The sequence below is a fragment of the Roseovarius sp. B08 genome (assembly GCF_051417955.1).
In the GTDB taxonomy this organism is placed as follows: domain Bacteria; phylum Pseudomonadota; class Alphaproteobacteria; order Rhodobacterales; family Rhodobacteraceae; genus Roseovarius.
Genome location: NZ_JBPRLW010000002.1, coordinates 1 through 113,630, shown reverse-complemented (window position 1 = coordinate 113,630; position 113,630 = coordinate 1). Strand labels below are relative to the sequence as shown.

Genomic DNA, 113,630 nt, shown 5'->3' with positions numbered 1-113,630 from the left:
GGACTGATCTTCGCCGCGATAACCGGGCAGCACAGGCACGACCGCGTCCTCGGCGGCGGCCTTGGCTTCGATCTTGGACCCCATCCGTGCGATGGCATCGGGTTTTGGCCCGATGAACACAAGGCCCGCCGCTTCGACCGCAGCGGCGAAACCGGCGTTTTCCGACAGAAAGCCATAGCCCGGATGCACCGCCCCTGCTCCGGTCGTGCGCGCGGCGTCCAGAATGGCCTCGACGTTCAAATAGCTGTCCGACGGGGCGGCCCCGCCAATGCAGACGGCATGATCGGCCTCGGCCACGAAGGGCGCGTCGCGATCCGCCTCTGAAAACACCGCTACGCTTTCCAGTCCCAGTATGCGGCATCCGCGGTGAATGCGCCGGGCAATCTCGCCACGGTTGGCGATCAGGACTCGGGTGAAGCTCATTTCACCCGCCATGACGGAACGCTCTTGTTGATAAAGCTGTTGATGCCTTCGATGCCTTCTTCGGTTTCCCAGGCATCGGCCAGACGGTCGGCGGTATAGATCATGTTGGTTTCAAAATCGTGGGACGCGACATAGGCGATCAGCGCCTTGGTGTCGGCCACCGCGCCCGGCGCGGCCTGCAGGTGATTTTGGACGACGCTCTCGGTGGCCGCGTCCAGAACATCGGCGGCCACGACCTCGGTCAACAGACCGATCCGTTCGGCGCGCATACTGTCGAACAACGCGCCCGACAACATGGTTTCGCGCGAATGCACCTTGCCGATGCGGGCCACGACGTAGGGCGAGATATTCGCGGGCAGCAGACCCAGCTTTACTTCGGTCAGGCCAAAGCGGGATCCTTCGGTGCCAATAGTATAGTCGCAAACCGAAATCATGCCGACACCGCCACCATAGGCCGACCCGTTGATGCGCCCGATCAAGGGCTTGGGCAGCGTGTCAAGACGGCGCAACAGCCGCGCCAGCGTGGCGCTTTGTTCGACCCGCTCGGCGCGGGATTTTTCGACATTCGAGGCGAACCAGTTGAAATCACCACCCGCGCAGAAGCTCTTGCCCGCGCCGGTCAGGATCACGATGCGCACGCTGTCATCGGCGGCCAGCTTTTCGGCGGCATCGTACAGCTCAGCGATCAGCCCGCCGTTCAATGCGTTGTGCTTGTCAGGACGATTGAGCGTTACCGTGGCAACCCCGCGCGCGTCGGTTTCGACAAGGATGGTTTCATAGGTGGTCGTCATGGCATTGGTCTCACATTCTGAATACGGGCGTGTGGCGCCCGGCCTCGGGCACCGAAGAGATAATGGCCAGGCACAGGCCCAGGATATCGCGGGTCTGTCCGGGTTCGATCAGCCCGTCATCCCAAAGCCGCGAGGTGGCATAATAAGGATCGGACTGTTCGCCATACTGGGCGCGCACCTGCGCCTCGATCCGGGCCATGTCGGCCTGCATCTTGTCCGGATCGCCCCCCTTCTGGCGGCGCAGTTCCAGCATCACATTGGTGGCGATGTCGGCGGACATGGTGGCCAGTTCCGCGGTCGGCCAGGCAAAGAGGAAATTCGGCGCGAAACCGCGTCCGCACATGCCGTAGTTGCCCGCCCCGTAAGAGCCACCCAGCAGCACCGACAGGCGCGGCACCTTGGCCACCGACATGGCATAAACCAGCTTGGCGCTGTCCTTGGCGATGCCGCCGCGTTCGGCGTCGGTGCCAACCATGAAGCCCGAGATGTTGTGCAGGAACAAAAGCGGGATGTTGCGTTGATCGCACATCGACACGAATTGCGCGCCCTTCAGAGAACTTTCGGACAAAAGCGCGCCGTTGTTGGCCAGGATGCCAACGCGGTATCCGTGGATGCACGCCGTGCCGCAGACCAGCGTTTCGCCCCAACCGGATTTGAATTCGCGGAATTCTCCGGCGTCGATCATGCGCAGCAGAACCTCGCGCATGTCATAGGGTTCCTTGCGGTCAGCACTGATGACGCCAAGCAGCTCCTGGGGATCATGCGCGGGTGGCTGTGGCAGCTTGTCGGGCTGCATCGGGCGCGACTGGCCCAGCTCGGCCACGATGTCGCGCATCAGCGCCAGCGCGTGGTGCTCGTCATCAGCCAGATGGTCGGACACCCCCGAAACACGCGAATGCATCTCGGCCCCGCCCAGCGTTTCGCCATCGACCACTTCGTTGATCGCCACCTTGACGATCGACGGCCCGCCCAAATGGATGCGCGCGTTGCCGCGCACCATGATGACCTCGTCCGACAGGGCGGGAATATAGGCCCCGCCCGCCGTGCAGCCGCCGAACACGGCCGAGATCTGCGGCAGACCGCTGGCCGACATGTTGGTCTGGCGGTAAAAAGAATTGCCGAAATGCCGAGCATCGGGGAAGACCCTGTCCTGCTCTGGCAGATAGGCACCGCCGCAATCCACCAGATAGAGGCAGGGCAGCCGGTTCTCGGCTGCGATTTCCTGGGCGCGGATGTGTTTCTGCACGGTTTCGTGATAGAAAGACCCACCCTTCACTGTCGCATCGTTGGCGATCACAACGCAGGGCAGCCCGTGGACGATCCCGATACCGGTCACGATCCCCGCACCGGGCACCTCGCCCCCGTATTGACCGTAGGCGGCAAGCGACGACAGCTCAAGAAACGCAGTGCCCGGATCCACCAGCAGGTCGATCCGTTCGCGGACCAACAGCTTGCTGCGCTTGCGATGCCGCGCGACCATGTCGGGGCGGCCGCCAGCCGTTGCTTCGGCGATCCGCGCGCGCAGCGTTTCGACGCGCTCGCTTTGTGCGGCGTGGTTGCGGGTGTAGGTCTCTGATGCGGTCAGCACCGCTGTTTCAAGACGTGCCATGAAGTCAGGTATCCTGTCTTTGGAGTATCCCGTTGAGGAACACATCGGCATAGGTGCGTGACAACGCATCGGCGCTACCGCGGTCCGGGTCGAACCAATCGAGCGTGGCGTTCAATGTACCGATCAGCATCAGGCGCAGGCGACGGATATCGACGTCTTGCTTCAGCGTGCCGTCTTTCTTAAGCTGGGACAGAAGACTGTCCCACTCTGCCTCATAGGCCCTTCGCGTAGGCAAGTTGGCATCCCGGACGGATTGCGGCACCTGCCCGAAAATACGCACATTCGCCGATGTATAATCGCTCACATCAAGAAGCGCGCGCAGATGCGCCCGGATCGCGGCGCGCAGTACCGTTTCGCCGTCGGTATCGGCCCGCAGGTCGGTGATGGCGTCTCTCATGCTCGCGTGAACGACTCGAATCCCTGCATCAAGAACGGCCGCGACGATCTCGTCCTTGGAACCGAAATGATAGTATATGCTACCCGCCTTGATCCCGGCGGCCTCGGCAATTTTTCGGAGCGAAACGGACCCGTAGCCTTGTTCGCGGAAAAGCCGCGCGGCAATGTCCAGCACCCCGTCCCGTCCAACCGCGCTGCGCGATGTCTCGTTGACTTTGATTGCCGTGTTTTGTGCCATAGACTTTCGTATCGCCCCAACGCCTAAACTAACGCCTGTTAGGTTAATAACGCAAGTGAGTCAATCGTCGTGATCGTGCCAGACTAGAGTTTGCGGAAAATTCCGCATTGGCGACCGCCAAGAGGCCGCCCAGACATTAATGTGCTTGCCCGGACCCCGTCATCGGGTCCGGGCAAATGCCTTAGATCACGAAACCGCCACCGCAGATGACGTGCTGGCCTGAAATGAAGTTAGCTTCGGGTGAGCAGAACAGATAGACGGCACCGGCAGCTTCTTCCGGAGTGCCGACCCGGCCCAACGGGATCATGCGCTCCATCTGGGACAGGAGATCGGGATTCACGCCGACCTTGATCTCTTTTTCTTCGACCTTGATCGTGCTGTCGCCATCCGCGCTGCCTTCGGTCAGGCGGGTTCGAATCGGGCCGAAGGCGACGGCGTTGACGTTGACCTTATAGCGGCCCCATTCCTTGGCCATCGTCCGGGTGACCCCTAGGGTCAGGATGCATTGATTTCCGTTGCGCTGCGTGATTCACGGCTCCGAAAACGGAGCGGTGACATGAGCGACCTTTACTGGCTGAGCGATGCGCAGATGGCCAAGCTGAAACCCTTTTTCCCGAAGTCGCATGGCAAGCCCCGTGTGGACGACAAACGGATCTTGAGCGGTATAATCTTCATCAATCGCAATGGCTTGCGTTGGCGCGATGCCCCTGCGGAGTATGGGCCGCATAAGACGCTCTACAGCCGTTGGAAGCGATGGAGCGATAAGGGTATCTTCGCCCGGATGCTTCTCGAACTGGCCGATCAAGGCGGCGGGACTGACACGCTGATGATCGATGCGACGCATCTGAAGACGCACCGCACGGCCTCCAGCCTGGGGCTGAAAAAAGGGGGCGCGGTCGCCTGATCGGACGTACCAAGGGCGGGATGAACTCGAAACTGCACGCGGTGACCGATGCGGCAGGCCGCCCGCTACGGATGTTTCTGACGGCCGGCCAACGGAGCGATTACATCGGCGCCCGTGCACTGCTGGACGGCCTTCCTCCCGCCAACCACATGCTGGCAGACCGTGGATACGATGCAGACTGGTATCGCGAAGCCCTTGAAGACAAGGGGATCACGCCGTGCATCCCTTCCCGAAAGAACCGTAAGGTACCAATCCCCTATGACGAAGCCCGATACCGCAAGCGCCACAAGATCGAGAACAGCTTCGCTCGCCTCAAGGACTGGCGACGGGTCGCGACCCGCTACGACAGGTGCCCGAAGGTCTTCCTATCAGCATGCGCATTGGCTGCCGTCGTCATGTTCTGGCTATGAATCCTGACCCTAGGATGCCGGCCTTAGCGGCGGAATAGTTGATCTGGCCAGCATTGCCGCCGGTCCCTGCGATGGACGAGATGTTGACTACCTTGCGGAACACCTCTTGCCCGGCGGCGGCCTCTTCCTTGGCCTTGGCGCTGATCACCGGCTGGGCAGCGCGCAGGATCTTGAAAGGTGCCGTCAGGTGGACGTCGATGATCGCCTGCCACTGTTCGTCGGACATCTTCTGAACGACGCTATCCCAAGTGTAGCCGGCGTTGTTCACGATGATGTCTAACCCGCCAAAGCTGTCCACGCCGGTCTTGATGAACCGTTCGGCAAAACCATCTTCGGTAACGCTGCCGGCACAGACCACGGCCTCAGCTCCCATTGCGCGCACCGCCTCGGCGGTTTCATTGGCCGGACCGGCGTCCAGATCGTTAACCACCAGCCGAGCCTCTTCCGAGGCCAGTTTGAGAGCGATTTCGCGGCCAATGCCCCGGCCCGAGCCCGAGACCAGCGCCACGCGACCGTTGAGTTTTCCAGTCATATTGATTCCTCCCGAAAGGCGCTGTCAGGCTTTTTCATAAAGCGTGGTGACGCAGGCCCCGCCGAGGCCCAGATTGTGCTGAAGCGCCAGACGTGCGCCATCAACCTGGCGCGCATCTGCCTGGCCGCGAAGCTGCTGAACGAGCTCGGTACATTGCGCTAGGCCGGTCGCCCCAAGCGGATGGCCTTTGGACAAAAGACCGCCCGACGGGTTGGTCACGTATTTTCCGCCATAGGTGTTGTCGCCATCATCGACAAACTTCGCCGCCTCGCCACGCCCGCAAAGACCAAGCGCCTCGTAAGTGATAAGTTCGTTGTGGGCGAAACAGTCGTGCAGTTCGACCACATCCACGTCTTCGGGCCCGATGCCCGCGGTCTCATAGACCTGGTCGGCGGCATTCTTTGCCATCGAAAAGCCGACCACTTCGCGCATGTCATGGGCTTCGAAGGTTTCCGGTCCGTCCGTCGTCATGGCCTGCGCCGCGATCCGAACCGAACTGTCCAGTCCGTGTTTGTCGGCGAATTCCTTCGAACAAATGATCGCGGCGGCCGCGCCACAGGTTGGCGGACAGGCCATGAGCTTGGTCATCACGCCGGGCCAGACGACCTGGGCGGCCATGACATCTTCCGCCGTCACCTCCTGCCGGAACAGGGCAACCGGATTCTTCGCAGCATGTCGGCTGGCCTTGGCGCGGATTTTGGCGAAGGTTTCCAGGGGTGTGCCGAACTCATCCATATGCGCCTTGCCCGCACCGCCGAAGTAACGCAGCGCCAGCGGGATCTCGGCGCTGCCAACCAGTTCGTCGGTTTCCTTGTCGAAAGCCGCGAACGGGCTGATCCGGTCATGGAACATCGCGCCGATCGCCCCGGGCTGCATCTGTTCGAACCCAAGCGCCAGAGCGCAGTCCACCGCATGGCTTTCCACGGCCTGACGGGCCAGGAACAGGGCGGACGATCCGGTCGAGCAGTTGTTGTTCACATTCACAACCGGGATGCCTGTCATTCCAACATGGTACAGGGCGCGCTGACCGCAGGTGCTGTCGCCATAGACATAGCCCACATAGGCCTGTTGGACTTTATCATAATCCAACCCCGCGTCCGCCAAAGCAGAACGGGTGGCCGCAGTCGCCATCACATCATAGCTTTCGGATTTTCCCGGCTTCTGGAACGGGACCATCCCGACGCCGGCAACATAGGCTTTGTCTGTCATTCTTCTCTCTCCCAAGTTCGGTCAGGCCACCCTGATCGGTCCGCAAGCCTATTTTCTACCATTTGTTAGATTTTAAATCCTATCCTTCGGCAGTGTCAATATCGCCGAGTTGTGACGTAGGGTGCTTGCGCTATTTTCTAACTTGTGTTTGTTTTCGGGCCACACGCCCTGATCGGCGGCACAATTGAGGGATTCTGGTCCCGGCGCAACCGCTGACAAGCGTTTAGCACTCAGCTTACGAAAGGTGATCGGAATGGCATACTGTTATGAGTTCAAGGGTTTTATACCCGTCGTGCCCGAGGATACATATGTCCAACCCCAGGCCGTTCTGATCGGAAATGTCATCTTGGGTCATGGATGCTACATCGGCCCCGGAGCAAGCTTGCGGGGCGATTTCGGCAGGATCGTGATCGGCGATGGAGCCAATGTTCAGGACAATTGCATCATCCATTCCTTTCCCGGCCGCGACGCCGTGGTGGAAAGCGACGGCCACATCGGCCATGGCGCGATCCTGCACGGTTGCACAGTGGGCCGGAACGCTCTGGTCGGAATGAATTCCGTCATTATGGATGGTGTAGAGCTTGGGGCGGAATCGATTGTCGGCGCGCAGGCGTTTGTGCGTGGCGAAACCGTGATTCCGCCGCGTTCGATGGTGGTGGGATCGCCGGCAAAGGTGATCCGCGAGGTCAGCGAGAAAGAAATCGCGTGGAAAACGCGCGGCACCGCGGAATACCAGCAACTTGCGCGCGACTGTCTGGCCGGATTGACGCCGGTCGAGCCGCTGAAGGCGGTCGAGGCAGACCGGCCCGGCATGGCGGCCTCTGACGTCGTCTCCATTCAGGAGGCGCGGCGGACATCGTCCTGACCTGTCTGGGCACCGGACCGGACAGGACTGCTTCAGATTCCGAAAGCGCCAGATGAAAGCGCCTTGACGCGGAACGGCGCTCCCCGACCCGGTGAGCCGTCCCTCAAGCCTTTACAGACGGAAGATCCCGTAGTGCGGATCGTCGATCGGTGCGTTGAGCGAGGCAGAAATCGACATGCCGAGCGCGTTGCGTGTGTCCGCCAGGTCGAGTATACCATCGTCCCACAATTCCGAGGTCGAGGTATAGGCTTCGACATCGCGCTTGTATTTTTCCAGCACCGGCTCTCGGATCGCGGCGATTTCTTCTTCGGTCAACTCTTTGCCTTCGCGCTGAAGCTGCCGAATCTTGACGTCCGCCATGGTGTTGGCGGCCTGATCCGCGCCCATCACGCCGATTTCGGCCTGGGGCCACATGAACAGCGTGCGCGCATCCCAGGCCCGCCCACACATGCCGTAATTGCCGGCCCCGTAAGACGCATTGGCGATCACGGTGAACTTCGGCACGACCGAGCCGCCCTGCGCCATCAGCATCTTGGCGCCGTCCTTGGCGATGCCGCGTTCTTCGTATTCGCGGCCGACCATGTAGCCGGTGATGTTCTGGAAGAAGACCAGAGGCGTCCGGTTCTGGTTGCAAAGCTGCATGAAATGCGCGGCCTTGAGCGAGCTGTCGTTGAACAGCACCCCGTTGTTGGCAAGAATGCCGACCTTGTAACCCCAGATATGGGCAAAGCCGCACACCATCGTGGTGCCATAGTCGGGCTGATACTCGTGAAAGCGTGAACCGTCCACGATCCGGGCCAAAACCTCGCGCATGTCGAACTGGGTTTTCCGGTCTTTTGGAACGATCCCGTAGAGTTCTTTGGGGTCATAGTAAGGCTCTTCATAGGCCGCGGTTTCGATGATCGTTTTCGGCGTGCGCTTCCACTGGCCGACAATCTCGCGGGCCAATGAAAAGGCGTGTTGTTCGGTCGCGGCGCGATAGTCGCCGGTGCCCGATACCGAGGTGTGCATGACCGCGCCGCCAAGCTCCTGAACACCGACCTCTTCGCCGGTAGCCGCCTTGACCAGCGGGGGACCGCCAAGGAAAATCGCCCCTGTGCCTTCGATGATGATGTTGTAGTCGCTCAGCGTCGGCACATAGGCGCCGCCAGCCGTGCAGTGACCGCCGACCACGGCAATCTGCGGGATATTGGCCTGGCTCAGCTTGACCTGGTTGCGGAACACCCGCCCGCCCAGATACCGGTCGGGAAACACCCCGTGCTGCAGCGGCAGGAAACCGCCCGCGCTGTCGCAGATATGGATGACCGGCAGACGGTTTTCCAGCGCGACATCCAGTAGGCGCACGATCTTTTTCACGGTATGCGGATACCAGGCACCGCCCTTGACGCTGGCATCGTTAGCGTGGATGGCGACCTCGCGGCCTTGCACGATGCCGATCCCCGTAACCACGCCTGCGCCGGGCACCACCCCGTCGTATTCACGACAGGCCGCCAAGGTTGAAAATTCCAAAAACGGAGTGCCGGGGTCCAGCAGCAGTTCCAGCCGCTCGCGCACGCCCAGCTTGTTCTGGCGGGCAAGGCGGTCGATATCGCGTTGCGGACGTTCGAAACGCGCCGTGTGCTGGCGAGCGTGGAATTCCTTCAGCCGTTCAGACATGGCGGCGAAATTTGCCTTGTAGTCGGCGGCATTGGTGTCGATCTGACTTTCAATTCTGCGCATGGTCACTCCTCCTCCGGAGCCAATTGGGCCAGGATGTCTTTCAGACCAAAACTGTCGCCTTCGGCGAATGGCATTTCGGCAACGACCCCGTCGCGCGGCGCCGTCAGTGTGGTTTCCAACTTCATGCTTTCGATCACCAGAAGCGGCTGGCCTTCTTCAACCGCATCGCCGGGTTTAACCGCAACTGACACCACGACACCCGGCATGGGCGCCACCAATCGGTCGTCGCTCGCGCCACCGTCGCTTCCGGCCAGGCGTTCGGCGGGATCAACCCGCCCGACTTCGTAGGTTCGCCCGTCCATGTGCAAAAAAGTTGCTTCCGGCCCCACGGCCAGTCGCAATTCGCGCACAACACCCTTGGCCCGCAGCTTGTAACCGCCCGGCAGACCCGTCGGGTCCAATTGGCAGGCAACAGCGCCAGTGGGGGTATTGAGCACGAACCGGCTGCCATCATGACCCAGCCAGCAATCAGTCTCTTCTCCGTCGATCTGAAAAATCCGTTGCATCAGTTTCTCCACCCGCCCATCTTGCGGTACATTTCCGGTATCTGCATTACGTCACTCACCAGGCGCTCGTCCGATAGGGCCGCCGCCGCTATCAGCAAGTCAGAGACATCTTCGCCCGGCGCGGTCAGCGTTTCGGATTGTTCAGCCAGGAAGCCAGTTGATACGTCACCAGAGGCGAAATCCGGATGTGCAAGTATTGCATCCAGGTAACCGGTGTTGGTCGTCACCCCGAGAATTACATAGTCTTGCACCGCTTGCCGCGCGAGGGCGATGGCCTGCGCGCGATCCGGGCCATGCACGATCAGCTTGGACAACATCGGGTCGAAGTCGGTTGTCACCTTGCCGCCGTCCAGAATGCCGCTGTCCACGCGGATCCCCTCGCCCATGGGTTCGTCCAGCAGCAGGATATCCCCGATCGCGGGGCGGAAATCGGCGGTCGCATCCTCGGCGCAGATGCGCAGTTCGATCGAGTGTCCGGTTTGGGGAATATCCACCTGCGCGGCGCTCAAGCCCTTGCCTGCCGCGATGCGCAGCTGCTCGGCAACCAGATCGAAGCCGGTCACCAGTTCGGTCACCGGATGTTCGACCTGAAGGCGGGTGTTCATTTCCAGGAAATAAAAGGCCCCGTCCTGCGCATAGATGAATTCAACGGTCCCTGCCCCGCGATAGTTGACGGCGCGGGCAATTCCGGCAGCGGTTTCGCAGATCTCGCCCCGTTGCTCGGGGGTCAGCGCCGGAGAGGGCGTTTCCTCGATAATCTTCTGGAACCGGCGCTGGATCGAACATTCGCGTTCCCAGAAATGGACCACGTTGCCTTGCCCGTCGCCCATCACCTGCACCTCGATATGGCGCGGGCGTTCGATATAGCGTTCGACAAACAGGCGGCCGTCACCGAAATACCGTTCGCCTTCGCGGCGCGCGGTTTCGATTTCGGTCTCCAGCGTGCTGTCTTCGCGTACGACGCGCATGCCCTTGCCGCCACCCCCGGCCGAGGGCTTGATGAGCAGCGGATAGCCAACGGCGCGGGCGCGTTCGACAAAGCTCGCCGGATCATCATCCTCGATCGCCGAGGGGGCGACGGGAAACCCGCGTTCCTCGACAAAGGCACGGGCGCGGACCTTGTCCCCCATCAGGTCGATGACCTCGGACGTCGGGCCGACAAAGGTCACTCCGGCTTTTTCCAGCGCCGCGACAAAACCGGCATTCTCTGACAGAAAGCCATAGCCGGGATGAACCGCGTCCGCGCCGATCCCTTTGGCGGCTTCGACGATCTGAGGAATATCGAGATAGGCGGCCACGGGCGTCGGGCCGTCGATCATCACGACCTCATCTGCGATCAGATGCGCCGGCCCCTCTTGCTCGGCGACATGACGCAACACGGCCGTCGCAAGCCCGCGGGCCTTGGCGGTGCGCAACACGCGCGCCGCGATCTCACCCCGATTGGCGACCAGGAGTTTCGAAATGGTCATGGTGTCGTCCTCTTAGTTCGGGTTCGCGGCATTCAGTCCGTCACGTGCGGCCAGATCGGCTGGCACGGGAATTTCGATATCAAGCAGCATCTGCGCGAACCCTTTGCCCTGCGGGTCTATGCGGACCGAGGCGATGCCGCCACCGCCAAGCGATTCATGCAACAGGAAATTCAGCGAATGGCTTCCAGGCAAGTCGAACCGTTCTACCCTGCCGTCGCAGACATGGGCGAAATAGTCCTTCACCACCTCTTCGCTGAGAGCCGAGCGGATGTATGGCAGGTAGTCCGGCTTGCGCGCGAGGATGCCGATATTGGCGATGTCCCCCTTGTCGCCCGAGCGGCCCCAGGCCAGATCGACGAGGCGGACCTTGACAACGTCCGGACCGGGCTCGCGGCTATCTGCGGGCGGTGCGGCAGGCGGATCAAGGTGGACTGGCGTGGCGGCCACGCGCACGGGCACATCCTTGCCGTCGACTTCGACCGCGACGGGGGTCTCGGCCTTGCTCTGAAGGAAGGAAAATAGACGGACCACCGGCTGCACCTTTGGCCGTCCGGCGAAGAACCCGGTCAGACCCTGCGCGGTCGAAATCGCCATCGGTGCGATTTCGCCGGCAAAGATGTTCAGCGCGGCGCGATCGTCATGGACCGCGCCGATCTTGAGCACCACCTCGCGGGTCCGGGCGCGCGCATTTGCGCCATAGGCCGCCTCGGCCCCCAGCACCTCGACGCTGACCTGCCGGAAATCTCCAATGTTGCGGTCGCGGAAAATCCGGCGACAGCGGGTCAGGATCGCCTCGGCCACACGTTCGGCCTTGGCGGGTGCGTCAATCGCGGCCAGTGTCAGGGTAGAGACCGCGCGCCAGCCATCGGCATGGGTCGCCGACACCTTGTAGCTGTCGGTGCGCCCAAGCCCCCTGCCGCCCTTGACCAGCACCCGGTCGGGTCCGACCTGTTCTAGGGTGACCCCGGACCAGTCGCAGATCACGTCGGGCAACAGGTAGGCGCGCGGGTCCCCGATTTCATAGAGCATCTGCTCTCCGACTGATCCGGGCACGACCAGCCCGCCGGTGTCAGGCGTCTTGGTTATGATGAAACTGCCGTCTTCGGACACCTCGACGATGGGCATGCCCATATTGTCCCAACCCGGCACGTCCTGCCAGTCGGTGAAGTTGCCGCCCGTTCCCTGGGGGCCGCATTCGATCAGGTGGCCGGCCAGCGATCCCTGGCTGAGCTTGTCCCAGTCATCGTCGCCCCAGCCGTATTCATGCATCAGGGGACCAAGCGCGACCGCGCTGTCCGCGCAGCGTCCGGTGATCACGATGTCGGCCCCGGCATCCAGCGCGGCAGCGATGGGGCGGGCACCCAGATAGGCATTCATGCTCCAAATGTCGTCTGGAAATTCGTTACCCGAGAACATTTCCGTCTGACCATTTTTGCGAATTTCATCGGCCCTAGGCAACAGGTCATCGCCCAGCACGACTCCGATGGACAGATCGATCCCGGCCTGGGCGGCGGCTTTGGCAAGCGCATCGCTGCAGCCACGCGGGTTCACGCCCCCGGCATTGGCAACGACCTTGATCTCTTTTGACTTGATATCCGGCAACCAGGGTGCCAGCGCCTTGACGAAGTCCGGCGCATAGCCCGACTCGGGCGCTTTGGCGCGGGCCCGCGCCATCAGCGACATTGTCACCTCTGCCAGATAGTCAAACACCAGATAGTCGATCTCGCCCTTTGAGACCAGTTGACCGATCGCTTCCGGCGTATCGCCCCAGAAGCCCGACGCGCATCCGATGCGCAGCTTTCGTTCCGACATATTCCTCTCCTCCCCGCTTGATCAGCGGCCCGTCCATTCGGGTTTGCGCTTCTCAATAAAGGCATCGAAGCCTTCGCGCGCGTCTTCGGTCTGCGCCACACGCGGTAACAGTGTTTCTGCAAACCGCATCTGCTGCGGATAGGTCATATCCTCCATCGCGTGACAGGCGTATTTTCCCAGCCGGATCGCGCTCGGCGACTGCGCAGCAATCTGGACAACCAGTTCTGCAACCTTGTCGTCCAACCCCGCGGCATCGGTCACATAGTTAACCAGATTGAACTGCAGGGCTTCCTCGGCCGTCAGAGGAACGCCGGTGATGAACATCTCCATCAGCCTCCGCCGGGGCAGCACGCGCATCATGGGTGGCACGATCGTCATGGGAAACAGACCCACCTTCACTTCCGGCGTTCCGATGCGGGCATGATCCGCCATCACAGCCAGATCGCAGGCACAGATGATGCCCGCTCCCGCCCCCATCGCGACGCCATTGATGCGCGCGATCGTTGGCTTTCGGCACGCCTGTATCGTCTCGAACAACCTTCCGGCAAAATGATCCGGGTCCGCCGGATCCTGAACAAACGGGCCGCCATCCGCCCCCGCCTTGATGTCGCCCCCGGCACAGAAGGCGCGCTCGCCCTCGCCGGTCAGAACGATCACGCGGCAATCGCTGTCCCTCTCGGCAGCACATATGGCGGCCATGATCCCGTCTGCGACCTCACGGTTGAGGGCATTTCGATTGTCAGGACGTCGAATCGTGATACGCACTTCTTTGCCGCGCGCCTGCGATTGAACAACGTTCTCAGTCATTTCCGAAGCTCCCCCTGTATTCTGACCACCGCGCTTTCTTACGTCAGGTCGTCAAAAGCTTGGCTTGATCTATTTTCTAACATGTGTTTGATTTTGGTCAACACTGCGGACGACATTTTTCGGGAGGATGATATGACCACTCAAAGTGAGGCCATCGCGGCTGATCTGGAAGCCATCAGGGCGAACTATTCTTTGACCGATGAGCAGCGCCAGATCGTCGATCACGTGGATCGGGTATCTCGCGAGGTGCTGCACCCGCTGCAGTCGCGTATGGATGACGAGGAATGGTGGCCCGATGATCTGTTCAAGCAGATGGGCGAGCTGGGCCTGCTGGGGATTACCGCGCCGGAGGAGCTGGGCGGATCGGGACAGACCGAGTTCACCCAGGCGCTGGTGTCCGAGGTGATTTCGAAGTGGAATCCGGCTGTGGGCCTCTCGCACGGGGCGCATGACAACCTGTGCCTGAATAACCTGCTGCGCAACGGCTCCGAAGAGCAGGTGAAGAAATATGTGCCGGGTCTTTGCTCGGGCGACCTGGTTGGTGCTTTGGGCCTGACCGAACCGGGTGCGGGATCCGATGCGCTCGGATCCATGGCCACCACTGCCCGCCGCGACGGTGATGATTATGTCATCAACGGTTCGAAGATTTACATCACCAACGGCCCCATTGCCGATGTGATCCTGCTTTATGCCAAAACCGACAAGTCGAAGGGCGCCAAGGGCATTTCTGCTTTCATCATCGAGACGGACAATCCCGGTTTCAAGGTGGCGCAAAAGCTTGACAAAATGGGCTTCCGCGGCTCGCCAACCGGAGAACTGGTGTTTGAGGATTGCCGCGTACCCGCATCCGCCATGGTTGGACCGGAAAACACCGGCGTTTCGGTGGTAATGAGCGGACTGGATCTGGAGCGTGCTATGGTTGCCTCAGTCTGCGTTGGCATGGCCGAACGCGCCCTGGAGCTGGGACTGGAATACGCCAAGATTCGCGAACAATTCGGCAAACCGATTGCAAGTTTCCAGATGATGCAGTCGAAACTGGCCGAGATCTACACCGAGGTCGAAACCGCGCGTGCCTTCAGTTATCGTGCGCTGGCCGCCTGTACCGGCCTGCCAAAAGGGGCCGGGGGCCGCGGCGAAATCCACAAACTGACCGCAGCGGCCTGTCTTTATGCCGGCGAGGCATTCAACAAGGCGGTGACCGAAGCCTGCCATATCCATGGCGGCTCTGGCTACATGCAGGACACCGAAATCAACCGGCTGTTCCGCGCCAACAAGCTGCTGGAAATCGGCGCGGGTACAAGCGAAGTCCGCAAGATCATCATTGCCGAAGAACTTTTGCGCGCCTGAGGGAGACGAGACAATGAACAAGCAACTGCGCAACGACACCGCTCTGCCAACACATTTCATGACGGACGAACAGCAGGCCCTGGCCGATCAGGCCGGCAAGTTCTTTATGTCCGAGTTCCACCATCTGAACGCGGAAATGGACGACACCGACGATCTGCCCCCTTCGGTTTTCCCCAAGCTGGGCGAAATGGGATATCTCGGCCTGAACGTGCCGCCGGAATTCGGCGGTGCCGGGCTCGATTTTACCTCGGCCTGTATCATCACCGAGGAAATGTCTCGGGCCTCGGCGGCCATCGGACTGACCCATGTGGCCCATGACAATTTGTGCGTCAACAACATCTATCGCAACGCCAATGACGAGTTGCGCCGAAAATACCTGCCGGGCCTGTGCAACGGCACGCTGGTGGGTGCCCTGGGCCTGACCGAACCCGGCGCGGGGTCTGATGCGCTTGGCTCGATGCGGACCACGGCCAAACAGGATGGCGACGACTACATACTGAACGGCGCCAAGATCTACATCACCAACGGACCGATTGCCGATCTGGTCCTAGTCTATGCCAAGACCTCGCCGGAAAAGGGCGCCAAGGGTATTTCCGCCTTTATCGTGGAAACCGACACGCCGGGTTTTAAGGTGGCGCAGAAGCTCAACAAGATGGGATTCCGCGGCTCCCCGACGGGCGAACTGGTATTCGAAGATTGCCGCGTTCCGGCCAGAAACATGGTCGGCAAGCTGGATGGCGGGGTTGCCGTTACCATGTCCGGACTTGATCTGGAACGTGCCATCGTCTGTTTCAACGCTCTGGGCATTGCGCAGCGGGCGCTGGATATTTCCATCGATTACGCCAAGACACGCCAGCAATTCGGCAAACCGATCGCCAGTTTTCAGATGGTGCAGGCGATGCTGGCCGACATGTATACCCAGATCGAGGCGGCGCGCAGCCTGTCCTTGCGCACCGCGGCCATGTGTGAGGGCCTCGAAGAGGGCGCAGGCGGGCGCGGCGAAATCCACAAGCTCACCGCTGCGGCAATCTACAAGGCTGCCGAGGCGACATCCTTCGTTCTGGACAAGGCCGTCCAGATTCACGGCGGCTCGGGCTACATGCGTGACACCGAGGTGAACCGGCTTTATCGGACAGGTCGCGTGCTTGAGGTCGGCGCGGGCACCCAGGAGGTGCGCAAGCTTATCATCTCTGGCGAATTGCTGAAGAACTGAGGGGTAGCATCATGAGCGAACTGAAATCACGGCGCTATGCGCCGGATCTCATGGCGGGCCAGGTTGCCCTGGTCACAGGCTCCGGCTCTGGAATGGGCCGGGCGACGGCGATCGAAATGGCCTCTTGCGGGGCCAGGCTTGCGCTGTTCGCGCGCCGCGAAGAGCCGCTGGAAGAGACCGCCGAAATGATCCGCGCAGCGGGTGGCGAGGCCCTCGTGGTGTCCGGCGACATCCGCGACGAGAACAGCATCGAAGTGGCCATGCAGCGCATCAAGGACCATTACGGGCAGCTTGACGTGCTGGTGAACAATGCCGGCGGCCAGTATATCGCGGCCGCCCGCGATATCACCAACAAGGGCTTCGAAGCCGTGATCCGCAACAACCTGATCGGGTCTTGGCAGATGACCCGGGCAGCGGCGGATCACTTCATGTACGAAAATGGTGGATCGGTTGTGTTCGTCACCGCCATCTCGGCGCGCACCGCGCTTACCGGCTTTACACACACCGTCGCCGCCCGCGCCGGTGTGACGGGCATGATGAAAACGCTGGCCGCCGAATGGGGCGAGTACGGCATCCGGCTGAACTGTGTCGCGCCCGGCACGATCAAGACCGATGCGCTTGGCCGCTATCCGATTCCGCCGGAACAGTGGAAACAGCTGAACCGCTCGGTGCTAAACCGGATGGGGGCGGCCGAGGACATCGCAGGCACGATCATTTTCCTGGCCTCGAAACTTGGCGGTTTCATCACAGGAGAAGACATTTATGTAGACGGCGGTGAGACCTTGCATATGGGTCATGACGCGCGGGACATGATCAACCCCGCGATGTTCGAGAAACGCGAACGGGGAGATGGCAAGAATGAGTAAACACCCAGTCCTTCTGGAGATTTCCGACAGGATCGCCACGGTTACGCTGAACGACCCCGAGCGGCGAAACCCGGTCACCGGAAACGACATGATCGCTGCCCTTCTGGAGACCTTCGCCAAGGTGCAGGCCGATCCTCAGGTCAGCGTTATGATCATGACCGGTGCCGACCCGGCCTTTTGTGCCGGCGGCGACATCAAGGAGATGAACGATCCCGACAGTGTGTTCCGCAAGGAACCGCTTGCGGCGGCGCAGAGCTATGTCGATGGGGTGCAGCGGCTGCCGCTTGCGCTCTACAACATGGATATTCCGACGATCGCCGCAGTCAACGGCCCGGCGGTGGGCGCGGGTTGCGACCTGACCATGATGTGCGACATGCGCATCGCGTCGGAGAGGGCGAAGTTCGGCGAGGTGTTTCTGAATCTCGGGATCATTCCAGGCGATGCAGGCAGCTGGTTTCTGTTGCGTCGTCTGGGTCACCAGAAGGCCGCCGATCTGACCTTCTCGGGACGTATGGTCGAGGCCGAAGAGGCGCTGGAGCTTGGCATGGTGCTTGAACTTGTGCCCCATGAAGAATTGATGGCACGGGCCCGCGAACGGGCCGCCGTCATCGCAGCGAAACCACCGCGGGCGGTGCGCGTCGCCAAGCGTCTGATGCGCAACGCCGAACGGATGGATCTACCGGACTTCCTGAATTCTGCGGCGGCTTATCAGGCGCTCATGCATCAGACCGAAGACCACCACGAGGCGGTTGCTGCGTTCGTCGAAAAACGAAAACCCAACTTCACGGGGCGTTAAAGGAAAGATCGCATGTCAGACATCACCCAAAAGAAGATGGAGCGGATCGCGCAGATGTGGAATGCGAGCGGCAAGGGTCTTATTACGCATATGGCGCTTGAGATCGAAGAGGTTTCGACCGAAGGCGTTCGGGTTCGGATGCCGTTCAATCCGGACTTTTGCGTCGATGCGGAACAGACACTGCTCCATGGTGGTATCCTGACGGCTCTTCTGGACAGTGTCTTTGGATTGGCTAACTTTGTCGCCATCGAAGGCGTCAGCACCATGGCCACTCTTGATCTGAGAGTTGATTACCTGCGCCCTGCTCGTTCGCGCGCGGATGTCATCGTTCAGGCGCATTGTTTTCGCCAGACCCGCCACATCGCCTTCAATTCCGGCAGCGTCTGGTTCGAGGGCCATGATAATGCTGAAATCGCCCGTGGAACCGCCTCGTTTGCATTGACGCGCGGCGAAACCAGCCTGTTTGACGCAATGACAAAAGGAAAAACCTCGTGATGGACGTGCAAACTGTCAATGCCAATGTATCCCGGGTGCCGTTCTTCCGATTTCTCAACTTTGAGGTCAGAAGTCTAGACAGTCTCCATGCTGAGGCGGAAATGACCTTTGATGACCGCCATATCGGTAACCCGATCATGGAGTACTACCATGGCGGCATAATTGCGAGTTTTATGGAGGCCACTGCCGCCATCGCGGTACAGCCCGATTTCGCCGACGTTCCGGCCAAGCCGATCAACCTAACCGTCGATTACCTCAGACCCGGTGTGAAGGGATCGCTTTTTGCCCGCGCCAATGTCACGCGCAAGGGCAATAGGATGGCGAGCGTCAGCGTGCTCAGCTGGCAGACGGATCGGGAAAAGGCGGTTGCCGAAGGGCTGTATCACTTCCTTCTGGTCTGACCGGGGCAACCGCTTTCAGGGCTACCTTGTCCTGTGGACGGGGCCGCTTCCCGGTTACAAATGCCTTCCAGTAACAGATTGATGAGCATGCTGGAGAATTCAGGCAGTGATAGATATCCTTGCACTCCTGCCTTGTTCGGGTCGAACCATTCCACCGTCCAGTTTAAGGCACCCAACATCACCTGGCGCAAGGGGACGATCTTGATATCCGACCGTATGGCACCGTCGTCCTGAGCTTCACGGAGTATCCGATCCCAGAGTTTTCCATACTCATGGCGAATACCCCTGTGCCTCTCCCTGAAATGATTGGGGAGCATTCCATAGCTTCTGATATTCGCCGAGGTGAATTCGCTTGCCTTGAAGAGGAAATCCAGGTGCGCCCAGATTGCAGTCGCTATCCTGGTGTGATGATCGTACGGGGCATCGAATTTCCGAACGGCGGCTTCGACACCTGATAGCAAGTCCCTCAGTCCGGCGTTTAGAATTTCGTCAATGATCGCGTCCTTGGAGTTGAAATGGTAATAGACGCTGCCCGCTTTCATGTCCGCTTCTTCCGCGATCTTTCTCAGCGTGGTCGCCTTGTAGCCATTGTCCCTCAGAACGCGCGCTGCGGCCTTTAGGATTTCTGCACGGGTCTTGGCCGCCTTGCCGTCGGGATACGGGATTTTCGCAGGAGTGGCGGGGCACAGCATCAAGCCTTCGGTATCCGCCTTGCGATGCAGACACATTCCATCAAGTATCAGCTTACTCAATCGTTCCGCGAGGATGCGCACCGGATACTTTGCGATATTATACCATTCCACAGTCCAGTTCATGGCACTCAGGATGAATTGGCGAATGACTGTTGTGGATATGTCATTTCGGAGGTGACCGTTGCGTTTGGCGTCATTCAGGAATTTGCCCCAGGCACCCGCATATGATGCACGCAATTCGCGATGCGGGGTGCGTGTTTCGTCCGACAACATCGGATAGTTCCGAATATTGGCTGACGTAAAGTCGCTGTCGGTCAACAGGTAGGTAAGGTGTGTTTCAATCAGCAGTCCGAAAGTCTTGCGAAAATCCTCCGAACTTGTCGGTGCCGACCGAACGATTTCACTGACCGCCTGATAAAGTTGGCGGACGCCAAGATCGAGAACTTCGCTCAGAATCTGGTCCTTGGATTGAAAATGATAATAAATGCTGCCGGCCTCAATGCCAGCTTCCTGCGCGATGTCGCGCATGGTCGTTGCGTGATAGCCTTCATACCGAAAAAGTCGCGCAGCCGCCGAAAGGATACCCTCACGTGTCCTCCCAGACTTGTTCAAGTCTTCGCTCAGTGTCCTGGATGGGTCAGTCTTGTGTACCATTCCATTTCGATACTTGCGGGACACGAGACTGTCCATTGCATTAATTCTAACAAATGTTAGAATAGTGCAAGGAACGTTCCGAATCAAGTTCTTTGCCAAGATGATAACGGAAGAGGAGGACCTCCATATGCGAGGGTTGAGTGGAAAACGCGTGATCGTGACCGGCGGCGGCAGCGGCATCGGGCGCGCGGTGTGCGAACGGTTCGGCGAAGAAGGTGCCGAGATTGCGATCTTTGACATGAGCGAAGACGGGGCGAAGGAAACGGTTCGCCTGATCACCGAGGCCGGCGGCAAGGCGCAGGCCTTCAAGGTGGACATCACCGACCGTGCCCAGGTCGACATGGCTGTAGCCGAGTTCGAGGCCGGGGGTCCGGTCGATGTGCTGGTGAACAATGCCGGCTGGGACGTGATCAAACCGTTCCTCGACACCGATCCCGACCTTTGGAAAAAGGTCATCGACATCAATCTTTACGGTCCGCTGAACATGCATCACGCGGTGCTTCCGGGCATGGTCAAGAACGGCGGCGGCCGTGTGGTCAACATCGCCTCCGACGCCGGACGCGTCGGATCATCCGGCGAAGCCGTGTATTCGGCCTGCAAGGGTGGCATCATCTCTTTCACCAAGACCGTTGCACGCGAACTGGCGCGTAAAGGTATTCAATTGAACGCGGTCGCCCCCGGACCGACCGACACCCCGCTGTTCGCTCAGGTTGCCGAGGGCGAGGCCGGTCAAAAGATCGCCGAAGGTCTCAAGCGGGCCATTCCGATGAAGCGTCTTGCGCAGCCGACGGATTACCCTGGCATCATCTGCTTCCTATCGTCGGACGACGCAGGGTTCATTACCGGCCAGGTGATTTCGGTTTCGGGCGGCCTGTCCATGCACGGTTAAAACGATGGCAGCAGCGCCGGACTCAAGGCGCTGCTGCCAAACCGTGCCAAGAGTTACCTCCCCGACTGGCCGCGCCTTATGTGCGGCCCTTTTTCATCCTAGAAAGGTTGCGAATGTTTCAGCCAGGCTCCGACATCCAGCGGACAAGCACGCTGACCGCATTTCTGAGGGGCTGCGGCATTGACAGTTACGAGAAGCTCGTCCGCCGTTCGAATGAAGACCCAGACTGGTTCTGGGGCCGGATCATCGACCATGCCGGGATACGGTTCGCGCGGCCCTACAGCCGGTTGCGAGATATCTCCACAGGGCCTGAATCGATCAGATGGGCCGTGGAAGGTACGTTGAATCTGACGGAAACCTGTCTTGACGCCCGAATTGCCGATGGCCTGGGTAACAAGGTCGCTATCGACTGGGTCGGCGAAGACGGAAGCCGCCGCCGCTGGAGCTATTGCAACCTTGCCGCCGAAGCCTCCCGCGTCGCCTCGGCCCTTGCCACGCGCGGTGTAAGGCCCGGTCAGGCGGTGGGCATCTATATGCCGATGATCCCCGAAATCGAGGCCGCGCTTCTGGGTATTGCCCGGCTGGGCGCGGTTGCGGTGCCGCTGTTTTCCGGTTTTGCGCCCCATGCCATCGTATCGCGCCTGAACGACGCGGATGCCGTGGCGGTGTTGACGGCGGATGCCACACCCCGGCGAGGCAAGCCGGTCTGGATGGAGGCGAGCCTCGCCCAGGCTTTGACCGACCTGCCATCGGTTCATACCGTGATCAGCCTGCGACGGTTCGGCGGTGCGGTGGCCGATCCGGCCCGCGATCTGGACTGGACCGAAACAGTGGGCCGCGCCAGTCCGGAGTTTGCCGCCGTTCCCGTCAGTGCCGATGACACCTTTCTCATCGCCTATACGTCAGGCACCACCGGACGGCCCAAGGGCGTCGTGCATACCCATCTGGGCGTGCAGGCCAAGGCCACGGCCGATTTCCTGCTTTGCCTCGACATGAAACGGGACGACCGGCACCTCTGGATGACTGACATGGGGTGGGTCATGGGGCCGCTCACCCTTTTGTCGGTGCTCTTGTCCGGTTCGACTCTGGTGCTGGCCGAAGGCGCACCATCAATGCCCGGCGATCCCTTCAGGCTGCTGCGTCTTGCGTCCGATATGGAGGTCACGCATCTTGGTGTGGCTCCGACCCTGGTACGGCAGTTCATGACGCAGGATACTGAACCTTTGTTGGGCTACGACCTGTCGCCCCTGCGCATTGTCGCCTCGACCGGTGAACCCTGGACCGACGATGCCTGGCTTTGGCAACTGGATCATATCTGTAGCCGCCGCGCGGTGCCGCTGAACATCTCGGGTGGGACCGAGCTTTTTGGCGCGATCCTTACCTCGACCGTGCTGCATGAAATCAAGCCCGGCGGATTTTCGGCCCAGGCCCTGGGTGTCGGCGCCAAGGTGCTGCGTGAAGACGGCAGCGAAGCCGCACCGGGCGAGGTCGGCGAACTGGTCGTGACCCAGCCGCCTCTGGGTCTGACCCCGGCCATCTGGGGGGACCGCGATCGCTACCTTGAAACCTACTGGTCCACCTTCCCCGGCCTCTGGCGGCACGGCGACTGGGTGCGCTGCGATCCGGACGGGACATGGTATATCCTGGGCCGGTCGGACGACACGCTGAACATCGCCGGCAAACGCATCGGCCCGCCCGAGATCGAGGCGGCCCTGACCGAAACCGGAGAGGTGGTGGACGCCGCTGCCATCGCGGCACCTGATGACATCAAGGGCGTGGCCGTCGTCTGCGTCTGCGTGGCGGCACCAAATGTGTCGCCGGACGCGGAGCTCGTGAACCGGCTCAAGGATCGTGTCGGAGAGATCGTCTCGAAACCCTTCCGCCCGCGCGAGATCCACTTTGTCGAAGCGCTGCCCAAGACCCGCAGCATGAAAACCATGCGCCGTGTCGTGCGCGCCGCCTTTCTCGGTGAAGATCCGGGCGATCTGTCGTCGATCAGCAACCCGGAAACCATTCAGCCCATCGCAGACCTGCAAAAGGAAAAGTCATGATCACTGTTTTCGGAGCCACGGGCACGACTGGCGCGCCCCTCGTCGATACGCTTATGGCAAAAGGCGCGACCGTGCGCGCTGTCACCAGCGACCCCTTCAAGTTAGACGCGCAAAAAGCCAAAGGATGCGAGGCGGTCGCAGCGGATTTCACGGACCCTGCCGCGCTGGCGCGGGCCTGTGACGGGGCGGAAAAGATATACCTGGTCACGCCTGCCCATCTGGACATGCGTCAGTGGAAGGCGAACGTGATCGAGGCGGCCAAGGCCGCGGGCGTGCGCCATATCGTTGTGGCCACGGGGCTTGGCGCGTCGCCCAAGGCGGGGCTGACCTTTGGAAAGTGGCATTCCGAAACCCAGGAACTGCTGAAGCAAAGCAGCCTTGACTGGACTTTTGTCCAGCCGACCTATTTCATGCAGAACCTGCTGTGGCAGGCCGGCAACATTGCAAAGGACGCCGTGTACTATGACGACGTGGGCGGACCCGTGGCCTGGATCGACGCTCGCGACATCGCGGATGTCGCCGCCGAGGCGCTGACCGCTCCGGGGTACGAAGGCAAGGCTCTTGGTCTGACCGGGCCCGAAGCTCTTGCAGGGGATGACATCGCGGCCCTTCTGTCCGGAGTGACGGGACGAACAGTGTCGTGCGTGTCCCTTTCGGCCGAGGATGCCAGGGCGGGCATGGTGGCCGGCGGAATGCAGGACGAGGTCGCCGGGGCCATGGTCGAACTGGCCTCTATCGCGCCCAGGGGCTACCTAGCCGGCATCGAGACCACGGTCAGCGAGGTGCTAGAGCGCCCGGCGCGCCGATTTGCCGATTTCGTCACCGAGAACCGGGATGCTTTCGTCAAGTAACCTGATGGCGGCGCCGCTTTATCTCGAACTGGCGCCGCCTGAGGAAGCGGCCACTGAGATCGATCATCTGTTCGTGTTTCGCGATACCGGTGTGCTGAGCGGTGGTGGAGGCGGGCGGTTCGCAACCGACCTCTTTACCCTTTCGGTAACGCGCGACCACAGCGGCGGGGCGCGTGTATCGCTGGCGCCACCGCGCTCGGGTTTCACTCTCCGCCCAAGGCCATTCCATGGTGTCGTGGCCGGGCTGAGGTTGTCGTCACGACCGAAGCACTTACCCGACTCCAAAGGGCTGGACATGCTGGCCGCAGAACTGGCCCGGGTTCAGATCGGGGACGGTGACCTGCCCGCGCTCATCGCAGTGCTTGACGGCCTCGCGAGAGACCTGCGCTTTGCCGCTCAAGCCGGGGCATACAGCGACAGGACCGAACGTCGAAAGGTTCGGGCGGATACCGGCGTGTCGCGGCGGCGGCTTGCGGCCTCGCGGCGCTTTCGCCTTGCTCTCGGGCAGCTTGCGTCAAAGACCCTGCCACTGAGCGATCTGGCGCTGGACGCCGGATATTACGATCAATCTCATTTGTCCGCCGCTTGCCGGATATTCGCCGGCAAACCGCCCGGCGCGTTGCGCGCCCTGTCCGTTCCGCGTCGTTTTGACCTTTCGCTACAAGATACGCGCCTCAAAGACCGCCTAAGATTGGTCATTGACGAATGAAATCGACGAGGAAGTCCCGCCATGACGCAATTCAAACCGAAAAACCCCGACTATGACGCACGCGTGCGCAACAGTTTCAATCGCCAGAAGGTGATGCACACGCTGGGGATCAGCATTGCCGAGCTATCGCCCGGCCGCATTGTTCTGGAGATGGCACATGAGGATGCTCTGAGCCAGCAACATGGGTTTTTGCATGCCGGAATCGTGTCGACAGCGCTGGACAGCGCCTGCGGATACGCGGCCTTTTCGCTCATGCCCGCAGAAGCGGCCGTTTTGACGGCCGAATTCAAGATCAACCTGCTCAACCCGGCGGACGGCGAGCGGTTTCGTTTCGTCGCTGACGTGGTGAAACCAGGTAGGACGCTGACCATTTGCGAGGCGCGTGCCCATGCTATGAAGGGCGGGGATGAGAAGCTCGTCGCAACGATGACCGGAACGATACCGGAACGCTTATGGCGCTGGTGGGGCGAACGGGCGTGGCGGGGTGACGATCGGGCCGGGGCGCAAATTAATCCGCGAGCCGGGCTTCGAGGATATGCCGCTGGACCTTTCCGCTGGTCGATCTGGGAAAATCCTCGAACGCGATGAAAAGAAACTCGCGCGGCCGTTTGTAGCCTGCGAGGTTTTCGCGGCACAAATTCATCAGCGCCTCGGCATCCGGCCCGTCATCGCCACAGGCGACAAAGGCCACCGGGCTTTCCCCCATTTCGCGTCGAAGACCCGGACCACGGCGGCATCGACCACATCGGGATGGGAAAGAAGCACACGTTCGATTTCCGCCGGATAGACGTTTTCCCCTCCGGTCTTGATCAGGTATTTCGCCCGATCCACAAAGTCGACGGTGCCGTCCGCATTGCGCCGGAACAAGTCGCCCATGTGGAAAAAGCCGTTGCGAAAGTCGCGGGCGTTGGCGTCGTCGGCGTTCCAGTAGCCTGAAAACAATGTCGGGCCCCGCACAGCCATTTCGCCCGTCGTTCCATCCGGCACTTCGCGATCGTCGGGATCGACCAGCCGAACCTCGCAAAATGCGCTTATGCGCTTGGAAAGCCGGTCCGGGGTCACACCCGGCGCAATCAGATCGGCGGTCCCCGGCGGCAGGCCGGTTTCAGTTGCGCCGAAGGAATTCAGATAGGGTGTGTCCAGAAGGGCCGTCAGTTCCGCGATCTGATGCGGCGGCACCAGATCGGCCATTGCGCCGCAAACCTTGATCCCCTTCAGCGGCAAAGGGTTGGCGCGTCGTTCTGCGATAAAGGCGTCCAGCGCACCGGGCATCATCACGAACCAGCCGATCCGGTGGCGCGACAACGCCTCGTTGATGACCGCAGGCTGCAAACCGTCCACCATCACCACGGTTCCGCCCCGCAGGACCGTCGCCAGCGCATGATCGGTGGACGCCATGTGGAACATAGGTGCCCAGGAGATGAACCCGTCACAGGGATCCAGTGCCAGCTGCGCCGCAAAAGCCATGGATCGGGCGATATGCGCGCGGTGGCTGATGAGCGCCCCTTTGGGCAGGCCCGTAGTCCCCGAGGTATACAAGATCGTCAGACCAGCCTCTGGATCGTCGACCATGGTCCCGATGCGCGGGTCTTGCTCGGCCCCGGCAATGGCCGTTTCCAGGTCTGGCCCGACGGTCAGACAGGGGGTCGACGCGACGGCGCGATACGCTTCTGAAAGTTCCGGTTCGACAACCGCGAGCACCGGCTCGACCAGATCGATGCAGTGCCACAGTTCATCGGGGGCAAGCCGCCAGTTCAGGCAAGCGACAATCGCGCCGATTCCCGCCGCTGCAAGTTCGACCTCCAGGTATTCTGAGCGGTTATGCGACAGGATCGCGATCCTGTCTCCGGGCGCCACGCCTCGTGCCAGAAAGACAGCCGCCAGACGATCGACCCGCTCCAGCAGTTCTGCATAGGTCAGTTTCCTGCTGCCGTCCTCAATGGCGAGGGCGCGGGCGCAGTCATGTGCGCGGGTTCGAAAGATCGAATACAGATCAGCGCGCCCCGCGCGGATGACGTCGGTCAGCATAGTTTCCCCCTTGCCCGAGCCTCGGTTCAGAGACCCTGCGCCAGGCGCACGCCCTCATCAATGGCGCGCAGCGCATCCAGTTCGGCGGCCTCCTTTGCCCCGCCGATCATCGTAACCGGGACGCCGCGCGCGGCAAGCTCTTGGGCCAGGGCCCGTTCCGGTTCCTGACCGGTGCACAGCACAATTGTATCGGCCGCGATGACCTTTGGCTTTCCGTCCGCGACGATGTGCAGCCCCGCATCGTCGATATGTTCATAGGACACTCCGCCCATGGCCTCGACCCCATGTTTGCGCAGCGCGTTGCGCAGAATCCACCCTGTCGAGACGCCCAGACCTGCACCGGGTTTCGATGTCTTGCGCTGAAGCATGACGACTTTGCGGCGCGATGGTTTCGGGGCCAGAGGGTCGCCACTCAGGGCACCCGAGGAGACAAATTCGGGGTCCACAGCCCAGGTTTCGCAAAAGACGTCGGAGTTGGCGGTCTCGGCGGGGTCGGTCACCAGGAACTCGGCCACATCATGACCGATGCCCCCTGCCCCCATCACGACGACACGGTCGCCCGCCACACGGTCGCCGGACAGAATTTCGGCATAGGTCGCGACGCTGGGATGGTCGATACCCGGCAGGTCGGGAATCCGCGGCGTGACCCCGGTGGCGATGACCACATGGTCGAAGCCTTCAAGATCGCTCACCTCAGCACGCTGCCCCAGACGCTGCGTGACCCCGTGTTTCTGCATCTGACCGGCATAATACCGCAGGGTTTCGTCGAACTCGTCTTTGCCGGGTGCGGCGCGGGCCAGATTCAGCTGACCGCCCAATTTGTCCTGCGCTTCGAACAGGGTGACATCGTGGCCCAGTCGCGCCGCCTCGGCTGCTGTGGTCATGCCCGCGGCACCACCGCCAACGACGGCCACTTTCTTTGGCGTGTCGGTTGGCGTATCCCGGAATTCCGTTTCACGCCCGGCCCTTGGATTGACCAGACATCCGACCGGACGATCCGAAAAGATGAAATCCAGACAGGCCTGGTTGCAGGCAATGCAGGTGTTGATCTCGTCTGCGCGGCCCTCGCGCGCCTTTTTCACGAAATGCGGATCAGCAAGAAACGGTCGCGCCATCGAGATCATGTCCGCATCGCCAGAGGTAAGTATGTCTTCTGCAAGCTGGGGTGTGTTGATCCGGTTCGAGGCAACTACCGGGATCGACACGGCCGCTTTGACGTTGGCTGCCGCCTTGCGCCAGGCACCGCGCGGCACCGGATAGGCGATAGTCGGCACGCGGGCCTCGTGCCAGCCGATGCCGGTGTTCAGGATATCCGCACCTGCAGCCTCGATCTTGCGGGCCAGTGCGGCAATTTCATCGGCGGGCGCGCCGCCCTCGACCAGATCGGCCGCCGAAATCCGGTAGATGACCAGAAACTCGGGGCCGCAACGTTCGCGCACCGCGCGCACGATCTCGACCGGGAATCGGTGGCGGTTCGCGGCGCTGCCGCCCCAGTCGTCTTGGCGCTTGTTGGTGTGGGTGACGGTGAATTCGTTGATCAGGTATCCCTCGGACCCCATGATCTCGACGCCATCGAAGCCTGCAGCCTGCGCATTGGCGGCCGCCACGGCAAAATCCTCGATGGTACGGAGAATGTCGGCTTCGGTCATTTCACGCGGGATGAAACGGTTGATCGGGGCGCGGATCGGCGACGGGGCCACACAGCCTTCGATTTTGGCATAGCGCCCGGCGTGGAGGAGTTGCGCGCAGATCAGGCTGCCTTCGGTCTGCACCGCCTCGCAGATCGGGCGCAGGCTAAGCGCTTCTTCCGGGGCATCGATTCGCGGACCTTCCGGATCGAATATGCCCTCTGCATTGGGCGAAAACCCGCCGGTGACCAGAATCGCCGCCTCCCCCCGCGCACGCTCGGCGTAAAACGCGATCTGTTTGGCTATGCCGTCAGGCTCGGTTTCCAACCGTGTGTGCATCGACCCCATGATGACACGATTTCGCAATGTATGCTGGCCTGCGCGGATGGGCGAGAGCATGGTCCCGAAGCTCTCCGTTAGCTCATTCTCCACTGTGGGCATCCTCCTCAAAACTACGCTTGATCTGCATTCTAACATTTGTTAGATTTTTGGAAAGATAATTTTCGCTTATGGGGAGGAGCACCGATGCATTTCCAGCCAACAGACGACCAGAAGGCGTTTCGCGACACCGCAAAGCGCTTCGCAACTGAAAGGCTTGCGCCCACATACCAAGAACGCGCCAACGGCCATACATTCGACCGTGCGCTGATCAAGGAGATGGGCGCACTGGGGCTGATCGGAGCCGATCTGCCCGAGGAATTCGGGGGCCTTGGGGAAAGCTCTGTCACGTCAGGGCTGATCGTCGAAGAGATCGCCTATGCCGATTTCAACGCAAGTTACGTGCAGCTTCTGGGCTCTCTCATGGGCGGAATGGTTGCCAAACACGCCTCCAAGAACATCGCGTCGGAATGGGTGCCCAAGGTTGTTTCGGGTGATGCCGTCATTGGTCTGGGCCTGACAGAGCCGCGTGGCGGTTCGGATGCGGCGAACCTGATTCTGAGAGCTGAGAAATCCGGCAACGGCTGGCGGCTGAACGGTGAAAAGACATCCATGAGTTTTGCAAGTCAGGCGGATGCAGCGGTCGTCTTTGCCCGTACTGGCGAGCCTAACGGCGGCTCACGCGGGGTCAGCGCCTTTTTCGTCGATCTGAACCAGGAAGGCATCAAGCGCACCCATTTTGACGACATCGGCACCAAGCCTGTCGGGCGCGGGTCGGTGTTCTTTGACGATGTTTTCGTGCCGGCCGAAAATATGATGGCGGAACAGGACCGTGCCTTTGGCACGATCATGGCGGGCTTCGACTATTCTCGCGCGCTGATCGGACTGGAGTGTCTGGGGGCCGCGCAGGCGTCGGTGGATGAAACCTGGGCCTACGTTCAGGAACGCGAGGCATTCGGGGCCCCGATCGTGCAATATCAGGGTGTCAGCTTTCCCTTGGCCGAGGCCGAGACCCAACTGACCATGATGCGCCAGCTTTGCTATTACACGCTGGACCTGCGCGACCGTGGCCTGCCCCACACCTCTCAGGCCGCCATGTGCAAATGGTACCTGCCCAAAACCGCCTGCGAGATCCTGCACCAGTGCCTGATCCTGCACGGACATTACGGCTACACCACCGACCTGCCCCATCACCAGCGCTACAACGATGTGCTCGGCCTGCAGATCGGTGACGGCACCGCGCAGATCCAGAAGCTGGTGATCGCCCGCGAAAAGGTCGGGCGGCTGGCGCTGCAGTATGACAAGAAGGCGAAGGGAGCCTCGAAATGAGCGACCCCATCCTCGTCACTTCCGAGGGCAACACCGGCATCATCGAACTGGCCCGCCCCGAGAAATTCAATTGCCTATCACTTGAGGTGCATGAGCGTATTTCTGTCGCGCGTGCGGAATTCGAGGCGAACCCCGCTATTCGGGCGATCCTCATCCGGGCGCAGGGCAAGCACTTTTGCACCGGTGCCGATTTGGTGGAAGTGAAAGGTAAATTGAACGATCCCGCCGCGCTGGACCATTTCATCGCCTTTGGCATGAACAACCTGCGTGCGCTCGAAACCTCCTCCCTCCCTGTCGTGGTGGCAGTGCAGGGGTTGTGTCTGGCCGGCGGGATCGAACTGATGCTGGCATGCGATGTGTGTTTCGCGGCCGAAAGCGCCCAGTTTGGCGATCAGCACGCGCAATTCGGGCTGATTCCCGGTTGGGGTGGCTCGCAGCGGCTGACACGGCTGATGGGGCAGCGCAGGGCGCTCGACCTGATGTTCTCGGCCCGCTGGCTCAAGTCGGACGAGGCCAAAGAGGCCGGATTGGTCAACTACATCGTGCCGGATGCGGACCTGCACAAGTCTGCGCTGGAATACTGCGAGAAAATCGCCACCCGTTCACGTCCCGGCATCGCCGAGATGAAGCGGTTGGCGCGTGAAGGCGCGGACATTGGTGTCGACCAGCAGATGCGGCTTGAGCGCGATGCCGCGGTGCGTGCGCTGCCCAGCGATGACGTGGCCGAGGGCCTCGACGCATTCGAGAACCGGCGCGCCCCCAGATTCAAGGCCTGAGGACAGCACATGGACTTTACTTTGAACGACGAACAACGCCAGATTTACGAGTATGGCGGCCAACTGGCGCAGAAGTTCGACAACGATTACTGGCTGAGACACGCGCGCAGGCACGAGTTTCCGCACGAAATGTTCCGCCAGATCGCCGATGACGGTTTCCTCGGCATCATGGTGCCCGAAGAATACGGCGGCGCGGGTCTTGGCATGACCGAAATGGCCCTGTTCATGGAGGGCACCGCCAATCACGGCATTCCGCTTTTGATGATGGTGGTCGGGCCGACCATGTCGCTGGCCCATATCGCCAGCCACGGGAGCGAGTTCCACAAGAAAGAACTGCTGCCGGCTGCCTGCCGCGGTGATATCCAATTCTGTTTCGCGATCACCGAACCGGGGGCCGGGTCGAACACGATGAAGGCCACTACGCTGGCCAAGCGTCGGGGCAACCGGTTCAGCCTGTCGGGCGAAAAGACCTTCATCACCGGGGCCGAAGTGGCCGACTACTGCCTCGTGGTGGCGCGGACCAAACCGCATACCGAGGTCAGCCGCAAGACCGACGGCTTTACCCTGTTTGCCGTCGACCTGAAGAAAAAGGGGTCGACAAGCAGCGGGTAAAGATTTCGATCCCCCTGCCCGAGGAACAGTGGACCCTGTTCTTTGACGAGGTCGATCTGGGCCCCGAGGATGTGGTCGGCGAAGTTGACGAAGGATTCTCGATTCTGTTCGACAGCCTCAACCCCGAGCGTATCATCCTGGCCGTCCTGTGCTGCGGCATCGGCCGGTTCGCCCTGAACAAGGGCGTGGCCTATGCCTCCGAGCGCAATGTGTTCGGCCAACCCATCGGTGCGCACCAGGGCGTGCAGCACCCGATGGCCAAGGCGCACACAGCGGTCGAGATGGCCAGCCTGATGACCCGTCGCGCGGCATGGGAATTCGACAACAAGCTGCCTGCCGGTGCGTCGTCGAACATGGCGAAATATGCCGCCGCCGAAGCCGGGATCGAAGCGGTCGACGCGGCGCTTCAGGCGCATGGTGGATCGGGCTTTACCGAAGATACGGGGCTTTACGAAATGTACCCGCTGGTCCGCCTGCTGCGCACAGCGCCGGTGAACCGCGAACTGTGCCTGAGTTTTATCGGCGAAAAGGTCATGGGCCTGCCACGATCCTATTGATCGCCACGGCTTGGAACGGAGAACGACATGCAATTTGGAATGCGCTTCCGGCGGGAGGATGCCGCCGACAAGGTAAATGATCGCTTCTGGCACACGATCGAGGGCACGCCGCTCGACGAGGTGCGCCGTATTCAGGAAGAGCGGCTGCGCGATCAGATGGCGTATCTCAAGGCGAACTCGACCTTCTATCAGGAAAAGTTCGCCGAGGCCGGTGTGGACTTCGACGATATCCGCACCATCGAAGACCTGCAAAGACTGCCCTATACCTACAAGACCGAGATCCGCGAAAGCCTCGCCGCCGAGCCGCCCTTTGGCAAGCACCGTGCCGCGCCGATGTCGGAAATAATCCAGATGCAGGCCTCGTCGGGCACGACCGGCAGCCCCTCATATGTGGCCCTGACAGAATCCGACGCCGAGATGTGGCACGAGATGACAGCGCGCTGTTTCTTTGCCAATGGCGTGCGTCCCGGCGATATGGTGCTGCACGCATTTTCGCTCGCCAAGGGCTTTGTCGGCGGCATCCCGGTGATGCAGGGATTGCAGTACATGGGCACGATCGATGTGCCGGTGGGCGCCGATGGCGGTGCGGAACGGTTGTTGCGCGCCTGCGCCGATACCCGCCCGCGTTGCGTGGTCGGCGCTCCGAACTTTGTGCTGCACCTGGCTGAAAAGGCTCCCGAGGTGCTTGGCTGCAAGGCCAGCGAACTGGGTATCGAGCGCGTGATCGTCGGCGGCGAACCCGGCGGCGGCATTCCCGCAATTCGGGCAAAGATCGAAAAGGCCTGGGGTGCGAAATGCACCGAGATGCTGGGCGGCACCGATCTGGGCGTGACCTATTGGGCCGAGTGCGACGCCCAGTCGGGGATGCACATGGTCAACATGGACTATGTCATTACTGAATTGCTCGACCCCGAAAGCGGCGAAATCATCCCTTGGGAGAAAGGTGCCGAAGGAGAGATGATCTATACCGCACTTGGCCGACAGGCCAGCCCGCTGGTCAGGTTCCGGTCCGGGGACTATATCGAGGTCATCGACACCGAATGCTCCTGCGGGCGGACCGGACCCAAGATCCGTTGCACCGGCCGCACCGACGACATGCTGATCGTGCGCGGGGCGAATGTCTTCCCGTCGGCCATCAACAGCATTATTACCGAGATGGTTCCGGACACCAACGGCGTCATGCGCATCGTGGCCGATTTCGAGGGCCACACCACGCAGGGCGCGCTGACGGTTATTGTCGAACGCGGCCCCGATCGCGATCCGGCCGATGACGTCGCCCTCAAAAAGAAAATTGAGCAGCGACTGCGAGACTCCCTGGTCTTCAAGGCCGACGTTCACCTGGTTGCGGCCGACACTTTCGAAAAACCTGGCGCCGCTAAGGTCGCCTTCGTTCTCAGGAAATACCCAGACCTGCCATGACTAAGATGAAATCCCTTCTCGACACCGCGTCGGACGACTTCCGCGCCAACGACGTGTCTTACCGCGAAAAGGTCGATGAACTACATGCCCTCCGGCTCAAACAGCGCGTCGGCGGCCCCGAAATGGCGCGCAAACGTCATATGGACAAAGGCAAGATCCTGCCGCGCGAACGGATCGAACGGCTGATCGACCCGGGCACGCCCTTTCTGGAACTCGGCGAGCTGGCCGGGTTGAACAAATATGAAGGCGTGCCACCGGGCGCGGGCATCATCACGGGCATCGGTGTGATCGAAGGCCGTCAGTGCATGATCATCGCCAATGATGCCACCGTAAAGGGCGGCACCTATTTCGGCATGACTTCCCGCAAGCATGTGCGCGCCCAGAAGATCGCATGGAAGAACCGTCTGCCCGTCATCACCCTCGTGGATTCCGGCGGTGCCTTCCTGCCGGATCAGGAAAACATCTTTCCCGACGAAGGCCAATTCGGGTCCATCTTTCACCAACAGATCGGCATGTCGGGCGATGGTGTGCCGCAAATCGCCGTGGTCATGGGGCCCTGCACCGCGGGTGGTGCATATATTCCCGCGCTCTGTGACGAAGTGGTGATCGTGCGCGGTCAGGGCTTCATGTATCTGGGCGGACCGGAATTGACCTTTGCCGCAACCGGCGAAAAGGTCGAAGCCGAAGAACTGGGCGGCGGCAAGATGCATTCGTCCGTCTCCGGTGTGACCGACCATTTGGCCGAAGATGACGCCCACGCTCTGGCCATCACGCGCGAAATTGTCAGCCACCTTGGCGAAAAACCCCTACCCCGCAAGACGCCCGAAACGCCCCGTGCGCCCGCCTATCCGGTCGAAGAGATTTATGGACTCGTCAGCCGCGACCCCAAGGTGCCGACCGACAACCGTGAAATTCTTGCGCGGCTGTTGGACGACAGCGACTTTCATGAATTCAAGCCGCTCTATGGTGACACCATCATGACCGGCTGGGGCCGCATCCATGGCCACGAGGTCGGTATTCTCGCCAATACCGGCGTGCTCTTCGTTGAGGCCGCGTTGAAGGCGACGCATTTCATCAATCTCTGTGTCCAGCGCGATATTCCGCTGCTGTTCCTGGCCGATGTGAACGGCTTCATGGTGGGCCGCGAGGTCGAACAGATGGGCATCGCCAAGGCCGGCGCCAAGATGATCACGGCCATGTCTTCGGCCCGGGTGCCGAAATTCACAATCATCACCGGTGGCTCTTACGGGGCCGGATACCTGGCGATGCTGGGCCGCCCGTTCCAGCCGGACGCAATGTTCGCCTGGCCGACGGGACGGTCGGCGATCATGGGGCCGGAACAGGCCGCCAGCGTGCTTGCTCAGGTTCGCGCGCAGATCAACGAACGCGAAGGCAAAAGCTGGACCCCCGAGGAGGAGGAAGCGTTTAAGGCACCGATCCGCAAGGAATACGAGGATTTTCAGGGGGCTTACAATTTTGCGTCCAATCTTTGGATCGACAGCGTGATCGAGCCTTGTGAGACCCGTGACGTCATGGCGCTGATGCTGGATGTGACATCGCGCAGACCCAAGGTCGATACCAACTTCGGCGTGTTCAGGATGTGAGGAGCGAACCGTGAAAATCAAAACGCTTCTGATCGCCAACCGCGGCGAAATTGCCTGCCGGATCGCGCGCACTGCGCGGGCCAGCGGTATCACCCCTGTCGGCGTGCATTCGCAGGCCGACGCCAATGCCCTGCATGTCCGCAAGATTGGCAAATCTGTCTGTATCGGCGCCGGGCCTGCATCCGAGAGCTATCTGAAAATCGACGCGGTGATTGCCGCCGCGCAATCGGTGGGCGCGGATGCGATCCATCCCGGTTACGGCTTTCTGGCCGAAAACCCCGATTTTGCCCGTGCGGTCGAAGCCGCCGGCATGATCTTCATGGGGCCGACGCCGGAAACGCTTGAACGTTTCGGCGACAAGGCCAGCGCCAAAGAGGCCGCCGTGGCGGCCAGCGTCCCGGTGATTTCGGGCGCCGAAGGTGCGTGGTCCGATCCCGAGCAGATTGCCGAGGAGGTGCGCCAAATGGGCCTGCCGGTGCTGCTCAAGGCTGTCGGCGGCGGTGGTGGGCGCGGACAACGGCTCGTCTCCGACGAAACCACGCTGGTCGAGGACATCGAAGGCGCGCTGCGCGAGGCGAAATCCACTTTCGGCTCCGAAGGGCTGCTGCTGGAACGTTTCCTGCCCGAAGCACGCCATGTCGAAGTGCAGATTGCAGGCGACGGCAAAGGCCATGTGGTGCATCTGTTCGAACGCGACTGCACACTTCAGCGCCGCCACCAGAAGGTCATCGAGGAGGCCCCGGCCTGGGGCCTGTACCGTTCACTTTTGGGCGACATCGCGCATGACGCGGTCCGCTTGGGCGAAGCGCTCGACTATCGCGGTCTGGGCACGGTCGAATTTCTGGTTGCGGGGGACGAGTATTTCTTCCTTGAGGTGAATCCACGCATTCAGGTGGAACATCCCGTCACCGAAGCGATCACCGGGCTGGACCTTGTCGCGCTTCACCTGCGCATTGCCGAAGGCGCGGGCCTTGGACTGGTACAGGATGACCTCAAGATCAATGGACACGCGGTCGAGGCGCGGCTTTACGCCGAAGATCCGGCGATGCAATTCGCCCCGTCGACGGGTACGCTCACCACGCTCAGCTTGCCATCGGGCCTGCGTATCGACAGCGGCGTCGAGGAAGGCGATGCCGTCACGCCCTATTACGACCCGATGATCGCCAAGCTGATCGTGCACGCGCCCGACCGGGAAACCGCATTGGCACGTCTGGCCACGGCGCTTGATCATGTCGCGGTCGAAGGTGTCGAAACCAATCGCGCCTTTCTGACGGCGCTGGCGCGAAACCATGAATTCGAACGGATGCAGGTGCATACCCGCTGGATCGACGGCAGGCTGGATGAGCTGACACAGGCACCCGCCCTGAGCCGCCCCGATCTGTGGAAAGCGACCGCTGCCATTCTCTTCGTGACCCAGTCGCGCAGCGACACAAACGCCATTCCCTGGACCAACCGTGATGCCTTTACCGGCTGGCGGCTTGGCCTGGGCGACGATGCGATTGAAGCGGGGCAGCGCGTGGCGCTCACCGATTCTGACGAGGTATCCGAGGAACTGCGCATCGGCCCTGTCAAACCGGGTGCCAGATACACCGTCCATTCGGAAAACGGCGAGGCGCTGACACTGTCGGCACGTGAACTGACCCCGGGCCGTTGGCGTGTCGGCGAAGGCGACACCGTCCATCTGATCGACGCGCGCCTGCACGCGGGCGTGATCGAACTGGACACGCCCGAAGGCCGCCTGGTCTTTCGGCCCGCCGCGCCCCTTGCCTTTGCCGGCGGCGATGCTGTGGCGGATCGCGCCGTGACCTCTCCGCTGACCGGCATGATTGTCGAAATCAAGGTTTCCGACGGCCAAGCTGTCGCCGAAGGCGACGTGGTCGCGGTCATGGAATCCATGAAACTCGAAATCTCGATCCGGGCGGCCGCGGCCGGAATAGCCAGCAATATATCCGTCTCGAATGGGGACATGGTCGATCGCGGCCAGGTCATCGCCGAGATTCTGCCATCCGAGGAGTGATGAAATGAGCGACTTTCCCAAATTCGTCGAGTTTCGCGAAGAAGGCCCGCGTGAGGGTTTTCAGATCGAAAAGAAGATTTATCCGATCGAAGAGCGGATCGAACTGATCGACATGCTCAGCGAAACCGGTCTAAAGCGCATTCAGGTCGGCAGTTTCGTCAGCCCGAAATACGTGCCGCAAATGGCCGACACCGGCGAGTTGTTCCAGCGTATCAAGCGCAAACCGGGCGTGAACTACACATCGCTGTGGCTGAACGACAAAGGGTTTCGCAAGGCCCTGACCGCGCATGAGGTCGATATCGACCCGCGTCTGCTGTTCTATCCTTCCGAAGCATTCGCAAAGTCGAACAACAATAGTACCTCTGCGGAAATGCGGGAGAAGCAACGCGACTGGGTCCGTCTTTACAAGGAAGAGGGATATACGGTCGACGCGGCCTATGTGATGACCGCCTTCGGCTGCAACCTCGAAGGCCCCATCCCGCAAGAGCGCATCCTGGACGATTTCCGCTTTATCCTTCAGCTGTGCGAAGAAGAGGACATCCCCGTGCCGATCCTTGTGGTCGCCGACACCATGGGCTGGGGAAACCCCGAGGCGGTCAAACGGATGATCGGCGCCCTGCGCGAATTGGCGCCCGAGGCGCGCATCGGTATGCACATCCATGACACACGTGGGCTGGGGATCGCCAACGTTTATGCGGCCCTGTCGATGGGCGTGGACATGTTCGAAAGCTCCGTCGCCGGTCTTGGCGGCTGTCCTTTCGCGGGCCACGGCCACGCGCGCGCCGCAGGAAATGTCTGCACCGAGGATGCAGTGTTCCTGTGTCACGAACTCGGCATCGAAACCGGCATTGATCTGGACAAGCTGATCGCAGCGGCGGTCAAAGCAGAAGAGATCATCGGTGTGCCGCTCATGGGCCGGGTCATGCACACCGGCGGGTTGGACAAATACCGCAAGTCACGCTGAGGGAGCAAGAAGATGACAAAAGCACTTGACGGAAAGGTCGTTCTGGTCACCGGGGCCGGCGGTGGGATCGGGCGTGATATCGCCTTGATGGCAGCCGCAGAAGGCGCCGCCGTTGTGGTCAACGATCTGGGCGCGTCCCTCAAAGGCACCGGTCAGACCGAAACTGCGGCGCAGAAAGTCGTCGAAGAGATCAGGGCCGCCGGGGGCAACGCGATCGCCGATGGCGGCAACGTCACCGATCCGGACGCCGCGCGCGCGATGGTCGAGGCCGGGGTCAAGGAATTCGGCCGCATCGACGCGGTGGTGAACAACGCCGGCATCCTGCGCGACGGTTACTTCCACAAGATGACCTACGAGGATTTCGACGCGGTGGTGAAGGTCCATCTCTATGGCGCCTTCAACACCAGCCGTGCGGCGGCCGATTATTTCCGCGAACAAGAGGGCGGTGCTCTGGTGCACATGACCTCGACCTCGGGGCTGATCGGCAATCTGGCGCAGGCGAATTACTCGGCGGCAAAGCTGGGCATCGCGGCCTTCTCGAAATCGGTCGCGCTCGACCTGAAACGCTGGAACGTGCGGTCAAACTGCATCGCGCCCTTCGCCTGGAGCCGGATGATCTCGTCGATCAAGACAGACACCCCGGAACAAGTGGCACGGGTCGAAAAGATCAAGGAGATGACACCGGCCAAGGTTGCACCGATGGCCTGCTTCCTGATGAGCGACCGCGCGGCTGACGTGTCAGGGCAGATATTTGCGGTTCGCAAGAACGAAATCTTCCTGTTCAATCAGCCCCGCCCGGTGCGGTCGGTTCATTCCGGTGATGGCTGGACCGCCGATGAAATCGCCGAGCGCGCTATTCCCGCGCTCAAATCGCAATTCACGCCGCTCGAAGTTTCGGCGGACGTCTTTTCGTGGGATCCGGTCTGATGGGAAAACGCAAAGAAAAAATCAGCTCCGACATTGCCTGGAGCACCTCTGACAAGATCAGCGTGCGCGGGCTTGACCTGCCCAACGAGATCCTGGGCCACATGAACCTTGGCGATCTGGCGTTCCTGCAACTGACGGGCCGCAAGGCCACGCCCGAGGAAAGCCGGGTGTTCAACGCCATCGTCATTACCCTGGTAGAACATGGGATCACGCCTTCGGCTCTGGCGGCGCGGATGACCTACATGGGGGCACCGGAATCGCTTCAGGCGGCTGTGGCGGCCGGCTTGTGCGGGCTTGGCACCGTCTTTGTCGGCTCGATGGAGGGTGCCTCGAAGATGCTTTACGAGGCACTGCCGCCGGAAAAGCTGGGCACCGGTGTAGATCTGGATGCGCTGGCCGTCGATACGGTGGAAAAATTCCGCGCCCGCAAGATGATCGTGCCGGGGCTCGGACATCCGGTGCACAAGCCGGTCGATCCGCGCACCCCGCGCCTGTTCCAGATCGCTGCCGAGAACGACAAGTTCGGTGAATACATCGAGTTGATCCAGAAAATTCAGGCCGTTGCCGAAGAAAAATCGGGTAAGATGCTGCCGATTAACGCCACCGGGGCGATCGGAGCGATCTGCTGTGAATTTGGCTTCCCCTGGAAGATCGTGCGGGGCTTTGGCGTCATGGCACGCGCCATCGGCCTGGTCGGTCATATCCTCGAAGAGAGCGAAAACCCGATTTCCTATGAGCTTTGGCAGCGTGCCGAGCAGGAAATTCTTGAAACGTCGGGTCCGGGAGCGAAGTAACCGATGCAGACGTCAGCCCCAGACACTCACACCGATCTGCGCGACGCGCTTCGTGCGCTTTGCGCGCAGTTTCCGCCGGAATATCATCGCAAATTCGGCGAGGGTGAAACTTATCCCGAAGAGTTCGTCGACGCGCTGACCCGCGAGGGCTGGCTGGCGGCGATGATCCCCGAGGAATACGGCGGCTCGGGCCTTGGCCTGACCGAAGCCTCGATCATCATGGAGGAGGCAAACCGTTGCGGCGCCAATGCCGGTCACTTCCACGGGCAGATGTACAACATGGGCACGCTTCTGCGGCACGGCTCGGACGCGCAAAAGCAGAAATACCTGCCCGGCATCGCCAGCGGCGAGTTGCGCCTGCAATCCATGGCCGTGACCGAACCGACCACCGGGACCGACACCACCAAACTCAAGACCACGGCGGTGAAAAAGGGCGACCGCTATGTGATCAACGGCCAGAAAGTCTGGATCAGCCGCATCCAGCATTCTGACCTGATGATCCTGCTGGCACGCACCACGCCGCTGAGCGAGGTCAAGAAAAAGTCGCAGGGCCTGTCGATCTTCATGGTCGATCTGAAAGAGGCGATCGGCAACGGGATGGAGGTCCGCCCAATCGCCAACATGCCCGGCCACGAAACCAATGAAGTGTTTTTCGACAACCTGGAAATCCCCGCCGAGAACCTGATCGGCACCGAGGGGCGCGGATTTTACCATATTCTTGACGGGTTGAACGCCGAACGGACCCTGATTGCGGCGGAATGTATCGGTGATGGATACTGGTTCGTCGACAAAGCCCGCGCCTATGCCGGTGACCGCGTGGTCTTTGACCGTCCCATTGGCCAGAACCAAGGCGTGCAATTCCCTATCGCCAGGTCCTATGTGAACATCGAGGCCGCCAACCTGATGCGCTTTGAAGCCTGCAGGCGGTTCGATGCTGGGCTGGATTGCGGAGCACAGGCGAATATGGCTAAGCTGCTGGCTTCGGAGGCCAGCTGGGAAGCGGCCAATGCCTGCATCCAGACCCACGGTGGCTTTGGTTTCGCGCGCGAATACGATGTCGAGCGCAAGTTCCGCGAGGCCCGGCTGTATCAGGTGGCACCGATCTCGACCAACCTGATCCTGTCCTATGTCGCCGAGCATATCCTTGGTATGCCGCGGTCGTTCTGAGATGTTTCCGAGCGGGACTTGATCTCTGTTATGCGGGACGCAAGCCACATCCTTTTAAACTGCCGTCACAGCAAACTTAAAGGATGACCGACATGAAACGACTCCAGGGAAAGACTGCACTGATCAGTGGTGCGGCCAATGGCATGGGGGCCGAAGAGGCACGTATTTTTGCCGATGAAGGTGCTAAGGTCATCGTGGCGGATGTCGATGACAAGGGCGCAAAATCCGTGGTGCAGGACATCAAGGATGCGGGGGGCACCGTAATGGCGGTGTATCTGGATGTGTCCGATGCAGCCAGTTGGGAAAAGGCGATCGGTGAAGGGCAAAAGGCATTCGGCAACATCAACGTGTTGGTCAACAATGCCGGCATCGCTTTTCTGAAGCCGGTCCAGGACACGTCGGAAGAGGAATGGGACAAGATCTTCGCGATCAATGCAAAGGGGTTTTCTCGGGACCAGGGCGGTTCTGGAAAATATGAAGGCCGCGGGCGTTGGGTCGATCGTCAATATATCGTCGATCTATGGTCTGGTCGGCGCGCCTTCGGCAGCGGCATTTCAGGCGACCAAAGGTGCGGTGCGACTGCTTACCAAATCGACGGCATCGGATTACGCGCCGTTCAACATCCGGGTGAATTCGATCCATCCGGGCGTGATACGCACCGCGATGACGGAAGACATGCTGGCTGATCCGGACGGTCAGAAGGAGATACTTGGGGCAACGATTATGGAGCGCCCGGCCGAGCCGAAAGAGGTAGCTTGGGCGGTGCTGTTTCTGGCTTCCGACGAGACATCCTACATGACCGGATCCGAAATGGTTGTCGATGGCGGCTATACCGCGCGGTGAAACGCGTGGAGCCGGAAGGCTGGAACAGTCGGGACCGGTTGGCCGCGAACCGATCCTGGCCAACTCGGCACCGGTTGACTTGGGCGCGAGTTTCCGACGGGCGTCGTGAAATCCATGAGCGAAGGGCACGACCGGCATCGAATACGGCGCACTTCATCCCTGGCCTGGTTCCGTCAGGTGTCGGCGCGCGGAGGGCGGATTTCGGACAGAACCTCCTCCGTGTGCTCGCCCAGCCGCGGTGGAAGACGGCGCACCCGGCCGGGGCTGTGCGAGAACTGGACCGGTATCCGGGGCGTCACGAGGGCGCCCTCTGTCGGGTGCTCGTGGCGCTCGAAATACCCGGTTTGAACCAGGTAGGGATCAACCAGCAGATCCTCCAGGCTGTTGGCCGGTCCATTCGGCACGTCGGCCGCGTCGAACCGGCGGCGCCACTCGGCAGTTGTATTCCCCGCGATTGCCTCGGCGAGGATCCCATATAACGCGTCGATGTGATCGGTGCGCAACGCGGCTGTGGCAAATCGTGGATCGTCGCGCAGCTCGGGCCGGCCTATGGCGTCGAAGAGACGCAGCCACTGGTTGTCCATCGCCGCCATCACGCAGATGTGCCCGTCCTGCGTCGGATAAGGCCGACGATGAGGCGAGAATACCCGGCTGTAACCCATGCCCAGATCGGGTCGGTCGAGGGTTGCGCCGCAGAGATGCTCGATCAGGTTGAAGTTGACCATCGCATCCATCATCGGCACGTTTACCTGCTGTCCGTGGCCGGTGCGCTCGCGCCAGACGAAGGCCATCGCAATGGACGATGCCAGGATATACCCGCATAGTTTGTCCGCGATTACAGTGGGGTAATAGCGCGGCTCGCCGCTGGCCCGGGCCATAAGCCCGGCTACGCCGCTGGCACCCTGGATCACATCGTCGAAAGCAGGCCAGTCGCGGCGCTCGCTGTCCAGCCGGAAACCCGAAGCCGAGGCGTGGATAATACCGGGATTGACCGCGCGGATCGCCTCGTAATCAACGCCGAGGCGTTCGGCGGCACCGGGGCGCATCGAATGCACCAGCACGTCCGTCGAACGCACCAGATCAAGGAGCGCGACCCGCGCGTCGGGTTTTTTCAGGTCGAGCACGACCGAGCGTTTGTTGCGGTTTGCGTTGAGGAACAGTGCCCCCATCTTCGGGTTGCGCGACGGTCCCACCTGGCGTGTGTAGTCGCCGTCGGGTGACTCGATCTTGATGACGTCGGCCCCCATGTCGCCGAGGATCTGGGTCGCCACCGGCCCTAGCACGTTGACCGAAAGATCAAGCACCCTGTAACCGGCAAGCGGGCCGTCCCCCTCGGCTGGCTTCTGCGGTGATGGCTCCTGCGGCTGGCTGTCCATTTTTCTTTTCCTTTCGCGGTATCGCACCCTTCGAGCCAGCAATGCGCGCCGCAGTCCGGCGGTCAGCTGGCCCGCAACCCAAGGGCGCGGCACCGCAACCTTGCGGAAGCATCCCTGCAAGACCCACACTACTTCGGGAGCGGCTCGCGAAAGCGGTTCCGCAGGCCATTAGAACGGCGTCGCCATGAGCGCTCAACCGCTGCAGATCAAAAAACACATCTGTGCGCAAAAGGCCCGCCCGGCCCGGAGGTCTTGGCGCAGGCTGACCGCCCCGCTTACCCTAGGGCACCGGAGTCCTGCCATCGGTAGATGCCGCTTTCGGACTTGCGGGATTTTAGGGAGGAGCCAAAATGAACAAGTTTCTACAGGCCGTTGTCGGCCTGGGCGTCGCCATTGCGCCGCTGACGTCTTCACCTGCGCTGGCCCAAGCCGAAGAAATCGTGATACCGGCGATTGCCGCGATGTCGGGACCGGTCGCCGTGACCGGACAGGATGCGCAAAAGGGGATCGCAGTTGCCCTTGAGCACATCAACGCCGATGGCGGCGTCGCCGGTCGGTCGCTGAAGATCCAGCTTTATGACACACAGGGCAATCCCGGGGTGGTGCGCCAAGTGATGGAGCGGTTGACCCGCCTCGAGCGGGCTCCGATCATCCTTGGCTGCGAGATCAGCGCAGGCACATCGGCAGCGGCGCAGTTCGCCGAGCAGGCGCGGGTTCCTTACCTGAACTCGTCGGCGGTGTCGGCCGAGCTCCTCGAGCGCGGTTACAAATGGTATTTCTCCGACCAGATCACAGCCGATTCCGAGGCGTCCACGGTCGTGTCTTTCCTGGATCACCTCATGACACAAGGCGACGTCGTCCCGGCGCTGCTTTATGAAGACAGCCCGCGCGGCGCCGGAACCATCGAGCGGATCGAAGTTCTGCTGGAGGAGAGGGGCATCGAGATCGCCGCCAGCGCGCCGTATTCGCGCAGCGATCGCAACCTTCTGCCACCGGTCAAGCGGGTGCAGACGTCGGGTGCCAACGTGGTGATCTGGGCCGGCTACACCGAAGATGTGGTGACCGGGCTTCAGGCAATGCAGCAGCTTGACTTCAAACCCTACATTATCGGAATCGGCGGAGGCCCAGGTGATGTGCGCATCCCGCAACTTGTGGACAGGGACTTCATTGAGGACGTCAATCTCAGCACGGTGGACTACTTCAATCCCGACATGGACCGTGCCCAGCGATTTGTGAAGGCTTACGAGGAAAAGCACGGCATCGTTCCGTCCAGCTATGCGTCGATGTGCTACCGCGGAGCATACACGTTGAAGGCTGCGCTGGAGGAGACGCTTGAGGCAGGCCAGGATCTGACAGACGAGAACCTTCGCGCCGCCCTCCTTGAGATCGACATCCCCGGCAAGGAACTGATCTCACCTTTCTCTCGGATCAAGTTCGACGAACACGGCCGGAATGTCGGATCGCAGAATCTGATCGCGCAATGGAAGGAAGGCGGCACGAAAAAGGTCACGGTCTGGCCGCCAGAGGTGGCTGTGGAAGAGCCCAATCCTCTGAACTGATGCGAAAACTGGACGGGAGTGGTCAGGATGAGCGTTGAGCTTCTTCTTCAGGCGGCAGTTTCGGGGTTTCTGATGGGTGGCATCTATGCGCTCATCGCCCTGGCCCTGGCGCTGGTGTTCGGCGTCATGGGCGTGCTGAACTTCGCCCATGGCGACCTGCTCATGGTCGGCATGTACGGCGTAGTGATGGTCTGCGCCTCCACGGGCCTCTCGCCGTTCCTTGCGGGCGTCCTACTAGTGCCTGCCATGATGGCGATCGGATGGGCGGTCTTCGGGCGGCTCATCCGGCCGGTCGTCGGCTCCGCCCCTCTCGTTCAGGCGCAGTTGACCATCGGACTGTCATTCGTGATCCAGAGCGCGGCGTTGCTATGGTTCGGGGCCGACCTGTTCAACGTGAGGACCGAACTCGGAGCGTCGACAATCCATCTTGGCGCCATCGTGGTAAGCGTGCCGTTGCTGATAGGCTTCGTCATCGCCCTGGTGGCGTCGGGGCTGCTGGCCTGGTTTCTCTCGGCGACCGTCTGGGGGTACCGCGTCCGTGCCACGGCGGAAGATCCGGTGATGGCCCAACTGTGCGGCGTGACGGTGCAGCGCGTGCAGATGTGGGTCTTCGTCGGCGCGACGGGGTCGCTGGCGGTCGCCGCCGGCTGCCTGATGGGGTTCTATCATGTCACCCCGGTGGTGGGCCTTCAGTTCAGCGTTCTGTCTCTGATGATCGTGGTGCTGGGCGGTCTGGGTGATCTGCGCGGTGCGATGGTGGCGGCGCTGGTTCTCGGCGTGGCCGAGGCCCTGGCCGGCGCCATCTTCAACAGCGCATCGGCGCCGGCGGGGCTTTACATCTTGTTCGGCGCCGTGCTGCTTCTGAGGCCGCACGGCCTTCTGGGGCGGGGGGCGACGTTATGAGCGGCAAACCCGATACCGCGGCCGGCCTCAGTCGATCCCCGGCGGATGCCATAGCAGGCGCGCTGCGCAGCGAAGGTGCAGTCGCCATCCTGGTCATCTGGGTGGCGGTGGTGATCGCCTTCACCGTTCTGAACGCCTACTGGGTCAGCGTCGCGGTGATGATGCTCGTGTGGTGCTACCTCTGCACGGCCTGGAACCTGATCGGCGGCTATGTCGGCCAAGTCTCCTTTGGCCACGGGGCTTTCTTCGGTGTCGGTGCCTACTGCACCATCTACCTTGCAACCACCTATGGGATCAGTCCCTGGCTTGGGATGGTCGTCGGCATGGCCCTGTCGGTCGTTCTCGCGCTGGCGGCGGGTTACATTCCGTTCCGGAAAGGTCTCAGCCACCTCGTCTTTGCGCTCCTGACGCTTGCCCTAGCCTATGCGCTTTTCTATGGAGTGTCAGGGGTCAGAGCACTCGGTGGCACCAACGGCATGTTCATGCCGCTTGACGAGACCGGTCTTGCGGCCCTGCGCTTTAATGATCTCTGGCCCTTTCTGCTCGTCATCGCGGTATTCAACACCGTGCTCCTTCTCGTCCTGCAGGCGCTTCTGAATTCGCGCCACGGCTTCATCTGGCGCGCCACCCGGGACAACGAGGCCGCAGCGGCGGCGTCAGGCATCAACCTCTTCAGGTCCAAGCAGCTCGCCTTCGCCATCAGCGCTGCGGCGACCTCGGTGGCGGGCGGCTTCTACGCGCAGTTCGTGGGCTTCATAGACCCGCATTCGGTGCTGGGGGTACATGTAATCATTCTGATCCTGCTGTTCTCGGTTGTCGGTGGCACCGGAACACTTCTGGGGCCGGTCGTGGGCACCCTTGTGCTCTTCCCCCTGGGCGAGATCATGCGCGTGCAGTTGATGTCGCTTGGGGCTGGCGCGCACCAGTTGGTCTACGGGGCCGCCCTTGTCGCGGTGATTCTGCTTCTGCCGGGCGGGCTGATCGGGCAGTTGCGCAGGGCACTGGGCGGGCGATGGTTTTCCGGCTTCACCCTTGCCGTGCCGCATTCCGTCGCTGCCGGGCCGTTGCCTCGGCGCCACGCCGCCGACCTTGAGGATGGCGGGAAAATTCTCACCGCCGATGGCGTGGGCCGCGACTTTGGCGGCGTGACGGCACTGCAGTCGGTCGATCTCGAAGTCCGTCAGGGCGAAATCCTCGGCCTGATCGGCCCCAACGGCGCCGGCAAGACGACCTTCTTCAACCTGCTCGGCGGTTCCTTTCCGCCAAGCCGCGGCCGGATAACCCTGCTCGGGCAGCGCGTCGACGGGCTGGCCCCGCACGAATGCACCCAACTGGGCATCGCGCGCACCTTCCAGATCACGCAGACTTTCGCGTCCTTCACGGTGGCCGAGGCGGTGTTCACTGCCGCGCTTCCCGGCCGCTCCTTCGACGAAGCCCGCAGCATCGCAGGTCGGGTGCTTGTCCGCGTCGGGCTCGAGGCGCGCCGGGATGTGCCCTGTGCAGAGCTCACGCTGTCCGAGCGTCGTCGGCTGGAAATTGCGCGTGCCCTTGCAACGGGACCTTCTCTGTTGCTGCTCGACGAAGTCATGGCGGGGCTTACACCGACCGAGGTGACAAGCGTGATCACGCTCATCCGTGGCCTGCGCGCGGAAGGAATCACCGTGGTGATCATCGAGCACGTGATGCATGCGGTGATGGAGCTTTGCGACCGGATTGTGGTGCTCGATGCGGGCGCGGTGATAGCCGAGGGGCTGCCAAGCGAGGTCAGTCGGGATCCCCACGTGATCGAAGCCTATCTCGGCAAGCGCGCGCAGCAAGCCTCTGCCGCCGCAGCATCCGACAACGCCGACAACGGAGAAACCTGAATGATGATGTTTGATCTGCCCGAGGACGTCAGGGAAGTGCAGCAGATGGTGCGGCGCGTCGCCAACGAGCGCGTGGCGCCCCGCGCCCACGAAATCGACCGCAGCGGGGAGTACCCGCAGGACATGTTCGATCTGCTGCGCGAACTGGGGATGTTCACCTTGCCGTTTCCGGCCGAGCACGGCGGGATGGGAAGCCAGCTTGCCGCCTGCGTCGCGGTCGAGGAACTGGCGCGCGTCTGCTATAATACCGCCTATCTGCTGATCGTGCAGTGGGTCCCGTTCGGTGCGATCCTGTTCGGCGGTGACGAGGCCCAGAAGGCGCGCTTCCTGCCCGGCCTGGCCGATGGCAGCCTGCGGAGTGCGCTGGCGGTCACCGAGCCGCAAAGCGGATCGGATGTTGCCGGGATCCGCACCCGCGCTGTGCGCGAGGGCGACGCTTATCGCATCAATGGCCAGAAAATCTGGAGCACCAACTCGGCGGTCGCCGACTTTGTTCTGGTCGCGGCCAAGACCGGCGCCAGCGACAGCACCGGAGAGATCAACTTCTTCATCGTCGAAAAGGGCACGAAGGGCTTCGAGCTTGGCCGCAAGGAAGACAAGCTGGGCGCCCGGGGCGTGCCTTCGAACGCACTGCATTTCGAGGACATGATCGTGCCCGCCGCCAACCGGATCGGCCCCGAGGGCAGGGGCTTCAAGATCGTGATGGAAGCGTTCAACCAGTCGCGTCCGATCATCGGGGCACGCGGCGTCGGTCTGGCCCAGGGAGCGATGGAACTGGCGCGCGATTTCATCCTCGAACGGCAGGCCTTCGGGCAGGCGGTATCCGACTTCCAGGGCGTGCGCTGGATGATCGCCGACATGGCAACCGGAGTGGAAGCATCGCGGCTGCTGGTCTATCGCGCCGCCGCCCTGGTGGACGCCGGCAAGACAGGAACCGAACTGGCCGCGGCGGCCGCGATGGCCAAGCGGTTCGCCACCGACACCGCGATGCAGGTGGCCCAGGACGCCGTCCAGCTTTTCGGGGCGGCGGGCATCTCGAGCGAGGTTCCGATCAACCGCTACTTCCGCGACGCCAAGGTTCTGCAGATCATCGAGGGCACCAACCAGATTCAGCGCAACATCATCTCCAACACGATCCTGGGCCGGCCCCGCACATCTACTCGGGGCCCAAGATGAAGCTGTCGATCGAGTCTCTCGTCTCCGGTTACGGTCTGCTCGACGTGCTCCACGGTGTCAGCATCGAGATCGCCGAGGGCGAGGTCGTGGCTGTGATCGGGCCGAACGGCGCGGGCAAATCCACCCTTCTGCGCACGATTTCGGGCCTCGTGGCCGCCCGTTCCGGGACAATCCGCTACGATGGCAAGGAGATCGGCGGCCTTGCCGCCAGCGAGATCCCGCGCCTTGGCCTCGTTCATGTACCCGAGGCGCGGCACGTCTTCGGGTCGCTCACGGTCGAACAGAACCTGATCGTGGGCGCAAGTGCCGCATCCAACACGAAAGACCGGAAGAGCGCCCTTTCCGAGGTTTACGAACTCTTTCCGATGCTGAGCCAGAAGGCCCGCGAACTTGCCGGAGGGCTCTCGGGCGGTCAGCAGCAGATGCTGGCGATCGGGCGCGCGCTTATGTCCCGGCCCAGCATGATCATGCTCGACGAGCCGTCGCTCGGCCTCGCGCCTCTGGTGGTCGAGCAGATGTACGAGGCCCTCGACGGTCTTCGCCGCACCGGCCTGACCATTCTTCTCGTGGAACAGGATGTCTACATGGCGCTGGATTTCGCCAGCCGCGCCTATGTTCTGGAAAACGGGACAATCGCTCTCACCGGAGCCTCCGACGTCTTGCGCCACGACGATCACGTGCGCCGTTCGTATTTGGGAATCTGACCCGCCCTGTGTCCGCATTCCGCCTGCCATTCAGACCGGCAGCGGCGGCAGACCGTGCGCAAACTGCGGACCGATCAGCCCCGCAGCGCCGAGATGCCCAGGGCCCCCTGCGCCAAAAGCAGCGCCTGAAGCTGGTTCGTGCCTTCGGCAATCGTCAGATGGCGCACGTCGCGATAGTAGCGCTCCACCGGGAAGTCCCGGGTATAGCCCGCCCCGCCATGCACCTGCAAAGCGGTCTCGCAGACCCTGAGCGCCGTGTCGGAATTGTGGCGCTTGGCCATCGAGCAGGCGCGGCCACGATCCGGCGCGCTCCGGTCCAGCGCGTCGGCCGCCCGGCAGGCCAGCAGACGCGAGGTTTCCACGCCGGTCATCATGTCGGCGATCATCTGCTGAACCAGTTGGAAACCGCCGATCTTGCGCCCGAACTGTTCCCGTTCACCGGCATAGCGCAGCGCCGCCTCATAGGCGGCAATCGACAGGCCCAGGCAGGTGAAGGATACAAAGCAGCGGCCCACGTTCAGGTAGTGTTTGGCGATGGCAAAGGCCTCGCCCTCGGTGCCGATCAGATGATCGGGGGGCAGCGCCACGTCCTCAAACAGAAGCTCGCCCAGCGGGCAGGCGTTCATGCCCATGCTGCGCACCTCGCGCGCCGAGAACCCGGGTGTGCCCGCCTCGACCACGAAGGCCGAGACGCCCGCGCCATCACCTTCGCCCGATCGCGCGAAGACCACCCCCAGATCGGCCTCGGTCCCGTTCGAGATATAGAGCTTTCGGCCGTTCAGCCGCCAGCCATCGCCGTCGCGCCGGGCCCTTGTTTCGACATTGCTGGCGTCCGAGCCGACATTGGGTTCGGTCAGTGCGAAGAAGGCGGTTTTGCGGCCCGAAATCAGATCGCCGAGCCATCTTTGCTGCTGCTCTGGCGTGCCGCGCTGCGCGATGATCATCAGGACCAGGTTGGAGGTGCTGACGATGCTGCGCAGCGACGGCCAGACTTGCGACAGCTCACACAGGAGCGTGCAATAGGTGAGGTAGTCCAGCCCCGCCCCGCCCTGCGCCTCGGGCAAAAGACCGCCCAGAAGGCCGAACTCGCCCATCTTTTGCAACACTTCGGGCGGCGGCGGACGGTGGGCATCCTCATGCGCCTCGACCAGGGGTGCCACCTCGGCGTCAAGATATTTGCGGAAGCTGCGCCGCGCCGTTTCCTGCCAGTCGTCCAGGTCGAAATGCATCTGCCCTCACTCCGTCTCTTCGGCGTGGTCCAGAATTTCGGCCTGATGCTCGCCCACTGTCGGGACGTGGCCAGCCGGGTCGCTCATTCCGGCCATCGGCACAGGGAAGGCCATCACCTGTGCCGCGCCGGCTGAGTGCACCATCCCGCGCGCCTTGACCTGCGGGTCTCGGGCCAGATCCTCCAGCCTGTTGACCGGGGCGAAGGGAACGTCCTCGACCTCGAAGATCTCCGCCCAATGCGCATAGGGACGCGCGGCGATCAACGGGGTCAAGGCGGCGCGGATATCGTCCGCGCGGTCGGTGCGTGCGGCAAAGTCATCAAGCGCCGGATCGTCGAAGCCCGTCATCCCCGTGGCGCGGATCAGGCGGCGGAAGAAATGCGTCTCGATCGCCCCGATGGTTATGTAGTTGCCGTCGGCGGTCTCGAAGATGCCATAGGCGGCCCGGCGCAGGATGTCGGCCTTTGTGATCTCGCGTCCGGCCTGGCGTCCAGCGTCCCACACACCGTAGCGCGGGGCGACCCAGCTGGCCAGCGCGTCGGTGATCGCCACGTCGAGATACTGGCCCCGCCCCGTGGCGTCGCGTCCGCGCAACGCGGCAAGAATGGTGATGATGGCATACATGGCTGCCGAGAGATCCCCGATTGGCACGCCAGTCGTGTATTCAGGCGGTCCGTCGGGCGCGCCCGAGATCGCCACCGCGCCCGCCATCGCCGCGTAGTTCAGATCATGCCCCGGCCAGTCGCTCGCCGGCCCGGTCTGACCATAGCCGCTGACCGAACAGTAGACGAGGCCGGGATTGAGCGCCGAAAGCGTCTCATAGTCGATGCCCAGCCGTGCGGTCACGCCCGGGCGATAACCCTCGATCACCACGTCCGCCCGTTTGGCCAGCCGCAGGAAAGCCGCGCGGTCTGTGTCATCCTTTAGGTTCAGGGCGATGCTTTTCTTGCCGCGGTTCACGGCGGCAAAGAGGCCGGGGAACAGGGCGCGAGCGGCGTCGCCCGCGGGACGTTCGACCTTGATGACCTCGGCCCCCATCTCAGCCAGTTGCTGCGTGGCATAGGGTCCGGGCAGAAGCTCGGTCAGATCGAGGATACGAAGCCCCGAAAGCGGTGCAGTGCCGGTCATTTTTGCTCTCCTGTGCTGTCCGCGCGGTCCGGGTCTACGATCCCGGCGCATTCCGCCGAGTCGTCCTGTTCCAGGATCATGTCCCAGATCTTCTGACCCTGTGGATTTTCGAGTTCTTCCATCAGATGCGCCAGAAGCCCGGCGGATCGGCCAATCAGGGCGAAGGCCCGCGCCCAGATCGGGGCAAGCCCCATGTCCGAAACGGTGGCCCCGACCGCGCCGGCGGCGTTGATGGGCAGGAGGCGGCCATATTCCTCACGCGCGGCGGTCTCGACAGCCGTCATGAAGCGCCAGTGCCGCCCGTCGAACCCGTTCTCGCCCGCGATGCGGCGCAGGACCGGCGTGCGGGGGTCACCCGCCACATGGATCGGATGACCGAGGCCTGGCACGATCCGGCGCGCGGCGCGAAAGGCGCATACGACCTCTTGCGCGCGGGCGGCATAGGCCGCGTCATCGTCGCTGTCGGACAGCTCGCCGATCTCGTCGCGGGCAAAGGCCGCGGCGTTCTGCATGGTGCCCAGAAAATGATTCCCCGCGCCCAGCAAGCCCGCAGCCACCGCGCCCTGGAGCGATTCCGGCGCGCCCAGGATCGTCATTCGCGCAGCAATGGCGCTGGGGGTAAGGCCGTGATCGGTGGCGGTGACGATGATCGCGTTGGTCATCGCACGGGTGCGGGCATCCGGCACCTTCCCCGTGGCGGTGAAATAGATCATGTCGATGAAATCCAATTTGCCGAGGATGTCGTCGGCCAGATCGCGCCCGCGCACGTAGATGCGGTCGCGCGTGGTGAAGCCGATATCCGTCTTTACCGTCATTGTCTTGCCTTCCCTTCTGTGTTGCTCGGAGCGCGCAGGATCACCGCGTCAAGGACCGTGGCACCCACCGGACCGGCGCGCACCGGATTGAGGTCCATCTCAGCGATGTCGCCGCGCGCACCCAGGGCGGCCAGGATCACGAGAAGATCGGCAAGCGCGCCCAGCTCGGCGCCCGGGCGGCCGCGCAGCGGACCCAGCAGCGCGCGGCCGCGGATCTCGTCGATCATCGCGCGCGCTTCGGTGCGTCCGAAGGGCGCGGCGCGGTGCGTAACGTCAGAAAGCGCCTCGACCATGACGCCGCCGAGGCCGAAGCTGACCACCGGGCCGAACACCGGATCGCGGTGCAGTCCCGCCATCACCTCGACCCCCGGCCCCTGTTCCATGCGCTCGACCAAGGCACGGTCAAGCCTGTGTCCCTGCGCCGCAAGTGACGCCGTGATCGCGTCCCAGGCTGCCGCCAGCGCCTCCGCATCCGTCAGTCTGACAGCCACGGCCCCGGCTTCGGTCTTGTGCAGAAGGCCAGGCACCAGCGCCTTGAGTACTACCGGAAATCCGATCCCGCGTGCCGCCGCGTCCGCCTCCTGGGCGCTGGTCACAACCCGGCCTTCGGGCACCGTCAGACCAAGTCCGGCCAGCGCTGCCTTGGCCGCGGCCTCGTCCAGTTCGCCGGGCGGAAGCGCGGGCAGCGACGGAGCGTCGATGCCCGAGGCGGTCCAGTCGCCGCGCCAGATCAGCCGCTTCAGCGCCGTGACCGCCTTGCCCAGACTGCGAAAGGGCGCCAGCCCTGCCGCGTTCAGCGTGCTATAGCCTGCGGCGCGGTGCCCGCTCATCCACACCGGCACCAACAGCGCCGCACTGTCCGGCGCAAGTGCGACCATGTCGTCGGCGGACCGGTCGGTAATCGGGCCGTAATCGGCCGGGATCGGCAAGAGCACCACATCGGTGGCCGGATCGCGTGCCACCAGAGACAGGCAGTCGCGGTTGAGCGTATCCTGGGTGAAGACCTGGGTGGTCAGGTCCACCGGGTTTTCGAGCGCCGCATAAGACGGGGCCAGCGCACGCAACCCCGCGCGGGTGTCGGGGGCCAGTTCGGACAGGGTCAGCCCGGCGCTGCCCACCATGTCCGCGGCCAGCGCGGCAGTGCCGCCCGAAAAGGAATAGACGCAGATGCCCTGCCGTCGGGCGATGCCCGCACGCTCGAACAGTGCCGCCGTGTCGATCAACTCGTCCAGATCGTCCACCTCGACGATGCCGTGCTGGCGAAACAGCGCCGAGGTGACCGTCGCCGACCCCGCCAGCGCGGCGGTGTGCGAACGGGTGGCAGCAACGCCATAGTCCGACTTGCCCACCTTCATCGCCACCACCGGCTTGCCGGCGCGGGCGGCGGCGCGGGCAGCAGCCAGAAAGCGCGGCCCGTCGCGGAAGCCTTCAGCGAGAAGCGCGATTACCTTTATGTCGGGATCGCCCACCATGTGGTGCACGACATCGGCCATGGTCAGGTCTGCCTCGTTGCCGGTAGAGCACCACAGGCCGACGCCGATTCCGCGTTCGCTGGCCTGGATAAAGGCACGGCCAAGCCCGCCGCCCTGGGTGACAAGCCCGATGCCGCCGCCCAGCGTGTCGTTCTTGAACACCGGCGAGAAGGTCAGCCCGAGGCGGCGATTGATGTTGCTCAGCCCCGGCGAGTTCGGACCGTAGATGCGCATCCCGCTTTGCCGGGCGATTTCGGCCATCTCGGTTTCAGCGGCCCGGCCCTCATCCCCGGTTTCACCAAAGCCAGAGGTGAAGACCACCGCGAAACCAGTTCCTGCCGCCGCGCAATCGCGCAAGGCGCCCACCACCGCATCGGCAGGAAGGCACACCACCGCCACATCGACGGGACCAGGCAAGGCTGAAATTGCGGGATAGGCAAGAAGACCATGCACCCTTTCACGCCCGGGATTGACCGGGAAGATCTGCCCATCGAAGTCGGAATGCTCGGTAAGGTTCAGCAAGGTATCGCTGCCCACGCTACGCGGCCTTTCACTGGCCCCCAGGATCGCCACGCTGCGTGGCGACAAGAGCCGCGAAAGATCGGGAAAGTCGCGGGCGACCACCTGCTCAACCACCTTGCGGCGCCCGCCGTACGAGCAGTTTCCAGACCCCTTCCACCACGGTTTCGCCGCGCTGGTTGATAACCTCGCGCCGGAACGACAGGATGCCGCGTTCGGGTTTCGAGGTCTCGCGCTTCTCGGCTACGGTGACGCGCACCCCGATCGTGTCGCCGATGAGGGTCGGTTTCGGGAAACGGCACTGCATGTCGAGCAGCCCCAGAAGCGAGGGTTCCAGGAACGTGTTCATCAGCATCCGCGTGGTCAGCCCCGACATCACCGACACCACAAGCAACCCGTGTGCAATGCGCTGGCCAAAGGCCGAATCGGCGGCGTATTCGGCATCGACGTGCAGCCGGTTGAAATCGCCCGACAGGCAGGCGAAATTCGCTACATCTGCCTCGGTGATGGTACGGGTGGGGCTGTCGAACTGGTCGCCTTCGTTCAGGTCCTCCCAGTAGAGCTGCTGGCCCTTCAGGGCCGAAAGATCGGGCCGTGTCATTGGGTTTCCTCCTCTGGCAGTGCCAGCACTGCCTCTTTCAGTTCAGCCTTGAGAACGCGGCCGGTCAGGTTGCGCGGCACCGCCGCCATGAAGACCACCCGCCGCGGGCGCTTGTATCGGTCAAGCCGGGTTTCGGCATGCGCGATCACATCGGCCGCTGTCAGCTGCTCGCCCGGCGCGGGGACGATCACCGCGCAGATCGCCTCGGTCCAGCGCGGATCGGGCAGACCCACGCAATGCGCTTCGGCGATCGCTGGGTGGCCGGCCAGCGCCTCCTCGATCTCGGGGGCGTAGACATTGATGCCGCCGCTCTTGATGATGTCGCGCTTGCGACCGGTGAACCAGAGCAGCCCTTCGTCGTCGATCCGGCCCAGATCGCCCACGGTCAGATAGTCGCCGCGCCGGTTTTCAGCGGTCAGCGCCTCATCCTTGTAATACCCGTCATAGCGGCTTTTGCTGCGGGTGCAGATCTCGCCGACTTCACCCTGCGGCACCTCGTTTCCATCATCATCGAGGATCTTCAGTTCGACGCCAAAGAACGGGCGACCAACGCAGTTGCCCGCCAAATTCCGGCGCAGATCTTCTGCTGTGAGGTTGGCGTAAGGGCCCGCCTCGCTTGACGCGGCATAGATCATCAGCGCGTCACCAAACTTGTCCAGCGCAGCGTGCTTGAGGTCAGGATACATTTCGCCGCCGCCCGATTGCAGCGTGCGTAGCGACGACAGGTCGGCGCTGGCGAAGCCGTCGGCCTCCACCATCCGCTGGAGCATGGCCGGCAGCAGCATGGTGGCGGTCAGCCGCTCGTCCTCGATCAAGCGCAGCGCACCAGCGCCGTCGAAGCGGCGCATCAGGTAAACGCTGGCCCCCAGATAGAGCGGTAGCAGCGTGTATGTGCAGCCAGCCGACAGGCAGATCGGCAGCGCAGAAAGCGCCCGGTCGTCAGGGCGAAAGCGCTGTTCAATGGCGCGTTCTTCCATGCCGAACAGGCTGCGCAGCGCGCCCTTGGGCTTGCCGGTGGTGCCCGAGGTGTGAAGCATGATCGTGGTGCCATCCCGCCCTTGGGGCGGATCGGGCGGGGTGTCTGCCAGAAGGTCCGACAAGCGCGGCAGCCCTTGCGCGCCCTCTGCCACGTCGCCCAGGGCAATGATGTCGTCCACCACGGTCCGGAACAGATCGGCATGGTCCAGCGCCGCCTCTCCCAGCAGCAATGCCTTGCTGTCGGAGCGGGCCACCACATCGGCCATGACCTCGGGCGCGATGCGATAGTTGATCGGCGCGGGGATCGCGCCCAGCCCGGTCACCGCCACATAGGCGGCAAGGAAATCGGGATGATTTTCCGAGATCACCGCCACCTTGTCGCCCGGTCCGATGCCGCGCCGCGCCAGCACCGTCATCATCCGTTCCACCCGGTCAAGGACATCTGCATAGCTCTGGCTGCGCCCCTCAAACACCACTGCGGGTTTCGTCGGAACCCGCCGTGCATTCAGCCTGAGGGCATGGAGAAACGTCATCGGCATGGCCGCCTCCTCAGGTGAAGGCCGAGATCCCGAGAACCTCACGCCCTATGATCAATGTCTGGATTTCCGACGTGCCCTCGGGGATCAACCCGCCGCGCGTGTCGCGGAACAACCGCTCGACGGGGTAGTCGGTGGAATATCCCAGCCCGCCGTGCGCCTGTAGCGCCATCGAGGCCACCTCATGCGCCGCCTCGCTGGCATAAAGCTTGGCGATCGAACATTCCTTGCGCCCGGGCAGACCCGCGTCCAGCGCTTGGGCGGCACGGTCAGTCAGCGCGCGGGCGGCCTCGGTGCGGATGGTCATATCGACGATCAGCTTCTGCACCAGTTGATAGCTTCCGATCACGTTGCCGAACTGCTTGCGCGTCTTGGCGTAATCGGTGGACAGGTCCAGCGACCGCTGCGCCGCGCCAACTGCGCCCGCCGCCACGTTGAGCCGGCCATAGTTCAACCCGGTAAGGATCGCCTTGAGGCCCTTGCCCGCCGGACCCAACAGGTTTTCCTTTGGCACCCTTGCGTCATTAAACGCGAGTTGTGAGGTCGCCGTGGCCTTGATGAACATCGTACCCACGCGCGAGGCTTCGAAATCGGTTTCCTCGGGGTCCACGATAAACAGGCTCAGATCGCCATCACAGCCTTGGGTGAAGGTCCGCGCCACCAGGATTCCGACACGGCCGTGAACGCCGTTCGTCGTCCACAGCTTGCCGCCGTTGATCAGCCAGTGGTCGCCCTTGTCCTCGGCGCGGGTCTGGACCGAAGCGACATCCGAGCCGTGGTCGGGTTCGGTGATCCCGACCCAGACCGGCATTTCGCCGGCCATGACGGGTTTCAGCCATTTCTCTTTCTGCCGGGCATCGCCCAGATGGTGCAGCAGCGCGGCGACGATGTTGACGGTGTTGAGCAGCACCCGGAGCGACAGCCAGCGATACCCCGCTTCCTCCATCATCATCGCCCAGGTGCGGTAGCTGAGACCGTAGCCGCCCGCGTCTTCGGGCAGCAACCCGCCGAGATAGCCGAACTGACGAAGCTCGCCCACCATCTCCCAAGGCAGCTCGCCCGCCGCCTCGCATTCGGCGATGCGCGCCTCGGTCAGATCGCGCGCCATGAAACCCCTTATGCTGTCACGCAGCATCCGCGTCTCTTGCTCCTGGTTATCGGTGGACGGCGCGACATGTTCAGCCATATCGGCCCCCGGTGATGTGCAGCGTCTCACCCGAGATGTATTCCGCCGCATCCGAGGCCAGGAACACCACGCCGTTGGCGATGTCGCGCTCGTTGCCCAGACGCGGCACGGTGTTCATCGCCAGCGCGCGCGACTTGATCCGGTCATAGTTCGGAAGCGCCTCGATCATGTCGGTGGCGATGAAACCCGGCGCGATGGCGTTGACAGTGACGTTGAAGCGCCCCTGCTCCATCCCAAGCGCCCGGGTAAAGCCGATGATGCCGGCCTTGGCCGCCGCATAGTTGGTCTGCCCCGGATTGCCGAGATAGGCGCGCGACGAGATATTGATCACCCGGCCCCAGTTCTGCTCCATGAAATGCGGCACCACGGCACGCGAGCAGTTGTAGGCACCTTTCAGGATCACGCCCACCACGGCATCCCAATCTTGCTCAGGCATCTTGGTGATGTAGTTGTCGCGCGGAAAGCCGGCGTTGTTCACAAGGATATGGACCGCCCCGAATTCCTCGATCGTGCGCGCGACGAGCGCGTTGACCTGTGTCTCGTCGGTGACGTCGCAGACGGCGCCGATCGCCGCGTAACCGTCGGCGACAAACGCAGCGCGGGTCGCTTCAGTGGTTTCCGGGTCGATATCGGTGATCACCACCTTCGCCCCTTCCTCGGCCAGCGCGCGCGCTGTCACCGCGCCGATCCCGCGGCCCGACCCGGTGACGATTGCTACCTTGTCCTTCAGTCCCAGTTTCACTTTCGATTCCTTTTTATTGCCTAGTATTCACCCGAGAACGCGGTGACGATTTCCGGGAAGAAGGCGATCAGCGCCAGAACCGCGAACTCTGCCAGAACGAAGGGCAACACACCCACAAAGACCCGTTTGAGCGGCACCCCGGTGATCGAGCTGGCGACGAAGACGTTCATCCCGATGGGCGGCGTGATCAGCCCGATCTCGACGGTCTTGGTGATGAGGATGCCAAACCAGATCGGCGAGTAGCCGAGTTCCATGACCATCGGAAAGACGATCGGCATGGTCAGGATCAGGATCGCCAGCTGATCCATAACGCAGCCCAGAAGCACGTAGATCACGATCAGGATGAGGATCACCATTCCCGGACTGATCTCCAGCCCCTGCACGTAGGAAACCAGCGCCTGCGGTGCCATCGTGAGGGTAACGAAATAGCCGAAGATATGGGCCCCGATGATGATGGTAAAGATCATTGCCGTGGGGCGGGTGGTGCGTTCAAGCGCGTTCATGAAGTCGCGCCAGCCCATGCGCCGCAGCATCACGGCCGCGATCAGGATCGCGCCGAGACAGCCTGCCGCCGCAGCTTCGGTGACGGTGACGGCGCCGGAATAGATTCCGGCGACCACAAACACGAACAGCAAGATCACCGGCCAAAGCTCACGCAGCGACAGGATGCGCTCTCGCCAGCTGTGGCTTTGCACCGGCGGCGCAAATTTGGGGTTCAGCGCCGCCCAGGCCATGGTGATGCCGGCAAAGGACAGCGCGGTGATGAGTCCGGGCACGATGCCGGCGATGAAGAGCCCGCCGATAGAGGTTTCGGTGATAATGCCGTAGACCATGAGCACCACCGACGGCGGAATAATGATCGACAGCGTGCCGGCTGCCGCCACCGTGCCCACGATCATACCACGGTCATAGCCGTATTTTTTGGCCTCCGGCGCGACGGTGCGGGCCATTGTCGCGGTGGCGGCGGTCGACGAGCCAGACACGGCACCGAAACCTGCGCTGGTGAACACCGTCGCCACAGCCAGCCCGCCCGGCAGATGCCCGACCCACTTGTTGGCGGCGCGGAACATGTCCGACGAGATCCGGCTGGCCGAAAGGATCTCGGCCATAAGGATGAAGAGCGGTATGGCAGTCAGCAACCAGGAGGCTGTGTTGCGATAGGGAGCGACCGACAGGATCCCGAGCGCAAGATTGAGCCCGCCGATCAGATAAAGCCCCACAGTGCCGGCGATGCCCATAGCGAAGCCAATCGGCATCCCGACGACGAGAAGTCCCGCCAGCAGGACGGACACGGGTGCGAGATATTCCATGTTCAGACTGTCCGATCCGTGGTGTCGCGGAGCCGCTGCACGTCGCCCGCCACGTTCACCAGAAGCCGCAGGACAATCAGCAGGCAGCCGATTGGCGCAATCACGAGGGCGGTGACGAGCGGCGCGTCGATGTCGCCCGACGTGCGATACCCGAAGTCCCACGCCTTGAGCGCCTCACGCGAGGCACCGTAGCACACCAGCGCGAAAAACGCGGCCGCCAGCAGACGCAGAACCACGTCGAGACCGGCGCGCAGCCTGGCAGGCAGCGCCTCGAACAGGATCCCCACCCGCACATGGCCGTCGTGCATCTCAAGGTAGCTCAGGCTTCCGAACACGATGATGGGCATCAGATAGAGTTCGGTGGCCCCTATGACGCCCTCGATCGGGTCGTTCAGGACATAGCGGGTGAAGATCTGGATAAGGATCAGCACCAGCATGATGATCATCGCCGCGCGCGACAGCCAGTTCGCCCAGGTGTCAACCCGGTCCATTGTGCGGCCAAGAGGGCCGTGCAATCCAGCCTTGGGCGGCGGCACGGCGTCCTCTTCGGGATCAAGATCATGCGGATGCACGGTCGGGCCCCTTTACTGCTTCTGGTGCTTTTCGATATTTGAACGAAAAGCCTCCAGCACCTCGCCGCCGGGCATGCCGCGCTCTTCCAGGTCCGAAACCCAGGCATCGAAGACCGGCGCCGTGGCCGTTCTGACCTGTTCGCGCTGCGCTTCGTCAAGAACGATGACCTCGATGCCGCTTTCGCGCATCTTGTCTTCGAGTTCGGCGGCCGATCGGTCGGTTTCCTCGGCGACGCGCTGCATCGCCTCCTGCGCCGCCTGCTTCATCGCCTCCTGATGCTCGGGCGCAAGCCCTTGCCAGACCTCGTCGCGGATCACGTAAGGTGCCCAGTACACGAAGATATCCAGCCCAAGCACAGCGGTGTCGATCACCTCTTCGAGCTTGTAGGAATAGATGCTCGTGGTCGGGAAGATCGCGCCGTCAACCGTGCCGGTTCGCATCGCCTGATAGGTTTCGGGGCTGGGAATATCCACCGGAGCGCCGCCCAGGGCCTTGACCGATTCCGACATGTTACCGGCAATGATCTTCAGCTTGAGCCCATCGATGTCCTCCAGGCCGTCGATCTCCTTGCCACGGGTAAAGAGATTGTAGGTGGAGGTCATCACGCCCCAGAGCGGACGCATCCCGTTTTTCAGAAAATCGTTCTCCAGGATCGGCCCCGAGGTCACCGTATCGTAGAATGCCGGTGTTCCGACCGTACTTTGCGAGAACAGCCCCGGCAGCGTGTGCACACCGGCCAGCGGCATCGTGCCCCCGTTATAGGCCGGTGGAACATAGCCTATGTCCACCACGCCCGATTGCACCATCGAGAACATGTCGCGAAGCGAGCCCATCTGCCCGGCGCCGAAATACTGGAACTGGACCTCGCCGTCGGTCAGTTCGGTCACCCGCTCCATCCAGTATTTAGTGCCGGTCTCGACGATGTAGTGGCCCGGCGGAAAGGTGTCCGCCACCTTGAGGGTTGTCTCGGCCAAGGCCACCTGCGGCGCCAGCGCGCCTGCGATTATCAGCGCCGCGCCTGCGGCAAGACGATCCAGTCCGTTCAATACAGTCATTATAATTCTTCCTCCCTGCGTCGGCTGACGCTTCCCGAACCCCGCCCCTCTCGTAGTGTTTCGGCGGGTGCCTCATGGACCGTTTCGTGGCCCGTCCGCAGGTCGGCCTTCCTGGTTCGACGCAACCACACGGCACGCGGCCCGGTCAATGCGGAAGCGGTGCCCACTCCGATGCGGTCACCAGATCGCACATATATGCTATTGCGCCAACCGAAGCCGCAGCGACAGCCACGCGTTAATCAAGCGTCAACAGGACTTGGACATCCCCGGCGCTTTCTCGGCCACGTAAGAGAAGATCAGTTCCTCGCTGACCGGCGCGATGAAGTTCAGCACGCTTTCGCGAAAGTAGCGCTCGACGTGGTATTCCTGCGCGAAGCCAAAGCCGCCATGGGTGCGCACCGCCCGGAACGCCGCTTCGTAGGCTGCCGGTCCTGCGAGGGTGCGCGCGGTATTGGCCTGGAGCCCGCGGAGCCTGTTCTGAACGTAAAGCGCGGCGGAACTGAAGACGCATCCACACCGAAGCGAGCGGATGCTGGATAGACTGGTTCTGACTGATCGGACGACCGAAGACGACGCGCTCGCGCGAAAAGGCCGGTGCCTGCCTCATGGGACCACTGCAACCCGCTGCCGTCAATTTACCCTGACTTTGCAAAAAGCCAGCGCCAGTGGGTTACCGATTCTGACCAGGGTCAGAACCTACTCTTTTGCCAGGGGGGCACAAAAATCACGACGGGTGGGGATCCCGATGTTCAACGGACTCTAGGATCATGACCTTTCTTTCCCAGATGCCGAACAATTTCTTCACGCATGATCCTAACAATCTCGTTCTCGGATCGCTGGATGACATCCGTTGGGGCACCAACCCCGACGGCAAAAAGGCGGGAACTCTGGTGGCTGGGAAAAGGCATGGAGATCAATCCGGCGCCTTTGACGACTTGATCGGTGGAAAGATAGTACCCCTTGGCACGGGTCTCGGCCAACGAGGCGACGAAGGCCTTCACGTCCACCGCCGGTTTGTCGGGCGCACGATAAGCATTGATCTTTCGTAACAGGCGGCCCACTTCTTCATCGCTGAAGCGGCTCATCAGAACCCGCCCCACCCCCGAAGTCCCCAGCGGACGTCGCGTTCCGAGTGAAATGTGGTGGATCGGCGACTTCTTCGGACGGATTACTTGGACATACTCGGCTTCGTCACCGTTCTTTGTTCCCAGGACAACGACATGTTGCGTCCGTTGCGCGATCGCCTTGAGCAACCGCTGGATGATGCCTTCGCCGAACAGATCCGGGTTCATCCATGAGCCCAGAAGAGGGACGCGTTCCGTGGGGAAGTAGTTCTTGTTTCGGGCATCGTGTGTCAGGAAGCCGAGGCTGACCATGCTCTTCAAGAGCGACGAGGTACTCGATTGCGGATACCCCAGTTTCTTGGATACTTCCACGACCGATAGCGGCCGTCGCACCTCGTCGAAATACACCAACGTTTCACAGGTGCGGGCGACTGATTTCACGATGTGGTGCCCGCCGGTCTTCGCCAGCGTCTGATGCGCGTCTTCCATGATCTCCTCCCAGCATACTATTATATGAACAGTATTCCGAAAGCAAAATGGCCGCGTATGTGGTTTCTGTCAACTGTTAGAAAATCGCAGAAGGCTCGCCGCAGCTGTCAGGGGATCGGGAAGATGTCGGGCTCGTTTGTCAGTGGCCGCCTCGCTTTATGGGGATGATTACGCCATCAGCGGCCACGGCGCCCTGGCCACTGGGCCCGACGATCAACGGGTTCACATCAATGGTCTCAAGCGCTGCCCCGTGATAGGCGGCAAAGGCCGACAGGCGCGCAAGGGCGTCGGCGAGCGCGCCGATGTCGCGTTCGGGCGCCCCCCGGAATGCGTCCAGCAGTTTTCGACCGTGGATTTCGTCGATCATGCGGCGGGCTTCGGCGGGACCGAAAGGAGCAACCCGGAAGGACACGTCTCCCAGCGCCTCGACCAGCACGCCGCCCAGACCGAACATGACCACCGGGCCGAACGCCGGATCCTGGGTCACGCCCAGTATGGCCTCCAGCCCAGGTGCTGCCTGTTCCGCCACGACCAGACCGTCGATTCGCGCATCGGGCGCTTTCTCGGACGCCAGTTCCAGAATGCGCACCCCGGCAGAGCGGACCTCTTCGGCCGAGCGCAGGTTCAGCGCCACGCCACCGATATCGGATTTATGCAGGATGTCGGGCGAGGCGATCTTCAACACGATCGGAAAGCCCATCTCCTGCGCCGCCTCGGCTGCCGCCTCCGGAGTCCTGACCAGGGTTTCGCGCACGATCCCGATGCCGGCCTCGGCAAGCAGCGCCTTGGCCTCGATCTCGTTCACCATGCCGTCCGGCAACGGCGACAGGTCGGACAGTTCGGGTATCGGGTCATGTTCGCCGGCCCGCGCGAAGGACCTGGCGAAATAGCGCAATGCGGCCATCGCACGGACCGCGCGGGTCGGTTCCTCGAACACGATGAACCCCGACTTTTCATATGCAGCACGACCCTCGGGTTCGGTCAGCGAACAGAACAGCATCGGCCGGCCGGGAAACTTCTCGCGGATGCGCTCCAGCCCGATCCGGATGGCTTCGTTCAGGTCGGCGACAAGACCGACCGTGGACATGAAGATGATGGCTCCGTCGATTTCGCCGTCGCCAAACAACACATCCATGTTGGTTTCCAGCAGGTCGATCTGGTTGACCAACTGCGCCGTCACATCGACCGGGTTTCGGACACCTGCGAAAGGCAGCACCTCTTTCAGTTTTTTCTGCGCGTGATCGGGAAGCGAGGGCACGTCCAGTTTCAGTTTCTCGGCCTCGTCGGCCATCAGCACCCCAACGCCGCCGGACACCGTCACAAGACCCAGCCGGTCGCCCTGCATCATCGAACCGGATTCGGCGCAGGCATAGGTCACATCGAACATTTCGTCGACCGATTGCGCCCGGTAGACGCCGTATTGCCGAAAGGCCGCGTCATAGACCGCGTCGGACCCCGCCAGCGAGGCGGTATGCGATTGCGCGGCCTCGGCACCGACCGCGCTGCGGCCGACCTTCATCATGACCACCGGCTTTTCCCGTGCGCGCGCCAGTTCAAGGGCCTCGACCAGCCTGTCGCGGTCGGTCGCGCCTTCGAGGTATCCCATGATTACCCGGGTTTCGTCATCCTGCGCGCAATAGGCCACCGCATCGGCGAAATCGACGTCGCAGGAATTGCCCGTCGTCGCCCAGAGGTTCACACCCAGTCCGCGCATCCTGACCAGCGTCATGCAATACGACCCGAAGGCGCCGCTCTGGCTGACGATCGACACGCCGCCGGGCTTGGGCAGGTGCTTTTCGACCCCGGTGTGAAGGTGGCGTAAAGATTGTGGCGCACATTGGCGATGCCAAGGCAGTTCGGCCCGACAAGCCGCATACCCCCTTCGCGCGCGATATCCACCATGCGCGCCTGAAGCGCGGCGCCTTCGGAATCAACCTCGGAAAACCCCGAGCTGAAGATCACCGCCCCCCGCACGCCGCGGGCCGCGCATTGCTCGACCGCTTGAACCGCCAGCGGCGCGGGCAGCGCGATCACCGCCAGATCCGGGGTCGTCGGGGCCTCGGAGATCGACGGATAGGCCGTCAAACCCTGCACCTCGGGCGACTTCGGATTTATCGGCAGGATCGGGCCGTCGAACCCGTGACGTATGAGAAAATTCACCGGCCGTCCGCCGATGCGCTTGGGGTCACTCGACGCGCCGATCACGGCAACAGAACGAGGGGCGAAAATGGCATCCATTCCGTCAATTCGCATGGGTCTTCCTTTGATATTCTAAACTAGTAGGACTTCGGCAGGCCGAGCGCATGTTCCGCGATGAACGACAGCACCAGTTGCGGGGTGACCGGCGCGATGCGGAACAGGATGGCTTCCCGCACAAGCCGCTCGACATGGTATTCCTTGGCATAGCCGAAACCGCCGAAGGTAAGCTGCGCGGTCTGCGTCGCCTTCACCGCCGCTTCGCCGGCTAGGTATTTGCCTGCGTTGGCTTCGTTTCCGCAGGGCTTGCCGGCATCGTAAAGCGCGCCGGCGTTCATCGCCATGAGGTTGGCGGCTTCCAGCTCGGCCCAGCAGGCGGCCAGCGGGTGCTGCACACCCTGGTTCTGTCCGATCGGCCTGCCAAAGACGACACGCTCATTGGCGTAATCCACCGCACGCCGAAGCGCGTTGCGCCCGATGCCCACCGCTTCGGCGGCGATAAGCACCCTTTCGGGATTCAGCCCGTGCAGGATCTGGCGAAAGCCCTGACCTTCCTCGCCGATCAGATCTTCGGCCGGGATCGGCAGCCCGTCGATGAACAGCTCGTTTGAATCGACGCACTTGCGACCCATCTTCTCGATCTCGCGCACCGTGACGAAGGTCCGATCAAGATCGGTGTAGAACAGGCTCAGGCCTTCGGTCGGTTTTTTGACCTCTTCAAGCGGGGTGGTGCGCGCCAGAAGCAGGATCTTGTCGGCCACCTGGGCGGTCGAAATCCAGACCTTCTGCCCATGCACGACATAGCGGTCGCCCTGACGCACGGCGCGAGTTTTCAGCTTGGTCGTGTCGAGGCCGGTCGTCGGTTCGGTGACACCGAAACAGGCCCGTTGCTCGCCGGCCACCAGTGGCGGAAGATAGGTCTTCTTCTGGTCCTCGGTGCCGAACTTGACGACCGGATTCAGGCCGAAGATGTTCATATGGATCGCCGAGGCGGCGCTGTTGCCGCCCCCGGACTCTGCGATCGCCTGCATCATGATCGCAGCGTCGACAATCCCAAGTCCGGCGCCGCCGTAGGCTTCGGGGATGGCGATTCCCAGCCAGCCATCGCGGGCCAGCTTCTGGTGCAATTCGTGCGGGAAGCCGCCTTCGCGATCCCGGTTCAGCCAGAACTCGTCGTCGAACTCTTCGCAAATCCGCAGGACGGCATCGCGGATTCCCTGCTGATCGGATGTCATCTGATAGGTCATGGTGTTCTCCTCAAATCTCGCAGTCCGCTCTCAGCGTTTCGGTTCGGCTACAGTGCCGTTTTCGGTGAGCTTGTCGATCTTCCCGGCGTCGTATCCGAGCTCTTCCAGCACTGCGCGGCTGTCGGCGCCCAGCTCTCTGCGCCCGAGCCAGCGCAGCCGTCCCGGCGTCTTGTCCAGCTTTGGCACGGGTCCGACGACCTTGGTGTCGTCGCCCTCGACCCCGACGATGTCGCCGCGCGCGGCGATCTGCGGATCGGCAAGGATGTCATCGACGTCATAGACCATCGCCGCCACGGCATCGTGGGCCTGGAAGATGTCAATCGCCTTCTGCGCGTCATGCTGTGCCACAAATGCGCCGAGACGGTCCACAATCTCGTCCATGTGCTCCGCGAAGCCATCGAGGCTTTGGAATTGCGGCTGTTCCGCCCATTCCTTTCCGCCCGCGGCTTCCAGAAGCCGCCGCCCGGTCGCCGCACTGCCTGCGCTGATTGTGACCCATTTCCCGTCCCTGGCGCGAAACACCCCGCCGGGGCGTAGGAATTGGGTGCCTGAAGTCCGTTTCGGTCAACCGGCAGCCCCGCGCCGGTTCGCGTCGGAACGTGGTAGTCGATCAGGCGCAACAGCGGCTCGAAGATGGCCAGGTCCACCACCTGGCCCCTGGCGCTGCCGTTCTGCACCGCATGAAGCGCCATCATCGCGCCGTAGGCCGCCATCAGGCCGGTGGTCGAATCCGCGACGGGAAAGCCGGGGTGCATCGGCGCGTTGTCGGCAAAGCCGGTGATGTGCGCCAGTCCGCTCATGGCCTCGCCGGCCCGACCGAAACCCGGCCACGAGGAACGCAGCCCGGTCTGGCCATAGCCCGAGATCCGCACGATCACCAGATCGGGATTCCAGCCATGCAGAACCTCTGGCGCCAATCCCGCCCTTTCAAGCACGCCGGGGCGGAAGTTTTCGATAAGAACCTGCGCGTTTTCGACCAAGCGGCGCAGAACCTCGCGGCCGTCTTCGGTTTTCCAGTCCAGCGCAACCAGTCGCTTGTTTCGGGCCAGCGTCTTCCACCACACACCGACGCCATCCTTGGCGCGCGCGCTCAGAACCCGCAGCATGTCGCCCTGCCCCGGCCGTTCGATCTTGATCACATCGGCGCCGAAATCGGAGAGCAGAGCGCCGCACATCGGCGCGGCAATCACATGCCCCATTTCAATCACCCTGAGATCGCTCAGCGGCCCGTCTGTTAATTTCACTCGGTAGTCTCCCAGATTGTCATTTCTCGGTCGTCAAGCCCCAACCTCCGGGTCCAGCGCCCTCAGTCTCATCGGAACCTAAATCCATTGCGAGAACAATCGAACACCCGTTAGATCATCGAAACGGGCAATAAAATTTTCACTTGACGGAGAAAGAAATGGCTGAGCCAAACACGAATCGAATGACGACACCCCGCCCCACGGTTGGCCAAGCTCTGGACGGGCTGTTCGACCCGCGCACCATCGCGGTCGTCGGGGCGTCCCGCACCAAGGGCAAGCTCGGGCAGGCCGTGCTGGCCCTGCTGAAGAGCAACGGCTATCGCGGCAAGATCATTCCGGTGAACCCCTCGGGCGGCGAAATCGAGGGGCTTGCGGCAGCACGCAGCCTGGAGGAGATCGACGGCCCGATCGACGTGGTCGTTCTGGCAACCCCTGTCGGCGTCGCTCTCGATGCGCTGGAAACCTGTACCCGGCTCGATGTGAAAGTCGTGGTCGGGGTGACCTCCGGCTTTTCGGAAGCCGGGGAAGACGGCCACAACAACGAGATGCGGCTGCGCCGGATCATGCAGGACGCGCCCTTTCGCCTGGTCGGGCCGAACTGCGAAGGCGTGGTGCGCCCCGCGTCGGATCTGCAATTGACCTTCAGCCCCATGTTCAACGGTCTCAGGCCCGGCCCCGTGGCCATGATTTCCCAGTCCGGCGCGCTAGGCGGCCTTATGGCGTTGCGTCTGGGCGAACGCGGCGTGGGGATCAATGCCATCGTCTCCAGCGGCAACGAAACGGATCTGACCGCCGCGGATCTGCTCGAATATCTCGGCAACGATCCGCAGACCCGCGTGGTTCTGTGCTACGTCGAGGAACTGCGCGACGGGCGCCGCTTTGCCGAGGCGGCCCAACGACTCACAAGAGCCGGAAAGCACGTCATTGCGGTCAAGGGCGGACGAAGCCGCGCCGGATCGCGCGCTGTCCAATCGCATACCGGCGCGATGGCCGGAGACGACCGGGTGATCAGTGCGGTCTTCCGCGAAACCGGGGTTATCCGCGCCCGGGAATCCGTGGCTGCCGTCGATGCCGTCACGGCCCTCGCCGCAGGCAGGCGGCCTGCCGGCAACCGGGTCGGAATCATCTCTGTCACCGGCGGGCTCGGCGTCGAGATGACCGACCTGGCCGAAAGCGCCGGCTTCGAGGTTCCGGTCCTGGCCGAAGCGACGCAAACCGCGCTGTCGCGTTATGTGCCGTTCTACGGCTCGGTGTCGAATCCGGTCGATCTGACCGGCGTCGTTCTGGCGAATCCCACCTATGTGGGCCGTTGCCTGGAGGCCGTAGCGGCCGATCCGGGCGTGGATATCGCCATCGCAATTATCACATTTGTGCCGGATCAACAGTTCATCGAGGCTTTGGCCGAGGCGTTCGACAGCACCGGCAAGCCGATCCTGATTGTCTGGACAGGCTCGGCGCGCAGCAATGCCTCGGGCGAGGCGCTGCGCGAACGGGCTGTCCCGGTTTATGATTCGCCCGCGCGGGCGGCCTCGGGCCTTTCGGCGCTGGCGGCTACGACAGGAGAAGTGGCATGACCCCGAGGGAAACACTGGAAAACTGGCAGCGCGCCGGGCGTAAAGTGGTCCACGAGGCCGACGCGAAGGACCTGCTGCAACAGATCGGTATACCGGTGCCGAAACGCGATCCCGCCGAGGGGCGCTGTGTCGCCAAGCTGTGTCACGACGACTACCCGCACAAGTCCGATCATGGTCTCGTCCGACTGGGTCTCTCGCCTCAAGAGGCGAAACAGGCCGCCGCCGAAATGGCGGAACGGTTTGTGGGCGGCACGGCGCTGATCGAGGAAATGGAAGAAGGGTCCGTGGCCGAATGGATCATCGGTTGCAAACGCGACGACACCTTTGGCCCGATCGTTCTGGCCGGCCCCGGCGGAATTCTGGTGGAACTGATAGACGCGGCCGAAATCCGGCTTGCACCCGCAGGGCCGCAAACCGCCGAGGCGATGGTGGATTCGGGCCCGGGTGCCAGGTTGCTGGCGGGGCTGCGCGGCGCGGAACCCGCCGACAAGGGGGCCCTGGCGGACCTGATTTCACGCATATCTGTTTTCTTCGCCGAGAACGCCGATCTGATCTCGGAAATTGAAATCAACCCTGTGATGGTTCGGGCGGACGGGAAAGGATTGGCTGCTGCCGATGCCTTGATCGTGTTGGCACCCAAGGCGAATGAACAGGAGAATTTAACGTGATACGTCACCCTTTCGGAGAGTTGTCACTGGGCCAGACCGGCGTTTCGAGCGGGCGGACGATGACGGAAACCGATGTCGTCAATTTCTGCATGCTCACCGGGAACTGGCTCGAACTGCATTCCAACATCGAGCATGCCAAGGAGGCGATATACGGCCAGCGCCTTGTTCAGGGCAGCCTCGTGTTTTCCATCGTCAACGCGATGATCCCCTTCGACAGCTCCGTGCTCGCTGCCTTCTACGGCTGCGACAAGCTGCGCTTTCTGCGACCGACCTTCATCAACGACACCCTCTGGGCCCGCGCGGAAATCGTCAATCTGAAGGATCATGACGAAAAGCATGGTGTCGTGACCAGCAAGCTGGAAGGCATCAACCAGCGGGACGAAACGGTGATGCGCTGCGAGTTCAGCCTGCTAATCCGAAAGACCCGTCTCGATCGCCCCGGAGAACCGCCCAAAATCCGGGCCGCGCACGACACCACACAAGGAGAGAGCGCATGAACTTCCTGACCCCCGAGCAGGAGATGTGGCGCGCGACCGTCGAGCGTTTCATCGACGAGGAGATCGGCCGCGACTATATCCGCAAATGCGATCTCGAACGCGAATACCCCTATGAGGCCTATGAAAAGGTGGCCAAGCAGGGCTGGCTCGGCATCCTGTTCTCGGAAGAGAGCGGCGGGCTGGGCGGCGACATCATGGATTATGCGCTGATGTGCGAGGGGCTGGCAAAATACGGCTTCGACTTTTCCACCGGCCTGATGGTCGCCACCTTCACCGCAATGAATATCGAGAAATTCGGCACGCCCGAACAGAAAGAGCGGTACATCCAGCCGTTCCTGGATGGCGACATCCGCTTCTCGATCTCGATTTCCGAACCCGGCGCCGGGTCGGACGCGGCTTCGACCAAGACCCGCGCGCGGCGCGACGGCAACGGCTGGGTGGTCAAGGGGCAAAAGCTCTGGTGCTCGGGCGCAAAGGCCGACAATGCGATCCTCGCCATGCTGACCCGCACCGACCCCGACGCGCCAAAGCACAAGGGGCTGTCGGTCTTCCTGATCCCCAACGACACCGAGGGTCTGGACATCCGCAAGCTGCCGACCCTGGCGCGGCGCGCAACAGGAACCACCGAGATTTTCGTGGACGACGTGAAACTGCCTTCCGATGCGCTGCTGGGCACCGAGAATGAAGGCTGGTCAATCATCACCGACCATCTGGAACTGGAACGTGTCGCCGTGGCCGCGGCCTATGTCGGCAATGCCCAGACAGCGGTGGACGATGCCCTGCGCTACGCGCATGAACGGATCCAGTTCGACAAGCCGATCTTCGACTTTCAGGTGATCCGCCACATGCTGGCCGACATGCAGACCCAGGTCGACGCCGCGCGGCTTCTGGTCTATCGCGCTGCCAGCCTGGCCGCGGCCAAGACGCCCTGCACGCGCGAAGTGTCGATGGCGAAACTCTTTGCCTCCGAGACCCTGCAAACCGTCACCCGTAACGGCATGCAGATCCTCGGCGGGCATTCCATGCTGCCCGACTCGGACATGGAACGCTATTTCCGTGAAGGGATGCAAAGCACCATCGGTGGCGGAACCTCGCAGATACAGCGCACGCTGATCGCCAAGACCATGCGCCCGAACTGACCTCGGGCCCGCTTTGGGACACCACCGCACAACAAAGGGAAAATACATATGAAGAACGGACGCGATCCGGTGATCGTCGGCCTTGCCGACGCGCCAATCGAGGACGGGAAATTCGTCACCAAGGCCTCGGTTCTGGGCCATGCCGCCCTGGTGGCGAAGGCCGCCGTCGATGAAGCCGGCCTGACGCTTGATGATGTCGACGGTCTTTTGACCGCCGGCATGTGGGGCGTGCCGGGGCCGGGACAGCTCGCCACGGTAACGCTGGGCGAATATCTCAATATAATGCCGACCTATGTCGATGGCACCAATATCGGCGGCTCGGCCTTCGAAGCGCATGTCGCCCACGCCGCGATGGCGCTGCGCGAGGGCTATTGCGAGGTTGCCCTGATCGTCTACAGTTCCGACCAGAAATCCCTGCGCAGCCGCAATCTGGGCGGACGTCCTTCGGTCCTGTCCATGCAGCACGAAACACCCTACGGGATGCCGACGCCTGTGAGTGGCTACGCGATGGCGGCGCAGCGTCACATGCACGAATACGGCACCACCTCCGAGAACCTGGCCGAAATTGCCGTCGCCACCCGGAAATGGGCACAGCTGAACCCCGCCGCGACTCGGCGCGATCCGCTCACCGTCGACGACGTCCTGTCCAGCACGATGATCTCGGAACCGCTGCATCTTCTCGATTGCTGCCTTGTCACCGACGGCGCGGGCGCCATCGTGATGACCACCGCCGAACGCGCCAGGGACCTCAAGACCAAACCCGTCGCGGTCAAGGGCTATGGCGAAGCGCACACCCATTGGGCTATCGGCGAGATGCCCGACCTCGCCCGCCTGCTGCCCGCGCAGAAGGCCGGCGAAACGGCGATGAAAATGGCCGGGGTAAGCCATTCCGACATCGACGTGGTCGAGGTCTATGACAGTTTCACCATCACCGTCCTGCTGACGCTGGAGGCGCTGGGTTTCTGCAAGATCGGCGAAGGCGGCGATTTTGTCTCTGGCCAACGCACGGCGCCGGGCGGCGCCTTTCCGATGAACACCAATGGCGGCGGTCTTTCGGCGCTGCATCCGGGCATGTACGGGATGTTCCTGCTGATCGAGGCCGTCCGGCAGCTTCGCGGCGAAGGCGGCGAAGGCGGCGAACGCCAGGTCAAGGGCGCCGAGACCGCCCTGGTGCATGGTACCGGGGGTACGCTTTCCTCTGGTGCGACCGTGATTTTGCAGAAGGGCTAAGACGATGAGCATTGAAAAACCGCTTCCGGTGATCGACCATGACAGCGCCCCCTATTGGGAGGCCGCGCGCGAGGGCCGCCTCGACATCCCGCTTTGCGGCGATTGCGGCAAACATCATTTCTATCCCCGCTCTATTTGCCCGTATTGCCATTCCGACAATCTGCGCTTCAACACCGTGAGCGGACGCGGCAGGGTGCATACCTTCACCATCGCGCGCCGTCCGGCAGGGCCGGCTTTCGCGGATGACGTGCCATATATCGTGGCATTGATCGAGCTGGAGGAAGGCCCCCGGATGATGAGCCGGATCCAGACCGGCGACCCCGCGAAGGTTCATATCGGGGCCAAGGTGGAAGTGACGTTCGTCAAGGCAACCGACGAAGTGACTTTTCCCTACTTCAAAATGACCTGAGGCCAGAGGCACCGCCACTTCGGCGTCGAATGTGGAAGAGCCGTCGCAGAGGTTGTCTGCGGTGGCTCTTCGCTTTTCGGAGGTCACCCGGCGCGGCCGGGCTGCGGTGCTCCGCGCAAAAACCGCCACGCTAAGAGCCCGGCCAGCGCCAGCCCACCAACGATGTCGGCCGCAGGCGCGGCGTAAAACAGCAAGCCGGCAGCCGACAGGAACAGCAACCGGCCGATGACCGGCACCTTTCCACGAAACCAGCCGCTTGTGCCGACGCTGACGGCAAAAACCGCGGCGCAGGCCACGCCCATATCCAGTAGGATTTGCACCGTGCCGCCCTGGGCCAGTATACCCGGCCGGAACACAAAGAGAAACGGCACCACATAGATCGCTCCGGCCAACATCAGCGCGCGACCCGCCACCCGCCAGAAATTGGCCCCTGCCAGGGCGGCGGCGGCATAGACACTGGCACAGACCGGTGGCGTGATGGCCGATAGGATCGCATAGTAGAAGACGAAAAGATGAGCCGTCAGTTCGGGCAGGCCAAGCCGTACGAGACTCGGCGCGGCGATCGCCGCAGCCAGCACATAGGAGGCCGTCGTCGGCACGTCCATACCCAGCAAGATCGCCAGCACCGCCGCTAGCAAAAGGGCCAAGATCAGCCCCTGACCGGACACAGAGAACAACAGGTTCGAGACTTTGACCCCGGCACCCGTCGCCGTCAGAACCTTGACGACGATGGCGGCGCAGGCTAGCAGCGCGGCGATCATCACCAACGCCCGCCCTGCTTCGATCATCCCCTCATAGAGGTCGCGCGCCAGCTTGGCCCAAGAGGCCAGCACGCCCTGCCCTCTTCCGTCACGCGCGAACGGGCGCACCACCATACAGGCCAAAACCAGTATGATAACAGCACCGGCACCTGCAAAGCTCGGCGTGTAGCCGTTGAACAGGAAGTAGACCATCGCCGCGATGGGAAGAAACAAGGGGATTGACTTGTCCGGTGCGAGGAATTCCGCCGGTTCGGGCATTTCGCTCCTCGGTGTCGGTTGTAACCCTGTGCGACGCGCATAGAGATCCACCCCAAACCATACCGCCAGGTAGTAGAGAAATGCCGGACCGATCGCCGCAACGACAATGTCGGTATAGGGAATGTTCAGGAACTCAGCCATGATGAAGGCCGCTGCCCCCATCACCGGCGGCGTAAGCTGGCCGGCGGAGGAGGCAACGGCCTCGACCGCCCCGGCAAAGGCCGGTGGATAGCGCAGCCGCTTCATCGTGGGAATGGTGATCGAGCCGGTCGCCATGACGTTGGCCACTGCCGAACCGGTCACCGTCCCGAACATCGCCGAAGACAGGGCACAGACCTTTGCCGGGCCGCCATACGTTCGACCGGCGATCCACGTTGCCATTTTCATGAAAGCATCCGTTGCCCCGGTCGACAGCAGGAGCGCCCCCAGAAGCACATAGATCACGATGACCCGTGCCCCGATATCCGCAAGGTAGCCGAACAGGCCGGTGGTCGAGCTGTAAAATGTCTCGACAGCGGTACGTGCCGAAACGCGCGGCGGGCGCCAGGCGCCGTCGATCAGGTCATAGCCGAAATAGAAATAGATCACGGTGCAAAGGGCCAGCAGCGGCAGGAACCATCCGATCACCCGGCGCGCGGCCTCGAGGGTCAGCAGGACAGCTATCAGACCTGCCGCCTTGTCGATCGGCCCATAGCGCACCATGATATCCGAAAAGCGATCCCGGTTCAGGATCACGTAGAGGCAAACCGCGAACGCCAGTAGTCCCAGCATGATGTCCACAGCCCGTTCAATCCCGCTTCGCGCACCGGTTCGCGAGGCGCGTGCCGCATAAAGAAAGAACGCGCCGCCGATACCGAAACCGATAAAGATCGGCCGCTGAACCAGCGGTTCGAACTGCCCGAATAAGGCATTGTAGAAATGCAGAGCGACGAATGCCGCCAACAATACTCCAAGCGCCTGCCCTCCGCGCCGTTCCCAATTGGGTATTGCGGTCGATGTTTGCGTCATGTTCTCTCCGAGAGCGGTAACGGCGGGGTGCCCGCAGCACCCCGTCTGGATCAGCCTATGGCCGCCGTCGTGACGGCCCGCGATTCCGATCAGCTTCCGGCCGCCTCTCTCCAGTAACGTTCCGCACCTGGATGATAGGGTATACCGGTCTCGATTGTGGCGACGGCATCGGCGGCGATGTCGTAATCTGCAAGCTGCGGCCAGGCTTCGACCAGCAGGCCCATGTTCTGGTGGATGCTGCGGGCGATGTCATAGGCTGTGTCGTCGTCCATGACGCCGGTGCGGGTCAGGAAGAAGACGTTGAGCTTAGGCACCCGCATCTCCTCGGATCCCGGAATAAGCCCTGCGGGGAGGGTTGTGAAACCGACGCCCTCCATGGCTTCCGTCGCCGCTTTCTCCTGCTCTTCGGAGAAGCCGATCAACCGCATCTCGGTGCTTGTCATCAGCTCATGCAGGGTCGCATCGACAGAGTTTGCGGCACCGTATTTGCTATAACCGATGATCTGGCGGTTCTTGATGCCTTCCACCGCGTCGCCAACGGCGCCATGCACCAGGTCCGCGTTGATATCGAACATGGACAGGATACCGGTCGTCAACGTCTCGGCCGCCGATCCGCGGATGCCGGGATTGAACTTCTTTCCGTCCAGTTCGTCCAGCGTCGTCACACCAGACTCTTCGGTGACCGCGATCAGCAGGATCGAGGCGCTGTAAGGATAAAGCGCAACCGTATCTGGGATTGCGTTACCTTCGAACTTGCCGGTCCCGTTTCTGGCGGAGATCAGAATGTCGGTGGTGGCAAGCCCAAGGTCGATCTCGTCGCGCGCCAGCCGCAGCACATTGTCCACGCTGGCCCCGGTTTCGATCACGCTGACATTGGAGCCTTCCATGCCGGTCTCGATCGCCTTGCTCATCGCAACCGAAATGGTGAAATGGCTCGACGTCGGGCTGGTCGTGCCCATCGTGAGATCCTTGGCAGATGCCGCGCCGCCAAGGGCCATCGCGCCCATGGCCGCGATAGCACCCACCGCCGCCCGGTATCCGGTCAACTTGCGTTTGATCATTTTATCCTCCCGTTTTTGCCTTTAAAGTAACGTCAGCCCGGTCGCTTAAGCACGCAGGGCCCCCGATGTATCGATCCGCTCTCTCAGAACGCGCAATTCTTCCTCCGTTGGTGGCCGCGTTTGCGGCACCTCGCCTCTGATCGCCAGATCGAACCCCGTATGACGCTGGACCTCTTCGGGCGTATTTCCCGCATGCACCGATTTCAGTCGCATTCGCAGCGTCGTCTTGTCGAAATCCATGACAGCGCGTGGTGTCACCACGAACCGCGGTCCTTCCTTTTTCAGGCCGGCGGCGCGTTTCGCCTCGGGCCCGGAAAGGTGGCCCGGTATGGTGATGAAGTCCACTTTCTCGACAAAATTTCGCGTAGTATGAACCGTGGGGCAGACATAGAATCGCGTGGAGGTGTGGCAGTAGGACAGGTTGGCCGCCCCCGGCCCGCGCATCCCGGGCGCGTCGAGCGTGCCACCGACGTGATGCAGGTTGATATTGCCGTAGGAATCGTGCTGCAACCCGCTGTGAAAGAAGAAGTCCAGGCCGTGATGACTGTGGCCGAAAAGCTCGATGAAGGTTTCGGCGGCCTCACACCGGCCCAAGGCACGGTCATCCAGCATGGACGGATAAAGATGCCCCGGCAGCGGATTGAAGAACATCTCTCCTCCGACTGTCAGGTTCGGTGCGTGCAGTTCACGCGCCAGAGCGATCGCCGCCATCGGGACCAATGCAGCAGCACCCGCCGCGCCCAGCTCGCCATCGGCCAGGTCGCGGGCCAGCACGACAACCATTTGCTCAAGGGGGGAAACCGCCGCGCTCATTTCTTCCGTGTCTCCGCTTCGAGCCGGGCGAAATATTCGGCGCCGCCGACCGCTTCAATATAGTCACCCTGGCTTTTCGGCCGCGTCACATGACGCGCGATGTAGTCGTCCAGTCCTGCGCGGTCGCCGGTACGGGCGGCGTCGCCCAGATCGGCGTAGGCGTCGATATGATCCTCGTCCATCGCGTAATGGGGGAAGCTCGCGGTGGGATGCGCGCCGTAAGGCACCTCGACCACGGCATCGACATAGTGGGACGGCACCGTGACCCGCGACGGATCGTCAAGGATCACCTCGTCCGGCACGATCCTGTCCACGCTGGCAATGACCATGTCCGAGGCGCGCGCCATCAGCTGATCGGCATAGACCATGGTGCTGAGATGGCGCAGGTTTCCCCAGCGGTCGGCCTCTTGCGCGTGCAGGAACGTGACGCGGGGCCGGATCGGCCCGACGGCGTGGATGCGGCGTCCCGAAAAGGGGCAGTCGATTTCGCGGATCAGCGGATTGTGCTTCAACACGTCCGACCCGCGCAACGCGTCGATCGGCTGAAACGGAACACCATGGGCCGAGGCCATCAGCCCGCCCACCACGGTCAACGCGTCAAGCGCGTGGGCAGTCACCTGCCCTGCCTCAACCGCGCTGCGGAAATTGGGGCAAAGCCGGTTCTCCAGCGTGACGCCGGGAATGAACACCTGCTCGACCGCGCCTGTCGCGATCATCAGATCGACGTCATAGCCCGCGCCGGGCGAGGAATAGACATGCAGGTCCTTTGCGCCCGCAGCCAGCAACCCGCGCACCAATGCGACCGGCCGGCCCTGCTTGAACAGCCCGCCAAGGCATAATTCAGGACGTTCCTGCAAAGCGTCCCGGGCCAGACGCGCTGCGTCCTGCAGCCCAATGACCTTGCGGCGACGCGTGGGTTTCGTTTGTCCGTCCATCGTTTGGGTCGTGGCTCCGATGCTTCTGTATCCCTGGCAGACCGCCGGGGAATTTGCGCAGAACAACTGTACTGGAACGCACGCAATCCAGCACCCTCCGCCATGTGACAGGCATGATCGAACACATATGTGCGATTGGCTGCGCCGGGGACAGGATCAGGAAATCAGAGCAGCCCGGTAGCAACACCGCCGCCAACGATGAAAGTGATCACGAGGATGCTGACGAGACCGAAGAACCCGTTCCAGCGCAGACCGATTGTCGTTGGCCGTTCCCCGACGATGGAAGAGGCATAAACGACGGCTGTGATCGCAGGCCCCATGCAGATGATGCTGCTCCAGCCGCCAGCCAGTGCAAGACCCAGAGCGAGCGGCGACAGACCATCCACACCGATGCGGTTGACCACTTCCGCCAGCAGGACGACCGAGATCATCGGGTGCACGCCCAGCAGACCCGTCAGGAACACCGTAATGATCAACAGCACTACGGTCAGGACAGGCCGCGTGGCAATCCAGCCGAAGTGGTCGGCAATCCATTCGACCGGGACCACTTCCAGCGCGACGAGGCCGATGAACCCCGCCGAAGCGATAACGCTCATCTCGGTTGCGAATCCCGGCGCCTGGGTCACGAACCGGCGCGACATGACTCGAAAACTTCCGATGCCCTGCCTCAGACCCGACCAGAAAAGCGCATAGATCGGAACGATGGTGATCAGGACGGTCTGGAAACTGTATTCAGTCGCCCTGTCCAGCGCCACCACGGCCCCCCAGCAGCACAAGGACATGGCCGGTAACGATCAGGGCCGACCAATGGGCCCAGCCCGGCAAATCTCCGGCCAGGGCCGGCGCACGTCCGCGCGCCGAGGGGGGGCGCCACCATTCCACCGTGTCGAACAGCCATCCGAGAAGAAAAAGGACCCCGGCCAGCGCGATCCCGTAAGGGGCCAGATGCGCCCATTCGAGCCCCGGAATCGTGAGGATCATCAGATTGAGGGCGATCCCGAACGGCGTCCAGAACGCGATCGAGGAAAACCCCGCATACAGGCGCTCACCATCCTGCGCTTACGCGCCTCGAACACGAAATCGTCCATCTCATGGCGGTGGGCCGCCAGCCCTTTCATGATGACTTCCAGCATCACGCCCAATCCGCCGAGGTTAAGAAGCACGCCGAACAGGTGGCCCCCTGCACCCAGAGAGGCGTAGCGGCGGGTCGGCGGCTGCAGGGTCAGGTATTCTCCGGCGACCTCTACCGCCGGGTCCTGCGTGGCCGCGATGCGCAAGAAAGCGACAGCCGTCAGCAGCGCGGACAGGAAAACGACACGCCCCGCCGCCTCGGCGAAAATGCGCGTTTCGATACCATCGGCCAGCGCCAGAACGGCAATCGCGAACGAGAAGAAAAGCAGCACCCATCCGACGCGGGCAATGTTGCGGAACGCGATCACGAGATAGACGCCAAAAAACGGCACGGCCGCGATCGACACGCCGCTGGCGGGAAAGACACCCTGCGCGATGCCACCGCCAAGACAGATCATCAGACAGACAGTGGCAATCGGGTTGCGCACGGCGGGCCGGTTCAGAACGTCAATGAACGACATCTGCCCCCGCTTTTCCTAAGCCGTGTGGCCTGCCCGCAAAGCGTCGGCAGATCCGACCGCGTCAGACACGCCGGTCGGACAACGATGTCGCCGATTCCAAGTTCATCCCGTGCGGCACGCAACGCGCTCATATCGCCAGCGCGGGAACGGCGAGAGCGACTGCCTGACGCGGCCGACGGCCTCGGTCGCGAATCTTTGCGAAACGAAAGTCTGACGGAAACGGCGTGGTGCAATGCCTTGTCGCGTTCGCGCCCTTGCCTTCCAGACCATTCACACCGGCACCCCAGCCACGCTCGCACTTCTTCTCGCGGCTTTTCTGACACGCCCGGCGCCCGATCTCCAAGGGATTCAGATGAAGGTTTGCAACCAGGCTGCCGCAGATCAGCGGGAATCACAACGCCAATATCCTTCTTCAACACATATGTGCAAACAGGTGGTCACCCGAATTGATAGCACCTCCCGACATGAGGCAAAGTGCAATACCAGAGAGGATCAGGACATGACCAGTGATTTCACCCGCCGTCTGACGCGGTTCATCGCCGTGCCACATCGGCTGGACGCGGCAAATGCAGAGCAGGCCGCGCTTTGCGTGGAGGATACGGTGGCCGTCATCTATGGCGGGTGGCATGAGCCGGTGGTCCGCCGACTGGCGGCACTTGACGGGGACGGAGCGGCCGCGCCGGCGGGCGCAGTCGGAAAGGGCGGCGTAGCGCGGGCCGCGTTCCTCAACGCCGTGGCCGGTCACGCGCTGGACTTCGACGATGTCCACACGCTCAGCGTCACGCACCCCAGTGTGATCTTCGTGCCGGCGCTGCTGGCCATGGCAGACGCGCGGCCCGAGACGGCCGCCCGTGTCGCCCCCGCGCTTGCTGTGGGAACGGCCGTCAATGTCGCGCTGGGACAGGTTCTGGGCTTTGGTCACTACGACAAGGGCTGGCATGCCACATCGACGATCGGGGCCGTGGCCGCGGCGGCAGCGGTCGCGCATCAGCTTGACCTTGACGACGAGGCCATCGGAAACGCCCTGTCGCTGGCCGCGTCGCTGGCCGGCGGATTGCAGATCAATTTCGGCGCGATGGCAAAACCGATCCAGGCCGGCAACGCCGCCCTTGTCGGAGTGCGCGCCGCCCGCATGGCCGAAGCCGGGATCACCGGCGCCCCCGACATCTTTTCGCGGCGCGGCTTCTTCGATCTTTATGCCGGTCCGGACGGGCTTGCGACCGACCCTGCGGAAGTGGTGCCAAAGATCGATCTGGGCAGCTTGTCGCGCAAGCTTTATCCGTGCTGCTATCTCACGCACAGGATGATTGCCGCAGGGCGGCATCTATACACCGAACGCGGCGGCGACGCGGTGCCCGGGGACTCGGTGATCGAAATGACAGTGCCCAAGGGCGTCATGGTGCCCCTGCATGTCACCAATCCCAAGGACGGAATGGAAGCCAAGTTCTGTGCCGCCTATACCCTGTGCGCCGCCCTGCATCAGGGTCAGGTCGGACTCGCGGATTTCGAGGGCGACAGCCCCCACCGGGCCGAGATCCGTCGCCTGATGGACATGGTGACCATCGAAACCGAACCGGACGCGGGGCAGGATCGCGTCGGCGTGGACCATGGGGCGGTCCATGTCCGCCTGCGCAGAGGCAACGAAACCCTGGCCGAAACCTCGGTCGCGGCACATCCCGGATCGCCCTCGGACCCGGCGACGCCAGCCGAGATCGGTGACAAGATCGCCGATTGTCTTGAGAAATACCGCCGGGACGGTGGCACGCCGCCCGCCGCCGGTGCGTTTCGTCAGGATCTGCGCACACGGCTGCATCTGCCGCCGCTGCGCGCTTCGATTGAAACCGACGGCCAATCACTTCACGCCCGTCACAACACACCAGAACACGGTACTTCAACCGCCAACCAAGCACTGTCTGAAAGGACCACCTGATGGAGTCGATGATCTTCGACATGGCAGAGCGGCTTTTCCGCGACCATGTCAGCCACGGCCTGCGCGAGGACGCCGCCGCCGGACAATGCCCCGAGGCCCTCTGGACGCGGATCGAAGAGGCCGGGTTGCACATGGCGCTGGTGCCCGAAGAGGCCGGCGGCTTCGGCGTGCCCGCCGCCGAGGCGCTCGGGCTTGTGCGCATTGCCGGGGCGCATGGCCTGCCCCTGCCGCTCGCCGAAACCCTGATCGCAAATGCGGTTCTGGCGCGCGCGGGTCTGGCCCTGTCCGGCGGCAGGCTGACCATTGCTGAGGGCGAGGTGCTGCAACTGGAACGGCGCGGCGGTGCCGTGCATGCAAGCGGACACCTGACGCTGGTGCCTTTTGCCCGCTGGGCGGACCGGATCGTGACCATTGCCGCGCTGGATGGCGCCGATCACGTATTGTCCCTTCCGGTGAAGGATCTGACCGTCACCCCGGCGCAGGATCTTGCCGGGATGCCGCGCGACGATGTCGCGGTCGATCTCGACCTGCCCGGGGCCAATGCCACCGCCTTGCCCGGGTCGATGGGCGGGATGCGCGGGCTGGGTGCGCTTGTCCGCAGCCTGGCCACCGCCGGTGCGATGGAAACCATCCTGAAGATGAGTGTCGAATACTCCAACGACCGGGTCCAGTTCGGACGGCCGATCGGCAAGTTTCAGGCGATTCAGCAATACCTCGCAACGATGGCCGGAGAAACCGCCGCTTCGCGCACTGCCGCCGAAATGGCGGCCGACAGCTATGACACAGCCGCCTTTGCGCTGACCGTTGCCGCCGCCAAAAGCCGCGCCGGAGAAGCTGTGGAAACGGTCGGTGCGCTGGCTCATCAGGTTCATGGGGCCATCGGCTATACCGAGGAACATGCGCTGCACCATTTCACCAAACGGATCTGGAGCTGGCGCGACGAGTTCGGCACCGAACTGGACTGGACACAGGAACTGGGACGGGCCGCACTGTCGAGCCCCCACGACACCTTCTGGCATTTCATCACTGACAGCACAGCACAAGGCGCAACGGCATGACACTCACCGCGTTTCCTTCACCCCCGCCCGGCGCCGACTATGACGATCTGCGGCAAGAGGTCCGTGCATTTCTAGCCGAAGAGTTGGCCGATTTCCCGCCCGAAAAACGCGCCGAGTCGTGGAATGGGTTCAGCCGTGACTTTTCACGCAAGCTGGCGCAGCGCGGCTGGGTCGGCATGACTTTTCCCAAAGAATACGGCGGTCACGCGCGCAGCGCACTGGAACGCTATGTCGTGTCCGAAGAACTGCTGGCTGCCGGTGCGCCGGTAATTTCGCACTGGATCGCCGATCGTCAGAGCGGCCCGCTGATACTTGCCAAGGGCACCGAAGATCAGAAACGCGCGATCGTGCCGCGCATCGCCGCGGGCGAGCTCTGTTTCTGCATCGGGATGAGCGAACCGGATTCCGGCTCGGACCTTGCGGCCACGCGCACCGTCGCCACCGAGGTCGAGGGCGGTTTCCGCGTCAACGGCACAAAGGTCTGGACGACCTATGCGCATGTGGCCGATTACATGATCCTGTTCTGCCGCACTGGCAAGAGCGACGACCGCCACGGCGGGATGAGCCAGTTTCTGATCGATCTCAAGGCCACCGAGAACATCCAGATCAGCCCGATCATCGACCTGGGCGGCGAACATCATTTCAACCAGGTTGTCTTCGACAACACCTTCCTGCCATCCGATGCGCTTCTGGGCGAACAGGGCGAGGGGTGGTCGCAGGTCATGAGCGAACTGGCCTTCGAACGCAGCGGACCGGAACGGTTCCTGTCGTCCTTCGCCCTGATCGAAGAACTTATCCGTTTGCTGCGCAAAGACGCCACCGAGGCGCAACAGGCCGAGATCGGCCGCCTGTCCGCACATCTGATGGTGCTGCGGCAAATGTCGCGGTCGGTGGCCGGGATGCTGAACGAGGGCAAGAACCCAGCGCTTCAGGCCGCCATCGTCAAGGATCTCGGTGCGCTCTATGAACAGGACATTCCGCGCCTGGCCCGCAGCCTCTTGTCCCGCCCGGCCGTGCCCGGAGGACGCGACAGCTATGCAGCAGTGCTGGCCTATACGGAACTCGCGGTACCGTCGTTCTCGCTCCGGGGGGGCACCCGCGAGATCCTGCGCGGCATCATCGCGCGCGGACTGGGACTGAGGTAACGGGGGGGCTCGGCCAGCCGGAGCGGGGCGCGTCTAATTCAGGCCCATCCCGGTCCGACCTGGACGATAGCCTAGCGCCAACGAAAGTTGTTGGGCGCTCGCTTTGGCCGCTGTGACGCAAAGCTTCCGGTTTCTCTCTGCGCGTTCCAGAGGGGCGCCGATCACCAGGGCTCCTGCCAGGCTCCCATCGGCCCGAAACACGGGCACACCGAAGCCTGCGGCGTCTACATGCGCGGTGCCGACCGTTCTGGCGTAGCCGGTTTTGCGAATCTCTGAAATCATGCGCCGCAATGCATTTTCGTCGGTGATCGAATTGCCGGTAAGCGGCGTCAGTTCCGTCCGTTCGAAATACGCGTCAAGCTTCTCGGGCGTGTCATAGGCCAGCATGACAAGACCCGATGCCGAACAGAAAAGGGGCCGATCGACACCCGTCTGGGCAACGTACCGAACGGGCTGCTCGCTTTCGATGACCGATGAATAGACAACGCGATCACCATCCCGGACGGCATAGAGAACCGTCTCGCCCGTCTGCTTGACAACCTCGCTCATCACACCGCGCAGGATCGACTCGAACGGGTGGTTGGTCAGGATGGACTGCGCGAACTGAAAAATCCTCGGCCCGAGAAGATAGGTGTCCTTCTCGCGCATCAGGTAACCTTTTTCCGTGAGAGGGCGCAGCAGCACCAGCAAACTGCTCTTGGGGCAATTTAGCGCGCCGCTGAGTTCAGAGAGCGTCATGCGCCGGTCGCTTTGCGCCACCAGATCGAAGAGCGCAAGGATGCGGTTCAGCGACCGTGGCCCATCCGATTTACGCCCGGCAGATCCAATTCCGTCAGATTGCGCGGTTTTCATATCTGCGTCTCCCGTTTCGCCCGGTTGCTAGCAAAACCGGGGCGGCAGTCCAGCCATTTCCGGCCAGGGGCGTACTCCCGCATCGTATCGGAGACGGGTTTACGCCTCTCCCGGCTCTTTGTCCGTCGTGCGTGCCTTGATCATCCGCAGGGGTGTGTATTCCAGCACCTGCTCTCCGGTCTGTTTGAATACCCTGTTCCGGGTCCGGACCAGGCCGCGGTTCGGCCGGCTTTTCGAGCGGCGCGACTCGGTCACCTCGACCTCGCAATGGATCGTGTCGCCCGCGAACGTGGGTCCCAGAACCTTCAGCTCCATTTCCAGAAAGGCAAAGCCCGTGTGTTGCATCGTGGACTGGGTCAGCAGACCCTCCATGAAGCAATAGACCAGGGAGCCGGGGGCGGCGAAGCCCGGCATGTTGGATTCCTTTTCGCGGAAGTCGCTGTTGATGAACAGCACTTCGAGCATGCCGGTGACACTGACGAAATTCGTGATGTCTGTTTCGGTCACGGTGCGGCCGATGGTCCGAAACTTGCGCCCCACCGGCAAATCTTCATAACAAAATCCAAGGCCCACAGTTTCCATGCCGCTCGTTCCCTTGTTAAGTCCCGTCTTCTGCGAAGGCTCGGCCACGCCAGTCCCGCAACCTGAACATTCCCCGCTCTCGGAAGGTTAAGGTGCAAGAGCCAGGCCAATCAATCGAAGCGACCATTTTTTCGGGTCTGACATGAATCAAGCACATTCATGATGAATCCGGCTTGTCGGTCTTTTTCGCCGTTCTCAACGCGACATTGCACATATGCGGTTTTGTGCGACCGCCGGCCGTTAGTGTTTGGTCGGGCCCGGCTGCCAACCTAACGTCGGCCAACAAGCACTCGGCATCCACAACCGCAAGGAGTTATTCAGGCATGAATTTCGGTTTTACCGAGGAGCAGGATACCATACGCGAAACCCTGGCCCGGATGCTTGGCGATCACGCCACCCTGGAGGTCGCGCACAACCGCCTCGACAGCGGGGAAGGGTTCGATACGGCAACCTGGTCCGCACTGGCCGAAGGCGGCTGGCTTGGCCTCGCCATTTCGGAAGAAGAGGGTGGCTCGGGGGTGGGCGCGGTGGAACTGGCCATCCTTGCCGAAGAAATCGGCCGCTGTCTGGCCGCCGTACCTTGCATCCCGGTCCTGTGTATGGCGGTTCCGGCCCTTCAGTCCGCCGGGACGGACGACCAGTGCAAATCGCTTCTGCCCGGCATCGCCGAAGGCCGCACGATCATAGCGACAGCGCTTGCCGAAGGCGGGGGTCTCGCACCTGACACCGTATCGGCGAAAGTGACGCAGGATCGCCTTTCGGGACAGAAAACGCCGGTCACCTTCGGCGCCGAGGCGACCCACGCTCTTGTCGCTGCGACCGATGAAGAGGGCACGCCGCGTCTCTATCTCGCGGATCTCTCCGCGTCGGGTGTGACGACGCGTGCGCTCGACCCGGTCGACCGCACGCGCCCGGCGGCCGAGATCGTTTTTGACAACACGCCGGTCGAACTTCTGCCCGGCTCGGACCCCGCGGCGATCAAGCGTCTTCTGGACGGCGCCGCGGTGCTGGCCGCCTTCGAACAGATCGGCCTTGCCGAGCGCGTGCTTGCCCTGACCACCGCCTATGCCGGCGAGCGGCACGCATTCGGGCGTCCGATCGGCAGCTTTCAGGCGGTCAAGCACCGGCTCGCGGACATGTTCGCCAAGATCGAACTGGCGCGATCCAACGCCTTCTTCGGCGCCTGGGCGCTGGCGAGCGGCAGCGGTCGACTGCCTGAAGCCGCCGCCGTCGCGCGCCTCACGGCGCTCGATGCCGTACAATTCGCCACCGAAGAATCGATCCAGCTTCATGGCGGAATCGGATTCACATGGGCCGCCGACCCGCATCTTTTCCTGCGGCGCGGCTGGCAGTTGAAGGCAGAACTCGGCCCGGCCGCCATGTGGCGCGAACGGCTGCTTGGGCATTTGGCCGGCGCCCCAAGGGTCGCAAACTGAAAGGGAAGCTGACAGGGAAATCGGACACATGGATTTTAGCGACAGCCCAGAAGAAGCCGCCTTTCGCGCAAAAGCGCGGGAATGGCTGGACGCCAACGCAACCCTGAGGGACGGCAGCGAGAAGGCTCAGGATCACTTCATGGCCCGCGACGCCGACGAGGTCGCGCGAGCGCGGGACTGGCAGGCCCGCAAGGCCGAAGCGGGCTGGGCCGGACTGACCTGGCCGCGCGCCTTCGGGGGCCGCGACGCCACGCCGATCGAACAGGTGATCTGGAACCAGGAGGAAGGGCGCTATGCCGTTCCGCCCAACGCCTTCCTGATCGGCATCGGGCTGGTCGGGCCGACGGTCATGATCCACGGCACGGAGGATCAGAAAACCGCGGTTCTGCCGCGCGCCCTGACCGGCGAGGACATCTGGTGCCAGTTGTTTTCCGAACCCGCCGCCGGCTCTGACCTGGCCGGCATACGGACCCGCGCGCGGCGCGATGGCGGCGACTGGGTGATTTCCGGCCAGAAAGTCTGGACCTCGGGGGCGCATTATTCCAGCCACGGCATCCTTCTGGCACGCACCGACCCGTCGGTGCCCAAACACAAGGGGATGACCATGTTCCTCGTGGACATGTCCGACCCGGCCATCGAAACGCGCCCGATCCGCCAGATCTCGGGCGGGGCCAGCTTCAACGAGGTATTCATCGACGACCTGCGCGTGCCGGACAGCGCCCGTCTGGGCGGCGAATCCGAAGGCTGGAAGGTGGCGCTGACGACGCTGATGAACGAACGGTTCAGCATCTCGGTCGGTCGCGCCAGCGGCGGCGCGCGCGCCGAGGAGCTGATCGACCTTGCCGCCCGCGTCGAACGCAACGGGCGCCCGGCCATCGAGGACGGCGAAGTGCGCGCGCGGGTCGCTGATTTCATCGCGCGGCAACGCGGACTCGAATTCACGTCCTACCGGGTCATGACGTCGCTTTCGCGCGGCGAGGCACCGGGGGAGGAAGGCTCGATCGGAAAGCTGCTGCTGGGCAAGCTGCGGCAGGAGATGGGCGCCTTCGGGATGGAACTGGCAGGGACTGCGGCGGGCGTGTCGGCGGCCGCCGGCGACGATACCGCGCGCTGGCGCAACGAGTATCTTACGGCGCCGGGCAACCGCATCGCCGGCGGGTCCGACGAGATCCAGCGCACGATCATCGGCGAGCGCATTCTTGGACTTCCGCCGGAAATACGCGTCGACAAGAACGTGCCGTTCTCGGAACTTTAGGCAAAATGCCGACTGAGCCCGAATAACCAACAAGGAGGAGACTACCATGAACTTCAGATGGACAAGCGTCGCGGCTGTCGGGTGTCTGGCGATGGCCGCACCGGTCGGCGCACAGAACATCGAACTGCCCGACATCATCACCTGGTCGGCCTATGACACGGGATCAGCCGGCCACGCACATTCCATCGCCATCGGCAACATGATGCGCAACCGATTTGGAACGACGATCCGAGTGCTTCCGGGGCGCAACGATGTCTCGCGGATGACGCCTCTCAAGAATGGCACGGTGGATTACTGCCTGTGCGGAATCGCCTCCTATTTCGCCGGCGAGGGCGTGTTCCTGTTTGCTGCGCCGAAATGGGGGCCGCAGCCGATCCGGGCGGTTATTCAGGCTGTCGGCGACTATGGCCTGGGCGTGGTTGTCGCCGCCGATGCCGGCATTGAGACGATTACCGACCTCAAGGGCAAACGAGTCGGCCGCGCCACCAGTTCGCCCGCGATCGACGTCAACATGGAGGGTTTGCTGGCTTTTGCGGATCTGACATGGGACAATGTCGAAGCCGTTGAATTCTCGGGCTATGTGAATTCTCTCAAGGGCATCCTTGAGGATCGCGTCGATGCGGCCTTTGCGCTGACAACCACCACTGTGAACTACCAGATCGAGTCCAGCCCGCGGGGTATCAAGTGGCTTGAAACCCCGCCGAGGATACCGAAGCCTGGGCCCGCTATACCAAAATAACGCCTTACGTGACGCCGTACATGGTGTCGGTCGGGCCGGGGATCGACCCCAAGGCACCGCTGCCCATGGCGCAATACCCCTATCCGATCCTCGTCACCGAAGCCGATCAGGATGCCACCGAGGTGCGCAACATCGTCGCCGCGCTTGACGCCGGTTTTGACGAATTCAAGGACGCGGCCCCCGGTGCCAATGCCTATGCAATCGATCGCCAGATCCTTAGTTGGGTGATGCCGTGGAGCGATGGAAGCGTCGCCTACTTCAAGGAAAAGGGCATGTGGACCCCGGAGCACCAGGAGAACCAGGACAAGTTGCTGGACCGGCAAAGGGTGCTCTCCGAAGCGTGGAGCGGTTTTGTCGAAGGCGCTCCCGAGGGTGAGGAAGAGTTTGCCGCCGCCTGGATGAAGGCACGCGCCGAGGCGCTTGAGGCAGCAGGCCACGAAGTCTACTTCCGCTGACTTTCCACAATCGCACAAGTCGGGAACAGGTATGCCACAGCAACCGCAGGCCACGACGGTACAGCCGATAGGCACGAGCAACCAGCCGACTGGTCTGCGGTTGATGCTTGCGGCGTCGGCCCTTCTTTTGTCTGGAGCGTCGGCCAATCATATCTTCAATCTCGGGTTCTTCATGAACGTCCGACTGCTGGAGATTCATTACCTCTACGTGATGCTGTTGCTGACGTTACCGCTCGTCTACCTTGTCTTTCCATGCAGCAAGACAAACCCGCACGGGTCAACGCGATGGTGGGATTATTTTCTTGCCCTCCTCGCGTTGATAACTTGCGCATTCTTCGTCTATTACGGGCGCAGCGTGGTGAACAAAGGCTGGGATTTCGCGGCCCCCACCCATGCCGTGATTGCCAGCTTCTCCTTCTGGTTTCTGCTGCTCGTGGCGGCGCGGCGCACCGGCGGCTGGACGCTCTTTGTCGTCATCCTGATGTTTTCCATCTATCCTATGATCGCCAATTATGCGCCGGGACCGATCCAGGGATTCCAGCGCCCGCCGATTGAGACGGCGATCTTCCACGCCATGAGCGGCGAAAGCGTTCTGGGCATCCCGATGCGCAGTTTCGTCAACCTTGTTGTCGGCTTCATGATCTTCGGGGTTGCGATGCAGCACACCGGTGCGGGGCCGTTCTTTATCGACCTCGCCTTTGCCGCGCTCGGGCATGTGCGGGGCGGCCCTGCCAAGGTCGGCGTCCTGACCAGTGCGCTGACCGGATCCATGAGCGGCAGCGTCATCACCAATGTGCTTACCACCGGGTCTATCACCATTCCGGCCATGAAAAAGGTGGGCTTCCGGCCCAGCTATGCCGCCGGGATCGAGGCGGCGGCCTCGACCGGTGCGGTGCTGATGCCTCCGATCATGGGGGCCACGGCGTTTGTCATGGCGAGCTTTCTGCTGACGGACTACACCAACATCGTGGTTACGGCAGTGCTGCCCTCGCTGCTCTATTTTTTCGGTCTCTTCGCCCAGATCGACGCCTACTCGGCACGCAACGGGCTGAAGGGCGTGCCCCGCGCCGATCTTCCCAGATTCGGAAATGTACTGCGCGAGGGCTGGTATTTTCTCGCCGTCTTCGGGCTTCTCATCTGGATGCTGCTTTATCTCAAGCGCGAGGCAATCGCCCCGTTCTATGCGACCGCGCTGCTGATCGTTCTGAACCAGTTGCTGTCGAAATCGCGCTGGGGCCGGCAGGAGCTGATGAACTTCCTGGCGGCGACGGGGCGGCTGTTTGTCGAACTGGTGGCGATCCTCGCGGCGGTCGGGCTGATTGTCGGCGGACTGGCGGTGACCGGCATGTCCGGCACGATCTCCAATGATCTGCTTTTCATCGCGGGCGGCAACACCTTCCTGCTGCTGCTTCTCGGCGCCCTGACCAGTTTCATCCTCGGGATGGGCATGACGGTGACGGCCGCCTATGTCATCCTCGCGGTGTCTCTGGCCCCGGCCCTGATCGCCGGCGGGCTCGACCCGATCGGCGTGCATCTGTTCATCCTCTACTGGAGTATGCTGAGCTACATCACCCCACCCGTGGCGCTGGCGGCTTTCGCCGCGGCGGCGATTGCCCAAGCCCGGCCCTTCGCTGCGGCCTATGAGGCGATGAAGCTGGGCACCATCATCTATATCGTGCCCTTCTTCTTCGTCCTCGATCCTGCGTACACCCTCCAGGCAGGGTTCGTCGACAGTGCCCTGACAATCCTGCGCGCGGGTATCGGCGTTCTGCTGATCTGCGCCGGATTGCAGGGATACCTGCTGGGCGTCGGCCGTATCGAACCCGGTCCCACGGGCACGATTGCGCGGCTTCTGCTCGGGATTGCCGGTCTGGCCTTCGCCCTTCCCTCGACCGCGATGCTGGCAATTCCGATCGCTGCGGCGGTGGGCGTCGGTATAGCGGTGACGGCGCTGGCGGCGGTCATCGTGACGTTCTCGCGCAACCGAAAGGCCACCTGAAATGAGCGCACAGAATGGCAAACCCGAGGTTCCCGCCCCGTTCAACGCCTTGCTGGGCGTCCGATTCATTTCCTGGTCCGATGACATGGCGGAATTGCAATTGACGATCACCCATGACCACCTGAATGGCGCCTTCGCGGTCCATGGCGGGGTTTTCGCAACCATGCTGGACAACGCGGTCACCTTCTGCGCGGCTTTTGCGGGCGAAGGCCGTCCCGGTCATCGCTGTCTGACGCTCTCTCTCACCACCAGCTTTGTCGGCCCGGCGGTCGAGGGCGACGTGCTGACGGCACGCGCGCGCATTGTCGGTGGTGGGCGCAAACTGATCTTCGTGCAGGGCGAGGTCGTCAATCAGGACGGGCGTCGTCTGGCACATGGAGATGCCGTGATAAAGCGGGTCACACCGCCCTCGGGCCAACCCGAGCCGAGCGGCGGAAACTGATCTTCAACCAATGAACGTAGTAAGGAGATAGAAATGATCAACCCGATGTCATTGGAAAATCAGGTAGTGATCGTCACCGGCGCCGGACAGGGGATCGGTCGCGGCGTGGCGGAACTGGCGGCCGATCTGGGTGCCAGGGTCGTCGTGAACGATCTCAACGAAGACGGCGTCAAGGAAACCACCGAGAAGATCGGCGGCAATGCCCGCGCCCTCGTCGGGAACGTGGCCGACCCGGACTTTCCCGAGAAACTGGTGAAGTTCAGCCTTGACGAATTCGGGGACATCAACGGGCTGGTGAATAACGCCGGCATCGTGCGCGCCGCGATGATCCACAAGATGGACCGCGCCACATGGCAGCAGGTCATCGACGTCAATCTCACCGGTGTCTTCGCCTGCCTTCAGGCTGTGGGCACCTACTACAGGGATCAGGCCCAGAAGGACCCGGACAGCTCCGCACGCCGCGCCATCGTCAACGTCTCCTCCGATGCCGGCCGCCGCGGCACCATCGGGCAGATCAACTATGGCGCCGCCAAGTCCGGCGTGCTCGGCTTGACGATGAGCGCCGCGCGCGAATGGGGCCGCTACGGGATCAACGTCAACTCGGTCTGTTTCGGAATGGTCGAAACACCGATGACTGAAACGATCCGATCGGACAAGTTTGCCGACAAATACATGGCACAGATCCCGATGGGCCGTATGAGCACCCCTGAAGAAGTGGCGCAGCCGGTCTGTTTCCTGTTGTCCAACGCGGCAGCCTACATCACCGGCCAGCACCTGAGCGTGAACGGCGGCTACCACATCGGGTTCTGAGATGACAGGCATGGAAAAGGGTCCGGGGCCCGACGCCGTCTTTGCCGCCAAGCTGGCCGAGGGCGTCTTCGAGATTCAGAAATGCGGCAGCTGCGGCACGCATGTCTTTCATCCGCGCGTGATCTGCCCAGCCTGCGGCAGCGCAGACCTTGAATGGGTTACGCCCTCGGGCAAGGCTACGATCTATGCGCGGACAGTTGTGCGCCGAAAGCCCGAACGCGGCGGCGATTATAACGTGGTGCTGGTGGACCTCGAAGAAGGTGTTCGAATGATGTCGCGCGTTGACGGCATCGCGCATGACGAAATTGCCGCCGGGCTAAGGGTAATCGCGTCGATCGGCGAAGGCGCGGACGGTCAATCCGCTGTCGTGTTCCGGCCCGAAGGAGGTGCAGGATGAGTTTGCGGGGAAAAGCCGCCATTGTCGGAGCGGCGCTGGCCGGCTGTGGCGAGGCCCATGGCAAGAGCGCGATGGAGATCACCGTCGAAGCCGTACATGACGCGCTGGCCGATGCCGGGGTCTCGCTTTGCGACGTCGACGCCATCGCAACCTGCCAGCCGCTGGACATGCTGTCGGGGCTGACGCTGGCGCAGGAACTGGGGCTGAACCCCAGGTTCACCATGAACAACCGCATGGGCGGCTCGTCGTTTCTGTCGCACACGCTCTGGGCCGCGATGCTGCTGGAGTTGCGGCTCGCCGACACGGTGCTGATCGCCTACGGGTCGAACCAGCGCACCGCCTCGGGCAAGCTGATGACCGCGCTCGGCCCGCCAACCTACGAGGCCCCCTACCGGCCGATATTCCCGCTGTCGTCCTACGCGCTTGCCGCGGACCGTCACATGACCCAATTCGGCACCACGCGGGAACAACTGGCCGACGTGGCGGTGGCCGCCCGCGCCTGGGCGCAAAAGAACCCCGAAGCGTTCGTTCGCGACCCGCTGACGCGCGAGGATGTCATTGCCTCGCGGCTGGTCTCGGATCCGCTACGGGTACGCGACTGCTGCCTTGTCACCGACGGTGGCGCCGCGCTGGTGATGCGGCGGGCCGAGACGGCGAAGGATCACCCCAGGCCACCGGTTTATCTGCTGGGGGGCGGCGAAGGCACCACCCACCGCGACATTTCCGAAATGCCGGACCTGACTGTGACCGGGGCCGCGCAGTCGGGTGCGGCGGCCATGGAAATGGCGGGCGCGCGCCCGTCGGATATCGACGTGGTGGAGCTTTACGATGCCTTCACCATCAACGTGATCCTGTTCCTTGAGGATCTGGGCTTTTGCAGGAAAGGCGAGGGCGGCCCCTTCGTCGAAAGTGGCGGCATCGCGCCCGGCGGTCATCTGCCGGTCAACACCAACGGCGGCGGGCTGTCCTGCGTGCATCCCGGCATGTACGGCATCTTCACGCTGGTCGAAGCGGTGCGGCAGCTGCGCGGCGAAGCCGGAGACCGCCAGATCGACGGCGCAAAGCTGGCCCTGGCCCACGGCAACGGCGGTGTCCTGTCCAGCCAGGTGACGAACATCCTGGGCACCGAAGCCACGCTCTGACCAGGCCATCGGACAAGACGAAAGCGGCCCTCCTTACAGAGGGCCGCTTTGCGTTTCTGCCTGAGGTGACTCAGTTCGGGTAGGTGTCCAGGTCGATCTTGGAGTAGATTTCCTGGCGCAGGAGATCGGCAAAGGGCTTCGGATTGTCGCGAATCGGATGCAGCGTCTTCACCAGACCATGCCATTTCTCGATCAGCTCGCGGTAGGTCGCGATCAGCGGCTCGGGATCTTCGATGCCGCGCTCCTCGCGGGAGATGCGGGCGATCTCTTCAAGGTCTGCGGTGCGAAAATCGACCAGATCCTGAAGAAACTCGGGCGAAGGTTCGTGAACCGTCAGTCCAAGGTCAGCGGCCTCTTTCAGCACATCCAGATCATCGGTTTCGTAATTGACCGCCGTCTGCGCCACGGCGTCGGGGATATTCTTGGTGAATTGTGTCCGTTGTTCACTTGAGAGGGACTTCCAGAAAATCGGGCTGAGGGCAAAGATCGACCCGGAATGATAGGTGCCCAGCGGCAGCTCCGTCAGGTGCTTGGCAACTTCAATCAGGCTATGCCCCTTGAGCGCCCCCACCGGTTGCACCGCGGCGGTGACGACGCCGTGGCTCATCGTATCATACATCTAGCTCGTTGGCACGTTGACGGGCTCGGCCCCAAGGCGGGTTGCCCAGCGATCCCAGACCGAGCCGCCGGTGCGCAGCTTGACGCCCTGCATATCCTCGATGGTCACAATCGGCTGGGTCGTCAGCAACACGTAGGGCGCGGTGCTGATCCCGCTAAGGGCCACCATGCCGTTCGCGGCGAATTCGTCCTTGCAGGGCTGACAATGCAGCATGACAAATTCGCTGGTCGCACCGAGCATCGCGTAATGATCCTCGCCCAGAAGCGCCATATCGGCGACGAGCTGCGCATAAGGCATTTCCGAGCGGAAATAGGTCAGCGCCAGCAGGCCCACATCGGCCACGCCGTCGCGCGGGCCAGACAACGTCGGCTTGGCACCGAGCAGGGCACCGCCGGCAAACAGCTTGAAGTCGAAGGCATCTTGAAATTCGGCCTCGGTCATATCGGCAAAGGCGGCATGACCGCGCGATGTCGCGTGATTGGGCGAGGTCCAGTTGCTTACCGTCACCCGTTTTTCGGCCAGGGCGGGCGTGGCCGAGAGTACGGCACCCGTCGCCAGTATCGTCAGGATTTTCGTCAGTCTCATGTGGTCTCCTCCTCTTTGTCAAAGTCCCGCTGTCGCGCGGGGTTCATCACGGCAGTTTCAACTTCCAAGCTCCGGCAGGAACATGATCAGTTCGGGGAACGCGACCATGATGATCAGGACCACCACATCCGCGGCCAAGAACCACATGACGCCTTTGAAAATCAGCGAAATCGGAACCGCGTCTCCGACAATACCCTTGATCACGAAGACGTTGAGCCCCACCGGCGGCGTAATCAGCGCCATCTCGACCAGTTTGGTTGCAAGGACGCCGAACCAGATCAGGCTGATATGGTTCGCCTCAAAAATCGACAGGAGAACGGGTAGCGTCAGCAGCAGGATGCCCAGCGGATCTAGAATCATGCCCAACAGGCAAAAAAGCACCGCCGTGCCGAAAACCAGCATTACATAGCTCACCCCCAGGTCGATCACCAGGTCTGACATCGCTTCGGGGATACCGCTGATTGCCAGAAACCGGGAAAACAGATTGGCACCAACCGCAATGATAAAAATCGCCGCGGTCATTTTTGCAGTGTCCATCAGCGCGATTTTCGAAACTTTCCAGTTCAAAGTGCCGCGCGCCGCCGCAATCACGAAGGACAAGGCCGCTCCGACAGCGCCAGCCTGTGTCGGTGTGAATATCCCGGTGAACAGACCGCCAAAAACACCCAGCACCAGCAAGATCACAGGCCATGTTTCGCTCAGGGCCTCCAGCCGTTCGGACCAGATGGCACTTTCGTCGAGCGGCGGGCGGCGCAAGTGCGGGGTTGATCCGCGCACGAATGATGATCACGGCCCAGTACCCCAGCATTGTCAGCACGCCCGGCACGATCGCAGCCAGAAACAGCTTGCTGATCGCAACCTCGGCAAAAATGCCATAGATGATCAGAAGGATGCTCGGCGGGATGAGTGAGCCCATGGTGCCGGCCGCGGCAACCACGGCGGTACTCAGCCCGGGATCGTAGTCGCGCTTCAGCATTTCCGGCACCGCGATCCGCCCCATCGCCGCGGCGCAGGCCAAGCTGGAGCCCGCCGCGGCCGAAAACAGCGCTGCGCCGCCCACGCTGGCGACTGCCAGCCCCCCGGGCAGGAACGACAGCCAGACCCGGGCGGCCTTGAAGATCCCGCGCGTGATGTCGGTCTGGTAACAGACGTAGCCCATCAACAGAAACATCGGGATCGACCTCAGCGTCCAGTGCGCGGCGAAGTCATATGGCACGGCGGTCAGCAGGCCGAAGGCCGCGCCGCTGCCCAGCATGGCCCAGAACCCGAAGAAGGACACGATGCCCAAGGCCACCGCGATCGGAACGCGCAGCAAAACCAGCAGGATGACGGAAACGATGCCGCAAAGGCCGATCTGGAAAAAGCTCACCGTCCCGCTCCTATTCGTACATGTCGTGATTGGGACCAGCCATGCCAGCGTCGGTGAATGGCCTTTGGGTCAGCTTCGCCAGCAAGAGCAGCACCATCAGCCCCGCTCCAAGGGGCAGAAAGAAGCGGCCGGGCCAGACGGTAAGCGCGGCCATGCCCATGGATTTCTCCCCGATAAGATATTTCTCGACAGCGTCTATCCAGGTTTGCCAGGTGAGCAGCCCGTAGAACACCGCAGACAGTGCCAGAGCCAGCATGTCGAAAGCGGTCCTCGCCCCTGTCGGGAGCATATCGTGGATCAGGTCGACCTTGATGTGCTCGTTGGTATATTCGACGAAGGGAAGCGGCAGAAAGACCAACCCGACCATGTAATAGTAGGACACGTAATCCACCGTTCCCGGCAGTGGCTCTGCGATGAACTGGCTCAGGATGACGTCGAGCGTGACATGGACCATCATCAGGGCCGCCAGAGCCGTCGCGGCATAGGTGATGATCCGCGACACCCATCCAAGTCGGGCAATTACTGATTACATCGATGTTTCTTTCCTGTCATGGTCAGGTCGCGGGCCCTACGGCTATGCCCCTCGAAATACCGGTTGTCTCTTGCTCAGGAAGGCTTCGATGCCTTCGGCGTGGTCTGCGCTCTTGATGATTTGTCCCTGGATGATGGCTTCGGTTTCAAGAAAGCTCTCAAGCGAAGGTTGCAGCGCGGCGCGCATCAGCCGCTTGGCTCCGGCCAGCGCAAAAGTCGGGCCTGCCGCCAGGTCTGCCGCATAGTCCGCCGCGGCGTCATCGAGCGCGTCGTCCGGATGCACCTGGCTCGCCAGCCCCAGGCTCAGCGCCTCTTGCGCCGGCACCAGCCGGGCAGAGAAGGCAAGATCTGTCGCCCGCTGTCGCCCGATCAGATTCTGAAGAAAGAACGCCGCGCCGCCATCCGGGGCCAGGCCAATCTTGCGAAAGACCTGACCAAGTTTCGCTGTCTCGGAAAGCAGCAGGACGTCGCAGGCCAGGGCCATGCTCAGCCCGATCCCCACCGCGGGACCGCGCACCGCCACCACCACCGGCTTTTCACAGTTGTAGATCGACAGGATCATCTGGTGCGCCCGGTGCAGACGCGCACGGTCGCCCCAGACATCGTCCTTGCCCATGGTCGAAATATCCGCGCCCGCACAAAAGGCACGGCCCTCGGCTCTCAGCAGCACCGCCCGGATCTCGGGGTCGGTGTGCATCTGGCGGAAGCTCTCCATGAGCTCGACCCGCATTTCAATGGTCAGCGCGTTCAGCTTGTCCGGCCGGTTCAGCGACACGACGGCCAGACCGTCCTTGCGTTCAACTGTGATGTCACTTTCCATGACCGTCCCTCCCCTCAGCAATAATCTGTCAGTCGGCAAACAGCGCCCGTGCGATCCCGTTCTTGTGGATCTGAGTCGTGCCTCCGGCGATCGTCAGCATCCGCACGTCCCGCACCATCCGCTCCAGCGGCAACGAGCCGAAATAACCGTAGCCGCCGAACATCTGCATCGCGTCGTGGGTTACGCGCTGTGCCATCTCGGTGGCCTGGACCTTGGCAATCGATGACAGGGTCGGATCGGGCTGGCCCCGGTCGATCAGCGACAGCGCGGTGTAGCACAGCGACCGGGCAGCCTCGATCTGCACTTTCATGTCCGACATCATCCATTGCAGGCCCTGCATGTCGGACAGCGCCTTGCCGAACTGGCGGCGCGTTTTCATGTAGTCGCAGGCCAGGTCGAACGCACCTTCGGCCACGCCAAGCGCCAGAACCCCCATGCCGACGCGGGTGCCGTTATAGACACCCAGCGGACGGACAAAGCCGCTAGAATTCTCGGCCAGACCCTCGGTCACGATGTTCTCCGCCGGCACTCGCACGTCGTCAAAGTGGATCTCGCATTCGTTGCAGCCGCGCGCCCCCATCTTCTGTTCGAGGATGTGCACCGTCACGCCGGGGCTGTCACGTTCCACCAGAACCGTGCCAATGCCCCGCGCCCCCTTGCTGTCGCAGAACCGCGCATAGACCAGAAGGTAATCGGCCCGGTCGCCGAAGGTGGTAAATATCTTGCCGCCGTTCAGCACAAAGTCATTGCCGTCCCGCCGCAACGAGGTCGTCACTGCCGTGGCGTCCGAGCCTGCCTCGGGCTCGGTCCAGGAAATCGCGCATTCGATCTCGCCCGCCGCGAAGCGCGGCAGGAAGGCGCGCTTCAGCTCTTCGCTGCCGCAGGTGGCGATGATCCGGGGCGAGACGTTCTGATCATGGACAATCAGCGCGGTGTTGAAATCCACCTTCGCCAGTTCCTCGATCACCAGATAGCAATCGACCAGCGAGGCATCCCCCCCCCCATATTCGCCGGGGATGGTCATGCCCAGATAGCCAAGTTCGCTCAGGCGATGGTGGTTTTCATCGGGATAGATGCCCTCCCGGTCCCAGCGCGCGGCCCGGTCGCGAAATTCACCCAGCGCCAGCTTGCGCGCCGAGTCCTTCAGCGCGATCTGCTCCTCGGTCAGCATTGAAGGATGCATGCGCCCTACCCTCCCCGCCGTTGGTTGAAACTGTGGCCATAGACCATGGCGGCAATGGTGTTGCGCAGGATCTCAACGGTGCCACCGCCAAGCGCGAAGCCGCGCGCGTCACGCACCATGCGTTCCAGCGGGTATTCACGCGTATAGCCGTTGTGGCCGTGGATCTGCAGCGCCTCGTTCGTGACCCGTTGCGCCATTTCGTTGGCGTAGAGCTTGGCCATGGTTGCATCCATCGGGTCGGGAAAGCCGTTCGGCGCGGGGTTGGTGGCGGCGCGATAGACCATCAGCCGTGCCGCATGGATCTGTGTCGCCATGTCGGCGATCTTCCATTGGAGGCCCTGAAATTCGTTGATCGGGCGGCCAAACTGATGGCGGATCTCCGAATATTCCTTGGCCGCCTCGAAGGCACCTTGCGCCAGCCCCACGCACATCGCCGCATTGCCCACACGCTCGGGGCCGAAACTGCTCATCAGCAGCGCGAAGGAGCGCGAGCTTTCGGGATCCCCCTCAACCAGCACGTCCTCGGGGCCGGCCTTGTAGTTTTCAAGGATGATCTCGGCCTCGGTCAGGCCCCGACCGCCCATTTTCAGCGATATGTGGCCGATCCGCGCGCCGGGTTTCTTCAGATCGACAACGAAAGCGCCGATCCCCCTTGCCCCGCTGGCCTTGCCGAACCGGCAGAAGACCAGCGCGTAATCGGCCACATGGGCGCCGGTGGACCAGCACTTGTTGCCGTTCAGCACCCAGCCGTCGCCATCCTTGGTGGCCGTGGTGCGCAGATCGGTGACCGCGGACCCCGCCTCGGGTTCACTGATGGCGATGGCGATGAATTTCCTGCCCGCCGCCATGTCCGGCAGAAACCGCTTTTTCTGTTCGTCGTTGCCCAGAACGCTGATCGCCCGCGACGGACCGTTCAGGTAAAGCTGCGAGACCAGCGCGGTGTTGAAACAGACCCGCGCCATTTCCTCCAGAAAGACGGTGCCCTGCACCACCGGCGCGCCGGAGCCGCCGTATTCCTCGGGGATGAACATGCCCAGATAGCCAAGCTCGGCCAGCTTGTCGCGGTTGGCGGCGGGAAATTCCTCTTTGTCGTCCCAATAGGCGGCCTTTGGGGCGAATTCCCGTTCGGCCAGCTTGCGGGCCTCCGAGCGAAAATCTTCCAGTTCCGGATCGAGCTTGAACATGTCAGTTTTTGTCCTCTGAGAGTGTGGAAAGCCCGGCCTGGCGAAATGCGCCCAGTACGCGTGCCGTATCGGCACCCGCTGCCGGGGCGGGTATGGGGGCACGTGGTTGTGACGTGCAAATTTCATTGGCAACCCGGGCACAGGGACCGTGCCCAGATCCGGATGCGGAAGATCGTGGATCATGCCCGCGGGTGCGCATGTCATCGTCCGAAACCACCTCGGCCAGGGTGCGCACCGGCGCGCCCGGCACACTGGCGTCGCTCAAAGCCTCGAAAATCTCAGCACGACTATGCTGCGTGGTCCATTCCGAGACCCAGCCATCGACCTCGGCACGCCGCGCACAGCGCGCGGGGCCCTCGGCCAGTTCGAGATCCTCGGCCAGATCGGCGCGCCCCATCGCGCGGCTCAATTGCTGCCAGTGGCGATCATTAAGGCACATGATCGCCACCTGCCCGTCCCGCGCCGGAAACAGATCGTAGGGCGCGACCTTGAGCACCGCCTGGCTGTTGCCGGCACGGTCGGCAAACCCGTCAGGTGCCAACAGGAAGCTGGAGATATTGGACGCCAGCGCGTGATGCGTCACGTCCTGCATGGCAATTTGAACGAAGTCGCCGCGCCCGGTCGTGCCGCGTGCATGCAGCGCCGCCATGATCCCGCCAAACAGGTGGACGCCGCCGAGAAAATCGGTGATCGCCGCGCCGCATTTCATCGGCGAGCCATCAGGAAACCCGGTTACCGACATCAGCCCGGTCAGCGCCTGAATGGGGAAATCCATCGCCGGTGCATCGCGGTAAACGGAATCGGCGGCGTAGCCCTTGCCCGACCCCATGACCAGGCGCGGATTGCGAGCCGAGAGCGTCTCCCACCCGATACCCAGTTTTTCCATCGTACCGGGCCGGGAATTCTCGATCAACACGTCGGCGGTATCCGCCCGCGCAAAACGCGCCACCGGTTCCGGTGATCAGCAGCGCGCGGACACGGTCGTCATCGCGCACTTCCGTGACGATGCGCTCCATCTCCTTGCGCGCGGCCTGGTCGAGCGCATTCTTCTTCTCGGGGAAGTCGAACGTCATCCGACCGACACCCTCTGAGCATTTGTAAAGCAAGGGCACCGCTTCCTCCTCCCGGAAATGGATCTCCTGGGAACACGCTAAAGGCGGGTTGTGCCAACAAGCTACAGGCCAGCGCCGGAAAACAGACTTGTGTTAAATGGATGCCGCCCGTTTTTTCCGTTGCGGTCTCAGGGCCGCGGTGTTTCGATCTGGCCAGAGATGCGCTGGCGGCGGCTCCGCGCAACGTCCTGATGAATCGGCAAAGAGACCGAAACCATGTATTCCGACACTCTTTTCGGCCATCTGCGCCTGCCCGTGATCTGCTCTCCAATGTTCCTGGTATCCGGGCCCGACCTTGTCATCGCCCAATGCAAAGCCGGCGTGATCGGCAGTTTTCCCGCCCTGAACGCACGCGAAAAAGACGGCGAGCCCCCCTGCTTGAAGCCTGGCTCAAACGCATCACCGAAGAGCTCGACGCACATAATCAGGCCAATCCCGACCGGCCCGCCGCGCCCTTTGCGGTCAACCAGATCGTGCACCGCTCGAATGATCGGGTCGAACGCGACGTCGAGATATGTGCCCGTTGGAAGGTGCCAGTCTGGATCACTTCGATGGGCGCACGCGAAGACGTGAACCAGGCGGCACATGATTGCGGCGGCACCGTGCTGCACGACGTGATCAACAACCGGTTTGCCAGGAAGGCCATCGACAAGGGGGCTGACGGACTGATCGCGGTCTGCGCCGGGGCGGGTGGCCATGCGGGTGCCCTGTCGCCCTTTGCGCTGGTTCAGGAGATCCGCGAATGGTTCGACGGTCCGCTGGCCCTGTCGGGATCCATCGCCACCGGAAGCTCCGTACTGGGCGCGCAGGCCATAGGCGCCGACTTTGCTTATATCGGGTCGCCCTTCATCGCGACAACCGAAGCCGTCGCCTCCGAGGATTACAAGCAGATGATCGTTGACAGCGGCGCGGACGACATTCTCTACACCAGCCATTTCAGCGGCGTGAACGCCAATTATCTCAAACCGTCGGTCCGGGCGGTTGGGCTTGATCCTGACAACCTGACCGGTGACGGCAACAAATTGAATTTGGCCACCGGCGACATCCGCCCGAAGGCTTGGCGCGACATTTGGGGCAGCGGTCAGGGGATCGGTGCGGTCGGCGCGGTGACGACGACAGCGGACTATGTTGACCGTCTCGTCCGGGAATACCATGCCGCCAAAGATGGGCTCTGCGCCTGACGAAAAAGGGCGGCAAGTTGCCCAGCCGCCCATCTGATCCTGCCACTATCGCAGATGACTGAGAAGCGATCTCAGCCGTCTTTTTGGTTGATGATCAGTTCTGCATTCTCGGGCAGTTCCGCAACAACGCTCACCGCGTCGGCACGGATCCTGGCATGCAATTTGAAGGCCTCAGCTGCGGCTGTTTCCGCAGCTGAGGCGTCGGCGCCGTCTTCCAGCACAAGCGAAAGCCGGATCATGTCACGGTCACTTTCGCGCGTCACCACGGCCTGCGCGGCCTTTGCGCCTGGCGTCACGATCACGACTTCTTCGATCACGCGGGGATAGACGAAGATCTCGCGCACTTTGACCGCCGCGCCGACCCGGCCCTGCAACGCAGAAATGCGGCCGACACTGCCATCTTCATTGCTTTCCAGAGCAAAGGCGCTGTCGCCGGTGCCGAACCGGATCATCGGCCAACTGGCATCGCGCGCGGTCACGACAACCTCGCCCGGTTCGCCATGGGCTACCTGCTCGCCACTGATCGGATCGCAGATCTGCACCACGCGGTCGGGATGAACCAGATAGCCTTCGCCGCCATCCTCATAGGCGACAAGGCCCAGATCGGCGGTGGCATAGGCGGCCCAGGTGGACACGCCATATTCGGCCTCCATCCGGCGGCGCTTGGCCATCCAGTCGCCCATCTCACCGCCGAGGAAGGCGGTTTTCACCGTCCAGGCATCCCGGCCATAGGTTTCAATCACCTTGTCCGCCAGCGTCAGGAAAAACGCGGTCGAGGCGCAGATTGAAGTCACACCGGTTTCAACGATGATCTGGGCCTGAAGCTCGGTATTGCCGACACCGCTGGGGATCACCGTGGCCCCGACGGACTGTGCCGCTTCGTCGAACAGCAAGCCTGCCGGCACCAGATGATACATCCAGGTGTTCAGGATGATATCCCCCGGCCCCATCCCGGCCGCCTTGAACAGCAGGTCAAGGCCGTGGCCGACACCGCCCGAAAGTGCCGGTTCGAAGATCGGGCCGGGGGACACGTAGATCCGCCCGACATCCTTCAGACCAGAGGCGAGGAACCCGCCAAAAGGCGGGTTATCACGCTGGATCTTCAGAAGCTCTTCCTTCTTCATCACTGGCAGCCGCGACAGGTCCGCCAACGATGTGACGGCTGCCGGATCGAATCCGGCAGCCGTAAACCGCGATTTGAGACCAGATGCCATTTTGGCCGCATCGGCATAGGCTTGAGCTATATCTCGATAAATATCTTCAGACATGTCCATGCCTCCTCGTCCGATCAGACTTTAGAGCGGGCAGTCCTTGCGGAAGTTCGGTGCGCGCTTCTCGCGGTGCGACAGCACACCTTCTTTGACGTCCTCGCTCATGAAGCCAAGCATTTCCAGCGCGGTCGAGGCATCGAAGATCGGACCGGCCTGACGCAACCAGTTGTTCAGCGAATACTTGGTCCAGCGGATCGCGCTTTGCGACCCGTTGGCCAGTTCGACGGCCGTGTCCAAGGCGATCTGCTGCAGCTCGTCATCTTCGACGCACATTGACACAAGGCCGATGCGCTCGGCCTCTTCGCCCGACACCGGTTTGCAGGTCATCAGATAGTACTTCGCCTTGGCCATCGAGGTCAGCAGCGGCCAGATGATCGCCGCGACATCGCCAGCGGCAACACCCAGCCGCGGGTGGCCATCGACAATCTTGGCTTTCTTCCCGGCGATCGAGATGTCGGCGAGAATGGCAACCACAAGGCCCGCCCCGGCCGCAGGGCCGTTGATCGCGGAAATGATCGGCTTGTTGCAGTTGACGATATTGTAGACGAGGTCCTTGGCTTCTTTCCACGTCTTCATGATCTCGTGCGAATTGCCGATCATGTTTTCGATCAGGCTGAAATCGCCTCCGGCCGAGAACGCCTTGCCCGCGCCGGTCACGATCACCGAGTTGATATCCTGGTCGCGGTCGATGTCGATCCACATATCCGTCATCTGGGTGTGAGTTTCGGCATCGACCGAGTTAAACGTCTCAGGCCGATCAAAAGTGATGCGCAGGACGCGATCCGCCGGGTAGTCAAACTTCAACTTGTCATATTTCGCGTAACGGTCAGACATATTCTTTTTCCCTCTTCGATGTCTTGATTGTTGCTTCAACCCGGCAGTCCAAGTACTGCTTTAGACAGGATGTTGCGCTGGATTTCGTTCGAGCCGCCATAGATCGTCGTCGGCCTCGCCTTGTAGAAGCTCGACAAAACGTCGACGCTAACATTGCCAACCTGAAGCGGGCCGATTGTGCCGCCATCGGGACCGGCTGCTTCGATCATCAGTTCGGTGATGCGCTGGAAGCATTCAGTCACCCAGATCTTCAGCATGGAGACATCCGCACCCAGCGTCTCGCCACGTTTGAGCTGATCTGCAAAACGGGCATAAAGCGCGGCATGATCTTCCACATCCAGTGCCGCCTGGGCAAAGCGGTCACGGAACACCGGATCGTCAAACGCGCCACGGCCACGGGCAAAGCTTTCAAGCTGTCCCAGAGCGTTCTGGGCCAGACTTGGCGAACCGATGAAAATGCGTTCGAAGCTCAAGAGAGCCTTGGCCATCGTCCAACCCTTGTTCAGCTCGCCGACAAGGTTCTCGCGGGGCGTCCGAGCATTGTCAAAGAAGACCTCGCAAAACTCGGTCTCGCCCGACAGGGTCGTGATGGTGCGCACATCGACTCCGGGCTGATCCATCGGAGCGAGCAGGAAACTGATGCCTTGTTGTTTCTTGGGTGCATCCGGATCGGTGCGCACCAGCATGAAAATGTGCGTAGCGTCATGCGCCATCGTGGTCCAGATCTTCTGTCCGTTGATGACAAAGTCGTCCCCGTCAATCTCTGCGCGTGTTCGCAGGTTCGCCAGATCGGACCCGGCGCCGGGTTCCGAGTATCCTTGGCACCAGATGTCTTCGCAACTCAGGATACGCGGCAGCCAGTAATCTTTTTGTTCCCGGGTGCCGAATTTGATGATCAGCGGCCCGACCATCTGCACGCCCATGTCGCGGCCGCGATTGACGCCCCAGCGCTGCTGCTCTTCATAAAAGATCAGCAGCTTGGCAGCGTTCAGGCCCATACCGCCGAATTCAGCGGGCCAGGCTGGTGCGACCCAGCCCTTGGCGTGAAGCTTGCGGTGCCAATGTTCGATCTCGGCGAACTTCGGGCGGTGCGGCAGATGACGCAGCTCCTCGGGATATTCCGCTTCGAAGAACTGGCGCACTTCTTTGCGGAATTCCGCATCGCTCATTGCATTCCAGTCGGTCATTGTGCTGCCCCCTCTGCTTCGCGTGCCTCGAACCAAATCCGCCTGTGATAGGTATCGTCGCCCAACCAGGCCGACAGCACCAACGCCCGGTTCAGGTAGAGCCCGATATCGAACTCATCCGTGTATCCGACTGCGCCATGCAACTGGATCGCGTCGCGGGTGATTTTCTTGGCGGCCGTGACGGCGCGCGCCTTGGCGCGGCTGGCAATAGGGGTCCGAACCTTCGGATCGGTTTCGCTGTCCATCTGCGCAAGCGCCGCCCGCACTCCGGCCTGCGCGACCTCGCACATAACGTTAAGGTCGACGGCACGGTGCTGGATGACCTGGAATGATCCGATCGGCTTGTCGAACTGCTCGCGCGTCTTGATGTAGTCGAGCGTGATCTCAAAGGCGCGACCGCTCAGGCCGACAAGCTCGGCTGCGGCAAGCGCCGTGGTATCGACGACAGCCTCCTCAAGCGCGGCTTGAACCGCATCGCCGCGGGCAAGTTCCGCAGCTGGCGTTCCCGAAAAAGAAAGCTCGCCCGAGGAGCTGCCGTCGGCCTGCGTCCGCTTGTCAATAACAAGGCCGTCCGCGTCCGCCTCGGTCAAGACCAGAACCGGCCCCTCATCTTGTTCGGCCACGACGAGGAACCCTTGCGATCCGGTCGCACCGACGACCCAGGCCTTGCCACCGGTCAGCTTACCGTCCGCGTATCGGCAGGTCGCATCGGCGGGCGCCCCGCCCGGACCGCGTTCCTGCCAGGCAACCGCCAGAGAAATTTCGCCGCCGATGAGCTGTGCCATCTTCGGATGATCCGGACAAAGGCGGCGCAGAAGGCCAAGACTCAGACCGATTGTCAACACGACCGGTTCCGGTGCAATCACACGGCCGACTTCCTCGGCGATGACACCCCCGGCGGCCAGGCCCATGCCAAGCCCGCCCTGATCTTCAGGCACCGCCACCCCGAAAACACCGGCCTCGGCGAGTTCCCGGACCATCTCCGCATCGAAACCGCCCCCGGCATCACGAAGTTTTCGGGCTCTGTCACTTCCGCCCGCCCGTTCAAACAACGTGCGCGCGCTCTCGCGCAACAGGCGAAGGTCTTCTTGTTCGCTGGAAAGGATATCAGTCTGTGTCATTTTGCTTTCGTAGGATCATCATGGGGGTGTCGGTCGAAAAAACGACCTCGCCCTCAGGGTTTTTGGCGCTGAGCGTATAGTGCAAAACACCTCTGTCGGGCTTGCTCTTTGACGGCGTGACCGCGTTGACCGTCAGTTCGACATCAAGGGGTTCGTTCGGACGCACCGGCCGCAGCCAGCGCAGATTTTCAAAGCCCATGCCACCGATATTGGCGACATCGACCATCATCTCAGCCATGATCGGCCTGAACACTTCCAGCATCGTCTGAAAGCCCGAGGCGATCAGGCTGCCATGTATGGCGGTTGCATAGTCTTCGTCGGTGTGCAGCCGCTGCGGATCCCATTCCTCGGCAAACGCCTTTATTGAATCCGCGCTCATCGGAGCGCTGCGAAAGCGATAGACTTGGCCCGGCGAGAAGTCTTCCAGATACCTCAAGAGGCACCCTCCTTTGCGAAACCGTCATCGTATCCGCTCGCATCCTTGGATATCCGGATGCGGTTGAATTCTTCCAGCTTCGGATAGGTTTCCTTGAACGTCGTCAGAAACTCACCCATCGGCGCGTCGAAATAGAGCCCACGGTCGTTCACATATTCCATGTGACGGTGATTCTGTTCGTCGAACTCGTGAAAGAGCGCGTCGTGATATCCGTCGAAGACCAGAGGTTTGACCCCGAATCTTTCACACAGTTCCATGTTGAATGCAGGTGTCACCTTGTAGGCCTCATTCCCCAACCACAACTGAACATAGCCGTGGTAGATAAAGAGATCGGTCTCCATCAATTCCTGCAACTTGGGTGTATTCAGGTGGTTGCGCACATCCGCGAACCCAAGAGCGGCGGGGATACCCACAGCACGCAGACAAGCCGCCAGCAGAATTGCCTTGGGAACGCAAAACGCCGCTTCCGCCCCAGCGATACGGCTGGCACGGTAAGAGTCCTCATCCAGCGCAAAACAATAGGGATCATAGCGAATATCGTCGCGAACCGTTTCGAACAGGCGAATCGCCTTGTCTCGATTGGTTGCGTCCACAGGAAGATCACGCAAAGCCGATGTCACGAAACCCTGCACTTCCAAGCTATCGCTTTCCACAAAGCGCGATGGCATGACATAACGCTCAGCTTCAGTCGGCAGGTCATCGTCAGACTTGTCCATTGGCCCCTTCCTTTTTCTAACAAATGTTAGATTACCAATTCAAAACCTGCCCGTCAACGGGATTTACTCTGTCTTTGGTTGGTCCACGCCATAACGCGTATTGTCTTCGCCCAGAGTGGCTGCAACTCCGACCGAATTTCCCGAAGAACGGAACTCCGGCGCAATTGGCAGCGGCAAAGCAGGCGCGTTCCGGTCGGAGATTTTTACGGCCCGTCCGAACACGTCACGCGCTTTGAAATGCGGGTCGCGCGCCGCCTCGGCGGGCGTTTTCACGACCGAACAGCAGCAATCGGCCGCAGCCAGCAGAGGCTCCCAATGGGTCGAGGGGTGTTCCCTCAGACGACGTGCAACCTCCGCGGCACAGGCATTGGGATCGGACCAGTCATCGCGAAGGGCCACCGGCAAACCAATGACATCGCAGAACGACTGCCAGAACTTTTCTTCCAACGCGCCGACGGCGATCTGACGCCCGTCCGCAGCCGAATAAAGCCGATACCGGGCCAGGCCACCCGTCAGACGGCTGCCACCGCTTTCGATGTTCCGCCCGGCAATCACACCTTCGGCATGGGCCCAATAGGCAAAGGCGAACGCCCCCTCGGCCATTGCGATATCCAGATGCGTCCCCTGCCCGCTTGCCTGCCGCGCAATCAGGGCCAGCAGGATATTCATCACCGCAGGATAGGTTCCGCCTCCGATATCGGCGACCAGCCCGAACGGGGCAGTTGGCTGGTCATCCGGTCCGCGACTGAGCGACAGGATACCCGCATCACCGACGTAGTTGAGATCGTGGCCGGCGGCGCTGGCCTTTGGTCCGGTCTGGCCATAGCCGGTGATCGAACAATAGATGAGACCGGGATTGATCTTTCGCACCGCTTCATAACCAAGCCCCAGCCGGTCCATCACGCCGGGACGGAACTGCTCTACCAGAACATCGGCCCTCTCGATCAAGGGGCGCAGACGTTCCACTGCGCCCCTTGACTTGAGGTCGATGGCCACCGATCGCTTGCCGTGGTTCAACACGGCAAATCCGATGCTCTCTCCGTCGATCTTGGGCTCGGTTTGGCGCGCGTCCTCGCCGACTCCGGGACGCTCGAACTTGATCACTTCGGCGCCGGCCTCGGACAGCATGAGCGTCGCCATCGGACCGGGAAGAAGTGTGCTGAAATCCAGCACCAGGATATCCTTGAGCGGTTGAGCCATCTTCACTGCCTCAGGCGAAGCGCGCCGCGCCGTTGTTCAGAACAACCACGTCGCGTGCCGGAATAGATGCTCGAAACCGGGCCTCGCCGTCCTCTTCCCAGATTTCGAACCGCACGGTTTCGCCGGGATAGACCGGCGCCGAGAACCGAACATCCAGACCGACAAGCCGGACAGAATCATAGTCAAGCAACGTCTTTAGAATCGCCCGGGCCGCCAGCCCATAGGTCGCCAGACCATGCAGGATCGGGCGGTCGAACCCGACAGAACGGGCAACATCCGGGTCAGCATGAAGCGGATTGAAATCACCGCTGAGACGATAAATAAGGGCTTGGCGCGGCAGGGTATCGATATCACATACATGATCAGGCGCCCGATCAGGCAGCACTGCGGGTGCCGGACCCGCTTGGTTTTCACCGCCAAACCCCCCATCACCGCGACAGAAAGCCGACATCGCCACGCGCGCCAGCTTTTCACCGCTGTCCGCGTCGATAATATCACGGCTTTGGTAAATGACGGCTCCCTTGCCCTCGCCCTTGTCGGCGATGAAGTCGATCTTGCTGCGGCCGACAATCCGGCCATGTGTCGGCAGTGGCTTGTAGATGTCGAGCCACTGTTCTCCGTGCAGCACTTTTTGCCAGTTTACGCCGGTCTTGGGATCGCGCAGCCAGAAGCCGGGATACCCCAAAATGACCGCCATCGACGGAACTGCCTTGAGCCCGTCCTCATAGACATAGGCCAGCTCCTTTTTGTCGGTCGGATCCTCGCCGAACCCAAGGCCGAGTGCATATAGGATGGTATCCCGCTCGGTCAGCGTCTGTTCGATTTCCTCAAAGTCCCAGTTCAACAGTGCATCGAAATCCAATGGCATTTATTTTCCTCCCTTAGTTGCCGTCAGAGCGTGTTTTGCGATCCAAGTATGGCCGTGACCTGACTGGACAGCACACCGCCGTTGCCATGCGCCAGCGCCAGATCAATATCCTTCAACTGAATGCCCGGCGCATCGCCACGGATCTGACGGGCAGCCTCGATCACTGTGAAGATGCCGTACATCCCGGGGTGCACACAGGACAGGCCGCCGCCATTCGTGTTCACCGGCAAGACGCCGCCAGGCGCGATGCGTCCGCCCTCGACAAAGGCCCCTCCCTCGCCCTTCGCGCAGAACCCAAGATCTTCGAGAAACAAAATCGTGTTGATGGTGAAGGCATCATAGAGCTCGACCGCCTGGATGTCCGCAGGGGTCACGCCGGCCGCCGCAAAGGCGCGCGCGCCCGAGTCGCGGGCTGCGGTCACGGTGAAATCCTTCATCTGCGAAATCTGCCGGTGCGAGCTTGCCGCAGCACTGCCCAGCACATAGACAGGCGCCTTCGGGAAATCCCGGGCGCGGTCCGCGCGGACCATTACGATCGCGCCGCCACCGTCGGTGACAAGACAACAGTCGCGCACGGTCAATGGATCGCCCACCATGCGCGCACCCAACACGTCCTCGCGGGTAAGCGGGCCGCGCTCGAACGCTTCGGGGTTGCGCTGCGCCCAGGCCCGCGCGGCAACGGCCACGTCGGCCAGCTGTTCGCGGGTGGTGCCATATTCATGCATGTGCCGCGCCGCCGCCATCGCATAGGCCGAGATCGGATAGCGCGGATTATACGGCGCCTCGTAGGCCGGCGGACGTGAAGCGGTCACCAGTCTGCCCGATGCGGTGCGCTGGTTGGAGCCATAAACAATCAGCGCGACATCACACAGACCGGCGTCCAGCGCCATGGTCGCAGACGTCAGGTAGTTTACGAAGGACGAACCGCCCGACATCGTGCCATCGATGAAACGGGGCTGGATGCCCAGGTATTCAGCCGCCATAAGCGCCGGCATGCTGTCTTCCATCATGGTGCAGAACAGCCCGTCGACGTCGGACAGTTTCAGCCCGGCATCGCCAAGCGCCGCAAGCGCGGATTGCGCCATGACATCATAGGCCGTCAGGCCATGGGCTTCTCCGAAACCGGCATGACCGGTTCCCACGATGGCGGATTTCCCCCGAAGTTCTGTGGTCATGACTTATACCTCCGACGGCTTGAAAAGCACGGCCGGAGCGCCCTCGGCCTCGCCCACGAAAGCGGTTACAGCCATGTCGATGGCGACCTCACCCGGGGCAATGCCTTCGACCCGGCTCATCATCCGAACGCCTTCTTGAAGCTCGACCATGCACACGTTGTAGTCGCCGCCGCGGTCAGCGCTGCGGCGCACGACGGTTGTGGTGTAAACCCGTCCCTTGCCGGTGGCCTGCTTCCACGAAATCGCGGCGCCATGACAATGTGGACACAGGACTCGCGGGAAAAAGTGATAGGCCCCGCAGTCGTCGCACTCGGGCAGCAGGATCTCGCCTTCTGCCAGCGCGCGTTGGAAAAGCTGGTCTGGTCCTTTGGCATCCTGCATAGGTGTTCTCCTTCAAGCGATCCAGTCTTTGTTAAGCGTATTGATAATGTTTCTAACAATTGTTAGATTTAGTCAACCTTTCAGGATCAATTGAGAGAAACTCATGTCAGGTTCAGACTTAGCCCCCTTTCCGGCAAACTCGTCGTTGCGCTGGAACAGGCAGTCGCCGCGCCTTTTTGCTCCTCGCGGCTGGCCGACGCCGGCGCGCGCGTGATCAAGATCGAACGCAAGGGCGCAGGCGATTTCGCCCGCGCCTACGATACCGCCGCCAACGGTGAAAGCGCCTATTTCACATGGCTGAACCGAGGCAAAGAATCGGTCGCCTTGGACATTAAGGCCGACGAAGACCGTGAAATCCTGCTCAGGATGCTGGAAAACGCAGATGTGTTCATTCAAAACCTGCTGCCGGGCGCGCTGGCCAAGCTCGGGCTCGATTCAGCGAGTCTGCGAGAGAGTTCCCGCGTCTCGTGACCTGCGACATCACCGGATATGGCGAAGACGGCCCGATGCGCAACGCCAAGGCCTATGACCTTCTGGTGCAATGCGAGAGCGGTCTGGCATCAGTGACCGGTACACCTGACGGACCAGGACGGGTGGGCGTGTCGGTCTGCGATATCGCCACCGGTATGACAGCCCATGCCGGAATATGCGAAGCACTTGTCGGGCGTGATCGCACCGGCAAGGGCAGCGGCGTTTCCGTGGCAATGTTTGATGTGATGGCCGACTGGATGTCGGTTCCGCTGCTGTATCACGATTACCTTGGCAAGCCGACACCTCGTGTCGGACTGAACCACACGGTCATCTGCCCGTACGGGGCCTATGAATGCAAGGACGGTCAGCTTGTCGTCATTACCGTTCAGCACAGCGGCGAATGGCAACGGTTCTGTGAACACATACTGGGCGATGCGGCTTTGGCAACCGACCCCCGGTTCCATGACAACACGTCGCGAATTGAAAACAAACCCGCGCTCGAAGTTCTCATCAAGACCGTATTCGCCTCGCATGATCGCACCGAGATCCTGAAGCGCCTTGACGCTGCGGGCATAGCCTCCGGCGCGGTGAACGACGTGGCGGCCCTGTCCGATCACCCGCAGCTTGACCGATCCTTGATAGGCACACCCTCGGGCGAGATCAACGTCCCGACACCCCCGATCCGGCGCAGCCTCGGCGAAACGGCACTGGGCCCCTGCCCGGCCTTCGATGCGGAAGGTGAAGCCATTCGCGCCGAATTCGGGCCCCTCTCATGAAAACGGTGGACAACTAAAAGGGTGGACAACCAAATGACCGCTGAGAACAAACCGGCGATCCTTCATGGCGTGAAGATCGTCGATCTGACTTCTGTGGTTTTCGGACCTTTGGCAACACAGATGCTGGGCGATCTGGGGGCCGATGTGATCAAGGTGGAAGGCCCCGAGGGCGATCTTCTTCGACAGGTCCAGCCATCGCGCAACAAGCTGATGGGTGCCGCTTTTCTGGGGGCCAACCGCAACAAGCGCAGTGTCGTACTGGACCTCAAAACGCAAACCGGTCGCGATCAGATGCGCAAACTGCTCATCGATGCCGATGTGATGATTTCGAGCATTCGGCCTGCGGCGCTGGCCAGATTGTCTTTGGATCCCGAAACTCTACGCCAAGAAAACCCGAACTTGATCACGGTATCCGCCACCGGTTTCGGGCAGGACGGACCCTATGCCGCCAAGCCTGCATTCGACGATTCTGTCCAGTCGGTGTCGGGATTGGCCAGCCTGGCAACCTTGCGCGACCCCGAGGCACCGCCCGCTTATGCCCCGACGATTCTGGCCGACAAGCTTGGCGGCGTGACCGCCGCCTATGCCGTGATGGGCGCCCTGTTCCACCGCGAGCGTACGGGACAGGCCCAGCATGTCGAAGTTCCGATGTTTGAGACGCTGGCCGCCTTCCTGCTGGCCGAACACATGGATGGCGCCACCTTCGAGGAGAGTCCGCAGGATTTCGGCTATGCCCGCATGCTGGTTCCGCACAGGCGT

Annotated in this window: 104 protein-coding genes and 9 pseudogenes; 51 read left to right on the top strand and 62 right to left on the bottom strand. The window is 62.3% G+C overall.

Features of this window, described 5'->3' with window-relative positions; genetic code table 11:
- Window positions 1-150 precede the first annotated feature (150 nt).
- The 5 genes and pseudogenes from ACSQ76_RS21830 to ACSQ76_RS21810 form a co-directional block, all read right to left on the bottom strand.
- A pseudogene (locus tag ACSQ76_RS21830) lies at window positions 151-423 on the bottom strand (biotin carboxylase N-terminal domain-containing protein); the annotation flags it as partial.
- The gene (locus ACSQ76_RS21825) at window positions 420-1,214 is read right to left on the bottom strand and encodes a crotonase/enoyl-CoA hydratase family protein (protein WP_057817045.1); all 795 of its coding nucleotides are present in this window, start codon (window positions 1,212-1,214) and stop codon (window positions 420-422) included. The gene ACSQ76_RS21825 and the pseudogene ACSQ76_RS21830, both read right to left, overlap by 4 nt.
- A 10-nt stretch (window positions 1,215-1,224) precedes the next feature.
- On the bottom strand, window positions 1,225-2,823 hold the full coding sequence (locus tag ACSQ76_RS21820; protein ID WP_437158305.1) for an acyl-CoA carboxylase subunit beta: 1,599 nt from the start codon (window positions 2,821-2,823) through the stop codon (window positions 1,225-1,227).
- Window positions 2,824-2,827: 4 nt separating this feature from the next.
- Entirely contained in the window at window positions 2,828-3,457 is a 630-nt protein-coding gene (locus ACSQ76_RS21815) for a TetR/AcrR family transcriptional regulator (RefSeq protein ID WP_057817049.1), read from the bottom strand.
- Between the two features lie 181 nt (window positions 3,458-3,638).
- Window positions 3,639-3,932, bottom strand: coding sequence for an SDR family oxidoreductase (locus tag ACSQ76_RS21810; protein WP_437158304.1), 294 nt, complete (start codon window positions 3,930-3,932; stop codon window positions 3,639-3,641).
- Window positions 3,933-4,013: 81 nt separating this feature from the next.
- On the opposite strand from ACSQ76_RS21810, the gene ACSQ76_RS21805 reads away from it, so the two are divergent.
- Window positions 4,014-4,771 (top strand): IS5 family transposase gene (locus ACSQ76_RS21805; RefSeq protein WP_420557722.1). Its coding sequence is split into 2 segments (ribosomal slippage): window positions 4,014-4,350 and window positions 4,350-4,771, totalling 759 coding nucleotides; the frame shifts between segments, so codons are not numbered across the junction.
- Here the strand turns inward: ACSQ76_RS21805 and ACSQ76_RS21800 are convergent.
- Window positions 4,755-5,303 (bottom strand): SDR family NAD(P)-dependent oxidoreductase, encoded by a 549-nt coding sequence (locus ACSQ76_RS21800; protein ID WP_437158303.1) that lies wholly within the window; start codon window positions 5,301-5,303, stop codon window positions 4,755-4,757. The two genes, ACSQ76_RS21805 and ACSQ76_RS21800, sit on opposite strands and share 17 nt — an antisense overlap.
- 24 nt (window positions 5,304-5,327) lie before the next feature.
- Window positions 5,328-6,512: a lipid-transfer protein gene (locus ACSQ76_RS21795; RefSeq protein ID WP_057817054.1), complete on the bottom strand. Its 1,185-nt coding sequence runs from the start codon at window positions 6,510-6,512 to the stop codon at window positions 5,328-5,330.
- A gap of 253 nt (window positions 6,513-6,765) precedes the next feature.
- Between ACSQ76_RS21795 and ACSQ76_RS21790 the strand changes: the two genes are divergently transcribed.
- Entirely contained in the window at window positions 6,766-7,377 is a 612-nt protein-coding gene (locus ACSQ76_RS21790) for a transferase hexapeptide repeat family protein (protein WP_057817055.1), read from the top strand.
- 111 nt (window positions 7,378-7,488) lie between these two features.
- Here the strand turns inward: ACSQ76_RS21790 and ACSQ76_RS21785 are convergent, their stop codons facing one another.
- Genes ACSQ76_RS21785 through ACSQ76_RS21765 form a run of 5 tightly spaced genes read right to left on the bottom strand, consistent with a single transcriptional unit; the run spans window position 7,489 to window position 13,690 of the window.
- Complete coding sequence (locus ACSQ76_RS21785) at window positions 7,489-9,096, bottom strand: acyl-CoA carboxylase subunit beta (RefSeq protein ID WP_437158302.1); 1,608 nt, start codon at window positions 9,094-9,096, stop codon at window positions 7,489-7,491.
- Window positions 9,097-9,098: 2 nt separating this feature from the next.
- On the bottom strand, window positions 9,099-9,614 hold the full coding sequence (locus tag ACSQ76_RS21780) for an acetyl-CoA carboxylase biotin carboxyl carrier protein subunit (protein WP_057817059.1): 516 nt from the start codon (window positions 9,612-9,614) through the stop codon (window positions 9,099-9,101).
- A complete protein-coding gene (locus ACSQ76_RS21775; protein ID WP_437158301.1) occupies window positions 9,602-11,071 on the bottom strand; it encodes an acetyl-CoA carboxylase biotin carboxylase subunit in 1,470 nt (489 codons plus the stop codon). Before ACSQ76_RS21775 ends, ACSQ76_RS21780 begins: the two co-directional genes overlap by 13 nt.
- 12 nt (window positions 11,072-11,083) lie before the next feature.
- Window positions 11,084-12,883 carry an acyclic terpene utilization AtuA family protein gene (locus tag ACSQ76_RS21770; protein WP_437158300.1) on the bottom strand — a complete coding sequence of 600 codons (1,800 nt, stop codon included), beginning with the start codon at window positions 12,881-12,883 and terminating at the stop codon, window positions 11,084-11,086.
- A gap of 21 nt (window positions 12,884-12,904) precedes the next feature.
- A complete protein-coding gene (locus ACSQ76_RS21765) occupies window positions 12,905-13,690 on the bottom strand; it encodes an enoyl-CoA hydratase-related protein (protein WP_074940518.1) in 786 nt (261 codons plus the stop codon).
- On the opposite strand from ACSQ76_RS21765, the gene ACSQ76_RS21760 reads away from it, so the two are divergent.
- The 6 genes from ACSQ76_RS21760 to ACSQ76_RS21735 are packed head-to-tail and all read left to right on the top strand — an operon-like array spanning window position 13,670 to window position 18,808.
- A complete protein-coding gene (locus ACSQ76_RS21760) occupies window positions 13,670-15,037 on the top strand; it encodes an acyl-CoA dehydrogenase family protein (RefSeq protein WP_437158299.1) in 1,368 nt (455 codons plus the stop codon). The two genes, ACSQ76_RS21765 and ACSQ76_RS21760, sit on opposite strands and share 21 nt — an antisense overlap.
- 13 nt (window positions 15,038-15,050) lie before the next feature.
- The gene (locus ACSQ76_RS21755; RefSeq protein WP_437158298.1) at window positions 15,051-16,250 is read left to right on the top strand and encodes an acyl-CoA dehydrogenase family protein; all 1,200 of its coding nucleotides are present in this window, start codon (window positions 15,051-15,053) and stop codon (window positions 16,248-16,250) included.
- Between the two features lie 11 nt (window positions 16,251-16,261).
- Window positions 16,262-17,116 (top strand): SDR family NAD(P)-dependent oxidoreductase, encoded by an 855-nt coding sequence (locus tag ACSQ76_RS21750; RefSeq protein WP_057817067.1) that lies wholly within the window; start codon window positions 16,262-16,264, stop codon window positions 17,114-17,116.
- The gene (locus ACSQ76_RS21745) at window positions 17,109-17,912 is read left to right on the top strand and encodes an enoyl-CoA hydratase-related protein (RefSeq protein WP_057817069.1); all 804 of its coding nucleotides are present in this window, start codon (window positions 17,109-17,111) and stop codon (window positions 17,910-17,912) included. The genes ACSQ76_RS21750 and ACSQ76_RS21745 overlap by 8 nt, the downstream gene beginning before the upstream one ends.
- 12 nt (window positions 17,913-17,924) lie before the next feature.
- On the top strand, window positions 17,925-18,407 hold the full coding sequence (locus ACSQ76_RS21740; RefSeq protein ID WP_057817071.1) for a PaaI family thioesterase: 483 nt from the start codon (window positions 17,925-17,927) through the stop codon (window positions 18,405-18,407).
- Entirely contained in the window at window positions 18,407-18,808 is a 402-nt protein-coding gene (locus tag ACSQ76_RS21735) for a PaaI family thioesterase (protein WP_057817073.1), read from the top strand. Before ACSQ76_RS21740 ends, ACSQ76_RS21735 begins: the two co-directional genes overlap by 1 nt.
- Here ACSQ76_RS21735 and ACSQ76_RS21730 read toward each other — a convergent pair.
- Window positions 18,790-20,154, bottom strand: a complete 1,365-nt coding sequence (locus ACSQ76_RS21730) for a TetR/AcrR family transcriptional regulator (protein WP_057817075.1) — start codon at window positions 20,152-20,154, stop codon at window positions 18,790-18,792. The two genes, ACSQ76_RS21735 and ACSQ76_RS21730, sit on opposite strands and share 19 nt — an antisense overlap.
- Before the next feature lie 127 nt (window positions 20,155-20,281).
- Here ACSQ76_RS21730 and ACSQ76_RS21725 point away from each other — a divergent pair, with 127 nt between their 5' ends.
- The 5 genes from ACSQ76_RS21725 to ACSQ76_RS21705 all read left to right on the top strand — a co-directional run bounded on the left by ACSQ76_RS21725 (window position 20,282) and on the right by ACSQ76_RS21705 (window position 25,242).
- The gene (locus ACSQ76_RS21725) at window positions 20,282-21,043 is read left to right on the top strand and encodes a glucose 1-dehydrogenase (RefSeq protein WP_057817077.1); all 762 of its coding nucleotides are present in this window, start codon (window positions 20,282-20,284) and stop codon (window positions 21,041-21,043) included.
- 113 nt (window positions 21,044-21,156) lie between these two features.
- Complete coding sequence (locus ACSQ76_RS21720; protein WP_437158297.1) at window positions 21,157-23,094, top strand: AMP-binding protein; 1,938 nt, start codon at window positions 21,157-21,159, stop codon at window positions 23,092-23,094.
- Window positions 23,091-23,945: an SDR family oxidoreductase gene (locus tag ACSQ76_RS21715; RefSeq protein WP_437158296.1), complete on the top strand. Its 855-nt coding sequence runs from the start codon at window positions 23,091-23,093 to the stop codon at window positions 23,943-23,945. The genes ACSQ76_RS21720 and ACSQ76_RS21715 overlap by 4 nt, the downstream gene beginning before the upstream one ends.
- A gap of 4 nt (window positions 23,946-23,949) precedes the next feature.
- Window positions 23,950-24,654: a helix-turn-helix domain-containing protein gene (locus ACSQ76_RS21710; RefSeq protein ID WP_437158295.1), complete on the top strand. Its 705-nt coding sequence runs from the start codon at window positions 23,950-23,952 to the stop codon at window positions 24,652-24,654.
- Window positions 24,655-24,675: 21 nt separating this feature from the next.
- Entirely contained in the window at window positions 24,676-25,242 is a 567-nt protein-coding gene (locus ACSQ76_RS21705) for a PaaI family thioesterase (RefSeq protein ID WP_437158294.1), read from the top strand.
- On the opposite strand, the gene ACSQ76_RS21700 is transcribed toward ACSQ76_RS21705, so the two are convergent.
- From ACSQ76_RS21700 to ACSQ76_RS21690, 3 genes are read right to left on the bottom strand one after another with little or no spacing between them, the layout of a single operon-like run.
- Complete coding sequence (locus ACSQ76_RS21700) at window positions 25,163-25,360, bottom strand: AMP-binding enzyme (protein ID WP_437158293.1); 198 nt, start codon at window positions 25,358-25,360, stop codon at window positions 25,163-25,165. The genes ACSQ76_RS21705 and ACSQ76_RS21700 overlap by 80 nt on opposite strands.
- Window positions 25,297-26,682, bottom strand: a complete 1,386-nt coding sequence (locus tag ACSQ76_RS21695; protein ID WP_437158292.1) for a class I adenylate-forming enzyme family protein — start codon at window positions 26,680-26,682, stop codon at window positions 25,297-25,299. Before ACSQ76_RS21695 ends, ACSQ76_RS21700 begins: the two co-directional genes overlap by 64 nt.
- Window positions 26,683-26,708: 26 nt before the next feature.
- Complete coding sequence (locus ACSQ76_RS21690; protein ID WP_437158291.1) at window positions 26,709-28,751, bottom strand: FAD-dependent oxidoreductase; 2,043 nt, start codon at window positions 28,749-28,751, stop codon at window positions 26,709-26,711.
- A gap of 84 nt (window positions 28,752-28,835) precedes the next feature.
- On the opposite strand from ACSQ76_RS21690, the gene ACSQ76_RS21685 reads away from it, so the two are divergent.
- The 12 genes and pseudogenes from ACSQ76_RS21685 to ACSQ76_RS21630 all read left to right on the top strand — a co-directional run bounded on the left by ACSQ76_RS21685 (window position 28,836) and on the right by ACSQ76_RS21630 (window position 41,697).
- Window positions 28,836-30,017, top strand: coding sequence for an acyl-CoA dehydrogenase family protein (locus tag ACSQ76_RS21685; RefSeq protein ID WP_437158290.1), 1,182 nt, complete (start codon window positions 28,836-28,838; stop codon window positions 30,015-30,017).
- Complete coding sequence (locus ACSQ76_RS21680; protein WP_437158289.1) at window positions 30,014-30,793, top strand: enoyl-CoA hydratase/isomerase family protein; 780 nt, start codon at window positions 30,014-30,016, stop codon at window positions 30,791-30,793. Before ACSQ76_RS21685 ends, ACSQ76_RS21680 begins: the two co-directional genes overlap by 4 nt.
- 9 nt (window positions 30,794-30,802) lie before the next feature.
- Complete coding sequence (locus ACSQ76_RS21675; protein WP_437158288.1) at window positions 30,803-31,405, top strand: acyl-CoA dehydrogenase family protein; 603 nt, start codon at window positions 30,803-30,805, stop codon at window positions 31,403-31,405.
- 71 nt (window positions 31,406-31,476) lie between these two features.
- On the top strand, window positions 31,477-31,962 hold the full coding sequence (locus ACSQ76_RS21670) for an acyl-CoA dehydrogenase family protein (protein WP_437158287.1): 486 nt from the start codon (window positions 31,477-31,479) through the stop codon (window positions 31,960-31,962).
- A 27-nt stretch (window positions 31,963-31,989) separates the two neighbouring features.
- Window positions 31,990-33,381: a phenylacetate--CoA ligase family protein gene (locus tag ACSQ76_RS21665; RefSeq protein WP_437158286.1), complete on the top strand. Its 1,392-nt coding sequence runs from the start codon at window positions 31,990-31,992 to the stop codon at window positions 33,379-33,381.
- Entirely contained in the window at window positions 33,378-34,985 is a 1,608-nt protein-coding gene (locus ACSQ76_RS21660; RefSeq protein WP_057817102.1) for an acyl-CoA carboxylase subunit beta, read from the top strand. The genes ACSQ76_RS21665 and ACSQ76_RS21660 overlap by 4 nt, the downstream gene beginning before the upstream one ends.
- Before the next feature lie 10 nt (window positions 34,986-34,995).
- The gene (locus ACSQ76_RS21655; RefSeq protein ID WP_057817104.1) at window positions 34,996-37,002 is read left to right on the top strand and encodes an acetyl/propionyl/methylcrotonyl-CoA carboxylase subunit alpha; all 2,007 of its coding nucleotides are present in this window, start codon (window positions 34,996-34,998) and stop codon (window positions 37,000-37,002) included.
- A 4-nt stretch (window positions 37,003-37,006) separates the two neighbouring features.
- Window positions 37,007-37,966 (top strand): hydroxymethylglutaryl-CoA lyase, encoded by a 960-nt coding sequence (locus ACSQ76_RS21650; RefSeq protein WP_057817106.1) that lies wholly within the window; start codon window positions 37,007-37,009, stop codon window positions 37,964-37,966.
- A 12-nt stretch (window positions 37,967-37,978) separates the two neighbouring features.
- The gene (locus ACSQ76_RS21645; RefSeq protein ID WP_057817108.1) at window positions 37,979-38,893 is read left to right on the top strand and encodes an SDR family NAD(P)-dependent oxidoreductase; all 915 of its coding nucleotides are present in this window, start codon (window positions 37,979-37,981) and stop codon (window positions 38,891-38,893) included.
- Window positions 38,893-39,687, top strand: a complete 795-nt coding sequence (locus ACSQ76_RS21640) for a citryl-CoA lyase (protein WP_057817110.1) — start codon at window positions 38,893-38,895, stop codon at window positions 39,685-39,687. Before ACSQ76_RS21645 ends, ACSQ76_RS21640 begins: the two co-directional genes overlap by 1 nt.
- Before the next feature lie 3 nt (window positions 39,688-39,690).
- Window positions 39,691-40,854 carry an acyl-CoA dehydrogenase family protein gene (locus ACSQ76_RS21635; RefSeq protein WP_057817112.1) on the top strand — a complete coding sequence of 388 codons (1,164 nt, stop codon included), beginning with the start codon at window positions 39,691-39,693 and terminating at the stop codon, window positions 40,852-40,854.
- An 83-nt stretch (window positions 40,855-40,937) separates the two neighbouring features.
- A pseudogene (locus ACSQ76_RS21630) lies at window positions 40,938-41,697 on the top strand (SDR family NAD(P)-dependent oxidoreductase).
- Window positions 41,698-41,870: 173 nt separating this feature from the next.
- Here the strand turns inward: ACSQ76_RS21630 and ACSQ76_RS21625 are convergent.
- Window positions 41,871-43,073, bottom strand: coding sequence for a CaiB/BaiF CoA transferase family protein (locus tag ACSQ76_RS21625; RefSeq protein ID WP_437158285.1), 1,203 nt, complete (start codon window positions 43,071-43,073; stop codon window positions 41,871-41,873).
- A 350-nt stretch (window positions 43,074-43,423) separates the two neighbouring features.
- On the opposite strand from ACSQ76_RS21625, the gene ACSQ76_RS21620 reads away from it, so the two are divergent.
- Genes ACSQ76_RS21620 through ACSQ76_RS21600 form a run of 5 tightly spaced genes read left to right on the top strand, consistent with a single transcriptional unit; the run spans window position 43,424 to window position 49,280 of the window.
- Window positions 43,424-44,632, top strand: a complete 1,209-nt coding sequence (locus ACSQ76_RS21620; protein ID WP_057817116.1) for an ABC transporter substrate-binding protein — start codon at window positions 43,424-43,426, stop codon at window positions 44,630-44,632.
- 27 nt (window positions 44,633-44,659) lie between these two features.
- The gene (locus ACSQ76_RS21615; RefSeq protein WP_057817118.1) at window positions 44,660-45,535 is read left to right on the top strand and encodes a branched-chain amino acid ABC transporter permease; all 876 of its coding nucleotides are present in this window, start codon (window positions 44,660-44,662) and stop codon (window positions 45,533-45,535) included.
- On the top strand, window positions 45,532-47,400 hold the full coding sequence (locus ACSQ76_RS21610; RefSeq protein ID WP_057817120.1) for a branched-chain amino acid ABC transporter ATP-binding protein/permease: 1,869 nt from the start codon (window positions 45,532-45,534) through the stop codon (window positions 47,398-47,400). The genes ACSQ76_RS21615 and ACSQ76_RS21610 overlap by 4 nt, the downstream gene beginning before the upstream one ends.
- Entirely contained in the window at window positions 47,401-48,576 is a 1,176-nt protein-coding gene (locus ACSQ76_RS21605; RefSeq protein ID WP_201455576.1) for an acyl-CoA dehydrogenase family protein, read from the top strand.
- The gene (locus ACSQ76_RS21600; protein WP_057817122.1) at window positions 48,573-49,280 is read left to right on the top strand and encodes an ABC transporter ATP-binding protein; all 708 of its coding nucleotides are present in this window, start codon (window positions 48,573-48,575) and stop codon (window positions 49,278-49,280) included. The genes ACSQ76_RS21605 and ACSQ76_RS21600 overlap by 4 nt, the downstream gene beginning before the upstream one ends.
- A 74-nt stretch (window positions 49,281-49,354) precedes the next feature.
- On the opposite strand, the gene ACSQ76_RS21595 is transcribed toward ACSQ76_RS21600, so the two are convergent.
- The 17 genes and pseudogenes from ACSQ76_RS21595 to ACSQ76_RS21515 form a co-directional block, all read right to left on the bottom strand.
- On the bottom strand, window positions 49,355-50,509 hold the full coding sequence (locus ACSQ76_RS21595; protein ID WP_437158284.1) for an acyl-CoA dehydrogenase family protein: 1,155 nt from the start codon (window positions 50,507-50,509) through the stop codon (window positions 49,355-49,357).
- A 6-nt stretch (window positions 50,510-50,515) separates the two neighbouring features.
- Window positions 50,516-51,637, bottom strand: a complete 1,122-nt coding sequence (locus ACSQ76_RS21590) for a CaiB/BaiF CoA transferase family protein (RefSeq protein ID WP_057817127.1) — start codon at window positions 51,635-51,637, stop codon at window positions 50,516-50,518.
- Complete coding sequence (locus tag ACSQ76_RS21585) at window positions 51,634-52,452, bottom strand: citryl-CoA lyase (RefSeq protein ID WP_057817129.1); 819 nt, start codon at window positions 52,450-52,452, stop codon at window positions 51,634-51,636. The genes ACSQ76_RS21590 and ACSQ76_RS21585 overlap by 4 nt, the downstream gene beginning before the upstream one ends.
- Complete coding sequence (locus ACSQ76_RS21580; RefSeq protein WP_201455577.1) at window positions 52,449-54,560, bottom strand: acetate--CoA ligase family protein; 2,112 nt, start codon at window positions 54,558-54,560, stop codon at window positions 52,449-52,451. The genes ACSQ76_RS21585 and ACSQ76_RS21580 overlap by 4 nt, the downstream gene beginning before the upstream one ends.
- Window positions 54,553-55,044 carry a MaoC family dehydratase gene (locus tag ACSQ76_RS21575; RefSeq protein WP_300240191.1) on the bottom strand — a complete coding sequence of 164 codons (492 nt, stop codon included), beginning with the start codon at window positions 55,042-55,044 and terminating at the stop codon, window positions 54,553-54,555. Before ACSQ76_RS21575 ends, ACSQ76_RS21580 begins: the two co-directional genes overlap by 8 nt.
- Window positions 55,041-56,561, bottom strand: coding sequence for a class I adenylate-forming enzyme family protein (locus ACSQ76_RS21570; RefSeq protein ID WP_057817133.1), 1,521 nt, complete (start codon window positions 56,559-56,561; stop codon window positions 55,041-55,043). Before ACSQ76_RS21570 ends, ACSQ76_RS21575 begins: the two co-directional genes overlap by 4 nt.
- A gap of 10 nt (window positions 56,562-56,571) precedes the next feature.
- Window positions 56,572-57,744 carry an acyl-CoA dehydrogenase family protein gene (locus ACSQ76_RS21565; RefSeq protein ID WP_437158283.1) on the bottom strand — a complete coding sequence of 391 codons (1,173 nt, stop codon included), beginning with the start codon at window positions 57,742-57,744 and terminating at the stop codon, window positions 56,572-56,574.
- On the bottom strand, window positions 57,737-58,486 hold the full coding sequence (fabG, locus tag ACSQ76_RS21560) for a 3-oxoacyl-ACP reductase FabG (protein ID WP_057817137.1): 750 nt from the start codon (window positions 58,484-58,486) through the stop codon (window positions 57,737-57,739). The genes ACSQ76_RS21565 and fabG overlap by 8 nt, the downstream gene beginning before the upstream one ends.
- A gap of 20 nt (window positions 58,487-58,506) precedes the next feature.
- Window positions 58,507-59,796, bottom strand: coding sequence for a TRAP transporter large permease (locus ACSQ76_RS21555; RefSeq protein WP_437158282.1), 1,290 nt, complete (start codon window positions 59,794-59,796; stop codon window positions 58,507-58,509).
- A 2-nt stretch (window positions 59,797-59,798) separates the two neighbouring features.
- Complete coding sequence (locus ACSQ76_RS21550) at window positions 59,799-60,368, bottom strand: TRAP transporter small permease (RefSeq protein ID WP_143100514.1); 570 nt, start codon at window positions 60,366-60,368, stop codon at window positions 59,799-59,801.
- Between the two features lie 12 nt (window positions 60,369-60,380).
- A complete protein-coding gene (gene dctP, locus ACSQ76_RS21545; protein ID WP_082647421.1) occupies window positions 60,381-61,424 on the bottom strand; it encodes a TRAP transporter substrate-binding protein in 1,044 nt (347 codons plus the stop codon).
- Window positions 61,425-61,670: 246 nt separating this feature from the next.
- Window positions 61,671-62,031, bottom strand: a pseudogene (locus ACSQ76_RS21540) (acyl-CoA dehydrogenase family protein).
- Between the two features lie 142 nt (window positions 62,032-62,173).
- Window positions 62,174-62,977 (bottom strand): IclR family transcriptional regulator, encoded by an 804-nt coding sequence (locus ACSQ76_RS21535; protein ID WP_057817145.1) that lies wholly within the window; start codon window positions 62,975-62,977, stop codon window positions 62,174-62,176.
- A gap of 139 nt (window positions 62,978-63,116) precedes the next feature.
- The gene (locus ACSQ76_RS21530) at window positions 63,117-64,706 is read right to left on the bottom strand and encodes an acetate--CoA ligase family protein (RefSeq protein WP_437158281.1); all 1,590 of its coding nucleotides are present in this window, start codon (window positions 64,704-64,706) and stop codon (window positions 63,117-63,119) included.
- Entirely contained in the window at window positions 64,703-65,230 is a 528-nt protein-coding gene (locus ACSQ76_RS21525; RefSeq protein WP_437158280.1) for a CoA-binding protein, read from the bottom strand. Before ACSQ76_RS21525 ends, ACSQ76_RS21530 begins: the two co-directional genes overlap by 4 nt.
- 23 nt (window positions 65,231-65,253) lie before the next feature.
- Window positions 65,254-66,420: an acyl-CoA dehydrogenase family protein gene (locus ACSQ76_RS21520; protein ID WP_437158279.1), complete on the bottom strand. Its 1,167-nt coding sequence runs from the start codon at window positions 66,418-66,420 to the stop codon at window positions 65,254-65,256.
- A gap of 30 nt (window positions 66,421-66,450) precedes the next feature.
- Window positions 66,451-67,595, bottom strand: a pseudogene (locus ACSQ76_RS21515) (CaiB/BaiF CoA transferase family protein).
- A 251-nt stretch (window positions 67,596-67,846) separates the two neighbouring features.
- Between ACSQ76_RS21515 and ACSQ76_RS21510 the strand changes: the two are divergent.
- The 6 genes from ACSQ76_RS21510 to ACSQ76_RS21485 are packed head-to-tail and all read left to right on the top strand — an operon-like array spanning window position 67,847 to window position 73,181.
- Window positions 67,847-69,238: an acetate--CoA ligase family protein gene (locus tag ACSQ76_RS21510; RefSeq protein ID WP_057817153.1), complete on the top strand. Its 1,392-nt coding sequence runs from the start codon at window positions 67,847-67,849 to the stop codon at window positions 69,236-69,238.
- Complete coding sequence (locus tag ACSQ76_RS21505; protein ID WP_057817155.1) at window positions 69,235-69,906, top strand: acetate--CoA ligase family protein; 672 nt, start codon at window positions 69,235-69,237, stop codon at window positions 69,904-69,906. The genes ACSQ76_RS21510 and ACSQ76_RS21505 overlap by 4 nt, the downstream gene beginning before the upstream one ends.
- Window positions 69,903-70,403: a MaoC/PaaZ C-terminal domain-containing protein gene (locus ACSQ76_RS21500; protein ID WP_236553291.1), complete on the top strand. Its 501-nt coding sequence runs from the start codon at window positions 69,903-69,905 to the stop codon at window positions 70,401-70,403. The genes ACSQ76_RS21505 and ACSQ76_RS21500 overlap by 4 nt, the downstream gene beginning before the upstream one ends.
- Complete coding sequence (locus ACSQ76_RS21495) at window positions 70,400-71,542, top strand: acyl-CoA dehydrogenase family protein (protein WP_057796800.1); 1,143 nt, start codon at window positions 70,400-70,402, stop codon at window positions 71,540-71,542. The genes ACSQ76_RS21500 and ACSQ76_RS21495 overlap by 4 nt, the downstream gene beginning before the upstream one ends.
- Window positions 71,543-71,590: 48 nt before the next feature.
- Complete coding sequence (locus tag ACSQ76_RS21490; protein ID WP_437158278.1) at window positions 71,591-72,772, top strand: acetyl-CoA acetyltransferase; 1,182 nt, start codon at window positions 71,591-71,593, stop codon at window positions 72,770-72,772.
- A gap of 4 nt (window positions 72,773-72,776) precedes the next feature.
- The gene (locus tag ACSQ76_RS21485; protein WP_057817159.1) at window positions 72,777-73,181 is read left to right on the top strand and encodes a Zn-ribbon domain-containing OB-fold protein; all 405 of its coding nucleotides are present in this window, start codon (window positions 72,777-72,779) and stop codon (window positions 73,179-73,181) included.
- A gap of 83 nt (window positions 73,182-73,264) precedes the next feature.
- On the opposite strand, the gene ACSQ76_RS21480 is transcribed toward ACSQ76_RS21485, so the two are convergent.
- From ACSQ76_RS21480 to ACSQ76_RS21450, 7 genes are all read right to left on the bottom strand, one after another.
- Complete coding sequence (locus ACSQ76_RS21480; RefSeq protein WP_437158277.1) at window positions 73,265-75,208, bottom strand: TRAP transporter permease; 1,944 nt, start codon at window positions 75,206-75,208, stop codon at window positions 73,265-73,267.
- Between the two features lie 89 nt (window positions 75,209-75,297).
- Entirely contained in the window at window positions 75,298-76,269 is a 972-nt protein-coding gene (locus ACSQ76_RS21475; RefSeq protein WP_437158276.1) for a TAXI family TRAP transporter solute-binding subunit, read from the bottom strand.
- 45 nt (window positions 76,270-76,314) lie between these two features.
- A complete protein-coding gene (locus ACSQ76_RS21470; protein ID WP_437158275.1) occupies window positions 76,315-77,082 on the bottom strand; it encodes a CoA-transferase in 768 nt (255 codons plus the stop codon).
- On the bottom strand, window positions 77,079-78,017 hold the full coding sequence (locus ACSQ76_RS21465; protein WP_057817167.1) for a CoA transferase subunit A: 939 nt from the start codon (window positions 78,015-78,017) through the stop codon (window positions 77,079-77,081). The genes ACSQ76_RS21470 and ACSQ76_RS21465 overlap by 4 nt, the downstream gene beginning before the upstream one ends.
- A 164-nt stretch (window positions 78,018-78,181) precedes the next feature.
- Window positions 78,182-78,772 carry a hypothetical protein gene (locus ACSQ76_RS21460; protein ID WP_437158274.1) on the bottom strand — a complete coding sequence of 197 codons (591 nt, stop codon included), beginning with the start codon at window positions 78,770-78,772 and terminating at the stop codon, window positions 78,182-78,184.
- Window positions 78,750-78,998, bottom strand: a complete 249-nt coding sequence (locus tag ACSQ76_RS21455; protein WP_437158273.1) for a hypothetical protein — start codon at window positions 78,996-78,998, stop codon at window positions 78,750-78,752. The genes ACSQ76_RS21460 and ACSQ76_RS21455 overlap by 23 nt, the downstream gene beginning before the upstream one ends.
- Window positions 78,998-79,609: a hypothetical protein gene (locus ACSQ76_RS21450; RefSeq protein ID WP_437158272.1), complete on the bottom strand. Its 612-nt coding sequence runs from the start codon at window positions 79,607-79,609 to the stop codon at window positions 78,998-79,000. Before ACSQ76_RS21450 ends, ACSQ76_RS21455 begins: the two co-directional genes overlap by 1 nt.
- A 499-nt stretch (window positions 79,610-80,108) precedes the next feature.
- Here ACSQ76_RS21450 and ACSQ76_RS21445 point away from each other — a divergent pair, with 499 nt between their 5' ends.
- From ACSQ76_RS21445 to ACSQ76_RS21435, 3 genes are read left to right on the top strand one after another with little or no spacing between them, the layout of a single operon-like run.
- On the top strand, window positions 80,109-81,539 hold the full coding sequence (locus tag ACSQ76_RS21445; protein ID WP_057817172.1) for an MmgE/PrpD family protein: 1,431 nt from the start codon (window positions 80,109-80,111) through the stop codon (window positions 81,537-81,539).
- Window positions 81,539-82,597, top strand: a complete 1,059-nt coding sequence (locus tag ACSQ76_RS21440; protein ID WP_437158271.1) for an acyl-CoA dehydrogenase family protein — start codon at window positions 81,539-81,541, stop codon at window positions 82,595-82,597. Before ACSQ76_RS21445 ends, ACSQ76_RS21440 begins: the two co-directional genes overlap by 1 nt.
- Window positions 82,594-83,742, top strand: a complete 1,149-nt coding sequence (locus tag ACSQ76_RS21435) for an acyl-CoA dehydrogenase family protein (protein ID WP_300240139.1) — start codon at window positions 82,594-82,596, stop codon at window positions 83,740-83,742. Before ACSQ76_RS21440 ends, ACSQ76_RS21435 begins: the two co-directional genes overlap by 4 nt.
- Window positions 83,743-83,775: 33 nt before the next feature.
- Here the strand turns inward: ACSQ76_RS21435 and ACSQ76_RS21430 are convergent, their stop codons facing one another.
- Together ACSQ76_RS21430 and ACSQ76_RS21425 are read right to left on the bottom strand one after the other, a co-directional pair.
- Window positions 83,776-84,594, bottom strand: a complete 819-nt coding sequence (locus ACSQ76_RS21430; RefSeq protein ID WP_057817178.1) for an IclR family transcriptional regulator — start codon at window positions 84,592-84,594, stop codon at window positions 83,776-83,778.
- 99 nt (window positions 84,595-84,693) lie between these two features.
- The gene (locus ACSQ76_RS21425) at window positions 84,694-85,176 is read right to left on the bottom strand and encodes a MaoC family dehydratase (protein ID WP_057817180.1); all 483 of its coding nucleotides are present in this window, start codon (window positions 85,174-85,176) and stop codon (window positions 84,694-84,696) included.
- A gap of 323 nt (window positions 85,177-85,499) precedes the next feature.
- Between ACSQ76_RS21425 and ACSQ76_RS21420 the strand changes: the two genes are divergently transcribed.
- From ACSQ76_RS21420 to ACSQ76_RS21380, 9 genes are read left to right on the top strand one after another with little or no spacing between them, the layout of a single operon-like run.
- Complete coding sequence (locus tag ACSQ76_RS21420; RefSeq protein WP_437158270.1) at window positions 85,500-86,612, top strand: acyl-CoA dehydrogenase family protein; 1,113 nt, start codon at window positions 85,500-85,502, stop codon at window positions 86,610-86,612.
- A 28-nt stretch (window positions 86,613-86,640) separates the two neighbouring features.
- Window positions 86,641-87,867 (top strand): acyl-CoA dehydrogenase family protein, encoded by a 1,227-nt coding sequence (locus ACSQ76_RS21415; RefSeq protein ID WP_057817184.1) that lies wholly within the window; start codon window positions 86,641-86,643, stop codon window positions 87,865-87,867.
- 46 nt (window positions 87,868-87,913) lie between these two features.
- Window positions 87,914-88,606, top strand: coding sequence for a TAXI family TRAP transporter solute-binding subunit (locus ACSQ76_RS21410; protein WP_437158269.1), 693 nt, complete (start codon window positions 87,914-87,916; stop codon window positions 88,604-88,606).
- An 8-nt stretch (window positions 88,607-88,614) separates the two neighbouring features.
- Complete coding sequence (locus ACSQ76_RS21405; RefSeq protein ID WP_437158268.1) at window positions 88,615-89,061, top strand: hypothetical protein; 447 nt, start codon at window positions 88,615-88,617, stop codon at window positions 89,059-89,061.
- 31 nt (window positions 89,062-89,092) lie between these two features.
- Window positions 89,093-91,060 carry a TRAP transporter permease gene (locus ACSQ76_RS21400; protein WP_437158267.1) on the top strand — a complete coding sequence of 656 codons (1,968 nt, stop codon included), beginning with the start codon at window positions 89,093-89,095 and terminating at the stop codon, window positions 91,058-91,060.
- Window position 91,061: 1 nt separating this feature from the next.
- The gene (locus tag ACSQ76_RS21395; RefSeq protein WP_057817190.1) at window positions 91,062-91,502 is read left to right on the top strand and encodes a PaaI family thioesterase; all 441 of its coding nucleotides are present in this window, start codon (window positions 91,062-91,064) and stop codon (window positions 91,500-91,502) included.
- Window positions 91,503-91,535: 33 nt separating this feature from the next.
- Window positions 91,536-92,312 carry an SDR family NAD(P)-dependent oxidoreductase gene (locus ACSQ76_RS21390; protein ID WP_057817191.1) on the top strand — a complete coding sequence of 259 codons (777 nt, stop codon included), beginning with the start codon at window positions 91,536-91,538 and terminating at the stop codon, window positions 92,310-92,312.
- A 10-nt stretch (window positions 92,313-92,322) separates the two neighbouring features.
- Entirely contained in the window at window positions 92,323-92,709 is a 387-nt protein-coding gene (locus tag ACSQ76_RS21385; protein WP_236553320.1) for a Zn-ribbon domain-containing OB-fold protein, read from the top strand.
- Window positions 92,706-93,851, top strand: coding sequence for a thiolase (locus ACSQ76_RS21380; protein ID WP_057817194.1), 1,146 nt, complete (start codon window positions 92,706-92,708; stop codon window positions 93,849-93,851). The genes ACSQ76_RS21385 and ACSQ76_RS21380 overlap by 4 nt, the downstream gene beginning before the upstream one ends.
- A gap of 70 nt (window positions 93,852-93,921) precedes the next feature.
- Here ACSQ76_RS21380 and ACSQ76_RS21375 read toward each other — a convergent pair.
- The 9 genes and pseudogenes from ACSQ76_RS21375 to ACSQ76_RS21335 form a co-directional block, all read right to left on the bottom strand.
- Window positions 93,922-95,055: pseudogene (locus ACSQ76_RS21375) on the bottom strand (C4-dicarboxylate TRAP transporter substrate-binding protein).
- 57 nt (window positions 95,056-95,112) lie between these two features.
- On the bottom strand, window positions 95,113-95,739 hold the full coding sequence (locus ACSQ76_RS21370) for a TRAP transporter large permease subunit (RefSeq protein WP_342742321.1): 627 nt from the start codon (window positions 95,737-95,739) through the stop codon (window positions 95,113-95,115).
- Between the two features lie 139 nt (window positions 95,740-95,878).
- Window positions 95,879-96,334, bottom strand: a pseudogene (locus tag ACSQ76_RS21365) (TRAP transporter large permease subunit); the annotation flags it as partial.
- A 100-nt stretch (window positions 96,335-96,434) separates the two neighbouring features.
- Window positions 96,435-96,926, bottom strand: a complete 492-nt coding sequence (locus ACSQ76_RS21360; RefSeq protein ID WP_236553322.1) for a TRAP transporter small permease — start codon at window positions 96,924-96,926, stop codon at window positions 96,435-96,437.
- A 72-nt stretch (window positions 96,927-96,998) separates the two neighbouring features.
- A complete protein-coding gene (locus ACSQ76_RS21355; protein ID WP_057817196.1) occupies window positions 96,999-97,775 on the bottom strand; it encodes an enoyl-CoA hydratase/isomerase family protein in 777 nt (258 codons plus the stop codon).
- 28 nt (window positions 97,776-97,803) lie between these two features.
- Entirely contained in the window at window positions 97,804-98,958 is a 1,155-nt protein-coding gene (locus ACSQ76_RS21350) for an acyl-CoA dehydrogenase family protein (protein ID WP_437158266.1), read from the bottom strand.
- A 5-nt stretch (window positions 98,959-98,963) separates the two neighbouring features.
- A complete protein-coding gene (locus ACSQ76_RS21345) occupies window positions 98,964-100,142 on the bottom strand; it encodes an acyl-CoA dehydrogenase family protein (protein WP_437158265.1) in 1,179 nt (392 codons plus the stop codon).
- A 1-nt stretch (window position 100,143) separates the two neighbouring features.
- Window positions 100,144-101,091, bottom strand: coding sequence for a CoA transferase (locus ACSQ76_RS21340; protein ID WP_057817200.1), 948 nt, complete (start codon window positions 101,089-101,091; stop codon window positions 100,144-100,146).
- 34 nt (window positions 101,092-101,125) lie between these two features.
- Window positions 101,126-101,215: pseudogene (locus tag ACSQ76_RS21335) on the bottom strand (enoyl-CoA hydratase/isomerase family protein); the annotation flags it as partial.
- Window positions 101,216-101,470: 255 nt separating this feature from the next.
- Here ACSQ76_RS21335 and ACSQ76_RS21330 point away from each other — a divergent pair.
- Window positions 101,471-102,435 (top strand): annotated as a pseudogene (locus ACSQ76_RS21330) (NAD(P)H-dependent flavin oxidoreductase).
- 71 nt (window positions 102,436-102,506) lie between these two features.
- Here ACSQ76_RS21330 and ACSQ76_RS21325 read toward each other — a convergent pair.
- The 10 genes from ACSQ76_RS21325 to ACSQ76_RS21280 form a co-directional block, all read right to left on the bottom strand.
- Window positions 102,507-103,703: a phenylacetate--CoA ligase family protein gene (locus ACSQ76_RS21325; RefSeq protein WP_236553333.1), complete on the bottom strand. Its 1,197-nt coding sequence runs from the start codon at window positions 103,701-103,703 to the stop codon at window positions 102,507-102,509.
- 27 nt (window positions 103,704-103,730) lie between these two features.
- Window positions 103,731-104,540 (bottom strand): enoyl-CoA hydratase/isomerase family protein, encoded by an 810-nt coding sequence (locus ACSQ76_RS21320; protein ID WP_057817207.1) that lies wholly within the window; start codon window positions 104,538-104,540, stop codon window positions 103,731-103,733.
- A 35-nt stretch (window positions 104,541-104,575) separates the two neighbouring features.
- Window positions 104,576-105,727 carry an acyl-CoA dehydrogenase family protein gene (locus ACSQ76_RS21315; protein WP_057817209.1) on the bottom strand — a complete coding sequence of 384 codons (1,152 nt, stop codon included), beginning with the start codon at window positions 105,725-105,727 and terminating at the stop codon, window positions 104,576-104,578.
- Complete coding sequence (locus ACSQ76_RS21310; protein WP_437158264.1) at window positions 105,724-106,848, bottom strand: acyl-CoA dehydrogenase family protein; 1,125 nt, start codon at window positions 106,846-106,848, stop codon at window positions 105,724-105,726. The genes ACSQ76_RS21315 and ACSQ76_RS21310 overlap by 4 nt, the downstream gene beginning before the upstream one ends.
- The gene (locus ACSQ76_RS21305; RefSeq protein WP_057817214.1) at window positions 106,835-107,284 is read right to left on the bottom strand and encodes a MaoC family dehydratase; all 450 of its coding nucleotides are present in this window, start codon (window positions 107,282-107,284) and stop codon (window positions 106,835-106,837) included. Before ACSQ76_RS21305 ends, ACSQ76_RS21310 begins: the two co-directional genes overlap by 14 nt.
- Window positions 107,281-108,000: a transglutaminase-like domain-containing protein gene (locus ACSQ76_RS21300; protein WP_057817215.1), complete on the bottom strand. Its 720-nt coding sequence runs from the start codon at window positions 107,998-108,000 to the stop codon at window positions 107,281-107,283. Before ACSQ76_RS21300 ends, ACSQ76_RS21305 begins: the two co-directional genes overlap by 4 nt.
- Before the next feature lie 63 nt (window positions 108,001-108,063).
- Window positions 108,064-109,200 (bottom strand): CaiB/BaiF CoA transferase family protein, encoded by a 1,137-nt coding sequence (locus ACSQ76_RS21295; protein ID WP_437158263.1) that lies wholly within the window; start codon window positions 109,198-109,200, stop codon window positions 108,064-108,066.
- 10 nt (window positions 109,201-109,210) lie between these two features.
- Window positions 109,211-110,068: a MaoC/PaaZ C-terminal domain-containing protein gene (locus ACSQ76_RS21290; protein ID WP_437158262.1), complete on the bottom strand. Its 858-nt coding sequence runs from the start codon at window positions 110,066-110,068 to the stop codon at window positions 109,211-109,213.
- A gap of 23 nt (window positions 110,069-110,091) precedes the next feature.
- Entirely contained in the window at window positions 110,092-111,243 is a 1,152-nt protein-coding gene (locus ACSQ76_RS21285; RefSeq protein WP_057817220.1) for a thiolase, read from the bottom strand.
- 3 nt (window positions 111,244-111,246) lie between these two features.
- Window positions 111,247-111,624: a Zn-ribbon domain-containing OB-fold protein gene (locus ACSQ76_RS21280; RefSeq protein ID WP_057817223.1), complete on the bottom strand. Its 378-nt coding sequence runs from the start codon at window positions 111,622-111,624 to the stop codon at window positions 111,247-111,249.
- Between the two features lie 90 nt (window positions 111,625-111,714).
- Here ACSQ76_RS21280 and ACSQ76_RS21275 point away from each other — a divergent pair.
- Window positions 111,715-112,871 (top strand): annotated as a pseudogene (locus ACSQ76_RS21275) (CaiB/BaiF CoA transferase family protein).
- A 69-nt stretch (window positions 112,872-112,940) separates the two neighbouring features.
- The coding region (locus ACSQ76_RS21270) for a CaiB/BaiF CoA transferase family protein (protein WP_437158261.1) at window positions 112,941-113,630 on the top strand (690 nt) is incomplete at its 3' end.

Excerpts from the sequence above, each read along its gene's own strand:
- ACSQ76_RS21600 (WP_057817122.1), top strand. The coding sequence starts at position 48,573 with ATGAAGCTGTCGATCGAGTCTCTCGTCTCCGGTTACGGTCTGCTCGAC.
- ACSQ76_RS21825 (WP_057817045.1), bottom strand. The coding sequence starts at position 1,214 with ATGACGACCACCTATGAAACCATCCTTGTCGAAACCGACGCGCGCGGG.
- ACSQ76_RS21720 (WP_437158297.1), top strand. The coding sequence starts at position 21,157 with ATGTTTCAGCCAGGCTCCGACATCCAGCGGACAAGCACGCTGACCGCA.
- ACSQ76_RS21680 (WP_437158289.1), top strand. The coding sequence starts at position 30,014 with ATGAGCGACCCCATCCTCGTCACTTCCGAGGGCAACACCGGCATCATC.
- ACSQ76_RS21285 (WP_057817220.1), bottom strand. The coding sequence starts at position 111,243 with ATGACCACAGAACTTCGGGGGAAATCCGCCATCGTGGGAACCGGTCAT.
- ACSQ76_RS21510 (WP_057817153.1), top strand. The coding sequence starts at position 67,847 with ATGACGACACCCCGCCCCACGGTTGGCCAAGCTCTGGACGGGCTGTTC.
- ACSQ76_RS21390 (WP_057817191.1), top strand. The coding sequence starts at position 91,536 with ATGATCAACCCGATGTCATTGGAAAATCAGGTAGTGATCGTCACCGGC.
- ACSQ76_RS21440 (WP_437158271.1), top strand. The coding sequence starts at position 81,539 with ATGGAGTCGATGATCTTCGACATGGCAGAGCGGCTTTTCCGCGACCAT.
- ACSQ76_RS21425 (WP_057817180.1), bottom strand. The coding sequence starts at position 85,176 with ATGGAAACTGTGGGCCTTGGATTTTGTTATGAAGATTTGCCGGTGGGG.
- ACSQ76_RS21295 (WP_437158263.1), bottom strand. The coding sequence starts at position 109,200 with ATGGCTCAACCGCTCAAGGATATCCTGGTGCTGGATTTCAGCACACTT.
- ACSQ76_RS21610 (WP_057817120.1), top strand. The coding sequence starts at position 45,532 with ATGAGCGGCAAACCCGATACCGCGGCCGGCCTCAGTCGATCCCCGGCG.
- ACSQ76_RS21445 (WP_057817172.1), top strand. The coding sequence starts at position 80,109 with ATGACCAGTGATTTCACCCGCCGTCTGACGCGGTTCATCGCCGTGCCA.
- ACSQ76_RS21675 (WP_437158288.1), top strand. The coding sequence starts at position 30,803 with ATGGACTTTACTTTGAACGACGAACAACGCCAGATTTACGAGTATGGC.
- ACSQ76_RS21420 (WP_437158270.1), top strand. The coding sequence starts at position 85,500 with ATGAATTTCGGTTTTACCGAGGAGCAGGATACCATACGCGAAACCCTG.
- ACSQ76_RS21570 (WP_057817133.1), bottom strand. The coding sequence starts at position 56,561 with ATGCCGATGACGTTTCTCCATGCCCTCAGGCTGAATGCACGGCGGGTT.
- ACSQ76_RS21710 (WP_437158295.1), top strand. The coding sequence starts at position 23,950 with ATGGCGGCGCCGCTTTATCTCGAACTGGCGCCGCCTGAGGAAGCGGCC.
- ACSQ76_RS21320 (WP_057817207.1), bottom strand. The coding sequence starts at position 104,540 with ATGTCTGACCGTTACGCGAAATATGACAAGTTGAAGTTTGACTACCCG.
- ACSQ76_RS21410 (WP_437158269.1), top strand. The coding sequence starts at position 87,914 with ATGAACTTCAGATGGACAAGCGTCGCGGCTGTCGGGTGTCTGGCGATG.
- ACSQ76_RS21530 (WP_437158281.1), bottom strand. The coding sequence starts at position 64,706 with ATGACGCTGGTCAGGATGCGCGGACTGGGTGTGAACCTCTGGGCGACG.
- ACSQ76_RS21730 (WP_057817075.1), bottom strand. The coding sequence starts at position 20,154 with ATGGTACACAAGACTGACCCATCCAGGACACTGAGCGAAGACTTGAAC.
- ACSQ76_RS21715 (WP_437158296.1), top strand. The coding sequence starts at position 23,091 with ATGATCACTGTTTTCGGAGCCACGGGCACGACTGGCGCGCCCCTCGTC.
- ACSQ76_RS21495 (WP_057796800.1), top strand. The coding sequence starts at position 70,400 with ATGAACTTCCTGACCCCCGAGCAGGAGATGTGGCGCGCGACCGTCGAG.
- ACSQ76_RS21660 (WP_057817102.1), top strand. The coding sequence starts at position 33,378 with ATGACTAAGATGAAATCCCTTCTCGACACCGCGTCGGACGACTTCCGC.
- ACSQ76_RS21455 (WP_437158273.1), bottom strand. The coding sequence starts at position 78,998 with ATGATCCTCACGATTCCGGGGCTCGAATGGGCGCATCTGGCCCCTTAC.
- ACSQ76_RS21385 (WP_236553320.1), top strand. The coding sequence starts at position 92,323 with ATGGAAAAGGGTCCGGGGCCCGACGCCGTCTTTGCCGCCAAGCTGGCC.
- ACSQ76_RS21615 (WP_057817118.1), top strand. The coding sequence starts at position 44,660 with ATGAGCGTTGAGCTTCTTCTTCAGGCGGCAGTTTCGGGGTTTCTGATG.
- ACSQ76_RS21565 (WP_437158283.1), bottom strand. The coding sequence starts at position 57,744 with ATGGCTGAACATGTCGCGCCGTCCACCGATAACCAGGAGCAAGAGACG.
- ACSQ76_RS21325 (WP_236553333.1), bottom strand. The coding sequence starts at position 103,703 with ATGTCTGAAGATATTTATCGAGATATAGCTCAAGCCTATGCCGATGCG.
- ACSQ76_RS21290 (WP_437158262.1), bottom strand. The coding sequence starts at position 110,068 with ATGCCATTGGATTTCGATGCACTGTTGAACTGGGACTTTGAGGAAATC.
- ACSQ76_RS21595 (WP_437158284.1), bottom strand. The coding sequence starts at position 50,509 with ATGCATTTCGACCTGGACGACTGGCAGGAAACGGCGCGGCGCAGCTTC.
- ACSQ76_RS21300 (WP_057817215.1), bottom strand. The coding sequence starts at position 108,000 with ATGGACAAGTCTGACGATGACCTGCCGACTGAAGCTGAGCGTTATGTC.
- ACSQ76_RS21620 (WP_057817116.1), top strand. The coding sequence starts at position 43,424 with ATGAACAAGTTTCTACAGGCCGTTGTCGGCCTGGGCGTCGCCATTGCG.
- ACSQ76_RS21490 (WP_437158278.1), top strand. The coding sequence starts at position 71,591 with ATGAAGAACGGACGCGATCCGGTGATCGTCGGCCTTGCCGACGCGCCA.
- ACSQ76_RS21765 (WP_074940518.1), bottom strand. The coding sequence starts at position 13,690 with ATGACTGAGAACGTTGTTCAATCGCAGGCGCGCGGCAAAGAAGTGCGT.
- ACSQ76_RS21380 (WP_057817194.1), top strand. The coding sequence starts at position 92,706 with ATGAGTTTGCGGGGAAAAGCCGCCATTGTCGGAGCGGCGCTGGCCGGC.
- ACSQ76_RS21480 (WP_437158277.1), bottom strand. The coding sequence starts at position 75,208 with ATGACGCAAACATCGACCGCAATACCCAATTGGGAACGGCGCGGAGGG.
- ACSQ76_RS21795 (WP_057817054.1), bottom strand. The coding sequence starts at position 6,512 with ATGACAGACAAAGCCTATGTTGCCGGCGTCGGGATGGTCCCGTTCCAG.
- ACSQ76_RS21505 (WP_057817155.1), top strand. The coding sequence starts at position 69,235 with ATGACCCCGAGGGAAACACTGGAAAACTGGCAGCGCGCCGGGCGTAAA.
- ACSQ76_RS21465 (WP_057817167.1), bottom strand. The coding sequence starts at position 78,017 with ATGGACGGACAAACGAAACCCACGCGTCGCCGCAAGGTCATTGGGCTG.
- ACSQ76_RS21745 (WP_057817069.1), top strand. The coding sequence starts at position 17,109 with ATGAGTAAACACCCAGTCCTTCTGGAGATTTCCGACAGGATCGCCACG.
- ACSQ76_RS21310 (WP_437158264.1), bottom strand. The coding sequence starts at position 106,848 with ATGACACAGACTGATATCCTTTCCAGCGAACAAGAAGACCTTCGCCTG.
- ACSQ76_RS21705 (WP_437158294.1), top strand. The coding sequence starts at position 24,676 with ATGACGCAATTCAAACCGAAAAACCCCGACTATGACGCACGCGTGCGC.
- ACSQ76_RS21810 (WP_437158304.1), bottom strand. The coding sequence starts at position 3,932 with ATGGCCAAGGAATGGGGCCGCTATAAGGTCAACGTCAACGCCGTCGCC.
- ACSQ76_RS21750 (WP_057817067.1), top strand. The coding sequence starts at position 16,262 with ATGAGCGAACTGAAATCACGGCGCTATGCGCCGGATCTCATGGCGGGC.
- ACSQ76_RS21790 (WP_057817055.1), top strand. The coding sequence starts at position 6,766 with ATGGCATACTGTTATGAGTTCAAGGGTTTTATACCCGTCGTGCCCGAG.
- ACSQ76_RS21700 (WP_437158293.1), bottom strand. The coding sequence starts at position 25,360 with ATGGGGGAAAGCCCGGTGGCCTTTGTCGCCTGTGGCGATGACGGGCCG.
- ACSQ76_RS21685 (WP_437158290.1), top strand. The coding sequence starts at position 28,836 with ATGCATTTCCAGCCAACAGACGACCAGAAGGCGTTTCGCGACACCGCA.
- ACSQ76_RS21800 (WP_437158303.1), bottom strand. The coding sequence starts at position 5,303 with ATGACTGGAAAACTCAACGGTCGCGTGGCGCTGGTCTCGGGCTCGGGC.
- ACSQ76_RS21315 (WP_057817209.1), bottom strand. The coding sequence starts at position 105,727 with ATGACCGACTGGAATGCAATGAGCGATGCGGAATTCCGCAAAGAAGTG.
- ACSQ76_RS21535 (WP_057817145.1), bottom strand. The coding sequence starts at position 62,977 with ATGGAAGACGCGCATCAGACGCTGGCGAAGACCGGCGGGCACCACATC.
- ACSQ76_RS21665 (WP_437158286.1), top strand. The coding sequence starts at position 31,990 with ATGCAATTTGGAATGCGCTTCCGGCGGGAGGATGCCGCCGACAAGGTA.
- ACSQ76_RS21770 (WP_437158300.1), bottom strand. The coding sequence starts at position 12,883 with ATGTCGGAACGAAAGCTGCGCATCGGATGCGCGTCGGGCTTCTGGGGC.
- ACSQ76_RS21525 (WP_437158280.1), bottom strand. The coding sequence starts at position 65,230 with ATGCGAATTGACGGAATGGATGCCATTTTCGCCCCTCGTTCTGTTGCC.
- ACSQ76_RS21395 (WP_057817190.1), top strand. The coding sequence starts at position 91,062 with ATGAGCGCACAGAATGGCAAACCCGAGGTTCCCGCCCCGTTCAACGCC.
- ACSQ76_RS21350 (WP_437158266.1), bottom strand. The coding sequence starts at position 98,958 with ATGCATCCTTCAATGCTGACCGAGGAGCAGATCGCGCTGAAGGACTCG.
- ACSQ76_RS21520 (WP_437158279.1), bottom strand. The coding sequence starts at position 66,420 with ATGACCTATCAGATGACATCCGATCAGCAGGGAATCCGCGATGCCGTC.
- ACSQ76_RS21590 (WP_057817127.1), bottom strand. The coding sequence starts at position 51,637 with ATGACCGGCACTGCACCGCTTTCGGGGCTTCGTATCCTCGATCTGACC.
- ACSQ76_RS21345 (WP_437158265.1), bottom strand. The coding sequence starts at position 100,142 with ATGTTCAAGCTCGATCCGGAACTGGAAGATTTTCGCTCGGAGGCCCGC.
- ACSQ76_RS21430 (WP_057817178.1), bottom strand. The coding sequence starts at position 84,594 with ATGAAAACCGCGCAATCTGACGGAATTGGATCTGCCGGGCGTAAATCG.
- ACSQ76_RS21640 (WP_057817110.1), top strand. The coding sequence starts at position 38,893 with ATGGGAAAACGCAAAGAAAAAATCAGCTCCGACATTGCCTGGAGCACC.
- ACSQ76_RS21575 (WP_300240191.1), bottom strand. The coding sequence starts at position 55,044 with ATGACACGGCCCGATCTTTCGGCCCTGAAGGGCCAGCAGCTCTACTGG.
- ACSQ76_RS21355 (WP_057817196.1), bottom strand. The coding sequence starts at position 97,775 with ATGGAAAGTGACATCACAGTTGAACGCAAGGACGGTCTGGCCGTCGTG.
- ACSQ76_RS21435 (WP_300240139.1), top strand. The coding sequence starts at position 82,594 with ATGACACTCACCGCGTTTCCTTCACCCCCGCCCGGCGCCGACTATGAC.
- ACSQ76_RS21475 (WP_437158276.1), bottom strand. The coding sequence starts at position 76,269 with ATGATCAAACGCAAGTTGACCGGATACCGGGCGGCGGTGGGTGCTATC.
- ACSQ76_RS21650 (WP_057817106.1), top strand. The coding sequence starts at position 37,007 with ATGAGCGACTTTCCCAAATTCGTCGAGTTTCGCGAAGAAGGCCCGCGT.
- ACSQ76_RS21635 (WP_057817112.1), top strand. The coding sequence starts at position 39,691 with ATGCAGACGTCAGCCCCAGACACTCACACCGATCTGCGCGACGCGCTT.
- ACSQ76_RS21695 (WP_437158292.1), bottom strand. The coding sequence starts at position 26,682 with ATGCTGACCGACGTCATCCGCGCGGGGCGCGCTGATCTGTATTCGATC.
- ACSQ76_RS21820 (WP_437158305.1), bottom strand. The coding sequence starts at position 2,823 with ATGGCACGTCTTGAAACAGCGGTGCTGACCGCATCAGAGACCTACACC.
- ACSQ76_RS21625 (WP_437158285.1), bottom strand. The coding sequence starts at position 43,073 with ATGGACAGCCAGCCGCAGGAGCCATCACCGCAGAAGCCAGCCGAGGGG.
- ACSQ76_RS21815 (WP_057817049.1), bottom strand. The coding sequence starts at position 3,457 with ATGGCACAAAACACGGCAATCAAAGTCAACGAGACATCGCGCAGCGCG.
- ACSQ76_RS21645 (WP_057817108.1), top strand. The coding sequence starts at position 37,979 with ATGACAAAAGCACTTGACGGAAAGGTCGTTCTGGTCACCGGGGCCGGC.
- ACSQ76_RS21740 (WP_057817071.1), top strand. The coding sequence starts at position 17,925 with ATGTCAGACATCACCCAAAAGAAGATGGAGCGGATCGCGCAGATGTGG.
- ACSQ76_RS21450 (WP_437158272.1), bottom strand. The coding sequence starts at position 79,609 with ATGTCGTTCATTGACGTTCTGAACCGGCCCGCCGTGCGCAACCCGATT.
- dctP (WP_082647421.1), bottom strand. The coding sequence starts at position 61,424 with ATGACTGTATTGAACGGACTGGATCGTCTTGCCGCAGGCGCGGCGCTG.
- ACSQ76_RS21485 (WP_057817159.1), top strand. The coding sequence starts at position 72,777 with ATGAGCATTGAAAAACCGCTTCCGGTGATCGACCATGACAGCGCCCCC.
- ACSQ76_RS21775 (WP_437158301.1), bottom strand. The coding sequence starts at position 11,071 with ATGACCATTTCGAAACTCCTGGTCGCCAATCGGGGTGAGATCGCGGCG.
- ACSQ76_RS21400 (WP_437158267.1), top strand. The coding sequence starts at position 89,093 with ATGCCACAGCAACCGCAGGCCACGACGGTACAGCCGATAGGCACGAGC.
- ACSQ76_RS21415 (WP_057817184.1), top strand. The coding sequence starts at position 86,641 with ATGGATTTTAGCGACAGCCCAGAAGAAGCCGCCTTTCGCGCAAAAGCG.
- ACSQ76_RS21755 (WP_437158298.1), top strand. The coding sequence starts at position 15,051 with ATGAACAAGCAACTGCGCAACGACACCGCTCTGCCAACACATTTCATG.
- ACSQ76_RS21555 (WP_437158282.1), bottom strand. The coding sequence starts at position 59,796 with ATGGAATATCTCGCACCCGTGTCCGTCCTGCTGGCGGGACTTCTCGTC.
- ACSQ76_RS21280 (WP_057817223.1), bottom strand. The coding sequence starts at position 111,624 with ATGCAGGATGCCAAAGGACCAGACCAGCTTTTCCAACGCGCGCTGGCA.
- ACSQ76_RS21785 (WP_437158302.1), bottom strand. The coding sequence starts at position 9,096 with ATGCGCAGAATTGAAAGTCAGATCGACACCAATGCCGCCGACTACAAG.
- ACSQ76_RS21605 (WP_201455576.1), top strand. The coding sequence starts at position 47,401 with ATGATGATGTTTGATCTGCCCGAGGACGTCAGGGAAGTGCAGCAGATG.
- ACSQ76_RS21725 (WP_057817077.1), top strand. The coding sequence starts at position 20,282 with ATGCGAGGGTTGAGTGGAAAACGCGTGATCGTGACCGGCGGCGGCAGC.
- ACSQ76_RS21470 (WP_437158275.1), bottom strand. The coding sequence starts at position 77,082 with ATGAGCGCGGCGGTTTCCCCCCTTGAGCAAATGGTTGTCGTGCTGGCC.
- ACSQ76_RS21735 (WP_057817073.1), top strand. The coding sequence starts at position 18,407 with ATGGACGTGCAAACTGTCAATGCCAATGTATCCCGGGTGCCGTTCTTC.
- ACSQ76_RS21690 (WP_437158291.1), bottom strand. The coding sequence starts at position 28,751 with ATGCCCACAGTGGAGAATGAGCTAACGGAGAGCTTCGGGACCATGCTC.
- ACSQ76_RS21585 (WP_057817129.1), bottom strand. The coding sequence starts at position 52,452 with ATGACGGTAAAGACGGATATCGGCTTCACCACGCGCGACCGCATCTAC.